This is a genomic window from Streptomyces sp. NPDC093261 (assembly GCF_044753645.1).
Classification (GTDB): Bacteria; Actinomycetota; Actinomycetes; order Streptomycetales; family Streptomycetaceae; genus Streptomyces.
On the sequence record NZ_JBIVNO010000010.1, the window covers coordinates 126,582 to 229,720 of the forward strand.

Annotated in this window: 163 protein-coding genes, 1 tRNA gene and 2 pseudogenes (1 of these 166 only partly in view); 117 read left to right on the forward strand and 49 right to left on the reverse strand. The window is 69.7% G+C overall.

Features of this window, described 5'->3' with window-relative positions; genetic code table 11:
• Positions 1-81: 81 nt before the first annotated feature.
• Positions 82-166, reverse strand: a tRNA-Leu gene (locus tag ACIP94_RS21780).
• A 191-nt stretch (positions 167-357) separates the two neighbouring features.
• Here ACIP94_RS21780 and ACIP94_RS21785 point away from each other — a divergent pair.
• From ACIP94_RS21785 to ACIP94_RS21795, 3 genes are all read left to right on the forward strand, one after another.
• Positions 358-1,683 carry a M20/M25/M40 family metallo-hydrolase gene (locus ACIP94_RS21785; protein ID WP_402427892.1) on the forward strand — a complete coding sequence of 442 codons (1,326 nt, stop codon included), beginning with the start codon at positions 358-360 and terminating at the stop codon, positions 1,681-1,683.
• A gap of 187 nt (positions 1,684-1,870) precedes the next feature.
• Complete coding sequence (chpH, locus tag ACIP94_RS21790; protein WP_234517558.1) at positions 1,871-2,104, forward strand: chaplin ChpH; 234 nt, start codon at positions 1,871-1,873, stop codon at positions 2,102-2,104.
• A gap of 168 nt (positions 2,105-2,272) precedes the next feature.
• Positions 2,273-3,064, forward strand: a complete 792-nt coding sequence (locus tag ACIP94_RS21795) for a chaplin (protein ID WP_402427896.1) — start codon at positions 2,273-2,275, stop codon at positions 3,062-3,064.
• A gap of 230 nt (positions 3,065-3,294) precedes the next feature.
• Here the strand turns inward: ACIP94_RS21795 and ACIP94_RS21800 are convergent, their stop codons facing one another.
• Positions 3,295-3,483, reverse strand: coding sequence for a DUF5703 family protein (locus ACIP94_RS21800; protein ID WP_030053310.1), 189 nt, complete (start codon positions 3,481-3,483; stop codon positions 3,295-3,297).
• A 47-nt stretch (positions 3,484-3,530) separates the two neighbouring features.
• Here ACIP94_RS21800 and ACIP94_RS21805 point away from each other — a divergent pair, with 47 nt between their 5' ends.
• Positions 3,531-4,229 carry a hypothetical protein gene (locus ACIP94_RS21805; RefSeq protein WP_402427899.1) on the forward strand — a complete coding sequence of 233 codons (699 nt, stop codon included), beginning with the start codon at positions 3,531-3,533 and terminating at the stop codon, positions 4,227-4,229.
• Between the two features lie 173 nt (positions 4,230-4,402).
• Here the strand turns inward: ACIP94_RS21805 and ACIP94_RS21810 are convergent, their stop codons facing one another.
• Positions 4,403-6,700, reverse strand: a complete 2,298-nt coding sequence (locus ACIP94_RS21810) for a helix-hairpin-helix domain-containing protein (protein WP_402427902.1) — start codon at positions 6,698-6,700, stop codon at positions 4,403-4,405.
• Positions 6,697-7,662, reverse strand: coding sequence for an aldo/keto reductase (locus tag ACIP94_RS21815; protein WP_402427905.1), 966 nt, complete (start codon positions 7,660-7,662; stop codon positions 6,697-6,699). The genes ACIP94_RS21810 and ACIP94_RS21815 overlap by 4 nt, the downstream gene beginning before the upstream one ends.
• Between ACIP94_RS21815 and ACIP94_RS21820 the strand changes: the two genes are divergently transcribed.
• Positions 7,661-9,142 carry a recombinase family protein gene (locus ACIP94_RS21820; protein WP_402427908.1) on the forward strand — a complete coding sequence of 494 codons (1,482 nt, stop codon included), beginning with the start codon at positions 7,661-7,663 and terminating at the stop codon, positions 9,140-9,142. The genes ACIP94_RS21815 and ACIP94_RS21820 overlap by 2 nt on opposite strands.
• Here the strand turns inward: ACIP94_RS21820 and ACIP94_RS21825 are convergent.
• Together ACIP94_RS21825 and ACIP94_RS21830 are read right to left on the reverse strand one after the other, a co-directional pair.
• Entirely contained in the window at positions 9,128-9,910 is a 783-nt protein-coding gene (locus tag ACIP94_RS21825) for a hypothetical protein (protein WP_402427911.1), read from the reverse strand. The two genes, ACIP94_RS21820 and ACIP94_RS21825, sit on opposite strands and share 15 nt — an antisense overlap.
• 129 nt (positions 9,911-10,039) lie before the next feature.
• Positions 10,040-10,480 carry a hypothetical protein gene (locus ACIP94_RS21830; protein WP_402427914.1) on the reverse strand — a complete coding sequence of 147 codons (441 nt, stop codon included), beginning with the start codon at positions 10,478-10,480 and terminating at the stop codon, positions 10,040-10,042.
• Positions 10,481-10,697: 217 nt separating this feature from the next.
• Between ACIP94_RS21830 and ACIP94_RS21835 the strand changes: the two genes are divergently transcribed.
• The gene (locus ACIP94_RS21835) at positions 10,698-10,895 is read left to right on the forward strand and encodes a hypothetical protein (RefSeq protein ID WP_402427917.1); all 198 of its coding nucleotides are present in this window, start codon (positions 10,698-10,700) and stop codon (positions 10,893-10,895) included.
• Positions 10,896-10,905: 10 nt separating this feature from the next.
• Here ACIP94_RS21835 and ACIP94_RS21840 read toward each other — a convergent pair whose 3' ends face one another.
• Entirely contained in the window at positions 10,906-11,310 is a 405-nt protein-coding gene (locus ACIP94_RS21840; RefSeq protein WP_402427920.1) for a helix-turn-helix domain-containing protein, read from the reverse strand.
• Positions 11,311-11,461: 151 nt separating this feature from the next.
• Here ACIP94_RS21840 and ACIP94_RS21845 point away from each other — a divergent pair, with 151 nt between their 5' ends.
• The 40 genes from ACIP94_RS21845 to ACIP94_RS22040 all read left to right on the forward strand — a co-directional run bounded on the left by ACIP94_RS21845 (position 11,462) and on the right by ACIP94_RS22040 (position 30,383).
• Positions 11,462-11,734 (forward strand): hypothetical protein, encoded by a 273-nt coding sequence (locus ACIP94_RS21845; protein WP_402427923.1) that lies wholly within the window; start codon positions 11,462-11,464, stop codon positions 11,732-11,734.
• 8 nt (positions 11,735-11,742) lie between these two features.
• Positions 11,743-11,916, forward strand: coding sequence for a hypothetical protein (locus tag ACIP94_RS21850; RefSeq protein ID WP_402427926.1), 174 nt, complete (start codon positions 11,743-11,745; stop codon positions 11,914-11,916).
• 74 nt (positions 11,917-11,990) lie between these two features.
• Positions 11,991-12,971, forward strand: a complete 981-nt coding sequence (locus ACIP94_RS21855) for a hypothetical protein (protein WP_402427929.1) — start codon at positions 11,991-11,993, stop codon at positions 12,969-12,971.
• Positions 12,968-13,249 (forward strand): hypothetical protein, encoded by a 282-nt coding sequence (locus ACIP94_RS21860; protein ID WP_402427932.1) that lies wholly within the window; start codon positions 12,968-12,970, stop codon positions 13,247-13,249. Before ACIP94_RS21855 ends, ACIP94_RS21860 begins: the two co-directional genes overlap by 4 nt.
• The gene (locus ACIP94_RS21865) at positions 13,242-13,799 is read left to right on the forward strand and encodes a hypothetical protein (RefSeq protein WP_402427935.1); all 558 of its coding nucleotides are present in this window, start codon (positions 13,242-13,244) and stop codon (positions 13,797-13,799) included. Before ACIP94_RS21860 ends, ACIP94_RS21865 begins: the two co-directional genes overlap by 8 nt.
• The gene (locus tag ACIP94_RS21870) at positions 13,777-14,067 is read left to right on the forward strand and encodes a hypothetical protein (RefSeq protein WP_402427938.1); all 291 of its coding nucleotides are present in this window, start codon (positions 13,777-13,779) and stop codon (positions 14,065-14,067) included. Before ACIP94_RS21865 ends, ACIP94_RS21870 begins: the two co-directional genes overlap by 23 nt.
• Positions 14,048-14,422, forward strand: coding sequence for a hypothetical protein (locus tag ACIP94_RS21875; RefSeq protein WP_402427941.1), 375 nt, complete (start codon positions 14,048-14,050; stop codon positions 14,420-14,422). Before ACIP94_RS21870 ends, ACIP94_RS21875 begins: the two co-directional genes overlap by 20 nt.
• 216 nt (positions 14,423-14,638) lie before the next feature.
• On the forward strand, positions 14,639-15,010 hold the full coding sequence (locus tag ACIP94_RS21880) for a hypothetical protein (RefSeq protein ID WP_402427944.1): 372 nt from the start codon (positions 14,639-14,641) through the stop codon (positions 15,008-15,010).
• Positions 15,011-15,336: 326 nt separating this feature from the next.
• Positions 15,337-16,335: a hypothetical protein gene (locus ACIP94_RS21885; protein WP_402427947.1), complete on the forward strand. Its 999-nt coding sequence runs from the start codon at positions 15,337-15,339 to the stop codon at positions 16,333-16,335.
• Positions 16,335-17,015, forward strand: a complete 681-nt coding sequence (locus ACIP94_RS21890) for a hypothetical protein (RefSeq protein ID WP_402427950.1) — start codon at positions 16,335-16,337, stop codon at positions 17,013-17,015. The genes ACIP94_RS21885 and ACIP94_RS21890 overlap by 1 nt, the downstream gene beginning before the upstream one ends.
• Positions 17,012-17,275, forward strand: a complete 264-nt coding sequence (locus ACIP94_RS21895) for a hypothetical protein (protein WP_402427953.1) — start codon at positions 17,012-17,014, stop codon at positions 17,273-17,275. The genes ACIP94_RS21890 and ACIP94_RS21895 overlap by 4 nt, the downstream gene beginning before the upstream one ends.
• Positions 17,272-17,532 (forward strand): hypothetical protein, encoded by a 261-nt coding sequence (locus ACIP94_RS21900; protein WP_402427956.1) that lies wholly within the window; start codon positions 17,272-17,274, stop codon positions 17,530-17,532. The genes ACIP94_RS21895 and ACIP94_RS21900 overlap by 4 nt, the downstream gene beginning before the upstream one ends.
• Positions 17,529-17,987: an RNA methyltransferase gene (locus ACIP94_RS21905; protein ID WP_402427958.1), complete on the forward strand. Its 459-nt coding sequence runs from the start codon at positions 17,529-17,531 to the stop codon at positions 17,985-17,987. Before ACIP94_RS21900 ends, ACIP94_RS21905 begins: the two co-directional genes overlap by 4 nt.
• Positions 17,984-18,208: a hypothetical protein gene (locus ACIP94_RS21910; protein ID WP_402427961.1), complete on the forward strand. Its 225-nt coding sequence runs from the start codon at positions 17,984-17,986 to the stop codon at positions 18,206-18,208. Before ACIP94_RS21905 ends, ACIP94_RS21910 begins: the two co-directional genes overlap by 4 nt.
• On the forward strand, positions 18,205-18,798 hold the full coding sequence (locus tag ACIP94_RS21915; protein ID WP_402427964.1) for a hypothetical protein: 594 nt from the start codon (positions 18,205-18,207) through the stop codon (positions 18,796-18,798). The genes ACIP94_RS21910 and ACIP94_RS21915 overlap by 4 nt, the downstream gene beginning before the upstream one ends.
• Positions 18,799-18,910: 112 nt before the next feature.
• Entirely contained in the window at positions 18,911-19,675 is a 765-nt protein-coding gene (locus tag ACIP94_RS21920; RefSeq protein WP_402427967.1) for a hypothetical protein, read from the forward strand.
• On the forward strand, positions 19,672-20,487 hold the full coding sequence (locus tag ACIP94_RS21925; protein WP_402427970.1) for a helix-turn-helix domain-containing protein: 816 nt from the start codon (positions 19,672-19,674) through the stop codon (positions 20,485-20,487). The genes ACIP94_RS21920 and ACIP94_RS21925 overlap by 4 nt, the downstream gene beginning before the upstream one ends.
• Positions 20,484-20,681: a hypothetical protein gene (locus tag ACIP94_RS21930; protein WP_402427973.1), complete on the forward strand. Its 198-nt coding sequence runs from the start codon at positions 20,484-20,486 to the stop codon at positions 20,679-20,681. Before ACIP94_RS21925 ends, ACIP94_RS21930 begins: the two co-directional genes overlap by 4 nt.
• The gene (locus ACIP94_RS21935; RefSeq protein ID WP_402427976.1) at positions 20,678-20,923 is read left to right on the forward strand and encodes a hypothetical protein; all 246 of its coding nucleotides are present in this window, start codon (positions 20,678-20,680) and stop codon (positions 20,921-20,923) included. The genes ACIP94_RS21930 and ACIP94_RS21935 overlap by 4 nt, the downstream gene beginning before the upstream one ends.
• Positions 20,920-21,306 carry a hypothetical protein gene (locus ACIP94_RS21940; RefSeq protein WP_402427979.1) on the forward strand — a complete coding sequence of 129 codons (387 nt, stop codon included), beginning with the start codon at positions 20,920-20,922 and terminating at the stop codon, positions 21,304-21,306. The genes ACIP94_RS21935 and ACIP94_RS21940 overlap by 4 nt, the downstream gene beginning before the upstream one ends.
• A gap of 28 nt (positions 21,307-21,334) precedes the next feature.
• Positions 21,335-22,015 carry a hypothetical protein gene (locus tag ACIP94_RS21945; protein WP_402427982.1) on the forward strand — a complete coding sequence of 227 codons (681 nt, stop codon included), beginning with the start codon at positions 21,335-21,337 and terminating at the stop codon, positions 22,013-22,015.
• On the forward strand, positions 22,015-22,719 hold the full coding sequence (locus tag ACIP94_RS21950; protein WP_402428474.1) for an exonuclease domain-containing protein: 705 nt from the start codon (positions 22,015-22,017) through the stop codon (positions 22,717-22,719). The genes ACIP94_RS21945 and ACIP94_RS21950 overlap by 1 nt, the downstream gene beginning before the upstream one ends.
• 70 nt (positions 22,720-22,789) lie before the next feature.
• The gene (locus tag ACIP94_RS21955; protein ID WP_402427985.1) at positions 22,790-23,389 is read left to right on the forward strand and encodes a hypothetical protein; all 600 of its coding nucleotides are present in this window, start codon (positions 22,790-22,792) and stop codon (positions 23,387-23,389) included.
• Between the two features lies 1 nt (position 23,390).
• Positions 23,391-24,158, forward strand: a complete 768-nt coding sequence (locus ACIP94_RS21960; RefSeq protein WP_402427988.1) for a hypothetical protein — start codon at positions 23,391-23,393, stop codon at positions 24,156-24,158.
• Positions 24,155-24,637, forward strand: a complete 483-nt coding sequence (locus ACIP94_RS21965; RefSeq protein ID WP_402427991.1) for a LuxR C-terminal-related transcriptional regulator — start codon at positions 24,155-24,157, stop codon at positions 24,635-24,637. Before ACIP94_RS21960 ends, ACIP94_RS21965 begins: the two co-directional genes overlap by 4 nt.
• Positions 24,631-25,011 carry a hypothetical protein gene (locus ACIP94_RS21970; protein ID WP_402427994.1) on the forward strand — a complete coding sequence of 127 codons (381 nt, stop codon included), beginning with the start codon at positions 24,631-24,633 and terminating at the stop codon, positions 25,009-25,011. The genes ACIP94_RS21965 and ACIP94_RS21970 overlap by 7 nt, the downstream gene beginning before the upstream one ends.
• Positions 25,012-25,014: 3 nt before the next feature.
• Positions 25,015-25,362, forward strand: coding sequence for an HU family DNA-binding protein (locus ACIP94_RS21975; protein ID WP_402427997.1), 348 nt, complete (start codon positions 25,015-25,017; stop codon positions 25,360-25,362).
• 5 nt (positions 25,363-25,367) lie between these two features.
• Complete coding sequence (locus tag ACIP94_RS21980; protein ID WP_402428000.1) at positions 25,368-25,559, forward strand: hypothetical protein; 192 nt, start codon at positions 25,368-25,370, stop codon at positions 25,557-25,559.
• Positions 25,556-25,744 carry a hypothetical protein gene (locus ACIP94_RS21985; protein ID WP_402428002.1) on the forward strand — a complete coding sequence of 63 codons (189 nt, stop codon included), beginning with the start codon at positions 25,556-25,558 and terminating at the stop codon, positions 25,742-25,744. The genes ACIP94_RS21980 and ACIP94_RS21985 overlap by 4 nt, the downstream gene beginning before the upstream one ends.
• Before the next feature lie 109 nt (positions 25,745-25,853).
• Positions 25,854-26,801 carry a hypothetical protein gene (locus ACIP94_RS21990; protein ID WP_402428005.1) on the forward strand — a complete coding sequence of 316 codons (948 nt, stop codon included), beginning with the start codon at positions 25,854-25,856 and terminating at the stop codon, positions 26,799-26,801.
• Between the two features lie 53 nt (positions 26,802-26,854).
• On the forward strand, positions 26,855-27,325 hold the full coding sequence (locus tag ACIP94_RS21995) for a MazG-like family protein (RefSeq protein ID WP_402428008.1): 471 nt from the start codon (positions 26,855-26,857) through the stop codon (positions 27,323-27,325).
• A gap of 44 nt (positions 27,326-27,369) precedes the next feature.
• On the forward strand, positions 27,370-27,675 hold the full coding sequence (locus ACIP94_RS22000; protein WP_402428011.1) for a hypothetical protein: 306 nt from the start codon (positions 27,370-27,372) through the stop codon (positions 27,673-27,675).
• Between the two features lie 36 nt (positions 27,676-27,711).
• Positions 27,712-28,020, forward strand: a complete 309-nt coding sequence (locus ACIP94_RS22005) for a hypothetical protein (RefSeq protein ID WP_402428014.1) — start codon at positions 27,712-27,714, stop codon at positions 28,018-28,020.
• Between the two features lie 104 nt (positions 28,021-28,124).
• The gene (locus tag ACIP94_RS22010) at positions 28,125-28,418 is read left to right on the forward strand and encodes a hypothetical protein (protein WP_402428017.1); all 294 of its coding nucleotides are present in this window, start codon (positions 28,125-28,127) and stop codon (positions 28,416-28,418) included.
• On the forward strand, positions 28,415-28,690 hold the full coding sequence (locus tag ACIP94_RS22015; RefSeq protein ID WP_402428020.1) for a hypothetical protein: 276 nt from the start codon (positions 28,415-28,417) through the stop codon (positions 28,688-28,690). Before ACIP94_RS22010 ends, ACIP94_RS22015 begins: the two co-directional genes overlap by 4 nt.
• Complete coding sequence (locus tag ACIP94_RS22020; protein WP_402428023.1) at positions 28,678-29,157, forward strand: hypothetical protein; 480 nt, start codon at positions 28,678-28,680, stop codon at positions 29,155-29,157. The genes ACIP94_RS22015 and ACIP94_RS22020 overlap by 13 nt, the downstream gene beginning before the upstream one ends.
• Positions 29,157-29,432, forward strand: a complete 276-nt coding sequence (locus ACIP94_RS22025) for a hypothetical protein (protein WP_402428026.1) — start codon at positions 29,157-29,159, stop codon at positions 29,430-29,432. The genes ACIP94_RS22020 and ACIP94_RS22025 overlap by 1 nt, the downstream gene beginning before the upstream one ends.
• The gene (locus ACIP94_RS22030) at positions 29,432-29,671 is read left to right on the forward strand and encodes a hypothetical protein (protein ID WP_402428029.1); all 240 of its coding nucleotides are present in this window, start codon (positions 29,432-29,434) and stop codon (positions 29,669-29,671) included. The genes ACIP94_RS22025 and ACIP94_RS22030 overlap by 1 nt, the downstream gene beginning before the upstream one ends.
• Entirely contained in the window at positions 29,668-29,973 is a 306-nt protein-coding gene (locus ACIP94_RS22035) for a hypothetical protein (RefSeq protein ID WP_402428032.1), read from the forward strand. Before ACIP94_RS22030 ends, ACIP94_RS22035 begins: the two co-directional genes overlap by 4 nt.
• The gene (locus ACIP94_RS22040; RefSeq protein ID WP_402428035.1) at positions 29,967-30,383 is read left to right on the forward strand and encodes a hypothetical protein; all 417 of its coding nucleotides are present in this window, start codon (positions 29,967-29,969) and stop codon (positions 30,381-30,383) included. The genes ACIP94_RS22035 and ACIP94_RS22040 overlap by 7 nt, the downstream gene beginning before the upstream one ends.
• Before the next feature lie 64 nt (positions 30,384-30,447).
• Here the strand turns inward: ACIP94_RS22040 and ACIP94_RS22045 are convergent, their stop codons facing one another.
• From ACIP94_RS22045 to ACIP94_RS22130, 18 genes are all read right to left on the reverse strand, one after another.
• Complete coding sequence (locus tag ACIP94_RS22045) at positions 30,448-30,876, reverse strand: helix-turn-helix domain-containing protein (protein WP_402428038.1); 429 nt, start codon at positions 30,874-30,876, stop codon at positions 30,448-30,450.
• A 94-nt stretch (positions 30,877-30,970) separates the two neighbouring features.
• Positions 30,971-31,144 carry a hypothetical protein gene (locus ACIP94_RS22050; protein WP_402428042.1) on the reverse strand — a complete coding sequence of 58 codons (174 nt, stop codon included), beginning with the start codon at positions 31,142-31,144 and terminating at the stop codon, positions 30,971-30,973.
• Positions 31,145-31,226: 82 nt separating this feature from the next.
• Positions 31,227-31,568, reverse strand: a complete 342-nt coding sequence (locus tag ACIP94_RS22055) for an HU family DNA-binding protein (protein WP_402428046.1) — start codon at positions 31,566-31,568, stop codon at positions 31,227-31,229.
• An 84-nt stretch (positions 31,569-31,652) separates the two neighbouring features.
• On the reverse strand, positions 31,653-32,078 hold the full coding sequence (locus tag ACIP94_RS22060) for a hypothetical protein (RefSeq protein WP_402428049.1): 426 nt from the start codon (positions 32,076-32,078) through the stop codon (positions 31,653-31,655).
• A 256-nt stretch (positions 32,079-32,334) separates the two neighbouring features.
• Positions 32,335-32,586: a hypothetical protein gene (locus ACIP94_RS22065; RefSeq protein ID WP_402428052.1), complete on the reverse strand. Its 252-nt coding sequence runs from the start codon at positions 32,584-32,586 to the stop codon at positions 32,335-32,337.
• 4 nt (positions 32,587-32,590) lie between these two features.
• Positions 32,591-32,860, reverse strand: coding sequence for a hypothetical protein (locus ACIP94_RS22070; RefSeq protein ID WP_402428055.1), 270 nt, complete (start codon positions 32,858-32,860; stop codon positions 32,591-32,593).
• Positions 32,861-32,872: 12 nt separating this feature from the next.
• Positions 32,873-33,163, reverse strand: a complete 291-nt coding sequence (locus tag ACIP94_RS22075) for a hypothetical protein (RefSeq protein ID WP_402428057.1) — start codon at positions 33,161-33,163, stop codon at positions 32,873-32,875.
• A gap of 179 nt (positions 33,164-33,342) precedes the next feature.
• Positions 33,343-33,747 (reverse strand): hypothetical protein, encoded by a 405-nt coding sequence (locus ACIP94_RS22080; RefSeq protein ID WP_402428060.1) that lies wholly within the window; start codon positions 33,745-33,747, stop codon positions 33,343-33,345.
• A gap of 160 nt (positions 33,748-33,907) precedes the next feature.
• Complete coding sequence (locus tag ACIP94_RS22085) at positions 33,908-35,140, reverse strand: DUF932 domain-containing protein (RefSeq protein WP_402428063.1); 1,233 nt, start codon at positions 35,138-35,140, stop codon at positions 33,908-33,910.
• A gap of 161 nt (positions 35,141-35,301) precedes the next feature.
• The gene (locus ACIP94_RS22090; protein WP_402428066.1) at positions 35,302-36,294 is read right to left on the reverse strand and encodes a DUF932 domain-containing protein; all 993 of its coding nucleotides are present in this window, start codon (positions 36,292-36,294) and stop codon (positions 35,302-35,304) included.
• 166 nt (positions 36,295-36,460) lie between these two features.
• Entirely contained in the window at positions 36,461-36,589 is a 129-nt protein-coding gene (locus ACIP94_RS22095; RefSeq protein ID WP_402428069.1) for a hypothetical protein, read from the reverse strand.
• A gap of 11 nt (positions 36,590-36,600) precedes the next feature.
• On the reverse strand, positions 36,601-36,903 hold the full coding sequence (locus tag ACIP94_RS22100; protein WP_402428072.1) for a hypothetical protein: 303 nt from the start codon (positions 36,901-36,903) through the stop codon (positions 36,601-36,603).
• Position 36,904: 1 nt separating this feature from the next.
• The gene (locus ACIP94_RS22105) at positions 36,905-37,186 is read right to left on the reverse strand and encodes a hypothetical protein (RefSeq protein ID WP_402428075.1); all 282 of its coding nucleotides are present in this window, start codon (positions 37,184-37,186) and stop codon (positions 36,905-36,907) included.
• Positions 37,183-37,815, reverse strand: a complete 633-nt coding sequence (locus ACIP94_RS22110; protein WP_402428078.1) for a hypothetical protein — start codon at positions 37,813-37,815, stop codon at positions 37,183-37,185. Before ACIP94_RS22110 ends, ACIP94_RS22105 begins: the two co-directional genes overlap by 4 nt.
• The gene (locus ACIP94_RS22115; RefSeq protein WP_402428081.1) at positions 37,812-38,120 is read right to left on the reverse strand and encodes a hypothetical protein; all 309 of its coding nucleotides are present in this window, start codon (positions 38,118-38,120) and stop codon (positions 37,812-37,814) included. The genes ACIP94_RS22110 and ACIP94_RS22115 overlap by 4 nt, the downstream gene beginning before the upstream one ends.
• An 89-nt stretch (positions 38,121-38,209) precedes the next feature.
• Positions 38,210-38,425 carry a hypothetical protein gene (locus ACIP94_RS22120; protein WP_402428084.1) on the reverse strand — a complete coding sequence of 72 codons (216 nt, stop codon included), beginning with the start codon at positions 38,423-38,425 and terminating at the stop codon, positions 38,210-38,212.
• Positions 38,426-38,607: 182 nt separating this feature from the next.
• On the reverse strand, positions 38,608-39,024 hold the full coding sequence (locus tag ACIP94_RS22125) for a hypothetical protein (protein ID WP_402428087.1): 417 nt from the start codon (positions 39,022-39,024) through the stop codon (positions 38,608-38,610).
• A 90-nt stretch (positions 39,025-39,114) separates the two neighbouring features.
• On the reverse strand, positions 39,115-39,243 hold the full coding sequence (locus ACIP94_RS22130) for a hypothetical protein (RefSeq protein WP_402428090.1): 129 nt from the start codon (positions 39,241-39,243) through the stop codon (positions 39,115-39,117).
• A 165-nt stretch (positions 39,244-39,408) separates the two neighbouring features.
• Here ACIP94_RS22130 and ACIP94_RS22135 point away from each other — a divergent pair, with 165 nt between their 5' ends.
• Genes ACIP94_RS22135 through ACIP94_RS22145 form a run of 3 tightly spaced genes read left to right on the forward strand, consistent with a single transcriptional unit; the run spans position 39,409 to position 41,760 of the window.
• A complete protein-coding gene (locus tag ACIP94_RS22135; RefSeq protein ID WP_402428093.1) occupies positions 39,409-39,966 on the forward strand; it encodes a ParB/RepB/Spo0J family partition protein in 558 nt (185 codons plus the stop codon).
• A 7-nt stretch (positions 39,967-39,973) separates the two neighbouring features.
• Positions 39,974-41,062, forward strand: coding sequence for a GNAT family N-acetyltransferase (locus ACIP94_RS22140; RefSeq protein ID WP_402428096.1), 1,089 nt, complete (start codon positions 39,974-39,976; stop codon positions 41,060-41,062).
• Complete coding sequence (locus tag ACIP94_RS22145; protein WP_402428099.1) at positions 41,062-41,760, forward strand: CoA transferase; 699 nt, start codon at positions 41,062-41,064, stop codon at positions 41,758-41,760. Before ACIP94_RS22140 ends, ACIP94_RS22145 begins: the two co-directional genes overlap by 1 nt.
• 10 nt (positions 41,761-41,770) lie before the next feature.
• Here ACIP94_RS22145 and ACIP94_RS22150 read toward each other — a convergent pair whose 3' ends face one another.
• Positions 41,771-42,721, reverse strand: coding sequence for a hypothetical protein (locus tag ACIP94_RS22150; RefSeq protein ID WP_402428102.1), 951 nt, complete (start codon positions 42,719-42,721; stop codon positions 41,771-41,773).
• Between the two features lie 559 nt (positions 42,722-43,280).
• Between ACIP94_RS22150 and ACIP94_RS22155 the strand changes: the two genes are divergently transcribed.
• Positions 43,281-43,838: a PH domain-containing protein gene (locus tag ACIP94_RS22155; protein WP_402428105.1), complete on the forward strand. Its 558-nt coding sequence runs from the start codon at positions 43,281-43,283 to the stop codon at positions 43,836-43,838.
• 70 nt (positions 43,839-43,908) lie between these two features.
• On the opposite strand, the gene ACIP94_RS22160 is transcribed toward ACIP94_RS22155, so the two are convergent.
• The 5 genes and pseudogenes from ACIP94_RS22160 to ACIP94_RS22180 all read right to left on the reverse strand — a co-directional run bounded on the left by ACIP94_RS22160 (position 43,909) and on the right by ACIP94_RS22180 (position 46,230).
• The gene (locus ACIP94_RS22160) at positions 43,909-44,616 is read right to left on the reverse strand and encodes a hypothetical protein (protein ID WP_402428108.1); all 708 of its coding nucleotides are present in this window, start codon (positions 44,614-44,616) and stop codon (positions 43,909-43,911) included.
• Positions 44,617-45,083: 467 nt separating this feature from the next.
• Positions 45,084-45,309: pseudogene (locus ACIP94_RS22165) on the reverse strand (BlaI/MecI/CopY family transcriptional regulator); the annotation flags it as partial.
• 56 nt (positions 45,310-45,365) lie between these two features.
• Positions 45,366-45,623 (reverse strand): hypothetical protein, encoded by a 258-nt coding sequence (locus ACIP94_RS22170; RefSeq protein WP_402428111.1) that lies wholly within the window; start codon positions 45,621-45,623, stop codon positions 45,366-45,368.
• Positions 45,623-46,021 (reverse strand): ASCH domain-containing protein, encoded by a 399-nt coding sequence (locus ACIP94_RS22175; RefSeq protein ID WP_402428114.1) that lies wholly within the window; start codon positions 46,019-46,021, stop codon positions 45,623-45,625. The genes ACIP94_RS22170 and ACIP94_RS22175 overlap by 1 nt, the downstream gene beginning before the upstream one ends.
• 2 nt (positions 46,022-46,023) lie before the next feature.
• Positions 46,024-46,230, reverse strand: a complete 207-nt coding sequence (locus ACIP94_RS22180) for a hypothetical protein (RefSeq protein WP_402428117.1) — start codon at positions 46,228-46,230, stop codon at positions 46,024-46,026.
• 334 nt (positions 46,231-46,564) lie between these two features.
• On the opposite strand from ACIP94_RS22180, the gene ACIP94_RS22185 reads away from it, so the two are divergent.
• From ACIP94_RS22185 to ACIP94_RS22255, 15 genes are all read left to right on the forward strand, one after another.
• A complete protein-coding gene (locus ACIP94_RS22185; RefSeq protein WP_402428119.1) occupies positions 46,565-46,735 on the forward strand; it encodes a hypothetical protein in 171 nt (56 codons plus the stop codon).
• Positions 46,736-46,777: 42 nt separating this feature from the next.
• Positions 46,778-47,329, forward strand: coding sequence for a hypothetical protein (locus tag ACIP94_RS22190; RefSeq protein WP_402428122.1), 552 nt, complete (start codon positions 46,778-46,780; stop codon positions 47,327-47,329).
• Positions 47,217-48,629, forward strand: a complete 1,413-nt coding sequence (locus ACIP94_RS22195; RefSeq protein WP_402428125.1) for a terminase large subunit domain-containing protein — start codon at positions 47,217-47,219, stop codon at positions 48,627-48,629. Before ACIP94_RS22190 ends, ACIP94_RS22195 begins: the two co-directional genes overlap by 113 nt.
• A gap of 10 nt (positions 48,630-48,639) precedes the next feature.
• The gene (locus ACIP94_RS22200; RefSeq protein WP_402428128.1) at positions 48,640-48,897 is read left to right on the forward strand and encodes a hypothetical protein; all 258 of its coding nucleotides are present in this window, start codon (positions 48,640-48,642) and stop codon (positions 48,895-48,897) included.
• Positions 48,894-49,106: a hypothetical protein gene (locus ACIP94_RS22205; protein ID WP_402428131.1), complete on the forward strand. Its 213-nt coding sequence runs from the start codon at positions 48,894-48,896 to the stop codon at positions 49,104-49,106. Before ACIP94_RS22200 ends, ACIP94_RS22205 begins: the two co-directional genes overlap by 4 nt.
• Complete coding sequence (locus ACIP94_RS22210) at positions 49,103-49,339, forward strand: hypothetical protein (protein WP_402428134.1); 237 nt, start codon at positions 49,103-49,105, stop codon at positions 49,337-49,339. The genes ACIP94_RS22205 and ACIP94_RS22210 overlap by 4 nt, the downstream gene beginning before the upstream one ends.
• Complete coding sequence (locus tag ACIP94_RS22215) at positions 49,336-49,680, forward strand: HNH endonuclease (RefSeq protein ID WP_402428137.1); 345 nt, start codon at positions 49,336-49,338, stop codon at positions 49,678-49,680. The genes ACIP94_RS22210 and ACIP94_RS22215 overlap by 4 nt, the downstream gene beginning before the upstream one ends.
• Positions 49,677-49,892 carry a hypothetical protein gene (locus ACIP94_RS22220; protein ID WP_402428140.1) on the forward strand — a complete coding sequence of 72 codons (216 nt, stop codon included), beginning with the start codon at positions 49,677-49,679 and terminating at the stop codon, positions 49,890-49,892. Before ACIP94_RS22215 ends, ACIP94_RS22220 begins: the two co-directional genes overlap by 4 nt.
• 28 nt (positions 49,893-49,920) lie before the next feature.
• A complete protein-coding gene (locus ACIP94_RS22225; protein ID WP_402428142.1) occupies positions 49,921-50,130 on the forward strand; it encodes a cold-shock protein in 210 nt (69 codons plus the stop codon).
• Positions 50,130-50,339 (forward strand): hypothetical protein, encoded by a 210-nt coding sequence (locus tag ACIP94_RS22230; protein ID WP_402428145.1) that lies wholly within the window; start codon positions 50,130-50,132, stop codon positions 50,337-50,339. Before ACIP94_RS22225 ends, ACIP94_RS22230 begins: the two co-directional genes overlap by 1 nt.
• 1 nt (position 50,340) lies before the next feature.
• A complete protein-coding gene (locus tag ACIP94_RS22235) occupies positions 50,341-50,877 on the forward strand; it encodes a hypothetical protein (RefSeq protein ID WP_402428148.1) in 537 nt (178 codons plus the stop codon).
• The gene (locus ACIP94_RS22240; RefSeq protein ID WP_402428151.1) at positions 50,874-51,113 is read left to right on the forward strand and encodes a hypothetical protein; all 240 of its coding nucleotides are present in this window, start codon (positions 50,874-50,876) and stop codon (positions 51,111-51,113) included. Before ACIP94_RS22235 ends, ACIP94_RS22240 begins: the two co-directional genes overlap by 4 nt.
• A gap of 73 nt (positions 51,114-51,186) precedes the next feature.
• Positions 51,187-51,369 (forward strand): hypothetical protein, encoded by a 183-nt coding sequence (locus tag ACIP94_RS22245; protein ID WP_402428153.1) that lies wholly within the window; start codon positions 51,187-51,189, stop codon positions 51,367-51,369.
• Between the two features lie 11 nt (positions 51,370-51,380).
• Positions 51,381-51,572, forward strand: a complete 192-nt coding sequence (locus ACIP94_RS22250) for a hypothetical protein (protein ID WP_402428155.1) — start codon at positions 51,381-51,383, stop codon at positions 51,570-51,572.
• A complete protein-coding gene (locus ACIP94_RS22255; protein WP_402428158.1) occupies positions 51,554-51,751 on the forward strand; it encodes a hypothetical protein in 198 nt (65 codons plus the stop codon). Before ACIP94_RS22250 ends, ACIP94_RS22255 begins: the two co-directional genes overlap by 19 nt.
• A gap of 1 nt (position 51,752) precedes the next feature.
• Here ACIP94_RS22255 and ACIP94_RS22260 read toward each other — a convergent pair whose 3' ends face one another.
• The gene (locus ACIP94_RS22260) at positions 51,753-52,052 is read right to left on the reverse strand and encodes a hypothetical protein (protein ID WP_402428161.1); all 300 of its coding nucleotides are present in this window, start codon (positions 52,050-52,052) and stop codon (positions 51,753-51,755) included.
• Between the two features lie 37 nt (positions 52,053-52,089).
• Here ACIP94_RS22260 and ACIP94_RS22265 point away from each other — a divergent pair, with 37 nt between their 5' ends.
• From ACIP94_RS22265 to ACIP94_RS22305, 9 genes are all read left to right on the forward strand, one after another.
• Entirely contained in the window at positions 52,090-52,407 is a 318-nt protein-coding gene (locus ACIP94_RS22265; protein ID WP_402428164.1) for a hypothetical protein, read from the forward strand.
• Between the two features lie 33 nt (positions 52,408-52,440).
• Positions 52,441-52,764: a DUF6378 domain-containing protein gene (locus tag ACIP94_RS22270; RefSeq protein WP_402428167.1), complete on the forward strand. Its 324-nt coding sequence runs from the start codon at positions 52,441-52,443 to the stop codon at positions 52,762-52,764.
• Between the two features lie 60 nt (positions 52,765-52,824).
• Positions 52,825-53,061: a hypothetical protein gene (locus ACIP94_RS22275; RefSeq protein ID WP_402428170.1), complete on the forward strand. Its 237-nt coding sequence runs from the start codon at positions 52,825-52,827 to the stop codon at positions 53,059-53,061.
• A gap of 136 nt (positions 53,062-53,197) precedes the next feature.
• Positions 53,198-53,974 (forward strand): hypothetical protein, encoded by a 777-nt coding sequence (locus ACIP94_RS22280; RefSeq protein ID WP_402428173.1) that lies wholly within the window; start codon positions 53,198-53,200, stop codon positions 53,972-53,974.
• A gap of 25 nt (positions 53,975-53,999) precedes the next feature.
• Entirely contained in the window at positions 54,000-54,257 is a 258-nt protein-coding gene (locus ACIP94_RS22285; protein ID WP_402428176.1) for a hypothetical protein, read from the forward strand.
• Entirely contained in the window at positions 54,254-54,619 is a 366-nt protein-coding gene (locus ACIP94_RS22290) for a hypothetical protein (RefSeq protein ID WP_402428178.1), read from the forward strand. Before ACIP94_RS22285 ends, ACIP94_RS22290 begins: the two co-directional genes overlap by 4 nt.
• Positions 54,616-54,888 (forward strand): hypothetical protein, encoded by a 273-nt coding sequence (locus ACIP94_RS22295; protein WP_402428181.1) that lies wholly within the window; start codon positions 54,616-54,618, stop codon positions 54,886-54,888. Before ACIP94_RS22290 ends, ACIP94_RS22295 begins: the two co-directional genes overlap by 4 nt.
• A 22-nt stretch (positions 54,889-54,910) precedes the next feature.
• Positions 54,911-55,246, forward strand: coding sequence for a hypothetical protein (locus tag ACIP94_RS22300; protein ID WP_402428183.1), 336 nt, complete (start codon positions 54,911-54,913; stop codon positions 55,244-55,246).
• Positions 55,247-55,343: 97 nt separating this feature from the next.
• The gene (locus tag ACIP94_RS22305) at positions 55,344-57,014 is read left to right on the forward strand and encodes an Eco57I restriction-modification methylase domain-containing protein (RefSeq protein ID WP_402428477.1); all 1,671 of its coding nucleotides are present in this window, start codon (positions 55,344-55,346) and stop codon (positions 57,012-57,014) included.
• A gap of 54 nt (positions 57,015-57,068) precedes the next feature.
• Here the strand turns inward: ACIP94_RS22305 and ACIP94_RS22310 are convergent, their stop codons facing one another.
• A complete protein-coding gene (locus tag ACIP94_RS22310; protein ID WP_402428186.1) occupies positions 57,069-57,779 on the reverse strand; it encodes a PaeR7I family type II restriction endonuclease in 711 nt (236 codons plus the stop codon).
• Between the two features lie 176 nt (positions 57,780-57,955).
• Between ACIP94_RS22310 and ACIP94_RS22315 the strand changes: the two genes are divergently transcribed.
• Genes ACIP94_RS22315 through ACIP94_RS22325 form a run of 3 tightly spaced genes read left to right on the forward strand, consistent with a single transcriptional unit; the run spans position 57,956 to position 58,700 of the window.
• Positions 57,956-58,282 carry a hypothetical protein gene (locus ACIP94_RS22315; protein WP_402428189.1) on the forward strand — a complete coding sequence of 109 codons (327 nt, stop codon included), beginning with the start codon at positions 57,956-57,958 and terminating at the stop codon, positions 58,280-58,282.
• A complete protein-coding gene (locus tag ACIP94_RS22320) occupies positions 58,279-58,428 on the forward strand; it encodes a hypothetical protein (protein ID WP_402428192.1) in 150 nt (49 codons plus the stop codon). The genes ACIP94_RS22315 and ACIP94_RS22320 overlap by 4 nt, the downstream gene beginning before the upstream one ends.
• Positions 58,425-58,700: a hypothetical protein gene (locus tag ACIP94_RS22325; RefSeq protein WP_402428195.1), complete on the forward strand. Its 276-nt coding sequence runs from the start codon at positions 58,425-58,427 to the stop codon at positions 58,698-58,700. Before ACIP94_RS22320 ends, ACIP94_RS22325 begins: the two co-directional genes overlap by 4 nt.
• A 45-nt stretch (positions 58,701-58,745) precedes the next feature.
• On the opposite strand, the gene ACIP94_RS22330 is transcribed toward ACIP94_RS22325, so the two are convergent.
• The gene (locus tag ACIP94_RS22330) at positions 58,746-58,979 is read right to left on the reverse strand and encodes a hypothetical protein (RefSeq protein WP_402428198.1); all 234 of its coding nucleotides are present in this window, start codon (positions 58,977-58,979) and stop codon (positions 58,746-58,748) included.
• A 95-nt stretch (positions 58,980-59,074) separates the two neighbouring features.
• On the opposite strand from ACIP94_RS22330, the gene ACIP94_RS22335 reads away from it, so the two are divergent.
• Genes ACIP94_RS22335 through ACIP94_RS22355 form a run of 5 tightly spaced genes read left to right on the forward strand, consistent with a single transcriptional unit; the run spans position 59,075 to position 62,239 of the window.
• Entirely contained in the window at positions 59,075-59,998 is a 924-nt protein-coding gene (locus ACIP94_RS22335; protein WP_402428201.1) for a GH25 family lysozyme, read from the forward strand.
• 10 nt (positions 59,999-60,008) lie between these two features.
• Entirely contained in the window at positions 60,009-60,248 is a 240-nt protein-coding gene (locus tag ACIP94_RS22340; protein ID WP_402428204.1) for a hypothetical protein, read from the forward strand.
• The gene (locus tag ACIP94_RS22345) at positions 60,235-61,413 is read left to right on the forward strand and encodes a hypothetical protein (protein WP_402428206.1); all 1,179 of its coding nucleotides are present in this window, start codon (positions 60,235-60,237) and stop codon (positions 61,411-61,413) included. The genes ACIP94_RS22340 and ACIP94_RS22345 overlap by 14 nt, the downstream gene beginning before the upstream one ends.
• A gap of 6 nt (positions 61,414-61,419) precedes the next feature.
• Positions 61,420-61,866 carry a C40 family peptidase gene (locus ACIP94_RS22350; RefSeq protein ID WP_402428209.1) on the forward strand — a complete coding sequence of 149 codons (447 nt, stop codon included), beginning with the start codon at positions 61,420-61,422 and terminating at the stop codon, positions 61,864-61,866.
• A gap of 10 nt (positions 61,867-61,876) precedes the next feature.
• Positions 61,877-62,239, forward strand: a complete 363-nt coding sequence (locus tag ACIP94_RS22355; protein WP_402428212.1) for a hypothetical protein — start codon at positions 61,877-61,879, stop codon at positions 62,237-62,239.
• Positions 62,240-62,257: 18 nt separating this feature from the next.
• On the opposite strand, the gene ACIP94_RS22360 is transcribed toward ACIP94_RS22355, so the two are convergent.
• Positions 62,258-63,019, reverse strand: a complete 762-nt coding sequence (locus ACIP94_RS22360) for a hypothetical protein (protein WP_402428215.1) — start codon at positions 63,017-63,019, stop codon at positions 62,258-62,260.
• Between the two features lie 140 nt (positions 63,020-63,159).
• On the opposite strand from ACIP94_RS22360, the gene ACIP94_RS22365 reads away from it, so the two are divergent.
• Together ACIP94_RS22365 and ACIP94_RS22370 are read left to right on the forward strand one after the other, a co-directional pair.
• Positions 63,160-65,991, forward strand: a complete 2,832-nt coding sequence (locus ACIP94_RS22365) for a phage portal protein (RefSeq protein WP_402428218.1) — start codon at positions 63,160-63,162, stop codon at positions 65,989-65,991.
• A gap of 41 nt (positions 65,992-66,032) precedes the next feature.
• Entirely contained in the window at positions 66,033-66,236 is a 204-nt protein-coding gene (locus ACIP94_RS22370; protein ID WP_402428220.1) for a hypothetical protein, read from the forward strand.
• 62 nt (positions 66,237-66,298) lie between these two features.
• Here ACIP94_RS22370 and ACIP94_RS22375 read toward each other — a convergent pair whose 3' ends face one another.
• Positions 66,299-66,535: a hypothetical protein gene (locus ACIP94_RS22375; RefSeq protein ID WP_402428223.1), complete on the reverse strand. Its 237-nt coding sequence runs from the start codon at positions 66,533-66,535 to the stop codon at positions 66,299-66,301.
• Positions 66,536-66,710: 175 nt separating this feature from the next.
• Positions 66,711-66,989 (reverse strand): hypothetical protein, encoded by a 279-nt coding sequence (locus tag ACIP94_RS22380; RefSeq protein WP_402428226.1) that lies wholly within the window; start codon positions 66,987-66,989, stop codon positions 66,711-66,713.
• A 94-nt stretch (positions 66,990-67,083) separates the two neighbouring features.
• Here ACIP94_RS22380 and ACIP94_RS22385 point away from each other — a divergent pair, with 94 nt between their 5' ends.
• The 20 genes from ACIP94_RS22385 (at position 67,084) to ACIP94_RS22480 (ending at position 87,365) form a co-directional block, all read left to right on the forward strand.
• A complete protein-coding gene (locus ACIP94_RS22385; RefSeq protein ID WP_402428229.1) occupies positions 67,084-67,830 on the forward strand; it encodes a hypothetical protein in 747 nt (248 codons plus the stop codon).
• A 54-nt stretch (positions 67,831-67,884) separates the two neighbouring features.
• Positions 67,885-70,605 (forward strand): zinc ribbon domain-containing protein, encoded by a 2,721-nt coding sequence (locus tag ACIP94_RS22390; RefSeq protein WP_402428232.1) that lies wholly within the window; start codon positions 67,885-67,887, stop codon positions 70,603-70,605.
• A gap of 29 nt (positions 70,606-70,634) precedes the next feature.
• Entirely contained in the window at positions 70,635-72,413 is a 1,779-nt protein-coding gene (locus tag ACIP94_RS22395) for a hypothetical protein (protein ID WP_402428235.1), read from the forward strand.
• Positions 72,414-72,485: 72 nt separating this feature from the next.
• A complete protein-coding gene (locus tag ACIP94_RS22400; RefSeq protein ID WP_402428238.1) occupies positions 72,486-72,767 on the forward strand; it encodes a hypothetical protein in 282 nt (93 codons plus the stop codon).
• A 56-nt stretch (positions 72,768-72,823) separates the two neighbouring features.
• On the forward strand, positions 72,824-73,069 hold the full coding sequence (locus ACIP94_RS22405) for a hypothetical protein (RefSeq protein WP_402428241.1): 246 nt from the start codon (positions 72,824-72,826) through the stop codon (positions 73,067-73,069).
• Positions 73,066-73,425 (forward strand): hypothetical protein, encoded by a 360-nt coding sequence (locus ACIP94_RS22410; RefSeq protein ID WP_402428244.1) that lies wholly within the window; start codon positions 73,066-73,068, stop codon positions 73,423-73,425. The genes ACIP94_RS22405 and ACIP94_RS22410 overlap by 4 nt, the downstream gene beginning before the upstream one ends.
• Positions 73,426-73,735: 310 nt before the next feature.
• Positions 73,736-74,527, forward strand: coding sequence for a hypothetical protein (locus tag ACIP94_RS22415; RefSeq protein WP_402428248.1), 792 nt, complete (start codon positions 73,736-73,738; stop codon positions 74,525-74,527).
• Between the two features lie 10 nt (positions 74,528-74,537).
• On the forward strand, positions 74,538-75,089 hold the full coding sequence (locus tag ACIP94_RS22420) for a hypothetical protein (protein ID WP_402428250.1): 552 nt from the start codon (positions 74,538-74,540) through the stop codon (positions 75,087-75,089).
• A gap of 4 nt (positions 75,090-75,093) precedes the next feature.
• Positions 75,094-75,591: a hypothetical protein gene (locus ACIP94_RS22425; protein ID WP_402428253.1), complete on the forward strand. Its 498-nt coding sequence runs from the start codon at positions 75,094-75,096 to the stop codon at positions 75,589-75,591.
• 10 nt (positions 75,592-75,601) lie between these two features.
• Positions 75,602-76,051: a hypothetical protein gene (locus tag ACIP94_RS22430; RefSeq protein ID WP_402428256.1), complete on the forward strand. Its 450-nt coding sequence runs from the start codon at positions 75,602-75,604 to the stop codon at positions 76,049-76,051.
• Positions 76,048-76,290, forward strand: a complete 243-nt coding sequence (locus tag ACIP94_RS22435) for a hypothetical protein (RefSeq protein WP_402428258.1) — start codon at positions 76,048-76,050, stop codon at positions 76,288-76,290. Before ACIP94_RS22430 ends, ACIP94_RS22435 begins: the two co-directional genes overlap by 4 nt.
• Positions 76,274-76,543: a hypothetical protein gene (locus ACIP94_RS22440; RefSeq protein ID WP_402428261.1), complete on the forward strand. Its 270-nt coding sequence runs from the start codon at positions 76,274-76,276 to the stop codon at positions 76,541-76,543. Before ACIP94_RS22435 ends, ACIP94_RS22440 begins: the two co-directional genes overlap by 17 nt.
• Before the next feature lie 26 nt (positions 76,544-76,569).
• Entirely contained in the window at positions 76,570-77,790 is a 1,221-nt protein-coding gene (locus tag ACIP94_RS22445) for a hypothetical protein (RefSeq protein WP_402428264.1), read from the forward strand.
• A 16-nt stretch (positions 77,791-77,806) separates the two neighbouring features.
• A complete protein-coding gene (locus tag ACIP94_RS22450) occupies positions 77,807-78,214 on the forward strand; it encodes a hypothetical protein (RefSeq protein WP_402428267.1) in 408 nt (135 codons plus the stop codon).
• 10 nt (positions 78,215-78,224) lie between these two features.
• Positions 78,225-78,464 (forward strand): hypothetical protein, encoded by a 240-nt coding sequence (locus tag ACIP94_RS22455; RefSeq protein WP_402428270.1) that lies wholly within the window; start codon positions 78,225-78,227, stop codon positions 78,462-78,464.
• A gap of 7 nt (positions 78,465-78,471) precedes the next feature.
• Complete coding sequence (locus tag ACIP94_RS22460) at positions 78,472-82,521, forward strand: phage tail tape measure protein (RefSeq protein ID WP_402428273.1); 4,050 nt, start codon at positions 78,472-78,474, stop codon at positions 82,519-82,521.
• A 67-nt stretch (positions 82,522-82,588) separates the two neighbouring features.
• The gene (locus ACIP94_RS22465; protein WP_402428276.1) at positions 82,589-83,959 is read left to right on the forward strand and encodes a hypothetical protein; all 1,371 of its coding nucleotides are present in this window, start codon (positions 82,589-82,591) and stop codon (positions 83,957-83,959) included.
• A gap of 15 nt (positions 83,960-83,974) precedes the next feature.
• Entirely contained in the window at positions 83,975-86,398 is a 2,424-nt protein-coding gene (locus tag ACIP94_RS22470) for a LamG-like jellyroll fold domain-containing protein (RefSeq protein ID WP_402428279.1), read from the forward strand.
• A gap of 10 nt (positions 86,399-86,408) precedes the next feature.
• Positions 86,409-87,146 (forward strand): hypothetical protein, encoded by a 738-nt coding sequence (locus ACIP94_RS22475; protein WP_402428282.1) that lies wholly within the window; start codon positions 86,409-86,411, stop codon positions 87,144-87,146.
• 3 nt (positions 87,147-87,149) lie between these two features.
• Positions 87,150-87,365, forward strand: coding sequence for a hypothetical protein (locus ACIP94_RS22480; RefSeq protein ID WP_402428285.1), 216 nt, complete (start codon positions 87,150-87,152; stop codon positions 87,363-87,365).
• A gap of 15 nt (positions 87,366-87,380) precedes the next feature.
• Here ACIP94_RS22480 and ACIP94_RS22485 read toward each other — a convergent pair whose 3' ends face one another.
• From ACIP94_RS22485 to ACIP94_RS22495, 3 genes are all read right to left on the reverse strand, one after another.
• On the reverse strand, positions 87,381-88,187 hold the full coding sequence (locus ACIP94_RS22485; RefSeq protein ID WP_402428288.1) for a hypothetical protein: 807 nt from the start codon (positions 88,185-88,187) through the stop codon (positions 87,381-87,383).
• Positions 88,188-88,333: 146 nt separating this feature from the next.
• Positions 88,334-88,495, reverse strand: coding sequence for a hypothetical protein (locus ACIP94_RS22490; protein WP_402428291.1), 162 nt, complete (start codon positions 88,493-88,495; stop codon positions 88,334-88,336).
• Positions 88,496-88,513: 18 nt separating this feature from the next.
• Positions 88,514-88,822 carry a WYL domain-containing protein gene (locus ACIP94_RS22495; RefSeq protein WP_402428294.1) on the reverse strand — a complete coding sequence of 103 codons (309 nt, stop codon included), beginning with the start codon at positions 88,820-88,822 and terminating at the stop codon, positions 88,514-88,516.
• Positions 88,823-88,926: 104 nt separating this feature from the next.
• Here ACIP94_RS22495 and ACIP94_RS22500 point away from each other — a divergent pair, with 104 nt between their 5' ends.
• From ACIP94_RS22500 to ACIP94_RS22540, 9 genes are read left to right on the forward strand one after another with little or no spacing between them, the layout of a single operon-like run.
• Entirely contained in the window at positions 88,927-89,736 is an 810-nt protein-coding gene (locus ACIP94_RS22500; RefSeq protein ID WP_402428297.1) for a hypothetical protein, read from the forward strand.
• Positions 89,736-89,960, forward strand: a complete 225-nt coding sequence (locus ACIP94_RS22505) for a hypothetical protein (RefSeq protein WP_402428300.1) — start codon at positions 89,736-89,738, stop codon at positions 89,958-89,960. Before ACIP94_RS22500 ends, ACIP94_RS22505 begins: the two co-directional genes overlap by 1 nt.
• A 12-nt stretch (positions 89,961-89,972) precedes the next feature.
• Positions 89,973-90,677 carry a hypothetical protein gene (locus ACIP94_RS22510; protein ID WP_402428303.1) on the forward strand — a complete coding sequence of 235 codons (705 nt, stop codon included), beginning with the start codon at positions 89,973-89,975 and terminating at the stop codon, positions 90,675-90,677.
• On the forward strand, positions 90,677-91,375 hold the full coding sequence (locus ACIP94_RS22515) for a hypothetical protein (RefSeq protein WP_402428306.1): 699 nt from the start codon (positions 90,677-90,679) through the stop codon (positions 91,373-91,375). The genes ACIP94_RS22510 and ACIP94_RS22515 overlap by 1 nt, the downstream gene beginning before the upstream one ends.
• On the forward strand, positions 91,372-91,827 hold the full coding sequence (locus ACIP94_RS22520; protein WP_402428309.1) for a VIT1/CCC1 transporter family protein: 456 nt from the start codon (positions 91,372-91,374) through the stop codon (positions 91,825-91,827). The genes ACIP94_RS22515 and ACIP94_RS22520 overlap by 4 nt, the downstream gene beginning before the upstream one ends.
• Positions 91,824-92,750, forward strand: coding sequence for a glycosyl hydrolase family 16 (locus tag ACIP94_RS22525; protein WP_402428312.1), 927 nt, complete (start codon positions 91,824-91,826; stop codon positions 92,748-92,750). The genes ACIP94_RS22520 and ACIP94_RS22525 overlap by 4 nt, the downstream gene beginning before the upstream one ends.
• Positions 92,747-93,199 carry a hypothetical protein gene (locus ACIP94_RS22530; RefSeq protein WP_402428315.1) on the forward strand — a complete coding sequence of 151 codons (453 nt, stop codon included), beginning with the start codon at positions 92,747-92,749 and terminating at the stop codon, positions 93,197-93,199. Before ACIP94_RS22525 ends, ACIP94_RS22530 begins: the two co-directional genes overlap by 4 nt.
• Positions 93,199-93,477 (forward strand): hypothetical protein, encoded by a 279-nt coding sequence (locus ACIP94_RS22535; protein ID WP_402428318.1) that lies wholly within the window; start codon positions 93,199-93,201, stop codon positions 93,475-93,477. The genes ACIP94_RS22530 and ACIP94_RS22535 overlap by 1 nt, the downstream gene beginning before the upstream one ends.
• Positions 93,478-93,490: 13 nt before the next feature.
• Complete coding sequence (locus ACIP94_RS22540) at positions 93,491-93,880, forward strand: hypothetical protein (protein WP_402428321.1); 390 nt, start codon at positions 93,491-93,493, stop codon at positions 93,878-93,880.
• Positions 93,881-93,897: 17 nt separating this feature from the next.
• Here the strand turns inward: ACIP94_RS22540 and ACIP94_RS22545 are convergent, their stop codons facing one another.
• The 6 genes from ACIP94_RS22545 to ACIP94_RS22570 all read right to left on the reverse strand — a co-directional run bounded on the left by ACIP94_RS22545 (position 93,898) and on the right by ACIP94_RS22570 (position 98,118).
• The gene (locus ACIP94_RS22545) at positions 93,898-94,254 is read right to left on the reverse strand and encodes a hypothetical protein (protein ID WP_402428324.1); all 357 of its coding nucleotides are present in this window, start codon (positions 94,252-94,254) and stop codon (positions 93,898-93,900) included.
• A gap of 54 nt (positions 94,255-94,308) precedes the next feature.
• Positions 94,309-95,286, reverse strand: coding sequence for an aldo/keto reductase (locus ACIP94_RS22550; RefSeq protein ID WP_402428327.1), 978 nt, complete (start codon positions 95,284-95,286; stop codon positions 94,309-94,311).
• Positions 95,287-95,429: 143 nt separating this feature from the next.
• Positions 95,430-96,254, reverse strand: a complete 825-nt coding sequence (locus ACIP94_RS22555) for an STM4013/SEN3800 family hydrolase (RefSeq protein WP_402428330.1) — start codon at positions 96,252-96,254, stop codon at positions 95,430-95,432.
• A gap of 36 nt (positions 96,255-96,290) precedes the next feature.
• Positions 96,291-97,043, reverse strand: a complete 753-nt coding sequence (locus ACIP94_RS22560) for an NDP-sugar synthase (protein WP_402428333.1) — start codon at positions 97,041-97,043, stop codon at positions 96,291-96,293.
• 662 nt (positions 97,044-97,705) lie between these two features.
• Entirely contained in the window at positions 97,706-97,879 is a 174-nt protein-coding gene (locus ACIP94_RS22565) for a hypothetical protein (protein WP_402428336.1), read from the reverse strand.
• Complete coding sequence (locus ACIP94_RS22570) at positions 97,870-98,118, reverse strand: hypothetical protein (protein ID WP_402428339.1); 249 nt, start codon at positions 98,116-98,118, stop codon at positions 97,870-97,872. The genes ACIP94_RS22565 and ACIP94_RS22570 overlap by 10 nt, the downstream gene beginning before the upstream one ends.
• Positions 98,119-98,555: 437 nt before the next feature.
• Between ACIP94_RS22570 and ACIP94_RS22575 the strand changes: the two genes are divergently transcribed.
• The gene (locus tag ACIP94_RS22575; protein WP_402428342.1) at positions 98,556-99,416 is read left to right on the forward strand and encodes a helix-turn-helix domain-containing protein; all 861 of its coding nucleotides are present in this window, start codon (positions 98,556-98,558) and stop codon (positions 99,414-99,416) included.
• 22 nt (positions 99,417-99,438) lie between these two features.
• The gene (locus tag ACIP94_RS22580) at positions 99,439-99,642 is read left to right on the forward strand and encodes a DUF397 domain-containing protein (protein ID WP_402428345.1); all 204 of its coding nucleotides are present in this window, start codon (positions 99,439-99,441) and stop codon (positions 99,640-99,642) included.
• Between the two features lie 71 nt (positions 99,643-99,713).
• On the opposite strand, the gene ACIP94_RS22585 is transcribed toward ACIP94_RS22580, so the two are convergent.
• Complete coding sequence (locus ACIP94_RS22585; RefSeq protein ID WP_402428348.1) at positions 99,714-100,163, reverse strand: hypothetical protein; 450 nt, start codon at positions 100,161-100,163, stop codon at positions 99,714-99,716.
• Positions 100,164-100,429: 266 nt separating this feature from the next.
• Complete coding sequence (locus ACIP94_RS22590) at positions 100,430-100,771, reverse strand: hypothetical protein (protein WP_402428351.1); 342 nt, start codon at positions 100,769-100,771, stop codon at positions 100,430-100,432.
• 348 nt (positions 100,772-101,119) lie between these two features.
• On the opposite strand from ACIP94_RS22590, the gene ACIP94_RS22595 reads away from it, so the two are divergent.
• The gene (locus tag ACIP94_RS22595; RefSeq protein ID WP_402428354.1) at positions 101,120-102,175 is read left to right on the forward strand and encodes an LLM class F420-dependent oxidoreductase; all 1,056 of its coding nucleotides are present in this window, start codon (positions 101,120-101,122) and stop codon (positions 102,173-102,175) included.
• 132 nt (positions 102,176-102,307) lie between these two features.
• A pseudogene (locus ACIP94_RS22600) lies at positions 102,308-102,414 on the forward strand (ferritin-like domain-containing protein); the annotation flags it as partial.
• 88 nt (positions 102,415-102,502) lie between these two features.
• Here the strand turns inward: ACIP94_RS22600 and corA are convergent.
• Positions 102,503-103,139: the 3' portion of a magnesium/cobalt transporter CorA gene (gene corA / locus ACIP94_RS22605; RefSeq protein WP_402428357.1), read on the reverse strand. It continues 362 nt past the right edge of the window; only the last 637 of its 999 coding nucleotides appear in the window; its start codon lies beyond the right edge, outside the window — the gene reads right to left on this strand; the stop codon is at positions 102,503-102,505.

Consider the following 103,139-nt stretch of genomic DNA (forward strand, 5'->3'; position numbering starts at 1 on the left):
CGGGGGCCCCGGGGGCCCCCCCGGCCCCCCCCCCCCCCCCCGGGGGGGGGGCCCCCCCCCCCCCCCCCCCGCTGCTCCATGTGTCCGAGGGGGGACTTGAACCCCCACGCCCGATAAAGGGCACTAGCACCTCAAGCTAGCGCGTCTGCCATTCCGCCACCCGGACAAGGTGTCTGTCGTGCGGGGTTTCCCTCGCGGCGACGGAGGAAACATTACCAGGCTTTCGGCGGCGTTCGATCACACCCCGTCCCGGCGTGAACGGTGCGTGACGGACCGGGCAGTGCCTTGGGGCGCGGCGGGGGTCGGAGAGAGGATGAGGGAACCAGCAGCAGTGCAGTGACAGCGGGAGGAAGCAGCGTGACCGATACGGGCACGGCCAGGAGCGTCACCGGCGAGGACGAGGTCGTGGACCTCTGTCGTGAGCTGATCCGGATCGACACCAGCAACTACGGCGACCACTCCGGCCCCGGCGAGCGCAAGGCCGCCGAGTACGTCGCCGAGAAGCTGGCCGAGGTGGGGCTGGAACCGCAGATCTTCGAGTCGCACAAGGGCCGCGCCTCCACGGTGGCCCGGATCGAGGGCGAGGATCCCTCGCGGCCCGCGCTGCTGATCCACGGCCACACCGACGTCGTACCGGCCAATGCGCAGGACTGGACGCACGATCCGTTCTCCGGCGAGATCGCCGACGGATGCGTGTGGGGACGCGGCGCCGTCGACATGAAGGACATGGACGCCATGACCCTGGCGGTCGTCCGGGACCGGCTGCGCAGCGGGCGTAGGCCGCCGCGCGACATCGTCCTCGCCTTCCTGGCGGACGAGGAGGCCGGCGGCACCTACGGCGCCCGGTACCTCGTCGACCACCACCCCGGCCTCTTCGAAGGGGTGACCGAGGCGATCAGCGAGGTGGGCGGGTTCTCGTTCACCGTGAACGAGCAGCGGCGGCTGTATCTGATCCAGACGGCCGAGAAGGGCATGCACTGGATGAAGCTGACCGTGGCCGGCACGGCCGGGCACGGGTCGATGATCCACCGGGACAACGCGATCACCGAGCTCTCCGAGGCGGTCGCGCGGCTCGGACGGCACACGTTCCCGGTGCGGGTCACCAAGACCACCCGGGCCTTCCTCGACGAACTCGGCGACGCCCTCGGCACCGAACTCGACCCGGAGGACATGGAGTCGACCCTCGCCAGGCTCGGGGGCATCGCCAAGCTCATCGGCGCCACCCTGAGCAACACGGCCAACCCCACGCAACTGCACGCCGGTTACAAGGTGAACGTCATCCCGGGCGAGGCCACGGCCCATGTCGACGGGCGCTTCCTGCCCGGCTTCGAGGAGGAGTTCCTCGCCGACCTCGACCGGATCCTCGGGCCGAAGGTGCGGCGCGAGGACGTGCACTCCGACAAGGCCGTCGAGACGACCTTCGACGGGGCGCTCGTGGACGCGATGCAGTCCGCTCTCCAGGCCGAGGACCCGGGGGCGAAGGCGATCCCGTACATGCTCTCCGGCGGGACGGACGCCAAGTCCTTCGACGAACTGGGCATCCGAGGCTTCGGCTTCGCGCCCCTGAAGCTGCCGCCGGAGCTGGACTTCGCGGGCATGTTCCACGGTGTCGACGAGCGGGTCCCGGTGGACGCCCTGAAGTTCGGTGTGCGGGTGCTGGACCGGTTCATCGACGCGTGCTGAAACCGCCCCAACTCCCTTGATTCCGTCCCGGTTTGCGTGCTGAAACGAGACTGCAGTAATCGCCAGCGTGTACGGGGGCCGACCGGGACGGGTGAATGCGACCATAAGCTCGTAGCTCCATTACTCCCTCCTCGTTACATGGGGTGCGGTCCGAGGCTTGGATCGCTTTTGCCAACAAGGAGGAAGAATGATCAAGAAGGTCGTCGCTGCTGCGGCCGCCACCGGTGGTCTGGTTCTCGCGAGCGCGGGTCTGGCTGCCGCCGACGCGGGTGCCCAGGGTGCCGCTGTGCACTCCCCGGGCGTTGTGTCCGGCAACGTCATCCAGGTTCCGGTGCACGTCCCGGTGAACGTCTGCGGCAACACGATCTCGGTGATCGGGCTGCTGAACCCCGCCTTCGGCAACACCTGCATCAACAAGTGACGTTGTGCCTCACCCCGTGAGGGGCCTCACCCCACGAGGGGCTGCGCCCGTCGGCCCCGGAGTGCGTGCCATGTGCTCCGGGGCCGGCCGGTTCCTCCGCGTTCCCGCTCGTCCGGGCGGGCGCGCTCCAGAAGGTTCACGACTAGCTCGAAGGCAGGGAATTCAGCAATGCGACAGGTCACCCGCAAGGGCCTGATGACCGTGGCGGCGGCCACCGGCGTCATCGCCGTCACCGGCGGCTACGCGCACGCCGACTCGGGTGCGTACGGATCGGCCGCGGGCTCGCCCGGCGTGCTGTCCGGCAACACCGTGCAGGTGCCCGTGCACGTCCCGGTGAACGTCTGCGGCAACACCGTGAACGTCATCGGGCTGCTCAACCCGGCGGCGGGCAACGCGTGCGCCAACACCGGCGGCGCGCACACCGGTGGCGGCTCACACGCCGGTGGTCACACCGGTGGTTCACCCGGCGTCGGCTCCGGCAACACCGTCCAGGTGCCGGTGGACGTGCCCGTCAACGTCTGCGGCAACAGCGTGAACGTCGTCGGAGTCGGCAACGGCGCGTTGGGCAACCACTGCGACAACACCGGCGGCGGCCACCCGACGACCCCGCCCGGCGGCGGCCACCAGCCTCCCGGTGGTGGCGGCAGCACGCCCGGCCACCCCGGCCACCCAGGACACCCCGGCCACCCTTGTCACCCGGGCCACCCCGGACAGCCGAGCCACCCGGGTTACCCGAGTCAGCCGAGCAACCCCAGCCATCCCGGCATGCCCCAGCAGCCGGGCGGCGGCTCACAGAACGTCTCCCACTCCGGCGGGTCGGTGTCCCTCACCCACGCCGCGGGGGGCGCTCAGCTCGCCCACACAGGCAGTGACCTGCCCCTCGGTGCGCTGGCTCCGGCGAGCGCGGGTGCCCTGCTCGGCGGCGCGCTGCTCTACCGCAGGGCGCGCGCGAGGGCGTAAGGCACCGTCCACGAGCCGGGCGCGGCGGCCCGGAGGCAGGCGAGGACACCGCCGGCCAACAGGGGGAGCGCGCACCGTCAGTGCGCGTGCACAAGGAGCGACCGGGCATGGCCCGCGGTCAGCGGGGCGGTACACAGTGCACCGAACCGCCGCCTTCTCCCCCGCGGGCGGCCCTGAAACGGATCGGGCCCCGCAGACGCGGGGCCCGATCCGTTTCAGCCGCCTTCACCTCACCACGTGGCGCGCACCTGGCGGATGATCCGCCGGCGCAACCGCACCTTGCGGCTGCCGTCCCGCAGCAGGCTCAGGCGGTCCAGCTCCCAGTGTCCGTACTCGGCATGGTCCGTCAGCAGGCGTGTGGCGTCCTTGCGGGACACCCCGCGAGGTACGTACACGTCGACAAATTCGTATTCCGGCATCGCATCTATTGTGCGGGCTGGGGCCTGGTACGGATAGCGTCTGCACTATGTCTGATGCTGCGCAGCCCACCGCTGCCGAGGTACGCGCCGCCGCCGAGGCGGTCAAGACCGCACTCGACCGCCACCTGGCCGCGGTCGAGCGCAGGACGGGTGAGGATGACCCGGCTGTCTACGAGGCGTTCAACGACCTGGCCGCCGCGGCCGAGGAGTACGACGAACTCCTCTACGACCGCTACGACGAGGTCACCCCTTTCGAGATCCCCGGTGCGGAAGACGCACTTCCGCCGTACGCGGGCCCCGAGGAACCGAACGCGCTGAGCGTGCTGATCCGCCGGGACTACGCGGTGGCGGAGCCGCAGCGGCTGCTGGCGCAGGCCCGGCGCGTGGAGGAGGCGGACGAGGACGGCCCGCTGGAGTCGTCGGCCGGCACCGTCCATGGCGCACTGGGTGTGCTCTTCGGGGAGTTCGAACCGGACGAGATCGCCTCCCGGCACAAGGAGTTCGGCCTGGAGGAGGGCGACTCCACCCTGTGGGTGACGGCCGCCGACGAACCGGCCGAGCCGGGGGAGTGGCTGGAGGCGCCGTTCGAGCAGATCGACCCGCAGCAGGTCGTCTGCCGGTTCGATGTCAGCGCGGTCTTCGACGACGAGTCGGAGGAGGACGAGGAGCACCTCGGACTTGATCCCGATCTGCCCGGCGCATTGGACGACGACGAGGACCTGGAGCCACTCGACGCCGAACGCTAGGCCGATGCGTGCGTGGGGCCGTCCCGGCGCACGCATCGGACAGGAGGACACGGGTGGGGGTGGCGGCGCCATGCGGCCCGAGGACCTTCGGCGCCGCCACCCGGCCTTCCCTCAGCCCTCGCCGGTCCCCCTCCGCCCTCACCCCTCCGCCTTCACCCTCCGCCCTCGGCCCTTCACCCCTCGCTCGTCGGCACCTGAGGCCGTAGCAGCGCGGGCAGGCGGGTGGTCCGCGGCTTGGCCGGGATCTCGGCCACGGCCCTCGGCAGGGCCTGCTCCACTCCGTGCACCACGGACAGATGGCGGACCGCCCGGCCGAAGGCCGTGTACACCCAGGGCCGGCTCAGGGTCCCTGCGGCATCGCCGGGCAGCACCACGACCACCGCGGGCCAGCGCTGCCCCACCGCCTGGTGCGCGGTCAGCGCCCAGCCGTGCCGCACGGACTGCTCGACCCGCTCCCTGGGCACCAGCACGGTGGCGCCCGCGCACTCCAGGTGCAGCCCCTCCGCATCCGCCGTCACCACGCGGCCCATGAGCGCACGGCCCTGGGCGGGGGAGAAGACGATTCTGTCCCCCGGGTCGAAGCCGCCGAAGCGGCCGGGGCCGGGGTTCAGCCGCTCCTTGAGCGCCGCGTTCAGCGCACGCGTACCCGCCGCGCCGCCGTGCCCCGGCGTGATCACCTGTGTCTCGTCGGAGGGGACGCCGATCGCGCGCGGCACCGAGTCCGCGACCAGCTGCACGGTCCGGTGCACAGCCTCTCCCGCGTCCCGCACCGGCACGATCACCACCTCCTTGCCGGGCGCGTCGACCTGCGGCAGCTCGCCGGCGCCGATCGAGGAGACCAACTCGCCGAGCGGCCCGGGATCGGGGGTGCGCGAGGCGATCTGCGGGCACACCCGGGCGGACAGCAGATCGGCGAACACACGTCCGGGACCGGCCGACCACAGCACCCCCGGGTCGCCGCTCAGCACCAGGCGGCCTCCGTCGGGCAGTGACTCGATGAGCAACGCCGCCGTCTCGACATCCAGCTGGGGCGCGTCCAGCACGATGAGCAGGTCGAGGTCCAGCGCGCCGTCCGCGTCCCGTCCGGGGCCCTCGGCGCCGGACAGCAGGCCCGCCACCGTGGCGAGCGCCGCGTCCGCCCGCTCCCCGGGTGCGCCGGCCGGGGCGAGCCCCACGACCAGCGCGGCGAGCGCCTCCCGTCCGGCCGGGCTGTGGGTGGCGGCCCAGGCGCGCACCCCGAGCCGGCGCGCCTCCCGCAGCAGCATGGCCGGCTCGGCCCGGGACGCCTCACCGCCGGTGTGGACCACCAGTCCATGGCCCGCCACCGCGCGGATCAGCTCCGCCGCCGAGCCGCGCGCCGAGTGGGCCGCCCGCTCCCAGTCCTCCGCCGCACCGCCGCCCTCCTTCGGCACGGAGTCGACCAGCCGGGCCAGTCCATCGGCGAGGCTCTCCTCCGCCAGCGCATACCGCTCCAGGCCGATCAGGGCACGAACCGGGCGGTCCTCGCCGTCCTCGTCGCTCTCGCCGCCGCTCGGGGACTGCGTCTCCAGGGCGTCCTGGAAGACGAGGGCCTCACCCTCGGCGATCGTGCTCCGCACGGCCGCCTCCGGGTCCGGCACCGAGCGCTGCGCGAGCGCGGCCTGAAGCGCGGGGACCTCCAGCGCCGTGTGCCCGGCCACGGCCGCCTGCTCCAGCAGCCAGACCGTCACCGCGCGCGCCCGCCGCTCGTCGTCCGGCCGGCACTCGGCGCCGAGCAGGGCCCGGGCGAATCCGTCCGCCTGGTCGGGCCGCACCCCGGGGACGCGCAGCAGCAGCCAGGGGTCCGCACGCAGACGCGCGTCCGCGCCGTCGCCGAGGGCCGCGGCGGCCTGGGGGGCCAGGGCTTCGGGGGCGCCCCCCTCGGCCAGCACGGCGCCCACGGCCGCGACGCTTTGCGCGGCGGGGACGGCAGTGGCCACCGGGGGCGGTGCGGACTGGGTGCGCCGCACGGGCTCGGGGGCGGGCCGGCGCGGGGCGGGCGCCGGCTCGCTGAAGGCGCTCGGCACCGGCTTCGCGCCGCTCTCCACGGCCCGCACGGCCGCGAGCAGATCGGCGGCCTTTCCGCTCAGCTTCCCGCCGGCCTCGATCGGCCCCTTCTTCTCCGCCCTCCGCCGCTCGATCCGCTCCCGCTCCACCCGCTGAGCGGCCAGCTCGGCCTCGGCCTCCGACATCCGAGCCGTCGCGTCCTCGCCGTCACCCGCGTCGGCCGCACCGCCGTCAGCCTCCTCTCCGGAGCCCTCTGCGGGCCCCGGTTCCGGCCCCTCGGCCGCCTCCGCTGGCCCCGGTTCGGGCCCCTCGGCCACCTCCGCGTCGCCCGGGGTCCGTGCCGTCCCGTCCCGGCCCGCCCCCTCCCGGCCTGTCGCGGTCCCGGCCTCGTCGGCCGGTTCCCCCGGATGGGAGGCCGTCTCCGTGGTTTCCGGGTCCGTGCTCACAGCGTGCTCCAGTCGTGATCGGGATAGCGGTGCACCGGGGCCGACACATCGTCCAGCGCCCGGCAGATCTCGTCAGGAAGACTAAGCGTCTCCACTGACAACGCCGCCGCGAGCTGCTGTGCGTTGCGGGCACCGACGATCGGCGCGGCCACTCCCGGCCGGTCGCGCACCCATGCCAGCGCCACCTGGAGCGGCGTAGTGGCGAGCCCGTCGGCGGCCGTCTGCACCGCGTCCACGATGCTGCTCGCCGTCTCGTCGAGATAGGGCGCGACGAACGGGGCCAGATGCTCCGACGCCCCGCGCGAGTCGGACGGCGTCGCGTTGCGGTACTTGCCGGTGAGAACGCCCCGGCCCAGGGGAGAGGACGGCAGCAGCCCGACCCCCAGGTCCAGCGCGGCGGGCAGCACCTCGCGCTCCACGCCCCGCTGGAGCAGCGAGTACTCCATCTGGGTGCTGGCGATCCGGGTCCGGACACCCGGCGCCGCGAGCTGCCAGGTCGCCGCCTTCGCGAGCTGCCAGCCACAGAAGTTGGACACGCCCGCGTACCGCGCCCGGCCGCTGCTGACCGCCAGGTCGAGCGCCTGAAGGGTCTCCTCCAGGGGGGTGTGGGGGTCGAAGGCGTGAAGGTGCCACAGGTCGACATGGTCCGTGCCGAGGCGGGCGAGGGAGTCGTCCAGCGCGGCGAGCAGATGGCCGCGTGAGCCGTCGAAGCGACGGTCGGGGTCGGGCACGCTCCCCGCCTTCGTCGATATGACCAGGTCCCGGCGCGGCACCAGACCGTCCATCAGCCGTCCGAGCAGATACTCGGCCTCCCCGTCCCCGTACACATCCGCCGTGTCGACGAGGGTCCCGCCCGCCTCCCAGAACACCTTCAACTGCTCCGCGGCGTTGTGCTCGTCCGTGTCACGCCCCCACGTCAGGGTACTGTCCCCCGGGCTGTCACGGATACACTTCCTTGCCATGGCCGATATCCTCTCGCCCCCTGTCGTGGCAGCACTGTACTGCCGTCTGTCGTACGCGCCGGACGGGTCCGAGGAGAAGGTGGACCGCCAGGAGGGCGACTGCCGGGCGCTGGCCGAGCGGCTGGGCTGGGGCGTGTCGGAGTCCCATGTCTTCAAGGACAACTCGAAGTCGGCCTGGAGGCGAGACCGCAAGCGCAAGGGCTGGGATGCGCTGCTGGAGGCGATCGAGGCCGGCGAGGTCAACGCGATCCTGACCTACCACGGCGACCGGTTGATGCGGCAGCCCTACGACCTGGAGAAGCTGATCGCCGCCGCGGAGCGCCGCGGGATCCGGATCGCGTCGGTGTCGGGGATCAGGGACCTGGACAACCCGGATGACCGGTTCATCCTGCGGATCGAGGTGGCCCAGGCGTGCCGGGAGTCGGACAACACCTCGCGCCGTGTGAAGCGCGGCCATGTGGCGCGGGTGGGCAAGGGGCTGTCGACGGTGGGCGGTTTCCGGCCGTTCGGCTTCGGGGTGCAGGTCGGCACGAAGCAGAGGTTCGACCCGCAGAGCGGTGAGGTGAGCGAGGTCCCGGTCTACGACACCACCCAGCTGGTCGAGGCGGAGGCGAAGCTGGCCCTGGAGGCGGCCGAGCGGCTGCTGGCCGGCCAGTCGCAGGCGGGGGTGATCCGCTGGCTGAACACGAAGTGCACGACGACGCAGGGCAATGTCTGGCTGGAGAAGTCGTTCAAGCCGATGATCACCTCGGCGCGGCTGGCCGGGCTGATCGAGCACGAGGGGCAGCTGCACGAGGCGGCGTGGGAGGGGATCATCACGCCGGAGATGCGGGAGGACATCCTGGCCATCTACCGGCGCAATGCCGAGCAGTACCCGCACCCGGGGCGCTCTCGTGTGCACCTGCTGTCCCGGGTGGCGGAGTGCGACATCTGCCGGCCGGGCCGGGTGGTGGCGAAGGTGGAGTCGCGCCGGCGGGGCAATCCCTTCTGGGTCTACTACTGCGGCGAGTGCAAGAAGGTCTCGCGCAAGGAGGAGTACGTGGACGCCTATGTGGTGGGCCGCGTGCTGGCGGTGCTGAACGACGACCGGCTGATGCGGGAGCTGGTGGCGGACGGGGATCAGCCGAGCGTGGGGGTGGAGATCACGCGGCTGGAGCGGCGCAAGCTGGAGCTGTCGGAGCAGCTGGAGCGGGTGGCGGATGATCCGGACATCGATCCGGTGCTGGCGATGCGGACGATGGCGGCCTATGACCGGAAGATCGCCGAGCTGCGCGACAAGCTGGCGACGACGTCCCAGCGTCGGCTGCTGCTGCGGATGGTGGGCATATCGCGCGAGCAGTGGGAGCGTGAGTCGATCGACGCGCGGGCGCTTGCGGTCAAGTCGCTGTTCCGTGTGGTGATCAGGCAGTCGGGCCGGCGGGGGCCGGGGTTCGATCCGGACAGCGTGGTGCTGATTCGCCGGCCGCTACCCGAGGGATAGGCAGGCGCCGGCCACGAGGGCGTTGACGCACAGGCCCTGGGAGGGGGTGGGCGGCGGGGGAGGAGGGGGGGAGGGGGTTCCCCCGCCGCCCGGTTTGTGGTGGCCTCCGCCGTGGCCTGTTCCTCCACCGGGCGGCCTGTGTGCGTGTCCGTGGCCGCCGCCGTGGTCTTGCGGCCCGGCCGGGCCGGGGGGCGTGCCGCCGTGACCGGGCGGGAGGTGGACGGTGTAGCTGGAGGGGGTAGCCGACGCCCCGGGCGGTGCGGTGTTGCTGGCGCTGGCGGCGGCGTGGGCCTGCGTGGCGTTGTGGGGCTGGGGGGTGATGAGGACGGGTGTCATCGGCGCGAGGGTGACCGGGGGTGTGGGCAGGAGGGTGGAGGAGGCGGTCGGCCGCGGCCGTGCTTCGGGTGTGCCGTCGTGTGGGCGGGTGGTGATGTACAGGCCGGCGCCGGTGGCTGCGGCGACGACGGCGGCGCTGACGGCGGTGGCCGCGGCGGCGGTGGCGTGGCTGCGGGCGAGGCGCGGGATGGCGGCCACTCCGACGAAGGCGCTGGCGAGTCCGCCGGGCAGGATGCGCAGGTGGGGGCGCTTGCGCTCTTCCTCGCTGAGAGCCTGCTGTTCCTGTTGGGCCTGGTCGACGGCTATCTTCACGGCGTGCAGCCAGCGGGCCCGTTGGTCGGGGCGGTCTTCGTTCTCGATGCCCTCAACCGCCAGGGCGATGGCGTCCAGTTGGTCGCCCAGGCGTTTGATGCGTCGCTCCAGTTCCCTCATGACGCCCTCCTGCGCGCGGCGTTCACGTCGCAACAAAGCGGCGGTGGCTGAATCTTCACCGTGGTCAGGACCTTACTCTGGGTACGCGTGTGGCGTACACCCTTCGGTTTGAAACGGGGTTAGGGGGCGTCAGTTCCCTTGCCTGTGTGGCAATTCTCGCTGCCGTTTGCTGGCGCGCAGGGCGTCGATCAGGTCGCGGCGGACGTCTTCGGGGAGCGCCATCTCCCACAGTACCCGTTCGTGGGGGTCTGTCAGATTCGCGTAGGGCGGTGGCGCCGGCTGCTGGCGCAGGATCTCGCGCAGGATGTCGGCGGCGTCGTCGCGGCCGGCCTCCTCCAGGCGGTCGGGGGTGAGGCCGACGATGTGGGCCATGTGGGCGAGGGTGTCGGCCGGGGCGCGGAGGGGTTCGCCCGGGTTTTTGTAGCCGCGCTCGATCTGTCCCCAGCGGGAGGCGCCCAGTCGGGTGGTTGCCTGGCTGGCGGCCTGCGCGGTGCTCAGTCCGCGGGCGAGACGGGCGCGCCGGACAAGGACGGCTTCCGGCGGTGGTGTTGGGGGGCCGTGCTCTGTCATCGGACGGTCTTTCTGTGCTGTTGAGGCGAGTCCCACCGAACTCCTGATGACTGTAGCCGAGTTAGCCTCCCAAGTGTAGAGAAGTGCAACTACTTGTCGGTACTTTCCGGGTTGCCTATTGCACAAGCCTGCACTTAGTCGTACCGTCGTCCCAACTCGCCCTCGGAACCCCTCTCGCCAGGGGAATCGGCTATTCCACGCGGGGATCAGGCTGAACATGATCATTGAGAAGCGCTTCCGCCTCGACGACGCCACGATCACCTATCTGATCAATGGTGCGTGGTGGATGCTCCACACGTACGAGAAGGACGACGTGGTGCGGTGCGACATCTACGGCCCGCTCGGCCGGTGCAGGCACACGGCGCGCACGCCGGCCGAGGCCATCGGCTTTCTGGAGGTGACCGCCGCGAGATGAGCGGCGGTCCTTACTCGCTCTGGTAAGTCTCCAGGGTGTCCACGAAGGACTTGATCGCTTCGCGGGCCTTGGCGGCCTTCTCGCCCTCCAGGCCGTCGACGAAGCCGGCGACGCGCTCGATGAGGGGGTCGGCGGGCGCCGGCTCCTCGGCCGGCAGGCCGACCTCGTCGGCCGACAGGTATCCGGTGCGGACCAGGACCTGCAAGACGGGCATGTTCAGCGCCCGGGCGATGCCGCGCATGACCTCGATCTCGCGTGGCAGGCTCTCTCCCTTCTCCCATCGGCTGACCACGGGGTCGGTGACCCCTATCGCCTGGGCGAGCTGGCGCTGGGTGAGATCGCGGCGGGTGCGCTGCTCCTTGATCCAGACACCGAAGGCGGCCTTGACCTGATCTTTGGCTGACGCTGCTTGCATGCAGGAAAGGCTACCCAGGCTTGCTGCGTGCACACAACACAACCCCCCGACTGTCATATGCATGCGCGCAGTTCAGGGCGCATCTGCATATATGCAGAAGGCCCGTCTGGCATTACTTGTGTGTAGTACGACGACTGTGCATAATTGCTGCATGAGCGACGATGACACCGCTTCAGATACGCGCTCACGGATCTACCGGCTCCGCTTTGACGCATGGGAGCGCCTGTGCGCGGAGATGGGCTGGAGGTCCCCCGGCGCCGCAAGCCGCGCCATCGGGGTCGAACGCAGCACCCTCCACCGGATTCTCGACGGCTCCTTCCTGCCCGGCTCGTCCTTCATGGCGCACCTGATGTACGCCGTGCGGGAGACCGGCTGGAGGCACGAGGACCTGTTCGAGATCGTCGTGCGCCGGAGTGCCGTCTGATGGCGCGCGTGTGCCAGACGCCGGAAGAGGCGTTTCGCGCCGGATACGAGGAGCCGTGCGAGCACGGCATCCACCCGGTGCCCGAATGCCCCGAGTGCCGCCTGACCCCCGGCGAGATCGCCCGCCTGGCCGTCCTGCTTCGCGGACTGCGCCCGGCAGAGGAGGAGATCTCTGCCGCATAAGCGCGGGCGCCCCCGACTCCACCGGGGACGCCCGCATGAGAGCTCAACCCCACTCAAAGAGACGAGATCTCGACGTGAACGATACCGGTACCGCGGAGGCGCAGACCACGGCCTCTGCCCCATCGCCCCCCGAGGAACAGCCCGCCGGCCTGGAGCTGCTGCGCGCGGCGTTCCCGCCCGAGCAGATCAGCAAGCTGCCGCGCGTGAGCTGCAAGGACTGCCGCAATCCCAAGGTCGAGTGCCAGCGCCAGGACCACCGGTACATCAAGTGCCACGAATGCAAGGCGTGGATCACCTCCGCGCACATCCACCTCGACTACATCGGCCACGCCGAGATCACGGCGCGGCTGCTGGACGCCGACCCGCTCTGGTATTGGGAACCGCTTGCCTTCGATCAGCGCGGCCTGCCCGCCTTCGACCAGTTCGGCGGCCTGTGGATCAGGCTGACCGTCTGCGAGGTGTCCCGGCTCGGCTATGGCGACGCCAAGGGCAAGGACCCCGGCGGCGACGCCGTCAAGGAAGCCATCGGCGACGCGCTCAGGAATGCGGCCATGCGTTTTGGCGCGGGGCTGGACCTGTGGGCGAAGTCGGACTTGCACGCCCGCGAGGCCGACTCGGCGGACGAACAGACGCAGACTCAGCCGCAGCCGCAGCAGCAGCGTCCCCAGCAGGGTCAGCGCCAGCAGCGGGGTCAGCGCCAGCAGCGCCCGCCACAGGCCCCGATGGACTCGCAGGCGGCGCGGGACGTCGTCAGCGGCTGGCAGCGGCCCGAGGCTGGCCTCCAGCGCACCCAGGGCCCGGCGCAGGGGGACGAGCAGTGGCAGTCGGTTCCCGCCGCGGAACCCCAGCTGCCCGATGCGGCCACCGACTTCCAGGCGTGGATCGAGGCGGTCTCCGTCCTTATCACCGACGCCCGCGACCTGCCGCAGCTGGCCGCCGTCAAGGCGCTGGTCAAGCGCCAGGTGGATGCCGGAGTCCTCGGCGGGTCCTCCCGTGAGGTCCTGGTGCGCGCCTACGTCACCCGTGAGCACGAACTGAAGGGAGCGGCGGCATGAGGGTCCGCTTCGAGTCTTTGGCACCCATGGCCCCGCGCGCCCGCGAGAAGCGGGCGGCCTTCGCCGACGCGCTGCGCAAGCGCCCCGGCGACTGGGCGCTGCTGGGGCAGCACGCCGACGGCACCCAGGCGCGCTATGACGCCTACCAGATCCGCAACGCCGAACTGGGCAGGAACGAGGCGTTCGCCCCGGCCGGCTCCTTCGAGGCCGAGGCCCGCACGCTCATGGGCGAGGCCCGCGTCTACGTCCGCTACGTCGGGGGTGGGGGCGGTGAGTGAGCCTGCCGACCACCGCCTTCCCGTCGCGGTCCTCAAGGCCCTGCACGAGGCCATCGGCCAGCAGCTGTCCGCCCGCCGCGCGGAGCTGACCGAGGACCTGGTCAAGCAGTACAAGGCCAACGGCACCGACCGGCTGACGCTGAATCTGGGCGGTAAGCAGGTGGCCACCTTCTCGCTGAAGAAGCCGGAGGCGACCTGCACGGTCAGCTCGGCGGGCGAGGCCGACTACCTGGAGTACGTCAACGACACCTATCCCTCGGAGATCGAGTACGTGCCGGCGACGGTGCGGGTGCGCGAGACGTTCCGCAAGACGCACCTGAAGGGCCTGGCGATCGACGGCGACAAGGCGATCGAGCCGAAGACCGGCGAGGTGGTGCCCGGGGTCGTGGTCATCCCGGCCGGCGATCCGTCTTCCTTCACCCTCACCTTCCCCGGCGACGGCAAGGAAGAGATCGCCCGCGCTTGGCGCGAGGGCGAGTTGGCAGACATCGCCAGCGGACTGCTCGCCATCGAAGGAGGTGATGACGATGACGGTCGAGCTGATGTATGAGGATCCGCCGCACGCACGGATGCCGGGCAGCCCCGACTACGAAGCCATGGCTGCCGAGCTGCGCCGCAACCCGGGCCGGTGGGCGGTGATCAAGCTCGCCGAGACGCAGCAGTCGGCCGCCACGATCGCGTACGCGATCAGGTGCGGCCGGTACCCGGCCTTCCGGCCGGCGGAGCAGTGGGACACGCGCTCGCGCACCGTGGACGGCGAGTTCCGCGTCTACGCCCGCTTCTCGGGGGGTGAGGGCGATGACGTTTCCCGGCGGTGACGAGATGCCCCACGAGCACGAGCACCGCTACGAACACTTCGGGCCGCGCAGCGGTAGCCGGTGTGTGGAGTGCAACCAGCCCGAGTCTGCCGGGAAGGACACCCGTGAGGGCGAGTCCACCCGGCCGGGGCCGGACTCCGACACCCCCGTGCGCGACCTGATGTACGCCGTGCTCACCGACGCCGTCGGCGAGAAGCGTGCCACTGCTTTCATCGACGGGTTCGAGTGCGAGCTCCTGGATGGCCTCGATGCACAGCGGGGTCTGACGCCGCGCTTCACCGAGGAGATTCGCGCAGCGCTCGCGGTGGCCGGCGCCGCCGTGGAGGCCGCTGACGGGGGCGGTGACGGCCCATGAGCGTCGCCCTGGCCCACCGGGTCATCGACGGCCTCAACGAGGCCCTGGACGCCACCGGTGGCGACCCGGCAGCACGCGACACCGTGCTGACGGCGACGCTCACCGTCCACGTCCACCTGCCCAACTGCTACGACCACTGCCGGGCCGGCTGCGGCACCTGGCCGTGCGAGGAAGTGCTGCGTCTCGCCCGCGACTTGGGCGTGGAGGAGGTAAGCCATGACGACGGGGCAGGAACTGCCCACGATCCTGGAGGCCGTTCGCTGGCTGATGAACCTCTCCGAACTGCTGGAGAGCGTGACGCGGCCGGGCGGCGAGCTGGAAAAGCTCGACGAGGAGCGCATCGCCGCGAAGGCGCGCTTCGAAAAGCAGTACGCGCGCTCGTATCTCGTGGCCACCGGCACCGTGGAGGACCGCAAGCAGAAGGCGATCCTTCAGACGATCGAGGACCGCTTCGCCCTGGAGACGGCCGAGGCGAAGGTCAAGGCGTGCCAGGAGCGGGTGCGCACGCTGCGCGCGCAGATCGATGTGGGCCGCTCCCTTCAGACGACGGTGCGCAGCGAGCTGGAAGCCCTCGGCCGCAACCCCTGATCCAGCGCTGTCCCGGCTGCCATGCGCGCCGGCTCGGCACCGTGCACGACGACGGGTGCGAGGTGTGGTGGCGCTGCCTCGCCTGCTCGTGCTGGGCCTATCTCGCCAGCGAGTGATGGCCACCGATCGGCTGCCGGGCGCGCAACGGACAGACGCAGCCCGGCAGAAGCGGGGCGAGGTGTGCTCCTTCGCCGTTGACCCCCGCTGGCCCCGCCCGGCAGCGCATCTGCCGGGCGGGGTCCACCCCCCACGCACCACCGGAGGAACAACGTGACCGCGAGGGACAGGCGCACCAACCACCCCTGGCCCGAAGGAGGCGAGGACGTATGCGCTGGCTGGCAGACGCTCTTCCGCTCCTGCTTGAGCAGGAGGGGGGCGCGCCGCTGATGGCATGGGTGCGCTACGACGACAACTTCCACTGCCACCCGAAGGTGACGGCGGCGGTGTATGAGGACCCGCGGGCCATCGCCCTGCATGTCCTGGCGCTGACCTGGTCGAACGCGCAGAAGAGGCCCGGGTTCGTGCCGTCGCACCAGCCCGGCATCCTGCTTGCTGACAAGCAAACGGGCAAGCAAATGGCAGCAATTTTGGTGAGCGTCGGGCTGTGGGAGGAGACCGAGGGCGGCTGGCTCTTCCACGATCACGACAAGTACCGGGCGCCCGCACGGGACCGCACCACCCCGGGGACGCCTGCCGAGCTGTCAGAAAAGCGCCGCGCCGCAGGTCAGAAGGGCGGAAGGGCCTCGGCGGCCAAGCGCGCCGGCAAGCGGGAGGTCAGCAACGTGCCGCCTGCTGACCAAGCTCAGGGGCAAGCAAGTGAAGCAAACGGCGTGAGCAAAAGCAGCAACTTGCTGTCTTGCTGGGTGAGCCCCGAACCCGTACCCGAAGTACAAGAGCAAGAGAAGACTTCGTCTTCTCTCTTGTCGGATTCGGCTTCGCCTGCATCCGACGTGATCCTGCTGCGGCCCGCCTCGGACGACACCTTCGACGTGTTCTGGTCGGCCTACCCGCGCAAGGTGGCCAAGGCCAACGCGCTCAAGGCGTGGCAGAAGCTGATCAAGAAGGGCGTGGACCCGCAGAAGATCATCGCCGGCGCGTGCCGCTACCGCGACGACCCCCGCCGCTTGCAGGCGGACGTCAAGTACACCGCCCATCCGGCGACCTGGCTGAACGGCGAGCGGTTCAACGACGAGCCCGAGGCACCGCCGCTGTTCGGCGCCCTACCCGAGGCCGTCGGCGGCCCGCCGCCCCGTACATCGACCACCGATCAGCGGGTTGCCGAGGGGCTGGCGCTTGCCGAGCGGCTGGCCGAGAGGGGGATGTGATGGAACCCTCGCAGGCCGCGCGGCTGCTGACGCTGTGCGCTTCCTTCGACCGGCGCACCATCGGCGAGGCCGACGCGCGCGCCTGGGCCCTGGCTCTGGCGGACGTGGCCTACGACGACGCGCGGGAGGCGGTGGTCCGGCACTACGCGACCAAGCGGGAGTGGATCATGCCCGCCGACGTGCGCAGCGGGGTCAAGGCGATCCGCGCCGAGCGCCTGGAGCACTTCGCCTACGACCCGGACCCCGACGAGAGCCCGCGCCAGTACCTGGCCCGCCGTCGCCGCCAACTCGCCGAGGTGGCCTCTGGCGAGGGTGAGCCCTCGCAGGCGCCCGCGCTCACCGGAGGGCCGCACCCGAGCGTGGCGGCGGCCCTCGCCGGCGCCTTCCGGCGGGTGCCGCGCAAGGACGCCCCGCCGCAAGGGGACGCCCCGTCCCCGCATGAGCCGGGCGATCTGTCCGTGGAGTGCCCGGACTGCCACGCGCCCATCGGCCGCCGCTGCCGCGCCTCGCTGCGCGGCCGGGAGCAGCCCCGGGCCCACCGGCGGCGCCGGATGCTGGCGCGCGGCGAGGAGCTGCCCGACCGGGAGGCGGAGGCGCGCGACGTCGAGCGGCGCAGGGAGACCTACCTGCGCCAGCTTCAGCGGATGATCCCGCCCGAGCCGGAGGGAGGCGCGCCGTGAGCCGCCACGGACACGAACTGGGCGCCGCCGCCTACCGGATGGCGTCCGTGCTGACCCAGCGCCTGTGCGCCCTGGGAGTCGGCCGGGAGGAGGCCGTGCGCATCGCGGACGGCTTCATGACCCACCTGATGCAGCAGGGCTGGCGCCCGGTGCCCGTCCAGCCGGCCGTCGACTGGCGCACCAAGTCGCAGGGCGTCGAACCGAACGAGGACTACAAGGCCGCGCGCGAGGCGCTGCGGCAGGAAAAGGACGAACGGTGAGCTACAAAACCGATCTCGGCGACATCCGCTCGCACGAGCCGGAGGACGAGGAGCGCCGCAAGGCCGGCAAGTGGGCCATAGGGCAGGTGCTCGACCTGTGCGCCGACCCCGACAACCCCACCGAGACCGAGCGGGAGTTGATGTCCGAGCTGCTGAAGGCGCTCGGCCTGAAGCCGGACGAGCAGCGCGTGGTGCGCGACCCGCTCACCAAGCCCGGGCGCGACGCCACCGGCCGCTTCCACAAGGAGGCGCCGTGAACAGGGGCTTCACCACCGTCGGCGTCTTCCACCCCAAGCGCGAGGTGAATATCGGCGGCCTGTGGCGGGCGGCCACCATCTACGGCGCGTCCCAGGTCTTCACCGTCGGCGCGCGCTACCACCGCCAGGCGGCCGACACCCCCAAGACGCCGCAGAACATCCCGCTGGTGCACTTCGCCGACATCGACGACCTGGTCGCGCACCTGCCCTGGTCCACCCCGCTGGTCGGTGTCGAACTGGTTGAGGCCGCCACGTCGCTGACGGCCTTTGAGCACCCGGTGCGGGCCTGCTACCTGCTGGGCGCGGAGGACCACGGCCTTCCGCCGGCCGTCCTCAAGCGGTGCCACCAGCTCATCCAGATCCCCGCGCCCCGGCTGATCAGCCACAACGTGGCCACGGCAGGCGCACTCGTTCTCCATGATCGATACGTCAAGAGCCCGGAGGCAGGCCGATGATGATCCCGAAGAACATGGACCGCGAGGAGCTGCTGAAGCTCCTGGACGTGATCCGCGAGGGGGTCGCCAGCGGCGACACCCTGGAGGGCTCGATCGAGTTCACCCTGAGCGAGGCCGGCGCCGCGCACCCCTACGCCGTCCACGGCGTCTACCGGGTGGGCAACCTCTACGGCCAGGGCGGCATGGAGGTCGTCGGCGAATTCGACGGGGGCGAGGGATGAGTGCCCCCCTCGTGATCGGCCTGGACCCCTCCCTGGTGGCGACCGGGATCGCGGGGCTCGGCTGGGCGGAGGTCCTGCGGCCCAAGCGGCGCACCGGCCACGAGCGGCTGGCCTGGCTGCGCTCGGAGGTCGCCGACCGTGTCAAGCGGGCCGACCTGGTGGTGATCGAGGGGCCCTCGCACGGCAGCGCCCTTCAGGGCGGCCATCACGAACTGGCCGGCCTCTGGTGGCTGCTGGCGCAGGATCTGTGGGCGGCGGGCATCCCGTATGCGGTGTGCCCGCCGCACAACCGCACCATCTACGCGACCGGCGAAGCCTTCCCGGCGCGCAGCTACCCCAAGACGATGCGCTCCCGGGTGGCCAAGGCCATGGTGCGCACGGCCGCGGCCGAGCGCTACGGCGTCGAGTTGGAGGGGGTCGGCAAGTTCGACAAGGCTGACGCGCTGGTGATGGCGATGGCCGGGCTGGACTACATCGGCTTTTCGGTGCCGGCGGTGCCGAAGACCCACCGCAGGGCGCTCGGGGGCATCTCCTGGCCGGAACCGGCTGTGTTGGACCTCTTGCATGCTGCATGTGCACAAGTAGACTGAACGAAACCCCACTCGGAGGCGTCAGCATGAGCCCCTTCCGTATCACGCCCCGTACCAGCGTCTTTCCGCATGCCCCGGCTGCTGTCTGCGTGCAAGTTGCGGAGGCTGTGCGATGACAGACACGTCCCTCAACCTGGTCCGCAAGATCGAGCGGCACCGCGCGCAGGAGGCCCGCCGCAACGGCATCCGCCTGCGCGTGCCGAGCGGGCCGGCCGTCGAGCGCCGCGACCTGCTGCGCTCGCGCGGCATGTCGGACACCGCGATCGCCGCAGCGTGCGAGCTGCACCAGACCACCGTCTCCGGCATCCACAAGCGGCCCTCGCTGGCCGCCTCGACCGAAGCGGCGATCTTCTCCGTGCCGGTGCCGCACGAGTTCAACCCCGGCGACGCGGTCCGCGTCGACAAGACCGGCACCACCCGCCGCCTGCGGGCGATGGTCGCGGCCGGCTACAGCCAAGCCTTCATCGCCGAGCGTGTGGAAACCGATCCCGACGTCATCGTGCGCCTGACGCGCGAGGGCCCGCACAAGGACAAGCCCAACCGCTACGTCACCGGCGCCATGTTCAAGGCCGTGCGCGCCGTCTACGACGAGCTGGCCTTCAAGGACCCGGCCGCCTTCGGCATCGCGCAGCACGAGATCACCCGCTCCATCAACCGTTCAACCCACCTGGATTGGGCGCCCCCGCACTGCTGGGACGACGACACGATCGACGACCCCGAGGCAATCGCGGAGTGGACCGGCGCCTGCGGCAGTGACACCGGCGCGCGCATCCACCGCCGCGACGGCATCCCGATGTGCCAGCCGTGCCACGAGGCCCTGCTGGCCTACCGCCGCGAGGAGAACGAGCGCCGCGCCGCCCGCAGGGGGGCGGCATGAGCCCCCGCACCCGTCCGCTGCCGCCGCACGGCAAGCGCGCCCGCTACCTGCGCGGCTGCCACTGCCCCAAGTGCACGGCGGCACACAGCCGGTACTGCAAGGAGTACCGGCTGCGCACCCAGCGGACGGGGCGCATGCGGGCCGAAGTGGCCCAGGCCGCCGAGCACCTGAACGGCTACATCGCCAAGGGCTGGACGCAGGCGGCCCTCGCCAAGGCCCTGGACGTCAACGCCTCCACGCTGCGCGACCTGCTCAGCGGGCACACCCGCACCACCGACGTGGACGTGGTCGCCAGGATGCTGGCGTTCGACCCGGGCGACACCCCGCCGCCGAGCGAGTGGACCGACCCCACGGGGACGATCCGCCGCATCTGCGCCCTGGCCGTCATCGGCTGGCCCATCTACCGCATCGCGCGCGAGATCGGCCTCTCGGTCGAGTCGGTCTGGAACATCATCCGCGGCGACCAGAAGGTCAGCCGCACCGTCGCCGCCCGCACCGCCGAGGTGTACGCGAAGCGCAGCCGCACGCCCGGGCCGTCGGCCATCACCCGCACCAAGGCCCGCAAGAAGGGCTGGAACGGGCCGATGGCCTGGGACGACATCGACGACCCGCACGCCCTGCCCGAGCCCGAGCCGGCCCGCTCCCAAAAGCGCTCGGAGGCGCGGGCCGAGGAGATCCGCTTCCTGGCCGGCTTCGGCATCGCGCCCGAGGAGATCGCCCGCCGCGTCGGCTGCTCGGTCGACTACGTCGCCTCCCAGCTCGGCGGCTGGCGCGCCCCCGGCATCCCCCGGACCAAGGAGAAAGCCGCATGAGCAACAAGGACGTCACCGCCCTGATCAGACGCCTGCGACGGCAGGGATTCACCTGCCGGCTGGCCAAGTCCGGCCACTGGCGGGTCACCTCGCCCGCCGGCGTCACCCTCACCGTCCCCGCCACCCCCGGCGGCGGCAACCGCGGCCTGCGCAACACCCGCGCCGACCTGCGGCGCATAGGAGCGCAGCTGTGAACGAGAACCAGCGGGTCTACACCCCGCGCGGCAAAAGCGCCCACCTGCTGACGCCGCTTGGCTCCCCGAACGCTCAAGACGCGGCCCTGTGCGGGCTGGTGCCGCCGTGGCCCGGCAACTGGCTTGGCACCGGCTCGCAGCGCGAGCACGACCGGGCCGCCCAACTCCCCGTGTGCCGGCGCTGCGCCCAAGTGGCCACGGCATCCCAACCCTCCACCTCCCCGAAGGGGAAGACGGCATGACCACCGCGAAGCTCTCCTCGTCCCTGCCCTCTGGTGACGCCAACGGCCTGGACCCGATCATCCGCAAGCTGATCGAGCGCCCGGACGTCAAGCAGATCGCCATCTGCGTCCTGGACAACCGGCAGACGGTCACCGACAACGACTCCGGCGCCACGGTTCCCACGCTGCGCATCCGCCGCATCGAGGCCGTGTTGCGCACCGACGACCTCGACGTCCTCCAGAAGATCATGCGGCGCGCGATCGAGACCCGCACCGGAGCCGAAGTCCTGCCGCTCGATCTCGAGGACGACATCTCCGAGATCTTCGCCCAGCTCGCCTTCGACGAGGACGGCCAGCTGGTCGACGCCGACTCCGAGGACGCCGACGACGACGGCGACGACTGAACCCCGCACCCCTGGCAGGAGGTACCCCGTGTCCCTTGCGTTCCCGTACTCCCCGTGCCTGCTGGATCGCCGGCACCTCACCGACGCCCGCATTTGCGGGGGATGTCGTCGCAACCTCCAGCTGCGCATCGGCGACCTTGCCGCCCTGTACCGCGAGCTGGACGAGGCGCTGGTCCCCTCGATGGGCGCCAAGGACGGGGACCGGGTCTCCGGCACCCGCCACCCGCAGCCGCCGTGCCGCACGGACGTGCTGTGCCTGCTGGGCCCCGCGGCCGAGGAGGCCGTGATGGTCAACGACGACGGCGACCAGACGGGGCTGACCATCGTCGGCGCCCTGCTGGACTGGGAGGCCGACTGGCGCGCGATGCGCGGCCTTCAGCCGGCCGTCCGCTCGGGCGTGGAGAGCGCCATCGCCCGCGCGGTGCGCTACCTGCTGGCGAACCTGAACTGGGCCTGCGAAGTGCACCCGGCCATCGAAGCCTTCGCCCAGGACATGCGCACCGTGGAGGCCGCCTGCCGCTCGGCGCTCGGCGACGTCGAGGACCAGCCCAAGAGGGGGCTTCGCTGCCCGCAGTGGGACGGCGAGCGTCCCTGCGCAGGGCTGCTGAGCACCGACCGGCACGGCGTCAGCTGCTCGCGCTGCGGGGCCACCTGGCTCTGGCTGGACACCTACGAGCAGGCGGGATCGTTCCTGGCGGGGGCGGCGTGATGTACGACTGCCTCAGCTTCGATACCGAGACGGACGGCCCCGAGCCGGAAGAGGCGCGGATCATCTCCGCGGCCCTGGTGCGCTTCACCGACGGCATCCCCGTCGAGCGCCACACCTTCCTGCTCCAGCCCGAGCGGCCCATCCCGCCCGAGGCGATAGCCGTGCACGGCATCACCACCGAGCACGCCGAGGCCGAGGGAGTCGACCGCGCGGAGGCGCTGGGGGAGATCGCCCGCCTGCTGGCCCTGCCGGCGGACTCCGGGGTGCCGATCGTCGTCTTCAACGCGCGCTACGACCTCACGCTCATGGACCGCGAACTGGCCCGCGTCGGCCTTCAGTCCGACCTCGCCGGCGCCGGGCCGGTCTACGACCCGCTGGTCTTGGACCGTGAGCTGGACCGTTACCGCAAGGGCAAGCGCACCCTCGGTGCCTGCTGCGCCCACTACGGCATCCGCCTGGACAACGCGCACAGCGCGGACGCGGACGCCGAGGCGGCCGGCTGGCTGACCTTCGCCCTGATCGAGGCGTTCCCCGACGTCCCCTGGCACCTGCCCTGGGAGGTGCACGCCCGCCAGCAGACCTGGGCGGCCGGCCAGGCGGCCCGGCTCCAGAAGTGGTTCGACTCGAAGCTTCGGCCGGGCGAGGAGCGCCGCGTCACCCGCGGGGAATGGCCCCTCATCCCAACTGGATCGTTTTCTCACTGACGTTGACGGTGCGTAAGGCCAGATGTATCGTTATCTACGTAAGAAGGATCGGCGAGAGAAAGAAGGAGCCATGTCCACCCGTGGGTTCGTCGGCTTCGTGGTCGACGGCCAAACCAAGATCACGTACAACCACCACGACTCGTACCCGGCCGGTCTCGGCCAGGACGTCCTGACGTGGCTGTGGGCCAACCGCCACAGCCTCATCTGCTCCCTCCACCGCAACGAGACGGGCGGCCCCGTCGACCTGGTGCGCAAGCTGCGCGTGGTCGACGACGACACCCCGCCGACCGACCAGGACATCAGGGCGCTTGAGCCCTACACCAACCTGAACGTGGACGGGCGCCACGAGCGGCCCTCCTGGTACCAGCTGCTGCACGGCACCCAGGGCGACATCGCCCGGATGCTGGCCGCCGGCGCCATCGAGGACTCCTCGGACTTCCCCGCCGACTCGCTGTTCGCCGAGTGGGGCTACGTCGTCGACCTCGACAACCAGGTCCTGGAGATCTACGAGGGCTTCCAGCACGCGCCGCACAACGACGGCCGCTTTGCCGACATGGCGCCCGCCCGCGAGGGCTACTGGCCCGTGCGCCTGGTGGCCTCCTGGCCCCTTGGCGGACTGCCGCTCGTCATGCCCGACGAGGACGGGATCTCGAAGGCGGAGGCGGCCTGACATGCTCGATCCGGCAGCTGAGCTGCGCGCCGCCTGGGCGGGCCGAACCACCCTCACGGGCCAGTTCGGCAGCGCCGTCTACCACCGCATAGCGGACTCGGGCGAGGACCAGACCTCGCCCGAGGGCGTCGACAACCCCCTGTGGGACGTCATCCGCTGGATGCCCGCCGAGCCCCACTGGACGGGCAAGGGCCTGGAGCCCACCTTCGTCCACAACGCCTTCGACCGCGCCACGGCCGGCTACCTGACCCTGATGGGCGCCGACCGCCGCTACCTGGCCACCACCTACACCTGGTCGATCATCTCGCCCGGCGACGTCGCGTGGATGGCGAAGACCCTTGAGGGCCGCAAGGTCGTCGAGATTGGCGCCGGCTCCGGCTACTGGGCCTGGCAGCTCGAACAGGCCGGCACCGACGTGGCCGCCTACGACCCCTTCCCACCCGGCGAGGACAACGGCTTCGCCAAGGCCGGCCCCTACACCACGGTCCTTTCCGACGACTCCTCGGCGGTCAAGCACCACCAGGACCGCGCCCTGCTCATGGTCTGGCCCCCCTACGGCGGCGAGCACGCCCGCCACGCCCTGTCCCTCTACGAGGGCGACCTGCTGCTGTACGCGGGCGAGCCCTGGGGCGGAGCCACCGCCGACGACGAGTTCTACGAGCTGCTGGCGGCCGAGTGGGAGCAGGTCTCCGCCTCGCCCAAGCACGTCAGCTGGTGGGGGATCAACTGCGAACTGGCCGCCTACCAGCGCAAGGGCGGTGCGTCGTGACCGTCCAGACGCTGATCCCCGCTCCCCGGAAGATCGAGCCCGCCCGGCCGACCGAGCGCCAGCTGACGATCCTCACCCAGCTCGCGCTCGGCCACGGCAACATCAAGGCGGGCCGCGCCGCCGGTGTCAGCGCCGACACCGTCAAGCGGGACATCCAGCGGATGTACGCCGCAACGGGCATCCGCACCCGCCCCGGACTCGTCGGCTGGGCCTACCGCGCGGGTCTCGTGCCCCGGCTCTACGCCGACCGCGCACCGGTCACACTCCCCAGGCGCCGCGCCCAGATCCTCGATCTGGTGGCGCGCGGCAAGCACAACCGGGCCATCGCCCGCGAGCTGTACCTCACCCCCGACACGGTGCGCACCCACATCAACCTGCTCTTCAAGGACCTGGACGCCCACAGCCAGGCCCAAGCCGTGGCCCTCGGCTACGAGTTCGGGCTCCTCGGCGACGTGAAGCCGGAGGCCCGCGCATGCTGACCCTCGACCTCGCCGCCGGCACCGCCGCGTACGCCGCCGGCTGGCTGCTGACCGCCCGCGCGACCTACCGGCGCCTGCTGCGCATCCACCGGGCCACATGGAAGCGCCACGCCGAAGAGGTCCGCGCCGGACAGCACCGCGAGTGGCGCTGCACCGAGAACCAGTGCCAGTGGCGCTACCACCTGGGCCCCATGCAGGACCCCAGCGCACTCGCACCCGCCGCGATGGGCGCCGCGCTCGCGTGGCCCCTGTGGACGCCGATCGTCGGCCTGACCAAGGCCGTCGTCTGGCAGCGCCCCACCCCCGAGACCCCCGATCAGGCCGCCAAGCGCCTTGAGCGGGAACTGGAAGCCGAATTCGGAACCAAGGAGTAACCCGTGAACCAGACCGAACTGATCGAGACCGTCCGCAAGCGGACCGGCGTCCGCCGCAAGGACGTGGACCAGGTCGTCACCGCCCTGTTCGACGTCGTCACCGAAGAGGTCGCGGCAGGCAACATCGTCGCCGTCACCAACTTCGTCTCGTGGACGCCCGTCGAGCGCCCCGGCCGCTGGGCCCGCAACCCGCAGACCGGCGAGCGTGTCCGCGTCGCCCCCCGCCGCGACGTCCGCGTCCGCGCCCTGCCGCGCTTCAAGGAGATCGTCGCCGGCGGCGACCCGTCGGCCAGCCGCCGCAAGCGCGTCCCCGCCCGCTCCACCCTCCGCACCGAGCCGCCCGAGAAGTGATCGCCATGACCAAGACCGTGACCTATCCCTGCGCCGACGACCGTGACTGGGACGAGTTCCCCGCGACCGGCGACGCCAACTGGAACCACCTCCTCACCGAGATAGCCCACCCGAGGATGGTCCAGGCCGAGTACGCCCTCGCACCCCACGCCGACAGCGCCGACAGCGCCGACAGCGCTGCGGAGCCGAGGGCGTGAGCGCCGTGGACCGCCCGCCGTACTACGCCGCCGGCGGCGACCGGATGCTGGTCGCCGCCGACGAGGCCGCGAAGGCGTTCTGCGCCGACCGCGGTCCGCAAGACGACTGCTACCAGGCCACCTGGGACGCCTTCGACTCCTCCATGGACGCCGCGCTCGCGCCGTTCACCGAGGCTCCCGCGTGATCCCCCTGGCCGAGGCCGTCGCGCTGTACCTGCACGCGCTGTGGGCGGTGCCCCTCATCGCCGCCCAGGCCGTGCTCGACCGCATCAACCCCACTCACAAGGAGACGACATGAGCCACTTCACCGTGACCGTGACCCTTCCGCCCACCGACCCGCGCGAGGTCGCCGAGGCCGTGACCCGGGCGCTGGCCCCCTTCGACGAGAACAAGGAGAGCGAGCCGCGCCGCGAGTACATCGAGCACGCCGACTACGAGCAGGCGCTGGCGTTCTTCATCGAGCACCCCGAGCACAAGCCTGCGGAGCTCGATGAGAAGAACGTCGCCGCGGTGCTCGCCGAGTACAAGGGAGTCCCGGTCTACGAGGACGCCGGCGATGGCACCGGCCCGGTCCTGTACTACCGCATGACCACCTACAACGAGCAGTCCAAGTGGGACTGGTGGCAGATCGGCGGCCGGTGGGCCGACCACTTCATCCACCGGCCCGATGCCGACCTGCGGCGCCTGGTGCGCGGCTCGCGCTCGTGGATGAACGAGAAGGACCCGCACAAGCTCGGCTACTGCGACGGCGGCCCCCGCGGCCTGCTCGACTTCGAGGCGATGCGCGAGGAGGCCGCCCGCAAGGCCGCCAAGGAGTTCGACCGCTGGACCGACCTGACCCGCGACCTGCCCGAGGCGCTGCCGTGGGAGCACTTCACCGCCCGGGTCGACGCCGAGGGCAAGGACGCCTACTCCATCGAGCAGGCGCGCAAGGACTATCGCGAGCAGGCGCGCGTGAAGGCCGCCGCCGGCGACACGGAGTTCCGCCATTGGTGGGAGGACGTGGTCGCGCACTTCGCGGCCGGCCGTGACGCCTTGCTGGAGAAGGCCCGCCTGGAGGCGGTGCCCGGCTACGCCCTGCTGCGCCAGGACGGCACCTGGGACGAGCCGGGCCGCATGGGCTGGTTCGGCATGAGCGAGGAGACCGACTCCAGCCGCGCCATGTTCAAGGGCCGCACCAACGCCTACCTGGAAGAGCTCGACCCTGACGCCGTGATCGTCAACGTCGACTGCCACATCTGAGGCCCGCCCGTGCCGGGCCGCACCCCGCGGCCGGGCCGCAGGAAGGAAGCACCATGACCGACTCCGCCACCGACGCCTTCGCGCAGGCGCGCCGCATCTCGCAGCGGCTCGACGCCGTCAACGGCACCGACGAGCACGAATACCTCATCCGCCTGCTCAAGGTCGTCGAGGAGGCGGGGGAGGCGGCGCAGGCGTACATCGGCGCGACGGGTCAGAACCCCCGCAAGGGCGTCACCCACCGCCACGACGTCGCCGCCGAGCTGTGCGACGTGATCGTGGCCGCCATGGTCGCCATGCACGGCTTCCACCCCGATCCGCAGGCCCTGTTCGGCGAGTTCATCAAGGAGAAGGCCGACCGGCTGGATGCCGGCACGCACCTCGTCTACCGCGACGCCCCCCACGGTGAGTACCGCTGCACCGGGTGCGCCTTCCGCATCCCCGAGGACCAGGCCGACGAGGTCTCCTACGACGCCGCGCAGCGCGCCCACGACGCCGCGCTGTCTGCCGTGCCCGTGCCGCACTGAGCCGGCACCACCCGCCCCGCACACCCATCCCGAGACGAGGAACGATGGACAAGCCGACCGACGACGAAATGATCTGGGCGCTCGCCAAGGCCAACGAGCTGGCCCACGAGGCGCTGGAGAGCGTCGAGTTCAGCAACGACCAGTGGAAGCTCAAGGTTCAGGACTACCCCGAGAACGAGCGCGGCTCTCGCACCTCCGCCCGCGTCGCGGCGCAGACGGCGCTCGCCTTCCTGCGGCAGAACGAGCACGACACGGCCGTGGGTCTGCTCATGCAGGCCGTGAGGGACCTGAGCCACATCGCCGTCCACCGGGCCGCCGAGTCCAGGGGGTACGGGCTCTATGACTTCTGAGCCGGCCCTCCAGCCACTTCGCGAGCAGGTGGCGACGTGACGGGGATCGGGCACGGCCTCGGCTGGGCTTCCTTCGGGCTGTTCCTGTGCATCGTCGCCGGGCTGGCAAGCGGCCGTCTGACACGCCGCCAATGCTCTGGCCTGCTGGCCATCGCCTACGCCGTGGGCGGCCTGGCCGCCACGCTCATGGGCCAGACCATCGGGGCCGTCTTCGATGCAGCCCTCGCCGCCTTCTTCGCCCACGACTGGTGGCAGAGGGGCGGCGGTGGCGGCACCCGCCGCCGGCTTCGCTCGCTGCGCAGCAAGTTCACGGGCGTACGGCGCACCGCACCGGCCAGCGCATAGCCCTGTCGACTCCACCGACCAGGGCCGCGCCCAGTGGATGACCACGGGCCACGGGCGCGGCCCTTTCAACCCCACAACCCCACTCACTCAAGCGAGAGATCACGATGAAGCCTTCCGACCTGCTCCACCAGGCCGGCACCGAGCTGGCCCAGCGCGGCTACCACAAAGGCGACCTCACCGGCCTCAACGGTGAGGTCTGCGCCCTCGGCGCCATGCACTACGCCGCCATGGCGCTGGTTCCCGGCCTCCAGACCTACACCCAGGCCCTGGGGTACCTGCGCCAGGCCGGCCAGATTGTCCACATCACCTCCTGGAACGACGACCCGCACACCACAGCCGAAGACGTCGCCCTGGCCTTCAAGCAGGCCGAGGCCGCAGCGCTGGAGGCCGGGGAATGAGCGAGATCAAGTTCACGGTCGACCTGGGCGGTCGCCAGGTCGAAGCCTCCATCCTCGACCCCACCTCCGCGCACGAGGTGCCCGATCAGCGCGGCTGCCCCGACTGCGGCGGCGACGCCTACTTCTCCGGCTGCACCGCGCCCGGCTGCAACAGCTGGGGCTGCCCCGACTGCGCCCTGGGCTGCGACCTGGACTTCGTGGACGCCGACGAGGGCGGCCGGTGCGCCTCCGCGCTCGAGGACGAGGAGGACGAGGACTCATGCCGCGCCTGATCAACAACACCGGCCACGTCGCCCAGCACCCCTGGCCCGAGGACGTCGAGATCCAGGGCGGCGCCCTCGGCGTCGTCTACGCCGGCGAGAAGTCCTACCGCACGGCGTTCGTCGAGGCGTTCCCCAACACCCCGCCGACCTTCCTGCGCGGGGAGGGCGCCACCGTCGCCGAGGCCGAGGACGCCTGCTGGGCGAAGTACGAGCGCTACCGCGACTGCGAGCACGGGCCCTACGAGCGGCGCCAGTACACCGACGGATCGGGCTTCTGCACCCAGTGCGGCACGTGGCTGATCGACGTCCTTGAGCCGCTGCCCGAGGAGACGCCCGACGACACCCGCCTGATCAACCGCCTGTTCAGCGGCGACCCCGAGGCCCTGAAGGAAGTCCTCGGCACGATGGCGCGCGCGGACGAGCTGCCCCTCGGCGCACCCGAGACGGGCGACGACACAGCAGAGGAGGGGCATTGATGGCCGCTCCCGTCTCGCTGCGCAAGCTCGTCCCGCACCGCTACGAGTGGCTGGTGCCCGCCGACGACGGATCGAAATGGCCGCGGGCAGCGCGCTACGAACGGGCGCTCGCCGCCGCCCAGTGCGCCTACCGCACAGCGTTCGGACTGGTCGACGACGGCGAGCCGCTGCTGGCGGACGCCCTCACCATCGAGAAGGACGGCGAGGACGTCCTGATCTCCTTCGTCGTCGATGAGCCGGAGCCAGCACCGCCGGCGCCCAGGAAGGGGCGGTGATGGCCACCTTCAGCACCCGCACGGTCTACACCCAGACCAAGGAGTACATCGTCCCGGCCGGCCAGCCGTGGGGCGCCGACCAGGGCGAGATCACCAAGGCCGCCCTGGCCGCGAAGGCCGACTACCGCCGCCTGCGCGGCCTGCCGCCGGACGCCGTGCTGGCCGACGACGTCCTGCGGTACTTCCCCGGCGACGACGAGATCATCATCCGGTTCGTCGTCGAGGAGACGGAGTCGTGAGGCAGCCGCCCGTGGCGGTGTGCCGCCCGTCGGCGTTCCTGCTGCGCCAGATCGCCTTCTGCCCCACGTGTGAGCGGCGCCGACGCTTCGCCGGCCGCGACTGCGCCTGGTACGGGCCGACCTGGACCTGCTGCGGCTGCGGGGACGCCTGGACCGACGGAGAGCGCCACCCGCGGCCCTTCCGCCGCGGCTGGCGCGCCGAGGCCATCGCCGCGGCCAAGCTCCAGTGGCGAGCCGCCGCCCTGTTCGCCCGCAGCTACCACGGCCGGTGGCTGCGCGAGCAGTTGGGCGAGCGATGGTGAGCGGCGAGCTGGAGCCCGTCACGTGCCACGCCAGTGAGTGCCCCTCGCTCCAGATCGTCGAGCACCACGAGGGCGAGGACCGCGACGCCAAGCGCGCCCGCATCCTCGCTCTCGCGGGCTGGCAGCTCAACGAGGGCGGCTGGATCTGCGCGCACCACGTCCTCGAGCCCGCTGCGGCGCCGGTGGTGCGCAAGCGACCTCGTCTTGTCGACACCGCCACCGCGGGCCTTCTCGCCGGCAAGGCGCCGAGCACCATTCGCCGCTGGGCCACCAAGGAGGGTCGTCTGTGCGCCTACGGCACGAAGCAGCGCCTCCTCGTCGACATGGACGAAGTGGTCGAGCTGTGCCGGCTCCTGGAGCGCAAGCCGCCCTTGAGTGAGCGCAGCGAGCGTGCCAAAATGCCAACATAGGTGGAATCTGGACATGAGTGAGCCCCCGATGCCAAAGCGTCGGGGGCTCAGTGCTGCGCCGGCGTCAGTCCGAGAGCAGGCCCTCTTCCTTCGCCTGTCGGATCCACCGGTAGGCGGTGGGCCGGCCGACACCGAAGTGCTCGGCGATGACGGTCGCCGGCGCCGGCACGGACTTCTGCGCCTTCTCAGCGGCCTGGAAGACCTTGGCCACCTCGCGCAGGTGCTCCGGTCCCCGCTCGCCCTGCGGCCGGCCGCCGCGCTCGGTGCCGGGCTTGGGCCGGTTCTCGTTCCAGGCATCGATGGTCGACGGGTACCACCATGGGCTGCGCCCAACCTGTCCGTCGGGCGCCGGCATGTCGCCGGGCTGCGGGTCGCCGTTGTCGCGGTTGCGCTCGGCGACCATGTGGTACTTGCGGACCGTGGTCAGGGCGATGCCGCACCGCGCGGCGACCGCCGTCTGGTCCAGCGGCTGTGGCATCTCGGTCTCCTTCATACAGATAACGATACCGAGAGTGTCACCTCTCGGTCCAGGTCACCGAGAAGACCCGGCACCAGGGCCGGGTCGTCGTCGGTGTCAGTGGTGCTCGCTAGAGTCCCCAGCGCGACAGCCAGCGACCGAGCAGACGGCGCTCACGGCGGCGAACGAGGCGCTTGGCGAGCGGCGCGGGGCCGCGACTGGCGGCCTGGGCGTCACCGAGCGTCCTTTGCGTGAGGTAGAGGCCCCGGCGGAACTGCTCAAGGGTGGAACGGCGACGGGCCATGACTGGCTCCTCTCGGGTTGACGGGTCGGGCTGATCGCCCGCGGCCACCCGGCGTTGGGGGACGCCGGGCACCGTGCTGCGGTCAGACCAGTGCCGAGGTCTTCGGCCGCTTGGCCGTGGTCACCGGGCGCCGGTAGTAGGTGGACTTCTCGCGGCGCACCAGTTCGGACATGCGCGCGGACGGCTTGAAGCGGACGACGCGGTGCGCCGGCACCGTGACCTTCCTGCCGGTCTGCGGGTTGCGGGCCAGACGCCGGGCGGCGTCGACTCCCTTGAACGTCCCGAAGTTGGTGATGGCGACGCTGCCGCCCTCGGCGGTCTCCCGCGTGATGACGTCGGCCGCGGAGCGCAGGATGGCCTTGACGTCGTTGGCGTGGATGCCGGTCTCCTCGGACACGGCCTCCGCAAGCTGGGTGTAGTTCACGACAGTTCCGTTTCTCTCGCTGGTGGGTCCGGGCTGATCACCCGCGGCCACCCGACGTGCGAGACGCCGGGCGCCGTGCGGCGATCAGTCCCGCCAGTAGGGGTCCAGCGCGTCGTCGTCCTGAATGCCGCCGGGCGGGAAGGTGCCCTGGTCGGCGACGTAGCGCAGGACGGCCAGTGCCCGGCTGGGGCCGGTGTAGAAGAGCTCCCGCAGGGCGCGGATCTCGCCCTCGTCGGCCGGCTCGAACTCGTCGACGGCGACGACCTCGATCTTCAGCTCGCGCCCGTCCTTGGTGGCGCGCCCGTCGTCGACCAGCGTCCAGCCGCTCAGGTGCGCCCTCCAGCCGGCGACGCACATCGTGGTGCCGCAGGGCGTCTCGTTCGGGGTGAACACCGCACCCGGGCCCTCCCACCAGGTGCTCATGTCGAGCGCGTCGCGGTTGGCCTCGATGACGCGCAGCACCTCGCGTGCCTTGCGCCCGAGAGGGGTCTCGGTCGTGGTTGTGGTCATGCTCGATCTCCGTTTCGTGTGAGTGGGGTTGAGCTGGGTCACCCGGCAGCGGGGTGTGGAGTCGCCCGCTGCCGGGGAGTCGGGTCGGTCGCGAGAGGTGGAGTCGCCCGCGGCCGGGGGCGGGTCAGCGCAGCAGGTTCTTGACCGACTCGGCGATGCCGCCGAGCGAGCGGCGCACCGCGCGGGCGCCGGCGGCGTAGCCCCACCAGAAGCACAGGGCGCCGACGATGATGTAGGCCATGGACGTCACCTCCTCTCAGGCGTAGGAGTCGGTGAGTTCGCGGATGGCGGCACCGGCAGCGGGGGAGAAGCCGTCGGCCACCTCGTACATGGACCGCACCCACTCGGCGTCGGCGCCGCTGCGGCCGGGGTCGACCACGTGGAAGGCGAAGTCCTCGGTCGTGTGCAGGGGCACCGGGACGCCGTCCACGAACAGGTGGATGCCGGTGTCGTTGTCCGGATCGCGGTCGATGACGACCTCGTAGCGGGCGGATGGGGAGTCGGGCATGGCTTCAGCTCTCCTCGTCGGGCAGAAGGATCACGGACGTGGCGAGCGGGTGCTTGAGCAGGTACTGACGCACGCGCTCACCGTCCGCGGTGAGTTGGGAGCCGGCCTCCCGGTCCTCGATCAGGTCCAGGTGCCACAGCCGCTTGAAGGTGCGGTACTGCATGCCCTTCTGGCGCTGCACCCGGTGGGCGCCGTCGGACTCCGTGGCGGTGCGGATCACCTTGGCCTGCGTGGGAGTGAGGATGATCTGGCGGGCGCGACGGGTGGTGGTCATCGTTTCCTCGATTCAGTGCTTGGGCCCGAAGGCGAGGCGCTGGACGACGGCCGGCGGGAACTGGGCCAGCAGGCGGTCGAACTGGACCTGGGCGCGGGCGTTAGCGTCCTTGAGGTCGCCGGCCTTCGCGCGCAGCTTGTCGCGGTCCATCTGGTCACCCTTGATCGCGCGGCGGAGGTCGATCGCCAGCTGGACGTCGGCTTGGATTCCGCTGCGGCTCAGGTCCCGGACGAGCTCTCGCAGGTCCTCGGGGTCGCCCGCCTCGGCGATCAGCTCGATCTGGTCGATCAGGGGGGTGGTCATGGCGTGGGCTCCTCGCGTCGTCGTTCTCTGTCTTGCATAGATAACGATACAGGGCGGTTCGTCCCAACTCAATGGGTATGAGCGGAAGTTCAGAGATGTCCGGTCGCCGTGGCGGCGTCGCGCGTGAGTGATCACGCGAGGGTGACCCCCTTGGAAGGGCACGGCGACCGGACCCCACATCACTGCTCGCGCAGGTCGTTCCAGTGGTAGCCAGAGCCGTCACCTGGCACGCCCAGTTCGACGGAGACGCGCTCGACGTCGAGGTCCTGCTCTTCCTCGACGTGGTGGCGCGCTACGTACTCCCACGCCGCGTCCCCGGAGGGGGCGTTGACCACGTAGGTGTAGGGCGCCTCGCCGTCGTGGCGCTCCGAGCCGGCGATGGTGACGGTGTAGGGCTGAAGGTCGCGCCGCTCCCACACCTCTTCGTAGGTGCCCTTGTCGGCAAGGGCGTCGGGGATGAACAGGTCGCGGTGCCGCTCGCACACGATCGCGCCCGTGCGGGTGCGCAGTACCGGGTCGGACCAGGCGAGGCGGGCTTGGCAGGCCGGGCACAGGCCCGGCTGGAGGATGGACGGAGTACTCATGGCGATCCCTCGTGGGGTTTGAGTGGGGTTGAGTGCACGACCGCCCGGCCGGGCGCACGGGGTGGAGTCCCGTGCGGGGCGCGAGGGGTGGAGTCCCAGGCGCCCCGGCCGGCCGGCAGTCGTGGGAGTGGCCCCGCCCGGTGGGGGCGGGGCCGGTGGTTCAGCGGCGGACGAGCAGGAGCCGCTCGTGGGCCTTGGACTTCATCTCGTCGTCGGAGCCCTCCAGCAGGGCGGTGGCGCGGGCCACTTCCTCGCTCATGGACTTGCCGGGCCGCTTCGGCGCGACGTGGTCGAGGTAGTCGGTGATGGTCCTCTCGGCCGCGTACGCGGTGCCTCCGAGACGCTTGGTCTCGGCGTGGAACATCGCGGTCAGCATCTCGGAGCGCTTCTCGTGGATCGTGCGCGCGGCCTTCTTGTCGGCCTCGGGCTCGGGCCACAGGTCGGCGAGCACCTTGCGGAAGTCGTCGATCGCCAGGTCGGTCTGGGCCAGCTGGTTCTCCTCGGCGGCCCACTCCTCGAAGTAGTTGATCGACAGGTTCAGCGTGCGGCGCGCCTCGCGGACCTTGTCGGCTGCGCCGCGGGTGTGGCGCACGGACCAGCGGGTGTGCGCGTCCCGGACGGCGAAGCGCTCGGTGTTCTTGCACACCGGCCGCCACGGGGTGACGACGGCCTGGAAGCTGCCGGTGCCGGCGTGGTCGTTGAGCACGGCCACGAAGGGCAGGATCTCGTCGTTGATGCCCTCGGCGTCCACGACGACGGACTTGGGCAGGCGGATGGAGACGAACACCTTGCGCCCTCCGCGCAGCGCGCCCGCGGACTCGAACTTCACGCCGAAGTCGCCGACGAGCTCTTGCAGGAAGCCGAACCCGTCGCTGTTCTGGACCGGGGTGTAGCGGCTGCCGACGACGCCGAGCGCGGCGCCGGTGTCGTTGCGGACGGTGGTGAAGCTGTCCTCCACGGTCAGCGTCTGCTCGCCCCAGGTGTACTGGGTGGGCACCAGCTCGACGGTGAAGTCCAGGCCCGAGAGCTTCAGGACCTCCTCCACGTCGGAGGTGCCGCCCGGGATCACCTGTCCCAGAGAGTGCCACGCGGGGACCGCGGAGTACAGGGCGGTGCGGCCATCGGCCATGGTGTCCAGCCCGTGGTTGGCGACGACCTCGGCCACCTGGCCGGCGGCGTTGCGGTTGACGGTGAAGGTCTCGCCGGCGTCCCAACCCTGGGTGACGCGGTAGGTGTTGGGGCCCGTCTGGACCATCTCGCCGGCGGCCACGCGGGCCTCGAAGCGGGCGATGCGGTCGGTCTCGGACTGGGCGGCGGCCTCGGAGGCCGCGCGGGCGGAGTCGAGTTGGGCGATCTTCTCGGCGGCGAACGCCTCGTTCACGTCGGTGGTCACGATCTCGGCCTTTCGGTCAGTGAGTGGGGTTGTTCTCTCTCTTACATTGATAACATTACGCTGTGGCCTGATAGTTGTCAACGCGAGCAAGAGAACTTTCCAAGCTGGGCAACAGATTGGGCCCCCGCCCGTGGAGTTGGCGGGGGCCCAAAGGGGGTTGATCAGACGGTGGCGAGCAGCGGGCGCAGGGCGTCGAAGTCCTCCTGCTCGACCCGGCCCTCGACGGTGCGGGTCATGATCCGCTCGGCCCGGACACCGCGGGGGTTCGTCTCGTGGTGGCTGAAGGTGTTGACGGCCTGCCAGGCGCCGAACAGGTTCCCGCGCCAGGGCGCGACCCGCTCGTCCTGCGTCCACAGGGTGCGGAAGGCGTCGCGCTTCTTCTCCGCCATCGTGACCGAGAACTTCTTGGCGTCCTCCTCGATCGGGGCCAGCTGGCTGTCGACGAAGTCGAAGAACGCGGCGTCGCTGACGGGCGTGGCGCAGAGCTTGGCCACCTCGGCGGCGAAGTCGTCGGAGATCGAGTGGACGATCCCGAGCGCGTCGCGCGCGTCGTTCAGGCGTGTCAGGCTCTTGGAGCTGTGTCGCACCCGGAAGGCGGCGCCACCCTCGGTGAGGGCCGCGGCCATCGTGTTGTCGCACACGACGTTGGTGATGATCCGCTTGTAGGTGGTCGCCAGCGACCCGTCGAAGGACGTGCAGGCGAGCAGGTTCGGGCGGAACTCGACACCCTCGGGGGTGGTGATGTTCTCCGGGACCTCGACGGACACCCAGGCGACAGCGCCGTTGCGCAGAAGGCCGGCGGAGCCGATGCCCAGGTCGTCGTCGAGGATGTTGGCGACGTTGGTCAGCAGCCACTCGCCGTACTGGTGGGGCTGGTACGACTTCTTGAAGACGCCCATGACGTCACCGGTGTCGCTGCGCAGGATGACCTTGCGGCTCTGGTCGGAGCCGAAGCGCTTGGTGACGGGGTTGCGGAACATCATCGGCGACTCGACGGCCGTCCAGTGGAACAGTCGGTTCTGGACGTCCTCGACGGGGATCGCACCCTCGTAGTGGTTAGCGTCGCCCTCCCGGTAGTGCCAGGCGTTCCCGCGCTTGTCGGTGAAGCCGATCAGCGTGTTCTCCGCGAGCCACTGGCGGGTCTCCTTGGACATGGTCCGGTCCCTTCTCTGGGATGGTGGTGTGTTGTCTCTCTGACATAGATAACGATACGGAAGGGCCGTATGGCCGTCAATGGAGGCCGCGGACGTTCCTGAGCTGGGCAAGAAAGAGGCCCCTGCCGGTGGAGTCGACAGGGGCCGGGACCTCTTCGCCGGCGGCTTAGGCCGGCTGAGATGCGCGGGTGAACTCCCACGCCAGGATGGCGAGCGGGAGGAACCGCAGCACCGTCCAGATCATCGGCAGGGCGGCCAGCAGCACGAGGGCGGCGGCCTCGAACAGGGTGACCATGGGCACTCCTCCTATGCGGCGCGGCGCTCTGCGTGCTCGGACCTGCTCAGGTCGACCGAGACGCTGGAGGCGTCCGGCCAGTGGGCCTCCTCGCTCGCCTCGCCGCCGTCGTCCTCGTCGGGGTCGGACTCGGTGTCGAAGTGGAACTGGGCCGAGCCCACCAGGCGGTCGACGTCGTGGCCCTCCGCGGCGAGCAGGTGGAACAGGTCCGCCATCAGGTCGACGGCCTGGGTCTCCAGCGGCTCGTTCGACTCGCCCTGCACCAGGGCGGCGTACATCTCGACGGCCGAGCGGGCCGCGTGCGGCTGCTTCATGTCACACCCCCTCGTACCGGGTGACCTCGACGTGGTGGTTCATCGCGGCCTCCTCGCTGTGGGCGAGCAGGGAGTGGATGTGGTGCAGGCAGGCGAGCTGCATGTGCCCAGCGCCCTGGCCCGGCAGGCCGCTCTTGTTGGTCGTCCAGGTCAGGACGTGGTCGGGCTTGCGACCGCAGCCGGCGCCCGTCTTCGGGTTGCCGGGGCAGGTGGGTCGCCTCTCCAGGTCCATCTCGACTCGTTCGGCGGACGTCGAGCGCCACGCCTTGATCGGGTACTTCATGCCGCATCTCCTTCGGTGCTGCGGTGGTGGGGCCGCGCCGGGCGGCGCGGGTCTTCGGTCCAGGCCAGCCAGGTGGCCGCCTGGAGGGTGGAGGGAAGGACGCCCAGCTGCCCCGCCGCCGCCCGGTAGGCGCCGGCGAACAGGTCGTAGCGCGGGCGGTAGCCCAGCCCGCGGTAGGCGGTGCCCAGCCGGCGGCCCACGGCCAGGTCATGGGCGTGGCGGTCGATGACCACGGCCGCCGCGTCGTCGGGGTCGGCGATGCACCGGTAGAAGTGCCAGGTCTTCAGGCCCCGGGGCAGGACGTCGTCGGGGTCCTCGCCGGCCAGAATGCGGTGTGCCTTGGCCAGCCGCTCGCGGGTGTTGAGCACGGGCCGGCCGGCGAGCAGGGCCGCGGCGTCGCGCGTGTTGCGCTCCCATGACGCCTGCGCCGACAGGGCGGCGATGACGCCCGCGCCGGTGCGCGCGTCGCCGCCGGCCATCTGCCGGGCCAGCTGGTTCGCCACGCGGTACCACTGGGCACCGCGGGCGCGCTGGTCCTCGCTCGTGCCGTCCCAGGCGTCGAGGACGTTGGCCACCAGGGCGTCGGGCTTGGCCGCCCGCAGGGGGACGGGGGCGGTCAGCGGCGTCACGCCTGGGCCTTCGGCGCGCGGTACAGGCGCACCGTGCGGTGGCCGCCGAGGACGTTCTCGACCGTCGGCTCGGTCGCGTGGGAGAGACCGTCGCGCAGGACGGTGCCCTGGACCGTGACACGGGACCAGCCGCGGCCGAACGTCTGGCCGTTCTCGACGGCGACGAGCGTGCCGATCACGGTGATGGGGACCGCGTTGCCGTCGTCGTCGGAGGTGACCGTCTGGTACTCGACGACGTGGCCGGCGTGCTCGGGGCGCAGCTCGACGGCGTTGATGGTCTCGATGGCGGGGGCAGGGGCGATCACGGATGGACCTCGTTTCGAGTGGGGTTGATCGGGCGGTACGAACCCGGCCCGCGGCTGGTGGAGTCAGCCGACGGGCCGGGGGAGAGGGCTCAGGACGCGACGTCGACCATGCGGTCCATGGCGACCTTGGCGACGCCGTAATTGCCCATCGTCACGTGCGCCCACTTGCGGCCGGTGCGCACGTTGCGGACCACGCGGATGTCGCCGGGGACGCGGGTGTACGCGTTGCGACGCGCCTCGCGGATCATCTCCTGGTCGGTGACGACGTCACCGGCGATCAGGCTGGCGGCGAGCTTCTGGGCCATGGCCCCCTCCTTTGCGTTCGTTTCGCTTATCTCGTTTACATAGAGAACATTACAGAGGCCCGAATGGGCCGTCAATGGGCCCGAACAGGAAAAGCCCGCTATACGGAATAACCCCCGCCGGGGCGGGGGATTTCCGGCGGCCCTCCGCGTGGAGTTCGGAGGGCCGGCCGCCGTCGTCTCGATTACGCGATGCCGAACTGGAGGTCGCCGTACAGCGCGGCCATTCCGTCGTCGCGGTACTTCAGCCACGCCTTCATGCCGTCGATGCGGTGCGGGTGGAAGGGTGCCCAGTTGGTCGGCGCCACCCGCAGGAACTCGCGGGCCTCGTGCAGCTCGATCTCGGCGATGGCGGACAGGATCCGCCGGTACAGCGTCCTGTCGTCACTACAGTCGCCGACCATCAGCGGGAACTCGGCGTAGGTGGTGATCTCCTCGGGGTAGCCCTTGTCTGCTTGGTCGCGGTTGGAGTTGCGGGCCGGGTACTCGACCCGGACCTTGATCGTGCCCTCGAATCGGTTGGTGTGGTCGGTGGCCGTGAACGTCCAGCCCGGCTTGTAGATCAGGCCCTCGACGAGACGAATGGCGCTTCCGATCTCCATGACTTTCCCTTTCCTTGGGTGTGGACCCCGCGTGCGGGGCTGACAGGGCGCCGGTTCGGGACCGGCGCCCGACCGCCCTTACAGGCGGAATCAGCGACGCTTGGAGAGAAAGTCGGTAACGATGCGCGCGGCGCCGTCCCTCTGGCCGGCAGTGCGGCCCTTCGAGTAGCCCACGGCGTAAATGACGAGGGCGACGGCGACCCAGGCGAGCACTGACATGGCTCGGCCCTTCCTTTCGGGTGGGGTTGAGATCTGACGTGTCGTTCTCTGTCGTGCATAGATAACGATACGGAGGCCCCAAAAGGGGGTCAACGGGAACCACAAGGAATTCCGCAACCAATTCCCGTGTCACATGCGGGAGTTGTACGAACTCATGCGAGGTATGTGGGCGCTGAATATCTGGAAACCCGCACCGTTCCGCTCGACGAGCTGACGCCCTATCCGGGAAATGCCAAGCGGGGCAAGGTCGAGGCGATCCGCGAGTCGATCCGCCGCAACGGCCAGTACCGCTCGTTGGTCGTCCGCGACACCGGCGGGGCGTTCGTCGTCCTGGCCGGCAACCACACGATGCTGGGCCTTCAAGCCGAGGGGCACACCGAGGCCCGCTGCGAGCTGATCCGCTGCGACGACGCCACCGCACGCAGGATCAACCTGGCCGACAACCGCACCTCGGAGCTCGGCAGCATGGACGGCGACGCGCTGCTCGAACTCCTTCAGGCCGCCGACGCCGAAGAGGGCCTGGACGGCACCGGCTACACCGACGAGGACCTGTCAGCCCTGCTCGGCAGGGTTGAGGAACTGCCCCCCGAGGGCGACGCCGCCACCGAGGACATGCCCGGCGTGTGGGGCGTGGTCGTCGAGTGCGACGACGAGCACCAGCAGACCGAACTCCTGGAGCGCCTGGCCGGCGAAGGCTGGCGCGTCCGTGCCCTGATCGGATAGGTGAGCCATGCGCGCAGACATTGAGGTCGCCAGCCACGTCCACACCTCCCCGCGGGTGCTCCAGGCGGCCTCCCTCTTCGACGTCGAGCTGAGCGAGAAGACCACCCGCAGCTGGCACCTGAACCTCTCCCTGGAGGAGCGGGACTGGCAGATCGGCCTCATCGTGGGCCCGTCCGGCTGCGGCAAGTCGACGCTCGCCCGCCACCTGTGGCCCGACCACATGGCGGCCGAGCCCACCTGGAGCAGCGACCGCGCCCTGCTCGACGACTTCCCGGCCGAGCTCGGCATCAAGGACATCATCGGCCTGCTCACCGCGGTGGGCCTGGGCTCCCCGCCGGCCTGGCTGCGCCCCTGGCGGACTCTGTCGACGGGGGAGGCGTTCCGGGCCACGCTCGCCCGGCTGCTCGCCGAGACCGAGGACCTGGCCGTCATCGACGAGTACACCTCCACCGTGGACCGGCAGGTCGCCAAGGTGGCAAGCCACGCCCTCCAGAAGGCGATCCGGCGCAGCACGCGCCGGCTGGTCGCCGTCACCTGCCACTTCGACGTGACCGAATGGCTCCAGCCGGACTGGGTGTGCAACGTCGCCGCGGAGACGTTCACCTGGGGGTCGGTTCCACCCCGGCCGACCATCGACCTCCGGGTCCACCGGGTTGATCGCTCCGTCTGGCCCCTGTTTCGGCCGCATCACTATCTGAGCGGCAACCTCCACACCGGCGCGCAGTGCTTCGGCGGCTGGATCGGCGACCAGCTGGTGGCCTTCTCCGCCTACACCCACTTCCCGCACCCCAAGACCCGCAACATCAAGATGGGCCACCGGCTCGTGGTGCTGCCGGACTACCAGGGCCTGGGCATCGGCGGCCGGATGGACGACTGGCTGGGGCAGTACCTGTGGGAGCGGGGCTACCGTTACCGCAACGTGATCGCCCACCCGGCGATGATCCGCTACTACTCGGCCTCCCCGCGCTGGCGGGACATGACGCCGGCGGGGCGGCTGGCGTCGACCACCAAGAACACCGGGCTGCGCAAGCACATGCTCAACCCCCGCCGGCTCGGCACCCGCTCGTACGAGTACGTCGCCCCGAGGGAGTCCTGATGCGCGTGCTGGAGATCGGCACCTACGTGGTCCCGGCCTTCGCTGGGATGGTGCTCGCCGAGCAGGGCCACGAGGTGACCAAGTGGACCTCGCCCGGCGGCCCCGACCCGATCGAGGGCCTGGAGCACGGGCCCGAGCTGTGGAAGTGGATCAACGAGGGCAAGGCGCTGGCCTGCCGCCACGCCACGGCCGTCGCCGAGATCCAGCGCGGCCGGTTCCACATCGTGCTCGACAACATCCGGGCGGCCACCTGGAAGCACTGGGGGATCGACCCGGCCGAGGAAGCCGAACGGCTCGGCGTCGTCTGGGTGTCCATGCGCGACGACTTCGACGGCCGCTCCTTCGACGCGGTCGCCCAGGCCCGCGCCTGGGGGGACCACATCGGCTACGTGCCGGCCTATCTCGGCGACACCGCCGGCGGGCTGTGGCTCGCCTTCAAGGCGCTCGCCTCCTCGCCTGGCCACCACGTCGTCCACCAGGCCGCGGCCCTTGCCAAGCTGGTCGAGGGGGAGTTGGTCGTCGAGGCCGAGCGGTACGGCAAGCGCACCCCCTGGGATGAGCCGGGCACCTACGGCGAGAACGAGGCCGGCACGGGCGTCGAGGTGCACTACCGGGGCGAGGTCGTCAGCGAGCGGTTCCGCGACGATGAATGGCGCAGGAGGAACCTGCGCCATGTGGAGGGGCGGTATGTGATCTAGCTCGTGGGCCCTAGATGAGGTCTGAGTGGGAATCGACGTACCACGCCCGGACGTCGAACGCGACCAACTGGGACCCCTTCGCCAGGTGGACCTCCGCAGTGTGGCTCTCCCACGTCCCCGGAAGCTGGCCTCCAGCAACGGCAAGTCCGTTGACCATGGCCGCGACGCGACCCTTCGAGTGACCCCAGATCTTTGCGACATCGTCCGACGGCCAAATGGCCTTCAGCTCCTCCAGGAGCTCGGCGGCGTTACGTGCCGCCGGGTCGAAGAGGGCCATGAACCTCAGCTCAGTCATACGGAGGTCGAAAGAGCGCTCGCGAAGGTATTCGCTGTCAGAGTCCAGCGTCGCCAGGAAGGTCCCGGCCGTCAGACTCGGACTCTCGTCCAGACTGTCCAGAACGATGGTCGAACCGGCACTGCCATTGCTTCGATGCTTGCCCTTGATCGGCCGGCCGATGTCGTCAAGGGCCTGGTCCACCAGACCGCGCAGTCTGCGCCGGACGTCGAGGTGCACAGCACTGGGATCCACCCACTCAACGCGCATGGCGAGAACCGGGCGTCGGGCCGCGTCTGGTTGCGCCGCAGGTACTGGCCTCCGCGGTGGCGGCACGGTGGATGGCTTGGTTGCCTTTGGAGGCATCGGCGGCGCGGGTTGTTCGAGGGCCGTGTGGCCTGACGCCGCCAGCCACAGTTGATGCATCCGCTCTACCTCGCGTGCCTGATCCGCACCCGGCGCCTTCTCCGCAAGAGCCTCCACCAGAAGCTCGACCAGCCCCCAAGCCGGCACTCGCTCGCTGGAGAAGACGTCGTGGACCCGACTCCTGCCGGCCACCGTGTCGCCCACCCGATCGACGAGCGCACGCACGGACAGCAGCCCCGCCCGAAAGTGCAGGTCGTGGAGCGCGTCGTTCAGCTCCTTTCCCGGCCCCTCGGGCAAGTTCGGTCGCTTCAACCTCGGCATGGCCCCCCACCCCGTCCGATTCCGTCCGATGCTGTCCGACGATACCGCCTGGCGTCCGCACGCGTCCGGGCCGTCCGGCGGCAACGCACGCTGGATACAGACGCGTTGTCGACCGGAAGGACGGTAGTCATGTGGGTGTCCACGTTTCCCTGGGACGCCATCGGCCAGAGTGCGCTCAGCGAGACGATCGGGTCTCTGATCGCCACGGGGCTCGTGGCCGGGGGCGGTTGGCTGACCCGGAGAGTGCGCCGGCGGCGCAGGGGTAAGGCGGTCCCGCACACGGTCGAACCCCTGTCGAGCCCTGCGGAGGACCGCAGCCGGATCGAAGCCTGAGTCCGCGCACGTCATCGGCTCCCGGATGCGCTTCCGGGGGCCGGGGCGGCGGATCGCGTACCGGACATGTAGATGGTTGGTACAAGATTTGATCAAACTATGAGCAACCCGCCTTTACATGGTGCTCACACAGTCGGCACGCTTCCGCCGTGAGAAGCGCACAGGGCGCTTCTCGTCAGGCCACGGGGGCCCTTCGCAGCTCCCCGTGCACATGCGGAGGAATGAGATGGCGGCGAAGATTCCCGAAGGGTTGCGCGGCGACCTGGCCGAGGCGGTTGCGCAGGAGAACACCCTCTGGGGGGCGAAGAAGAGCCTGACCGTCGCCTCCGGGGCCCTGCGGGGCGACGAGCGCGTGCTCGCCGCGACGACGACGTATCGCAGGCAGGGCAACGTGAACCAGTCCGGAGTGCTGATCGTCACCGACCAGCGGCTGCTGTTCGTCCACGCGCGGGCGTTCGCCTCGGCGACGGAGGAGATCCCCCTCGCCAACATCTCCGGAGTCATCGACCGCAAGAGCCTGCTTCAGGGCGCCATCGTCGTGACGGGCTCGGGCGGCATCACGACCAGATTCACGAACATCACCAAGGATCGCGTTGCACCGGTGATGGAGGCGATCCGCTCCCACCTTCGCGTGCCGGGCGGCATGCCCGTCGCGCAGGCCGCGCCCGCTCCGGCCGTCCCTGACACGGCGGACCAGATCAGGAAGCTGGCCGAGCTGCGCGACGCCGGCATCCTGACCGAGGAGGAGTTCACGGCCAAGAAGCGGCAGATCCTGGGGCTATAGCCGACCGCCCTGAGACGACGAATGGCGCAGGCAGAACCTGCGCCATGTCGAGGGGCGGTATGTGATCTAGCTAGCTCATGAGACCCGGCGCAGCCCTCACTACCTTGTAGTCGGCTGTCCACGTCCACCCCACCATTTCAACGAAGTCGTTACCCTGCGCAGAGGTCTCCGTATAGAGCAGTGCACGATTGACAGGCTCCATGCTGTTGAGCCTCGGGAAGACGGTCTCTTCCAGGTCGGCCAGCGTGGCGGGGGTGACCATGATCAGCAGGTCGGCCGGGTCAGAAGTCCAGATGCCTCGGGCGTACTCACCCAACTCCGGAATCGTGCAGTCGTGGAGCGTGACCGGGAAAGGCTTGCTCCCGTCATCAGGGATGAACCGAAACGCTACGTCCGTGCCCCCGTGATCGTTCTTGACGGCTGTGAAGTGGCGTACCGTGCCCCATCCAGGCTTCGGCTGCCATGGGGGTGGCGGCGCCGAGTAGCTGGTCTGGGGGACCGATCGTTGCTGCCCCCGAACCGGTTGCACTGAGGCTTTCCCCTTCGAGGACGTACCGCTCTTTGAGGAGTTGCCGCGAACCGCGTCCACAATCGCGTCCTCCACCTTGAGCTTGGCAAAGCCCACCGGGTGCGCGACTTGCCCAAGCTTCTTGACTGGCTTGGGCGTTACAGCTCGCCTGGCTGTGCGCACAGGGTGAACTGTCTTCCTCACGGTGCGGCGCGCCTTCTTGATCGGTTTCGGAGCAAACAAGCGCCACAGTATGCCCACTGCCGTCACCCCCCGGGTTGTGCGCTTAGATGCGTCGGTCGTGCCGATGAAAACTGGCTCATTCTGTCACGCATGCTGGCTCCAGGGACCCCCTCGGGTGACAGGCGAACAGGGCGATACTCGGGCCGCCGCTGACCCGGAACGGCCCGGGCATCCGCATGGTGACGCGAAGCATTGCTCCTCCTCGGTGGGACGTGAAGACCACGGGTCGTAGGCGTCGATCAGGGCCTGGTTCGCCGCGGTGCACTCCGGGCAGACCCACCAGCCCGAGGGCGTCGCGGCGTCCATGTGGGCCTCGCACGACTCGCAGCGCCCGCCGACCCACTGGCCCAGGCGGTCGAAGTGGTCGTGGAAGGCGGCGCGCTGCTTGAGGGGCATGGACTCGACGATGCGGCGCGCTTCCTCGTCGTCTCCCGCCATGGCGGCGAGCAGCACCGCGACAGAGGCCGTGGCGCTCTCCGTCTCGACCGGATCGCCGGCCGCCCATGCCTCGCCGGCGAGGGCGGCTGCGTACGTGGCGCGCGTGCAGGCGGCCTCGTAGCGGTAGGCGCGGCGTACGGCCTCCCGGCGCAGCCAGCCCTTGTCGTACAGGTTGACCATGACGGTCATCACCGTGGTGTAGGCGAGCGGCCGTTCCTCGCGCAGGTCTTCCAGGACCTCGCGCACGGTGGCCGGCCGCTGCCAGGCCCACATCCGGTTCATGACGGCGAGTTCGAGCTCGCCGAGCGGGCGGGCGGTGGTGCTGCTCTGGCGTGCGGTCACGACGGGCGTACCGGCACAAACCCGGCCGCCACGGACGCGGCGATCCGCTTCGCCTCGTCGGTGTCCATGACGCCGTCGTAGTCGTCGCCCAGCCTCTCTGACCAGACGTGCTCGCCGTCGATGTCGACGCTGGCGACGCCCCAGCGGTAGCGGAAGTAGACGTGACGGCCGTCGGGGGTTTCCCCCTCGAGCTGTGTGGGGCAGAAGCGGCAGGTCACGCGCAGGTAGTTTGTGTCTATGTCGTCGTCGAACATCAGGTGTTCCTCGGTTCGTTGAAGGCGCTCTCCCAGCCCGGGGGAGGGAAGTACAGACCCTGCTTGCCCCGCGTGGCAAGGGGGCGGGCAGCCGGCTCGGGGTCCTCAAGAACCCAGTGCCAGGCACCCTTCTCCCCCCAGGGCCGGCCGGAGTCGAAGATGCAGTCCACCAGCTGGACGCGGCCGATGATGTGGCCGGCGGGGTAGGTCTCGGGCACGGGATAGCCCCGCTTGCGCAGCACAAACTCGCCTACGTCGTCGACCTTCTGCCCGCAGTGGATGAGCAACGGCCCACGGTAGGAGGTCTCCCACGTACGGTTCTCGATCGACTTGGAGAAGTGGATGATCGCGTACGCCCAGGGAGCGTGGACCGTCAGGACACGGGGCGTCTCGGGCATGCCTACTGCCCGTACTTGCCGCGCGCGAGGTCGAGCAGCAGACCAAGCTCGACCAGTGCCCAGGCGCCGCAGAACACGCCTAGGTAGACCTGCCACCAGATGGCGGCCCCGCGGCTGAAGAAGCCGGCGGTGCACCCGGCGAAGACGAGCGCCAGGATCACGTGGCGCAGCACAGTGCGCCAAGTGGGCGCCTTGACGGCCTTCCTCATTGTCGATCACCTCGATTCACTTACCTATGTGACATAGAAAAGAATACAGGGTGTCGCCAAAGCGGCACAAGAGGTAGTCACGGAGAAAACGGGGCAGGTCACCTCTTGTGTGAGCGCAGTGAGCGTGCAAAAATGCTCACATGGGTGTTTTACACCCCACCGACCGTCCCACTCGGGGCGGTCTTTTTCATGCGTCCCGCAACGTCGCCCGGGCATGGCGCGTTGCTGGGATCCCGTCCGCGCTCGTGGGGTGTGCGGACGGCCCTGCCCCGCGGTGCGGTCGAGCCGAGCTCCCGCCCGCGGGGCGCATGGACCTCCAACCAGGCGGGAGATTGTGGCAGATGACGACGCAATCGAGATCACGCCCAGCTGGGCCATCGGCCACGCCGCCAGGCTGCTGCTGAACGCCGAGATGATCACAGACCTGGCCCTGATGAAACGGCTGATCGAGCTCGCCGACTCCTGGATCACCATCGCCCACCTGCTCGCCGAGCCCGACGAATGACGACCCGCCCCCAACGGCCAAGAGGGGCAGAACAGAAGGTGTGTGGCAAAGAGCCCTCGCAAGAGTTCCCGGACCATCGAGCAGATCGAGCGCGACCACCGCGCCGTTGAACTGCGCCGCTCCGGTCTGAGTTACCCCGCCATCGCCCAGGAGCTGGGCGTCGCCGTCTCCAGCGCCTTCGAGATGGTCAGGCGGGGCCTGCGCGACTTCGCCGGCGAGGCCGCCGAAGAGGTCCGCGAGATGGAACTCCAACGGCTCGACCGCATCCAGCGGGCCGCCGAGCGCGTCCTGGCCACCCGTCACCTGGTGGTCAACCAGGGCCGGGTCATGACCCACCCGGTGACCGGCGAACCGCTGGTCGACGACGACACCACCCTGCGGGCGATCGACCGCATCCTCGCCATCTCCAAGCACCGCGCGGACCTCCTCGGCATCAAGGCTCCCGTCCGCATCCAGACGGAGGTGATCCCGGGAGGGGTAGATGCCGAAATCGCCCGCCTTGCCTCCGAACTGGCAGGAATGGCCCGAGCCGGAGAAGGCACGCCTCCTGGCCACCCTGAAGGTGTTCGAGTGGAGGAAGACGGCACGGCCTGACCAGCTGCCGCCGGCTGGCACATGGCGCACCTGGTACCTGTCGGGAGGCCGCGGCTCAGGCAAGACCCACTCCGCCGCCCACGTGCTCGCCGAGTGGGTGCTCTCCGACCCGGAGCCGGGGGAGTGGGGCATCGTCGCCCCGACCATCGCCGACGCCCGCGGCACCTGCGTGGAGGGCCCCTCCGGCATCCTCGCCGCCCTCGGCACCAACAAGACCGAGGTCAAGGAGGGCACGTCAGCCCTGGTGCGCTCCTGGCGCGAGGACTTCGGTGAACTCAGGCTCCGCAACGGCCACCTGATCCGGGCGGCCTCCGCCGAGGACGGGGCGCTGCGCGTCCAGGGCAAGAACCTCAAAGGTCTGTGGGCCGACGAGATCGGCCTGTGGGACCGGTGGGAGACCGCCTGGGACGAGTCGATCGGCTTCGCCGTGCGTATCGGCCGCGCGCAGATCATCGCCACCGGCACCCCGAAGGCCACCCGCAAGGCCCGCGTCCTGATCAAGCGGCTCATCGACGACCCGAAGGTGCCGGTCTCCCGGCTGCGCACCGTCGACAACGCCGCCAACCTCTCCCAGGCGTTCTTCGACTCGGTGGTCTCCCGCGCCAAGGGCACCCGCCTGGAGCGCCAGGAGCTCGAAGGCGAGCTGCTGACCGACGTCGAGGGCGCCCTGTGGACCATCGCCCTGATCGACGCCGGCCGCATCACCCACGAGCAAGTCCCCGACCTCTCCCGCGTCGTGGTCGCCATCGACCCCGCGACCACCGCGGAAGAGGGCAGCGACGAGACCGGCATCATCGTCGTCGGCGAGGCCGGCCGTGAGGGCTACGTGCTCGCCGACTACTCCCGCCGGGCCAAGCCCGAGGAGTGCATGCGGCGCCTGGCGGAGGCGTACCACGAGCACCACGCCGACTGCGTGGTGGTCGAGACGAACAACGGCGGCGACTACATTCCCGCCCTGCTGCGGACGGTGGACCCCAACATCCCCATCCGCAAGGTGTCGGCCTCGCGCGGCAAGCACGTGCGCGCCCAGCCGGCCTCCAGCCTCTACGAGCAGCACCGCGTGCACCACGTCGGCTCCTTCCCCGAGCTGGAGGAGCAGCTGATCACCTGGGTGCCCGGCTCCGGCGAGTCACCCGACCGTCTGGACGCCCTCGTGTGGGGCCTGACCGACCTCAAGGGCCTGACCGGCGGCTCGTGGGCGGATGCCTACGGCCAGACCGCCTGCGGCATGTGCGGGCGCAGCTTCGTCGCCAGCCTGCACCCGCGCAACTGCCCCCACTGCGGGGCGCCCCGCCAGTGAACGGAGCGCGATGACCGAACCCGAGGACGCCCCGCCCGAGGAGGCCGGCGAACTCACCGCCGAGGAGATCCGCGAGTGGTGGGCGGCCTACCGCGAGCAGCGCTGCCCCTGGTGCGGCGGCCTGCACGTACGCGCCTGCCCGCGCGTGAAGTCGATGAGGTTCGACAACGCCGGCGAGAAGGTCCTCGAAGTCGCCTTCTGGCCCGACGGCAAGTGGCTCGACTCCTTCATCGACTGGCCCGAGGACATGCCAGAGGAGAGCACGTGAACTTCCGCACCCCCATCCCGGTCCCCGATGCCGAAGAGGCCACCACCTGGCGGGTGATCGGCCCCGACGGCGGCACCCTGGACTTCCACATCGACCGCCACGGCAACGTGACCTCCCCTGCCGACTGGTACCGCCCCCTCACCCAGGGCCGGTGGCTGCTCGGCGTGGACGAGGACCCCCACCCGCTGCGCTGGCGGGTGGGCGTATGAGGACGGCACTCGCCAAGGCGATCTACTTCACCGGTGCGCTGCTCACGCACGTCAGGACCTGGCACCACCGCGGCCGGGCGTGGCTGCCGTGCTCCTCGTCGATCCGCCTGATCCGGCTCGCCGAGCGCCTGGACGCCGAGCACTTCGACCACTGGGCGCTCATTCACGAGACCTGCCACGGCGTCCCCTGCCACGGCTGCGGCGGCTGGATCGACGAGCGGACCGGCGTGTGAGCGGCCCCACCGCCAAGGTCCGCGAGCTGGTCTGGCAGCGGGCCGAGGGCCGGTGCGAGCGGTGCTTTCTGCCGATCACCGGCGGTGACCACTCCATCCACCACCGCCGGCCGCGCGGGATGGGCGGCTCGAGTGACCCGGCGACCAACTCGCCGGCCAACCTGCTCCTGCTCTGTGGCTCCGGAGTAACGGGCTGCCACGGCTGGGTCGAGACGCACCGCGAACTCGCCTACCAGACCGGCCTGTTGGTGCACCGCTGGCAGGACCCCAGGGACGTCCCGCTGATCGGACGGTGCCTCACCGACGAGGGCACCTACGCCCCCCTCCCGGAGGCGGGATGACCGTCCACTCCGTCTGGCAGGCGCCGAAGAAGCCGACCTGCACCCACGGCCGCATCAACGACTACGGCGGCCCGAGCTTCCCGACCGACAGCGTCCTGTGGTGCGACGAGTGCCACCGGTACCTGACCTACCGGGCCTGGGATTACTGGGCCGCATGGGAACCGGTCGGCCCCCTGACTCGGCTCTGGCTCCGCCTGCGCCGACGCATCTGATCAACTCGCACAGAAGAGAGACAGCTCCATGGCACAGGGCACTGTGAAGTGGTTCAACGCGGAGAAGGGCTTCGGCTTCATCGAGATCGATGGCGGAGCCGACATCTTCGTCCACTACTCGGCCGTCCAGATGGACGGCTACCGCACCCTCGAAGAGGGCCAGCGGGTCCAGTTCGACATCGCCCCCGGACGCACCGGCAAGAACCAGGCCGAGAACGTCCAGGTGCTCGACTACTGATGGCCACCGCGGTCCGCCGGTACCCGGCCGATGCCGCCGAGCGCGCCGCGCTGCGCCGCTGCCTGCGGGTGGAGGCCATCGAACGCGCCATGGAGAGCGTGCCCCAGGGCTGGGCCAGCCTCAACTGCGCCGACGGCAAGCACGCCCCTGCCGGCTGTCAGAACAGCGGCTCCACCTGCCTGTGCGACTGCCACGACGACGGAGGCTGACATGGCCGCACCCCAGCCCGGCGACTTCGGCCTGGTGAACATCAACGGCGCCGCCGGCACCCTGATCCGCATCGGCCAGTGGCTCGACGGCAAGGGTTTCCGCCAGTACGAGCACGCCTTCATCGTCACCGAGGCGGAAACCCCCGAGCACCCGGGCATGGTGGGCGCCATCGCCGCCTTCCCCGGCGGGGCCAGGCACGTCCTGTATCCGGTCGACGGCCCGCACATGCTCTACTCCAGCGGGCACATCCCGCTCACGGACGAGCAGCGGGCCGCGATCGTCCACTGGGCGACCTACTACCTCGGCACCCCGTACTCCGCGGCGGACTACTTCGCCATCGCCGCTCACCACCTGCACCTGCCCGGCAGCGCCCTGCTCAAGGACTACGTGGCAGACACGGGTCACATGATCTGTTCACAGCTGGTCGACAGGTGCTACCAGGAGGCCGGCGTCCGCCTTTTCGCTGACGGACGTTGGCCGGGATTTGTCGTCCCCGCCGATCTCGCCAACCTCATCCTCACCGGAGGACCCCGATGAACGCCGTCCGCACCTTCTTTTCCAACCTCTTCGCCCGCGCCAGGAAGGTCGAAGCGACTGTCCTCGCCTCCGTCGAACCGCGCCTCGCCAAGCTGCGCGCCGACTTCGCGGCCGAGCTGGCCGCCGTCGAGGAGCGCGCCAAGGCCGACGTCGCCGCAGCAGAGGCCCGCGGCAAGGCCGCCCTGGAGTCCGCCATCGCCGCCGTCAAGGCCGAACTCGGCGGCAAGACCAAGTGATCCACCCGGGCGGGGACCCCTCCGCCCGGCGCCCTCCCCGCACTCACGCAAGGAACGGAACTCCACCATGTGCATGAGCCCTCACGAGATGACCTCCTCCCAGCTGGAGGACCTGATCGCCTGGTACCGCGAGGTCTACGGCGAGACTGACTTCGCCAACGACCGCATCGAGCAGCTGGAGGAGATCCTGAAGGAGCGTGCCGAAGCCGGCACCTACGACATGGTCCCCTCGGTCACCCCGCGCCACGTGCACTGAGGGACAACGCCATGACCTTCCTCCAGTGCCCGCCCGAGGGCTCGCTCGACCACCTGATGCTCTGCCCCGACTGCGAGAGCAAGTCGGTCACGCTCACCGTCTCCCACCGGAAGCCGGCCGCCCTGGAGTGCCAGGTGTGCTCCGGCCGCTACCAGCTCACCGAGAACCGGAAGGGTGAACCGGAGTGGCTGAAGAACCGCTGAAGCCCTACACCCTCCACACGGACGGCACCGCGGTGAACACCCTCCTCGTCCTGCACCGCAACGGTGAGGACATCGTCGTGCCGATCGACAGTGCCCACTGGCACGTGCGGGTCAGCGGCGAGACGGAGCTGACCGTCACCATCCCCGGCGCTCTGGTGCGCATCGCCAGCCAAGCCTGACTCACATGAAGCCGGCCTCGATCAGGCCGAAGTCCGGCACGACCCGGAAGAACAGCGTGCCGTTCGCGTCCTCGTAGACGCCCTCCGGCCAGCCCGTCGCCTCCAGGCGCCCGGCCAGCTCCTCACCACCCTGCGCCATCACCCGCGCCCGGTCGCCTGCCCAGATCACCACCAGGTAGACGGTCTCGCACTCGCACTGCTGATAGAAGGCCAGCTCGCTGTTCAGGCGGATGGCTTCCTCGTGCAGCTGCTCCGGGTGGCAGATGACGTGGCCTTGATCGCACACCTTCAGCTCAATCACGCACGGATTGTCCCACCTTCACGACCCCCGGAGAGCCATGAGCAAGAAGCACGGCAAGCCCAGCCAGTGGGGCGAGCAGTACGACCGCGCCGTAGCGAGCGAACTGCGCAGCGGACACATGGAGTTCCGCGTCGTCGAGATCACCGACGGCACGGAGACCATCGTCGAGCTGCGCGGCACCGGCGACCTGGCCGGCAAGTCGCTCGGCATCGGATACGCCCGCCGCCACAAGGGGGACCGGCGCGACCAGGAACTCGGCCTGGCCCTCGCCTCCTACCGGGCACTGAGGGACGCGGCCGACAAGGCCCGCGAGGACGGCCGCCGGCTGTGGCCCGACCTGTTCCCCGAGGCGTGATTCGCCGAAACCAACGACCCACGAAAGAGGACCATGGCGGACCACGAGCACTGCCCCGACTGCGCCTGCTGCGGCCAGAAGCCCAAGCCGCTCACCGTCGAGCAGGAAGCCGCCCTTCTGACCCGTGACGGCGACCGGCAGAGGACGTACGGCCATCCCCGTGAGGACTACACCCGCGTCGCGTGGATGTGGTCGGCGATCCTCGGCGCCGAGGTGACCGCGGAGCAGGCCGCGCTCTGCATGGTCGCCGTGAAAATCTCGCGGCTGTGCCACACCCCGGAGCACCGGGACAGCGTGGTCGATCTGATCGGCTACGGCATCGTGTACGACCGGATCGTCCGCGAGGACCCCGAGTAAGCCATGTGCAGCCACGGCTACGTGAACTGGTGGGCATGCCCCCACCGGTGCGGTCCCCCGATGAGGCGCCCCCAGGCTCTCAATCAGACCGAGGTGACCAAGCGCCTCCTCGCTGATCTCGCCGCCGCTCTCGACGCTTGCCAGGACGCCGGGTTGAGGCCCCGCCTCAAGCACGGCGCTGTCTACACCCACTTCGGATACGTCCTGCCGCCACTCAAGGGCGGCCGGTGGGTGGTGCGCACCCTCGCCGACGACGGGAGCGCGCCGGCGGACAGTGACGACGGCGACGACGAGTAACCGCCGGGTGCCGCGTCGTCGCAGGTGGCATCCATACCGGCCGGTAACTAGCACTCACAGTAAGGAACCTCACGTGATCGCCCGCATGTCCCGTAACCCGCGTGACGGATGACCTCCGCCGGAGGATCATCAGTCCATGCACGCGAAGTCGGATCACGAGGACGCCGCCCTCCAAGCCCTGTGCGCCGAACTCCGGGCGCGGGGCCACGATGCGACGATTATCACCCGCCCCGATGGCGATCCTCGGCACCCCCTCACCGTGGACGCGCTGTTTGCCATCGACGGTGCGGAGTGGGCCGTCGACCACTGCCTTCTGTCGCGCCCGCCCAAGCTGATTCCCGCCCTGAATGCGGCGGAGGCAGCTCTGGAGGACAAGCTCGGTGCCCTCGCCCGCGAGCACGGCCGCCTGATCTCGGTCAGCTACCTGCCGCAGACGGGCGAGCGCGGCACGAAGTGGGGCGAGGACTACTACAACGAGCTCATAGAGATGGCGAAAAGGGCCATCGAGACAGGGGAGTTCGTGACAAGCGGGGACGGCTTCGCGACCGCCGCCGCGCTCCCGACCGAGACTCCCGATGTCTCTCTCGTCGCATTCACGAGCATGACGATGAACCCCTCCATCGGAAGCCAGATCGAGCTGGGCCTGCGCGATCCGTTGCTCAAGAAGCTCGACGGGCAGCTCCGGCGTGCCAAGGACGCGGGCTACCGGACCGCCCTCCTTCTTGATCAGCAACCGCGTCCGGGCAGCCACACCGTGTGGCTTGCCGGACCGACCACGGTGGCCTCCGTGGCCAACGGCATCATGCGGGAGCACCGGGAAACGAACCCGAAGGTGCTCGACCAAGTGTGGCTTCGCCCGGCGCTCTCGGCTTCCGCCCTTGAAGCCCCGTTTGTGCATCTCCTCATTGCCTAGCGCCTGATCCTGGGGAGGTGGTCTCGTGGCCACCATCGCCCCGGACAATAAGCCGCTGACCTGGACAGCCAAGTTCTGGCGGTACCACAGCCTCTACGAAAAAGAGAAGTGCGACTCGCTGGAGGAGGCCGCGCGCTTCCTGCTGAACGGCGAGGACGTCGGCACCCTGTCGTCCGACTCGATCATCGGGCCGGACGGCAGCGTGGTCCGCGACTTCCAGACCGACGACTGGGACAACCACATCTGGGCCTTCGCCGACTCGTTGTTCGAGGGGGGCCGATGACCGCGCGCCTGCTGTGCCTGCACTGCCGGAACGTGACCGAGGTCGACCCCGACGGCGAGCCGCTGCGCTGCTGCCCCGGATGCCAGTCGACCGGAGTGCCGGCCGATGCCGACGACACGGTGACCCTCACGCTCACCACCCATGAGCTCAGGGTGCTGACCATCTGGGCCAGCAACTGGGCCGAGGCCATCAAGCACGACTCGCCCGACGCTCCCACGGTGATCTACGGGATCCTCGACGAGGCCGGCCGGACTACCAGCGCCGCGCTGTCCATGCGGCAGGAGATCGCCGACCTGCGCGCAATGCCGGGCGTCGGCGAGGTCACCGTCTACCGCTCCGACGGCACGGTCACCGACCTGTGAGCAGCTACGAGGAGCTGCACCGCGCGCAGCTGCCGGTGGAGCTGTGCGGCGGGCCGCTGGACGGCGAACGGCGCGTCCTGCCCCCGGGCTACGGCTTCACCTACCGCGTGGCCGAATACCCGATGTCCGGCGCGCTCGCCCCGCAGACCGACGGCCCGCCCGCCCCCGCCTACCGCGTCCTCCAGTACCGGCTGGCCCTCGATGAGCACGGCCAGCCCTCGATGACCGCCGACGGGGCGCTCCGCTTCCAGTACCAGGGCTACGAGTGAGCCCCACCCGAAAGGCCACCCCATGAACCGCCCCAACCGCAGCCAGCGGCGTGCGCTCTCGCGTGACGAGGCCCGCCGCACCGCACGCCCCAACCCGACGGCCGGCCCCAACCGCGAGCAGCGCCGGCACCACCGCTACCGGCCGAGCGCCGAGATCACCTACCACCGCAGCCAGGAGCGCGCCGCCCGCCGGCGCGCCCTGGACAAGGCGCTGCGCCAGGAGTGGGCCAAGGCCGGCCGCGCCGGGCAGTACCCCTCCGGCCAGAAACGGATCAACCACAAGCGCAGCGAGCGCGAGCGGGAGTTCCTGGACTGGGCCACGCACAGGACTTTCCGGACTCGAAGTCGCGGAATGTAAGAATGCGACGCAGGAGTATTGCGACACCACGCTGTGCCTTCGGCAGCGTCGAGTCGGGCTATGACCTGCCCCCGTCGCCCGCTAGGCTCAACGCGTGATGCACGGCAGTGACACCCTATTTGTTCCGAACCAGGCGGCTCCGCCGTCACTCGCGGCGATCCCCGAAGCCTCGGTCGAGAACGGCGAGGTCTACACCCGCCCCTGGATCGTCGACATGATCCTTGACCTGGTCGGCTACACGTCGGACCGGGATCTCGGCAACGTGGTGATCACCGACCCCGCCTGCGGCTCCGGCGCCTTCCTGTTGGGTATCGCTCAGCGCCTCGGTGAAGCTTGCCTCAGCCGCAGCTCGGCCCTTCCCACACGGGGCATCCGTGCTCTTGATCTCCTGGAGCGCAACGTCCGAGCGAGTCGGGAAGCGGTCACCGACCTGCTCGTCAAGCAAGGCTGGGACAGAGACGCGGTCGAGCGTCTTTGCGAGGGGTGGATCCAGCAAGGTGACTACCTTGTCGACGAGCGTTCCCCGACGGACATCGTCGTGGGTAATCCACCGTACATTCGCATCGAAGATGTACCAGACGCCCGTATGAGAATTTACAGGCGGGACCACCCGACCATGGTGGGGCGTGCCGACATTTACGTTGGATTCTACGAAAGGGCGCTGAATTCGCTCACAGACGGGGGAGCGCTCGGCTTCATCTGTGCGGATAGATGGATGCGTAACCAGTACGGCCGAGAATTGCGCAAGCTGATTGCCGACCGATACAGCATGGAGTTTGTGGCAATCATGCACGACGTCGACGCCTTCGAGGAAGAGGTGTCGGCCTACCCTGCGATCACAGTGCTGCGGAACCAGCGGCAAGGCTCGGCAATCGCAGTTGAGACCACAAAGCTTTTCGACGCCTCCCAAGCGCGAGACCTCGTCCACTGGGCGGTGAGCGACGACAGCACCGCCAAGACCACCTCAAGCTTTAAAGCCGCTCGTCTGCCTCATTGGTTTCCGGGCGACGACTCCTGGCCAATGGGAAGCCCTGAACGTTTGGCTGTACTCGAATACCTCAACGACAGATTCCCGGTCCTGGAGAACACGGCGACACGCGTTGGCATTGGCGTGGCCACCGGTGCCGATGCGGTGTTCCTGACGCAAGACCCTGAACAGGTCGAAGAGAGCAGGGCCCTGCCGATGTCCATGGTGAGGGACGCGCGCACCGGGAAGCTCACCTGGGACGGCACCTACCTTGTGAACCCGTGGGAGCCGGACGGCACGCTGGTCGACCTTGATAGGTATCCGAAGCTCAAGGCGTACTTCCTGCGGCATCGCGACGCACTGGCCGGCCGATACATCGCCAAGAAGCAGCCGGACCGCTGGTACAAGACCATCGACAAGGTCGATCATGCTCTGACGGACAAGCCGAAGCTTCTCCTTCCGGACATGAAGCTGACGATCCATCCGGTCCTGGATGAAGGCGGCTACTACCCGCACCACAACCTCTACTACATCGTTTCTGACGCCTGGGACATGAAGGTACTGGGCGGACTTCTGCTCTCCCGCGTCGCCCAGGCATTTGTCGAAGCTTATGCGGTGAGGATGCGGGGCGGCACTCTCCGCTTCCAGGCTCAGTATCTGCGGCGGATCCGGGTGCCTTACCCGCAGGCGATCGCTGGTCCGGACGCAGCGGCGTTGGCGGAAGCGTTCGACAAGCGCGATGTCGAAGCTGCAACCTCAGTGGCTCTTCGGGTTTACGGGATAAAGGAGCTTCCCGACTGATCTCCGGTGGGAAGGCCCTGATTCATCGGGGCCTTCCCCGTGTGAGTGTCAGGGCTATAGACCCGGCTCATTCTTCACGTGTTGCGTCAGTGACTCGATGAACCGGGAGTACGTCAGCTCGTCGTCAAGCTGACGAATCGGCTGGTGCGGGCTCTTGGGCGCCAGGACGAAGCAGGCAGCATCGTAGAGACCGTCCTCCAAGAGCCGCTTACAGAGAAGTCGGTAGCGCTCTGCATAGGAGGGCCGCCCCGCGAAGGCGCTATCAGCAGGAAAGCGGGGCTTGAAGTCCTTCTTCGCCGGTTGTGTAGATCCGTCGATGTCCTCCAGCAGGAAGAGGTAGCCCAGCCAGGGACGCGCCGGCCCCAGGAGACCTCGATCGATGGCCCGCCGGAGGTCGACGGCGCTGCCGATTGCCTCCTCTGTCCTGTTGTTGAAGTTGTTCCCGAACGACCCCACCTGAGACTTGAGCTCAATCGCAGCGACAAGCTGGTTGCCATCCGTCACGACAAGGTCCCACTGCTTCGTGGGCCGGTAATATCCTGGCAGCTCGGCGCTCCTGCCCAGCCGGATGGCGCTTCTGGGGTAGTTCAGGACCTCAACGAAGTGATCAACGATCAGCTCGGTCAACGCATCAAGGTGGGCGCCACCGGTAACCGACCCGCGTGTTCCCGCATCTGCCTTTCCTTCAGCGATCTGCTTTGCCTTCTGCTGCTCGCGCACCTCCCAGAAGCTGCGCACTGCACGCTCGAAGATCCCCTCAGCCATGGCCCCCCTCGGCTCTCTGCAAGTGGCCGTTGATACCGGCCCGTTGATCGATTGGCTACACCATAGGCCACCCCTCTGACAATCGTCCCGGTCTGGTTCTGCGGAGCTCGCAGCGATGCCCCTACCCAGCCGCCGGTGGTCGGTTGGTGATCGCCCCCAGGACGGATGGAGGGTCGATGTCGCACTGCCCGCACGAGGGCGTCGAGATCCTGGACGAGGACTGGTGGTACTGCCGCGACTGCGGGGACGCCGGTCCGTACCTGTTCCCCATGCGCCGGCCCGAGCGCCTGCCGGGGCTGGCGGAGGACTACAGCGAGGGCTACGGCGAGGTGCTGAGCAGCCGGGACAAGCGGCGGTACTACTGCCACTGCTGCGGCAACGTCATCACCATCTGGGGCCGGCGCGTGCCCGAGCTGGTGCCCACGCACTACCGCTGGGGCGAGACCGCCGCCGTGGAGTGCCAGGGCTCCCGCAGCACCGAGGTGATGGAGGCGGCGCCGTGAAGCTCGTCTGCCGCGCGCACCCGAACACCGAAGTCACCCTCACCGCCACCGCCGAGGGTCGCTGGGACATCACCGGCCTGGCCTGCCCGTGCATCGCCGAGCGGGCCGCCGAGCACATCCGCCAGGCCACCAAGGACCTGCCATGAGCCAACGCCACACCCGCACGGTCGGGCACTTCGACGACGAGCACTTCTGCCGCTGCGGCGGCTCCTGCTGCGTGGACGAGTTCACCGGCCTGTGCCTGTGCCGGCGCTGCGCCTGCCACCGCAACCGGAAGATCACCTCCGCCGTGCCCAACAGTACGACCTACAAGGGGCCTTACAGCCGCTCCTACGAGGTGGGCGTCGACCTGCTGCGCATGAGCCCGCCGCCGAGGCCGGCCGAGGACATGCCGGCGCGCGGCGAGTTCGTCGACTGAGCGGGTGGCGGGCCGGGGCAGGAACGGCCCTCCTGCTACGAGCCGTCAGGCTTTGCGCAGCACGGGGAGGGCCTGCCAGTCCCCGGCCTCCGACTTCCGCTCGATCCGGGTCACGGTGATGCCGTGCTCGGTCTTGAACAGGTCCGCCGCACGCCAGGCCAGCTCGTCGCTGTCCAGGCGGCCGTTGACCCCCTCCGGGTAGCGGTCGGCGGTGATCAGACCGCCCCCGTCGTAGAACCGGTACTCCCAGGTACGGCCGAAGCTCGCTTCCTGTGTCATGAGTTCACCTTTCGGTAGATACGCCGGTCCGTCCGGCGTTCGTCCGATCATCCGCGTTCTGCGGCGAGAAGTGGTAATCCCACCCCCGGAGGTATGTGCTTCGCGGCATCGACGTCAGCTCCTACCAGCCCCCCACTCCGGACCTGTCGGGCCTGGACTTCCTCTTCGTCAAGGTGACCCAGGGGCTGTCCTACGAGAACCCCGAGTGGGTCAGCCAGCGCCAGGACGCCCGGGACCACGGCTTGGTGGTGGGCTTCTACCACTACCCCGAGATCGCCAACAGCGCCGCCGCCGAGGCCGACTTCTTCCTGTCGAAGATCAACCTGGTCGCCGGCGACATCTTGTGTTTGGACTGGGAGTGGTACGGCCAGTCGGTCACTGATGCCGAGGCGCGCGCCTACAAGGACGCCTGGATCGCCCGCGTCCGCCAGAAGGCGCCCGGGCACCGCATCGTGGTCTACGCCGACCGCAACAACTGGGTCAACGTCGACACCGACTCCAACGCGGGCGACGGCCTGTGGATCGCCGACTACGTCACCGCCGGCCAGCCCCGGGTCCAGGCCCCGTGGGTCTTCCACCAGTTCACCTCCAGCCCGCAGGACGAGGACGTGGCCAATCCGCGCTTCGCCACCCGCGAGGACCTGAAGGTGTGGGCCGGATCAGCCACGCCGGCACCGCCGCCCCCTCCGCCCGCCCCGACCCCCTCCGAGGAGGATGTGCCCAGCTTCGTCGTCACTCCGACCGGCCTGTCCGGCGTCACCTTCGCGCGCGGCTCTGCGCGCACCGTCTCCTTCTTCACCGACAACACCCTCCTGGGCGGCCCCACCGACAAGGGCGCCATCCTGCGCGTCGTCGTCTGGGCCACCGGCAAGGCGCCCGAGATCCACGAGGCCGTGGCGGTGTCCAACAAGGGCAGCGCCCAGGTCACCATCGACTTCTCCGACCCGTCCCTGACCCACTCGGTCACGGTCACCCGCGTGGACAAGGCGCCCTACCCCGTGTTCGGTGAGGTGAGCTGAGGAGGGACCCATGTCCCTGGCCGACCGCTTGAACGCACTCGAGCCGGGGCCCAGGCGCCCCGTCTGCTCGATCCGCACCGCGGGCGAGGCCATGAGCAAGGCCGACCGGCAGGCCCTGACCGACTTCCTGGCCGACCGGCGCTACTCGGGCCGACAGATCTCCGACGCGCTGCGCGCCGAGGGGTTCGCCGTCTCCGCCATCACCGTCAACCGTCACCGGCGCGGGGAGTGCTCATGTGGGGCTCGCTGACCGGATAGGCCCGCCGGAGCATCCCGATGCCCGGCGGGAGCGGCACCCGCACGGCTTCGACCCCGGCGCCCGCTTCGTCGGTGGTGAGCCGGCCGAGGTGACCCTGCGCCTGGACACCGTCCCCGAGGACGAGGCCCGCTGGCGCGATGAGATCCAGCGGGTCACCGGCCTGAGGCTGCCCGAGCACCGCAAGGTGGAGCTCACCCAGGTCCGCTACTGGGGCGAGCCGGCCCAGCCGATGGTCTACTGCCGCTTCGCCATCACCGACCGGGCCAGCACACCCGAGGCCGTCGACACGGCCGCCCTCCTGGCCCAGCTGCGGGGCGGCGAGCGCCGGCCGCGGACCGCCTTCACCGGCGAGACCACGCTGTGCCTGTCCTGGAACGACTGGCAGGTGGCCAAGTCCGCCGGCGGCGGCACGGCAGGACTGGCCGAGCGCCTGGACGCCGCCTTCGACCAGGCCGCCGAGCGTGCCCGCGAACTGCGGCGCATCGGCCGGGACTTGGGGCGTCTGGTCGTCCTCGGCGGCGGCGACATCGTCGAGGGCTGCACGATCTACCCCAACCAGGCGTACGAGATCGACGGCGATCGGCGCGCCCAGGTGCGCAACGCCGTCACCTTCGCCCTGGACGGCCTCGACCGCCTCGCCCCGCTCTTCAAGGACGTCACCGTCCTGGTGGTCGGCGGCAACCACGGCGAGAACCGCATCGCCGGCAACCGCACCACCCGCTCCGACAACGACGACTGCGCCGTCTTCGAGCACGCCGCCAGAGCGGCCGAGCGCGACAGGCGCCTGTCCCACGTCCGCTTCTCCATTGCCGATGGGGAGCTGGCCAAGACGCTCGACGTCCACGGCTGGATTCTCGGCACCACGCACGGCCACGTCTTCGCACGCGGCTCCGGCTCGGCTGAGGCCAAGGCGTACCGCTGGTACTCCGGCCAAGCGGCCGGCCACCGACCGGCAGGCGACTGCGACCTGCTGGTCACGCATCACTACCACCACTTCGCCGCCCGCGACTGGGGCGGCTGCATGTGGATCCAGACCCCCGCACTCGACGGAGGGTCGGACCACTTCACCGACGCGACCGGCCAAGGCGCCGACCCCGGGATGCTCTCGTGGGTCATGAGCCCTGACAAGCGCTTTGCCGACGCGCTGATCCTGTGAGGACTCGTGAGGAAAAAGCTCGCCACTGCCCTGCTCACCGCCACCGTTGGCCTGTCGTCCCTGATCGCGGCCCCCGCCGCCCAGGCGCAGGTCACCTCCACCCAAGGCGCCCGCATCGTCCGCACCGCTGAGGCGTACCGCGGCGTGCCCTACGTGTGGGGCGGATCCTCCCCGCGAGGCTTCGACTGCTCTGGTCTGACCTGGTACACCTTCCGCCGCCTGGGCCGCTGGATCCCCCGCACCGCCGAGGGCCAGTGGACCGCCAGCCGGCACACCCGCACGCCGGTCGAAGGCGACCTGGTGTTCGTGCACTCCGGCTCGTACGTGTTCCACGTGGCGATCTACGTCAACTCCCGCACCTGGCTGGAGGCCGAGCGCCCCGGCCGCGGGGTGAACCTCTACCGGCCCTGGAGCCGGTCGGTCTGGTACGGCTACTTCACGCTGCCCCGGTAGGAGAGTCCCCATGCCCAAGCCTGCTGTGGGCCGCATCGTCCACTACGTCAGCCACGGCACCCCGGGCGGCGAGTACGGCAAGGAGTGCCGCGCGGCCATCATCACCGCCGTGCCCAAGCACCTTCCCGGCTCGATGGAACCGCTCGACGGCTGCCCCAACGGCACCCAGGACCACTGGGTCGTCGGGCTCGCCGTGCTCAACCCGACCGGAGCGTTCTTCAACACCGAGGTCCGCTACCACGACGGCGCCGAGCAGCCCGGAGACCCCGGCTGCGACGCCGCGCACGGCAGCCCGTTCCGCTACTGCGGCTGCGGGTGGGCCGAGGCGGAACACGCCGGCGGCACCTGGCACTGGCCCGAGCGCGTCGACTGATCGGCACCGGACGACCTCTCAGCCCAGCTTCTCCCGGCGGCTGCGCGACAGCCAGTAGGTACGGTGCCGCACGGGCGTCGTCCAGGTGACAGCGCCCTCCTTGGGCGTGCCGTCCATCTTCGCGGCGATCTGCCACTTCCCGGCATCGTCCGGGAGACGTTCCAAGGGGGCGCCGGTGAGGTCGATTGCCCAGACGTCGTCCACGCCGTTCTCACTGATGTCGTCCACCGTGACCCAGCCCTCGACGCCCCACGGCAGCGGCTCGTCCTTCTGCGCAGCCTCCCAGTTCTCGGCCCACTGCTTGAGCGTGAACGCGGCCTCGAAGGTGAGCGGGAAGTCGGCTTTTGGAAGGACGTTCTGGGTGTAGCCCTCCTCGGAGATGGGGATGGCCTTGGGAAGCAGAAACGGTCCCTGCCAGGTGACGCGGATCAGGTTGCTGCTGTTGTTCTTGAGCCAGACCTGGAGGGTCAGGGCTATGCGCTGGTCGTCCTCGCGGGGTGACGTCCAGTGGTGTGCGGCAGGCCAGTCGTTACCGAAGTGACCGCTGATATTGGGGGCCTTGGGCGGCCAGGAGAAGTTGTCGATGTAGACGGACACCGCCGGCGCGCTCGCATCGAGTCGGGCTCTCGCGCTGTCCAGGGCGATGTCCTTCCATACTCTGCGCGCCTCGGCGGCCTCCACGACGGCCTTCTTCGTGTACCAGCCCAGGCCGAACGTGGCGGCAGCGAGCAGGAGCGTGCCTCCACCCGTCGCTATGTCCGTGATCTCCTTGGCGTCCACGCCCTCCCCTTCCTCCGCATCGCTGTGTGGTGGCCAGATTCTTCACGATCACGGCCTTAGCTCCAACTCCGCTGGATAGCTGCGGGAACAGCCCTAACCGACTGACGCGCCTGCGGGCGCACGCTCACGCCCGGAGGTGTGTGGCAGGACGCAACTCCCGCGCGGTGATGCGCGCCCTGAAGTCGTACGGCGCCGGCGGGTTCGGCGGCACGCCGCTGTCCACCGGCGGCATGGTCCCGCAGGCCGGCGTGTCGGCGCTGATGCAGCAGCAGAACCAGTGGGCCTTCCAGCGCACCTACGGCCAGCTGCCGCGCGACCCAGCCACGTTTCTCACCGGCGGGTTCGGCCCGCTGGAGCCCATCAGCCCGGTGGGCATCGATGAACCCGAGGATGACGGCGGCCTTCCGTCGCCCCGCCGGTGGCAGTACCCGGTCGGCTGGAACATGCCGATCGGCGTCCCCGGCAGCGAGGGCCTGAAGCTGACCAGCTTCGCCAACCTGCGGCTGATCGCCGACTCGTACTCGATCCTGCGGGCCGGCATCCAGGTCCGCAAGGAAGAGGTCCTGGGCATGGAGTGGGACATCATGCCCACCCCGGATGCCGCCAAGGCCATGCGCGCCGACGCGCACGCCATGGAGGACTTCTCCAAGCGACGGGCCGAAGCGGTCGCCTTCTTCTCCAACCCCGACCCGAACTTCGGCTCCTTCCGCGCCTGGCTGAACGCCCTGCTGGAGGAGCTGTTCGTCACCGACGCCATCGCCCTGCACCTCCAGCCCGTACGCGGCAAGGGCAAGGGGCTGCTCGGATCCGACCTCGGCGCCCTGGTGCAGATCGACGGCTCGACGATCCGCCCGCTGCTCACCCTGTCCGGCGGGGTGCCCCAGCCGCCCGAGCCGGCCTACCAGCAGTACCTGTGGGGTGTGCCGCGCGTGGATCTGACTACCGTGGTCCAGGGCGAGGACCTGTCCGACATCAAGGGCGACCTGGTCAAGGAGTACACCGCCAACCAGCTGCTGTACGCGCCGCAGAACACCCGCATCTGGACGCCCTACGGCTTCCCGCCCGTCGAGCGCTGCCTGATCCCGGCCATGGCCGGCCTCCAGCGCCAGAAGTGGCAGATGGACTACTTCGACGAGGGGTCCATCCCCGGCCTGTTCATCTCGCCGGGCGATCCGAACATGACGCCCTCGCAGATCCGCGAGCTCCAGGACAGCCTCAACGCGCTCGCCGGCGACCCGTCCTGGAAGCACAAGATCGTGGTGCTGCCCGGCGGCGCCGAGGTCTCACCCATGCGGCCCATCGACCTGGCCGACCAGTACGACGAGATCGTGGCCGTCCAGGTGCTCATGGCGCTCGACGTCATGCCGATGGAGCTCGGTATCGCGCCGAAGGTGTCCACCACCCAGTCGCCGGGCGCGGCCAACCAGATGGCCAAGGCGTCGGAGGACATCAACGAGCGCAAGGCCCTCAAGCCGTGCCTGATCCGGCTCAAGGAGACGATCTTCGACTACGTCCTCCAGCAGGTGTGCGGCCAGGGGGACATGCAGTGGGTGTGGGAGGGGCTGGAGACCGGCGAGGACGCCGAGGGCCAAGTCCAGCACATCATCGCCCAGATCAACGAGGGCCTGATGAGCATCGACGAGGGCCGCGCCGAACTCCAGCGCGCGCCCTGGGGCTTGCCGATCACCTCCGAGCCGGTCATCGTCTCGCCCACCCAGGGCACCATCGTGCCGCTCGGCTCGATCGACACCACCACCGGCCGCCCGAAGGGACTGCCGCTGCCCGGCGCCAATCCGGCCGGCGGCAAGCCCCCGGAGGAGGGGAGCGGCCCGAATCCGGCCAAGCCCGAGCCGAAGAAGCCGTCCGGCGGCTCGTCGGGCACGCCGGCGCACGAGGCCGCGGAGGCCGGCGACGACCAGGCGCAGGCCGAGACCGGCAGGCCCGAGCCGAAGCCGTCGGGGAAGCAGTCCGCATCGAGCAAGGCGCAGCTGGCGGAGCTGGAACTGGTCCGTCGCCGGCTGCGCAAGGGCCGCTCGCTGGAGGACTGGACCCCCCGAGACCTCGCCCCGGCCGTCTGGTCCCTGCTGACCGCAGACCTGACAGCCGGGGCCGACCCGGAGGGCGCCGTCGCCAAGGCCCGCCGCAAGGTGGCCGCGCACGAGCGGCAGAAGAAGCGGGACGCCAAGCTCGCCCCGATCGAGCACCGGATCACCACCGGGCTCGGCGCACTCGCCAACAAGGTGCGCAACCGGGCGATCACCGGCTCGGAGTTCATGGACCGGGGCACCGAAGTGCTGCGCACCGGCATCCACGAAGGGATGAAGGCCGGAGCGGAGCAGGCCGCAGACGATGACGGGCTGGACGTACCGCTGGACAAGGACACGCCCTTCGGCCGCTACCTGTGGGGGTCGGCCAACACCCTGGCGGCCGGTAACCAGCGCTACCTGTTCGGCGTTCTTGAGGACATCACCGCCCAGGAGCCCGACATGGGCGGCTTCGACGAGAACTCCCTGCCGACCGGCGACGACGGCATGCCGGCCGACGGCAACAACCTGCCGATCGAGGACGACGAGAACTCCCCGGACTCTCCGGACTCCCTGGACTCCCGGTTCGAGCTGTACGGGGCCCAGGCGGTCGCCGCCTTCGAGACCGGCTACCTGGCGACCTCCGTGGCCGCTGCCGCAGCCGGGGACGACGACAGCCAGAGGTACGTCATCTGGCATACGGACATGTCCGGTGACCCCTGCTCGCTGTGCCTGGACCGGGACGGCAAGGCGTACACCACCGACACCCTGCCCGGCATCCCCGGCGCCGGCGGCTTCGGCGAGACCTGCATGGGCGGCCCGCGCTGCCGCTGCCACGTGGAGGTGGTCGACGACGCCGGCGACGCCGAGATGGGCGCTCCGGGGGCGGGCGTCGACTTCCCCGGCGCGGCCGAGGCCATGGCCGCCTCCCTGGATTCCGGCGAATAGGCCGGCATGCGGCCGACCCACCCCTGGCGCACGCTGGGGGTATGGAGCACTCGCCGGTCGTGGTTCACCCGCCTTCGCAGGGCGGCCGGCGGGTCACGGTGCGCGGCCAGGACGTCGGCCGTGCGCTGCGGCCGGCCGATGTGGTCGAGTTCCTGCGCCGGGCCGGGATGAACCCCGACGACGTCGACCTGGACGACGCGGGGCTGATCGAGTGGCGCGGCGGTGGGCCCGAGGTGTGGGCGTAGGCGCACATGGCGAAGCCCCCGCCGGGGGGTGGTCGGCAGGGGCTGTCAGGGGGCGGTGCGGGCTATGCCTGGCACCAGCTGAGGACCTCGTCGGGGTCCTCGTCGTAGTTCTCCTCGATGGTCTGCTCGATCGTGGCCTCGGGGTTGTCCAGGCGGGCGCCGAACAGGTTGATCACGAGGTTCACGATGTCCCGGGCGCCTTCGTCGTCGGCGTCGGCCCAGTCCAGTACGTCGTCGGCCGCCTCGTTGAGGACCCGCTCGACGTGCTCGCGGTCCAGGACGGCGGGGGCTGTGGTCATCGGATCCCCTTTCGGGTGTGGGGTGCCCCCGCCGGGATGGGGGGGAGAGACCCGGCGGGGCTGTCAATGGGCTGTTCTCTTTATTGCATAGATAACATTACAGATGGGGCATCGGGGAGTCAAGACATGGCGAGGCCCCCGCTGGTGGAGTCAGCGGGGGCCGTGGGGGCCTCGGTCAGTCCTCGATCGTGTAGCTGGGGAAGTAGTAGATCGAGTCGTAGCCCATGTTGTCGGACGAGACGGCGTCGGCGAGCAGCTGCGCCATCTCGGCGCCCTCGTAGTCCTGGGCGGCGATGCCGACGATGAAGCGCGCGAAGGTCGTCATGTTGCCGACGATCCCGAAGCACTTCTCGCCGAACATGCCGCGCCCGCTGTAGCCCTCGTAGAGCGCGTCTTCGTCGAGTTCGGCCTGGTCGAGGGCGTTGGCGATCATCTGGCGGGGCACGGAGTACATCCGGTCTCCTTGTGGCGTCTTGTTCTCTATCTAACATAGAAAACAATACATGTGCGGCCGCGCAGCGTCAATGGGGGAGGTGGTCGCTGTCTGCTTGGACTGTGGATGTCACCAGCCAACGAACGGCCATGGGGACGAGCGGCACATCACCCTGGACGAGCTGATCGCCGCCGCCCAGGCGTCCGGTCTCCCGATCGAGCAGGCCGCGCAGAACATCCCGGCCACGCTGCGCAATGCCACCGGAGCGCCCAGCGCCTTCGACGACGTCCTGCGGCGGCCGGCACTCGTGTGCGACATCGACGGCATCCTGGCCTTCGCCGCCGAGGCGATCGCCACCGCGCTCAACGCCCGCTACGGCGCGCACTACCGGGCCGAGACGATGCCCTACCAGATCCAGGACGTCATCCCCGACGTTCAAGGGGTGTGGCTGCGCGCCGAGTACGGCCGCGGCGACCTGTACGCCAACATGGCGCCGAACCTGGACGCCATCCGCACCGTGGGCGCCGCCCACGACGCCGGCTGGACCGTCATCATCACCACCGCCCGCGACCCGGCACTCGTCGACGTCACCACCGCCTGGCTGGACCGCTGGCACGTCAAGCGCGATGCGCTCAACCTCGTCGGCCGCGGCAACAAGCCCGCCTGGATGGCCTCGCACTTCGGGCCCTCGCGGCCGGCGCTGCTGCTCGACGACCAGCCCGCCTATCAGCTCTCCATCGCCCGGCCCGGTATCGAGGTGTGGACGCCGCGGCTGCCCTACACACCGCCGCACCCGCGCCCGCATGTGCGCGTCTTCGACGACTGGCCGCAGATCGCCGCGGCCCTCGGCGTCACCTTCTGACCCTTCGTGCCCGCCTGAGCGGGCCGCTTCCCTGCCCGCTCACCCCGGAGGTATGTGCCCGCAGCTGAGGACAAGGTCTACGTCAGCTTCCCGATCCTGAAGGTCGACCAGAACGAGGACGGCGACCTGGTCGTCTGGGGCAAGGCCACCGACGGCACGATCGACAGCGACGACCAGATCGTGGACCAGGACTGGTCCGGCAAGGCGCTCCAGGACTGGTTGTCGACCGGCGGCAACGTCCGGGTCATGCACTCGGCTGCGCTGTACCCCGCCGGCCGCGGCATCGAGGTGGAGACCACGCCGGACGGCCACTTCGTCAAGGCCCTGGTGGTCGAGCCGACCGCCAAGACGCTCGTCCAGAAGGGCGTCCTCCAGGCGTACTCCGTCGGCATCGCCCGCCCCCGCATCGTGCGCGACTCCGCCGCCAAGGGCGGCCGGATCGTCGGCGGCTACCTTGCCGAGCTGTCGCTCGTCGACCGCCCGGCGAACAAGAACTGCGGCGTCCAGCTGCTCAAGTCCGACTCCGGCAAGGCCGTCAACACCTACCGCGTCTTCGGCGACCTGGCGACCGCACTCGAGGAAGCCCCGGGCCGCCCTGCCGGCGAGCCGGCCGCGGAGGCCGACGTCACCAAGACCGAGGCGACGACCGTGACCAAGCAGGCGCTCGACGGCCACGACGAGCGCTTTACCCCCGAAGCCATGGAGGCGTTCACCACCGAGCGCCGCGCCTGGCTCACCTCGCAGCCGGCCGACGAGGCCGAGCGCGAGGGATGGGCGGCCATCGGCAAGGCCGCCGGCTTCGACGCCGGCTCGGAGGGCTTCCTGACCTGGCTGGCCAAGCGGGACATGGACCCGCACGTCGGCGGCGGAGTAGACCGCGACAAGATCCCGGCCGAGGACTTCGCCGGCAAGGACCGCTCCTTCCCGATCGTCAAGCCCGGCGATGTCTCCGACGCCGCCGCCTCGATCGGGCAGGCTGGCGAGGACAACTACCCGCCCAAGAAGCTCAAGCGGAACATCATCCGCATCGCCGAGCGCAAGGGGCCGGAGTTCGCCAAGGAGCTGCCGGAGTCCTGGAAGAAGATCGACGCGCCGAAGGAGGATGTGGCCGAGGTCGAGAAGGGCGCGAAGGACTGCCCCAGCTGCGGCAACAACTACGACGCCGACTCCAAGATGCGCAACTGCGAGAACTGCGGCACCGACCTGCCGCACGCGGACAAGGCCGACGACGTCGAGGTGGCCAAGGCCGACTCCAAGCAGTGCCCCGACTGCAACACCTACAACGACCACGACGCCAAGTCCTGCTCCAACTGCGGCCACGACATGGGCGAGGACGCCGAGAACTTCCACGGCAAGGGCGACGAGCAGCCCAAGGCCAAGAAGGGCGGCAAGGCCAAGGCCGAGAAGAAGGCCAAGGTCATGTGCAAGGGATGCGGCGCCAACATCGACGCCAAGCACTCCTTCTGCCCCGAGTGCGGCAAGAAGACCACCGACGCCAAGCCGGTCGGCAAGAACCACAAGTTCACCTGCCTGGGCTGCGGCAACACCCCGCTGGGCAAGGGTGAGAAGTTCTGCCCCAGCTGCGGCAAGGAGAACCCGGGCTTCAACCCGGCCAAGAAGGCCGATGCGCCGTACACGCTCAAGCGGATGCACGACTGGCTGTGCGCCGCCTACGCGGAGGCCGACGTCCTCGCCGAGTACCCGTCCCTGAAGCGCGGCACCGACGCCCTGACCGACGCCTGGCTGCGCACCCAGGCCGAGGCGAGCGAGGGCGACGACGCGGTCCTGCTGCGCGGCCTGGTCGACGCGGTCGAGTTGCTGACCAAGGCCGAGGCCGAGGCGGTCGCGGACGCGCGCGCGGGGCTGCACAAGTCCTTCGCTGACGCCTACCCGGACGTCCACGTGACGCCGGCCGACGTCACCCCGGGACGCTTCAAGCGGCCGTACCTGTCCAGCGGGCATGCCCCGCTGTCGTCGACCGGCGCCAAGCCGAAGACGCCGACCAAGCCGCACACCCCGGACGCCGGCGAGTTCGACCGCGGCCCGCTGACCGCCGGGCAGGCCGACCCCTCGCCGGCCTCCACCGGCGACAACAACCCGGTCAAGCCGGCCACCGGCTCGGCCCGCACCTACTACACCAACTCCGCCAAGGACTCCGCCCGGGCCGCGATGCAGGCGATGCACGACCACATCGCCCGCACGTTCCCGGACATGTGCCCGATGGCGGCCACGAAGGACGGTGTGAGCGACAACCACGCTGAGGTCCGGCCGGAGCCCGTGCAGGGCGCCGAGGAGCTGACCGCCAAGGCCCCGGGCGAGAAGGCCGACCAGCCCGAGGCGAAGAAGGCCGAGAAGGCCAAAAAGGCCGAGAAGGCCAAGGCCCGCGGCCACGACGAGGGCGGCACTCTCCCGGCCGGCACCACCCAGACTTCCGCCGCATCCGACTACGGCGTCTTCAAGGCGCTGCTGGACGAGCACACGGCGGACCTGCGCGCGCAGTACGACGACCAGATGGCGCGGCTGCGCGCCGAGATCGACGACCTCCAGTCTCGGCCCGACCCGGCCCAGGCCCCCGTACGGGGTGTGGTCAAGCGGGAGACGACGGAGGAGAAGCCGAAGGCCAAGACCCGGGCGGAACTCCTCGCCGAGGAGTACAGCGACCCGGACATGGCCGACTACCTCCTGCGGGTGATCAAGAGCACGGCCTACCCGGTCCACCGGATGTCGGCTCAGGAGCAGCTGAACAAGCTGCGGATCACCAAGACCACCGACTGACACCGCACGTCACACACCCCGAGGAGTATGTGGCAGCAATTCTCGAAGAGGCCGCCGAGCAGGCGGAGCACTACGCCAACGGCGGCGCGATGCTCGCCGACCGCATGCCGGGCCTGGTCAAGGGCTTCGGCTACGCCAAGCCCAAGGGCGTCGCGCCGCTCGACGACGGCGACGACCGCGTCTTCCGCATGGCGATGGACGCCGAGGTCGCCCTGCGCAAGGCCGTGCAGTCCGGCTACGCCAACCCCGAGGGCGTCAAGAAGTCGATGAACCCGGCCTTCGCGGCCCAGTTCGGCGCCTTCATGATGTCCAACCCGCAGGTGCGCGGCCTGGAGCAGGCACTCTCCGGCATCCAGCAGGCCCTGTCCGAGCTGGGCAAGAACATCACCCTGACCAGCCCGCTGAACAGCGGCTTCGTGCCCTTCGACCTGGTCAGCCCCTCCCGGCTGATCTACCCGGTCTACTCGCCGCTGCGCAACAAGCTGCCGCGCGTGGCCGGCCAGGGCACCTCGCGCCGGGCGAAGGTCGTCACCGCCGTCTCCGGCTCCGGCCAGAGCGCGGCCCCGGTGATCGACACCACCATCTCGGAGTTCGTCGGCAGCAGCAACCCGAGCCAGCTGTCCAACTGGCCGATCAACCTGCCGGGTTCGGGTTCCCAGGTCGGCGTGGACATCAACGTCCCCTACCGCTTCTGGGGCCTGACCGAGTCGCTGTCGTGGCTGTCGCAGTTCGCCGGCCAGGGCTTCGAGGACATCTCGGCCCTCGCGAACCTGGTCCTGCTCCAGGAGATGATGCTCTCCGAGGAGTACGCGGACATCGCCGCCACCTCGATCCCGCTGAACGCCCCCAACGCGCCGACCGCGGTGGCCCGCGCCGCTGGGACCGGCGAGACCGCGATCTCCGGCGCCACCAGCAACATCTACGTCAAGGTCACCTACACCAACTACTACGGCGAGACGGTGGCCTCCAGCGCCCTCACGGTCTCCTGGGCCTCGCCGCCGTCCAACCCGGTGCTGGACATCGCCCTTCCGGGTCTGGCGGGCGGTATGCAGGCGAACATCTACGTCACCACCGGCGCCTCCCCGGGGACCTACTACCGGGCGGCGACCGGCGTCGGCGGCTCGATGTACACGCTCATGGGCGCGCTGCCGACCTCCGGCAGCCAGCCGCCGGCCACCGACACCACCACCTCGGCGGCCACCCGCCAGGAGGGAATCCTCTCGACGCTGTCGGGCCACGCCTCCAACGGCTCGATCTACCCGGCCGGTGCGGGCTGGCAGGCCGGCTACCTCAACCAGACGGTCAACGACACGCTGAACCGCAACGTCCTGAACACGGCGCTGGCGGCTCTGTGGAGCAGCTACAAGGCGTCGCCGTCGGAGATCGTCGCCGAGGGCTCGGACGTCATGCGGCTGAGCAACGACATCCTCAACTCCAACAGCAACTCGAACTACCGGCTGTACGTGGAGCAGGGGGATTCCTCGGGGATCCGCGACGGTGCGGCGGTGAGCGAGTTCCAGAACCCGATCACCCGCGACATCCTCAAGATCCTGGTCCACCCCTGGCTGACCCAGGGCACGGCCATGCTCATGTCCTACGCCCTGCCGTTCGCCTGGTCGAACGTCAGCAACGTGTGGGAGAAGACGATGGTCCAGGACTACCTGTCCATCTCGTGGCCGGTGATCGACGCCAGCTTCCGGTACTCGCTCTTCCAGTACGGCTCGCTGGTGTGTTACGCGCCGCAGTATAACGGACTCCTCCAGGGCCTCCAGGTCAACAACCACGCCGCTGGTGGCGGTTGGGCCTGATCGATGCGGTGGGCCGCGTACCCGACGGGTGCGCGGCCCGTCCGCTCAATCGGCCACCGACCAAGGGGGTATGTGGCACTGCTCATGGAGCCGCTAACGGTCGGCACCTCGGCCGTCTCGCCGGCAAACATGTTCGTGACCAGCACCATGACCTACCTGCTGGTGGCCAACAACGCGGCGGCCGGCGGGGCGACGGTCTACCTCGGCACCGACTCCGGCGTGTCGCCCACCACCGGCTACCCGGTGCTGGCAGGGCAGACGGTGACCATCCCGATGCCAACCGGCATGTCCGGCCAGCTCTACCTGGTGGCTACCGCCGCGGACACACCGGTCGCCGTGGCCCTGACGTTCTGAGAGGGTGATGGCCTATCCCGCGCATCCAGCTGCCGGACGGCTGCTATGGGGTCGACATGGCCGACGGCACGAAGTACACCGCCAAGCCCGGCGACCACGTCAACGTCTCCGAGGCGCACGCCCAGACGATCCAGAAGTCCTGGTACGGCAAGTCCGGCGTGATGTCCGGTGGCCAGCGCCTCAGCTTCGGCACGAGGAAGGGCCGGTACTGCGAGCCCTGCCGGCGCCTGTGGAACGCCTGGAACGACACCTGCCCCCGATGCGGGGGCGAGACCATCGACGAGAACGAGGTAAGCGGATGACCATTTACTCCCCGCGCGGCCACGGCGCCGTCACCGTCCCGGTCGAACGCGGAGGGTGCGGCGTCACCCACACTGACACCGAGGGCGACCGGCTGAAGGTCGACTGCCCGAAGTGCGAGGCGGCCATCATGCGGCTGCCGTTCGGCTTCGGCCCCTCTCCCGAGTCGGCGGCCCTGACGCCCGACGAGCGCGAGGCGATCGAGAAGGGCACCCGCAACAAGGCCGAGCTGGTCTCGGCGATGGCCGCCGCGCTCGCCGAGAAGGGCAGCGACATCATCGCCAGCGCTCTCGACGACAGCCCCAAGCCCCGGCCCCGCAAGCGCACCCCGAGGCCCGCGTCCACCGACGCGCAGTAAGGGGGTCTGTGGGGAGGCCCCGTACCGGATGTGCCCGCTGCGGCGGGCCGCAGAGGAAGCCGCGCCCGATCGTCAACTACTGCTCCGAGTGCCGGGGCGCGGTATGTGAGCGTCACCTGACCTGGGATTCGGCCGAGAGCCGTTGGCTGTGCACCGGATGCGCCCGTAGGGCGGCGTAGGGGGTGAGCATGTCGCAGTCGTTCCGGCGACTCCGTACGTCAGCCCGACCATCCTGACCAACGCGCCCACGGGGATCTCCTGGTCCTCGATCCCGGGCCCGAACCCGAACGTCTCCAGCCAGCAGGCGGAGGTGTTGAACATCTGCCGGCGAGCCTCGGCGATGGTGGACGGCTACTGCAACCAACCGCTGCGCGCCACGGTGGACACCGAATCGCTGGCCGGGCCGGGGGACATCCGCTTTCAGCTCCAGCCGGCCGGCGTGGCGCGGCTGGTGGTGTCCCGCTCCCCGGTGACGCAGATCGTCTCCGCCCGGTACGCCAATGCGGCGAGCTTCCCCCGCAACTGGCAGACCATCCCGGCCAATCAGCTCGCGCCGGAGAAGCCGCTGCTCGGCGTCTACGGCTCGAGTGCGCCCGGGTCGGCCGCGGACTCCGGCGGTCAGGCGATCCTCCTGGCGCCCGGCTATGCGGACTGGTCCTTCGGGCGGGGCTCGACCCTCGTGGAGGTCACCTACATCAACGGCTGGCCGCACGGCTCGGTCACGGCGAACGCGTCGGTCGGCGCCACCTCCCTCCAGGTCGACGACTGCACCGGGTGGAGCGGGGCGGTGGCGACCGTCTTCGACGCGGGCAACGAGGAGCCGATCTCGGTGACGTCGACCTCCGCGACGAGCGGGCCGGGCACGCTCACCCTGGCCGCGCCCCTGACCTACGCGCACACCGCCGGCACTCTGGTGACCACGCTGCCCGAGCAGGTCATGTGGGCCACCATCCTGTTCGCCACCGCCCAGGCCCTGACCCGCGGCGCCACCGCGACCGCGGTCCAAGGATCGCGCGGCTCGGCGGGCGGGGGCGGCCGGGACGCCGAGGCCCTGGTCGAAGAGGCCGAGCTGCTGATCCACCCCTTCCGCCGCGTCGTGTGAGGGAGGGGCCGTGAACTTCCCTCCACCGCCCCTGCCGCCGGGCGCATCGTCGACCCCGCCGCGGCCTCGCTTCATCCCGCGCCCCGGCAGGAAGACGACCCGCCGCCGCGGCGCGCACCATCACGCAACCCACCACACGGTGCGCCATCACCGCCGCCGCGCCGTGCACCACACCCGGCGCCGGGCGGCACACCACCACGGGCGCCGGGCGCTGCACCATCGCCGCAGGCACCAGCACCTCCAGCACCGGCGGCGCCACGTCACTCACCACGCGCGCCACCACGCCCATCGCCACCACCGCCGGCACCTGCGCCACCACGGGCACCACCACATCCGCCACCACGGCCACCGGCACGTCCACCACCACCGGCATCACCGCGCACGGCACCACGGGCACCGGCGCCATTCGCACCACGTGCGCAGGCTTCACCACCTGCACAGGCGCCACCACCACATCCAGGCCCGGCGCCGCCACATCCACCGCCGGCACCAGGCGATCCACCGCCGGCACACGCACCACGCCCAGCGCAGGCACCACCACCGCCGGCATCGCAGGAGGTGAGCGCGTGCCGCTGAACTCCGTGCAGCAGTACGTCAAGGGGATCATGAACAACCTGGCTCTGCCCAACAGCCAGGCCCTCACCGCCGTGATCACCCCGCCCAACCCCGGCGACGGGCTGATCCCCACCGTCTACATCTGGGGATCCACCATCAACGAGGAGCGGCAGTCGATGCCGCGCGCCAAGCCCGGCCAGCCCTCGACCGGCGGCATGAAGATGCTCCACTACCAGCTGGACATGTGGCTGATGTGGTTCGGCCCGGCCGACGACGCGAATGCCGACTCGGCGTTCCCGGCCGTCATCGACGCCTGCACCGCCCAGCTGCGCACCACCCAGATCCAGGTGGAGATCACCGACCCGATCAGCGGCCAGGTCTCGACGGTCCAGGAGATCGGCGAGGTCATCAAGGTCGACTACATGCCGGTCATCGCTCTGGAGGACGAGCGCTGGCTGCGCTACGACGCTCGGCTCATCGTCCAGATCACCGAACGGCTCCAGGCGTAAAGGGGGAGCGGTGGACACTCCGATCGTCTTCAAGGGGCGCGTCGGTACCGGCCTGTTCCGGGACTTCAGCTTCCCGGTGCGGGCCAGGGCATGGGCGGATGTGGTCGGCCCCGCCGTCACGGAGGCCATCCGGCGCGAGGCTCCCATCTCCTCGGGGCGCGACGCCGGCGGGCTTCGCCGGTCGGTGGACTTCAGCGCCCACGTCACCCGCAACCGGGTGTTCCTGGACTTCCATGTGAACTCGCCCGTCGCGGAGTTCATCATCAAGGGCACCCAGCCGCACGAGATCAGGCCCCGCAACAAGAACGCCCTGCACTGGTCCGACGGCCACAGCGAGTTCTTCGCCAAGGTCGTCCACCACCCGGGAACCAAGCCGAACGACTTCCTGACCCGGGCGGTGGAGTACATGACGCCGTGGATGAGGGAGACCTTCCGGATGGCCGTGACGGAGGGCCTGTGAGCGCGCGGACCTGGCACGTGATCTGGGGATCCCTGCTGGCCGGGGGCGTGGCTGCCGAGGCGGTCGCCCTGGCCCGCGCCAACCCCGAGGGGACATTGTCGGCCCACATGCGGTCCGTGTTCGGCATCCAGCACACAGGACCTGCCGCCCGCGTGCGGCAGGTCGTCTTCTGGGCCGGCCTCGGCTGGCTGGTCAACCACCTGTACCGGGAGGGAGCGGGCGATGCCCGACACACCTGAGCCCCAGCGGTTCGTCCGCTATGTCGGGCAGCACGCGAAGCTGATCGTGCACGGCATCGGCGAGTGGCTGGCCGGCGAGGTCAAGCAGATCGAGGCCGAACTGGCCAAGCGGCTGCTGGGCCACCCCGACTTCACCGAGCACACCCCCGAGCCGGAGGCACGTCCGGCCGAGGACGACAGTGCCCAGGCCGACGAGGCCCCGGCCGAGAAGAAGGCCCCCGCACGCAAGTCCGCCGCCGCGCGCGGCAACTGACCCCCTGATGCCGCCCCCGGAGGTATGTGCCCACCACGATCGTTGAGCGCTTCGGATCGCTGTCGGCGACCGGCTTCGGCAAGGAGCCGGCCCTCGGTACCGCAACCCTGCCGACCAGCTACGCGCTGATGACCGGCAACGGCCTGGAGCTGGACCCGGGCCTGTTCAGCCCGCAGGTGCAGATCGGCCAGAGGGACCTGAACATCTTCGCCCTGTACGGCGAGTACAAGGTCGCCGGCTCCGTCACCGCCTCCCTGGCCCCGACCAACGGGGCGCTCGCCATCCCGGCCGCGATCGGCCCGGACGCCTCGGCGGGCAACGGCGTGACCGGCTCGACCCCGACCAGCAGCACGACGCTGTCCGCTGCTTCTACGGCCGGCGCCACCACCGTGACGGTCACCTCCGCCACCGGCTACACGGTCGGCAACTACATCCAGGTCGACACCAACAACACCGTGGGCCCGACGACCTCGGAAGTCCGCAAGATCACCACGGTCGCCGCCAACACGCTGACGGTGGACACCCCGCTGACCTACGCGCACGCCAACGGGGCGACGGTCGCCGTCGTCACCGCGCCCTTCACCCACACGATCGTCCAGGCCAACCAGCTGGGCAGCCTGACGGTGGAGAAGGACATCGGCGGCTACGACTCGCTCCAGTTCACCGGCGGCCGGGTCAACAAGCTGGGTGTCTCGGTCTCGGCCGGCAACTCCGAGGCCACCATGTCGGTGGACTTCATGGCGCAGGCCGCCAACATCCTGGACACGCCGTCCACGGTCACGATCATCAACGAGAACCCGTTCAGCTACGCCGAGACGACCCTGTCGCTCTTCGGCCAGACGGGCGCGCAGCCGACGACCGCGGAGCTGAGCATCGAAAACGGTGTCAAGGACACCTACACGATGAACCAGCAGCACACTGCGGCGTTCCTCACTCCGGTCACCCGGCAGGTCACGCTCAAGACGGACGTGATGTTCGCCTCGCTGGACGACCCGACCTGGGGCTACTACCAGCAGATGGTCAACGGGCAGGAAGGCCCGCTGTCGCTGACCTTCACCCACCCCGGCACCGGCGGCAACTCGGTGGCCTTCACCATGCCGCGTGCCCGGATCAAGACCTACACCAACGCGGTCAAGATGCAGGACGTGGTGCTGACCACGCTCGAGTTCACCGCGTTCCTGGACCTGACGGCCCTCAAGACGATCAGCTCGACGATCGTCTCCTCCAGCCAGTACCTGCCCTTCTGACATCCAAGGACCGCGCATGGGATTCCTCAGCAAGTACGCCGCGACGGAGCGCATCGACCTCGAAGACGGCTTCTATGTGGAGATCAAGAAGTTCCTGACCTCCGCGGAGCACGGCGAGGCCGAGCGCGCGCTGCTGATGCCCAAGATGGACACCAGCGGCGGCGAGCCGACCATGACCAGCTCGTTCGACCACGTGGCGTTCGCCCAGGAGCTGGCCGTCCAGGCGATCTGCGCCTGGAACCTGACCGACGAGGTGGACCAGCTGCTCCCCCTCGCCCCGATCGAGGCACGCCGCGAGGCGGTCAAGCGCCTGCCGAACTTCGTGGTGGACAAGGTCGCCAAGGCCGTGCAGGCGAACGAGAAGCGGGGCGAGGAGGAGCACAAAAGCGTGGCTGGCCAGCATCCTGACGGCGCTGCGCAATAACTCCGAGGAAGTGCCCTGGGAACTGGGGGAGTTCTACTTCGACGAGGCGCTGTGGTCCCGCTTCGGCACCCGGGCCAACCCTGAGCGCATCGAGGACTGGCCCCGGCGCAAGGTGCACGACTACCAGCAGATCATGGAGGCTCAGGGCAAGGTCTCCCGCGAGCAGTCCCCCTCTGCCTCCTCGCCGGCGAACGCCGAGGCCACCGAGGAAGCCTTCCGCCTGATGCAGGCCAACCGCAAGTCCCGCTAGGGGGTGTGTGGCCCAGGTCGTCAGCTTCGTCGTGGAGGCCCGTGACCGCGCCTCGGAGGTCATGGAGCGGGTCTCGGGCCAGATCGAGAGGTTCGCCGCCCGCAGCGAGGAGGCCAACGCCTCCATCGCGGAGTCCGCCAGGGCCGCCGCCGAGGCGATGATGACGTCCTCCGAGAAGGTGGAGGCGTCCCAGGCCCGTGCGACGGCCGCGGCCCGCGTCTACCAGAAGGCGATGGCCGAGCAGGTCGCCGCCATGAAGGAGGTCAAGGCCGCCTCCGCACAGGTCGCCGAAGCCCAGCGGATGACCGCCGAGGCCACGAAGAAAGCGGCTGCGGCAGCCAAGCTCTCCGGCGAGGAGAGGGCCGCAGCGGAGCTCAAGGCCAAGGACGCGGCCAAGGCCGCCGCCGATGCGACCGTGGCCGCCTCCGATCGTGAGGCCGCAGCGCTGAAGCGGGTGCAGGATGCCGAGCGCGAGGTCGCCCTGCACTCGGCCGACATGGAGACGGCCTCGCGTAGGGCCACCGCCGCCCAGAGGGACCAGGCGGAGGCCGCCGCGACTTCCTCCGGCAGGCTGCACGGGGTCGGCATCGCCGCCGGCGCGGTCGCCGTCGGCGTCGGTCTGATCGCCAAGGACTCCATCAAGGCCGCAGCCAGCTTCCAGGAGTCGATGACCTCCCTGGTCACCGGCGCCGGCGAGTCCAAGGACCAGATCGACAAGGTCCGCGGTGGCATCCTCCAGCTGTCCAACGCGACCGGCACCTCCTCCGAAGAGCTCGCCAGGGGCATGTACCTGATCGAGTCGGCCGGCCACCACGGCGCGGAGGGCCTGAAGGTCCTCCAGGCCGCGGCCGAGGGCGCGAAGGTCGGCGACGCCCAGCTGTCCACCGTCGCCGACGCCTTGACGTCGGCGATGAACGCCTACGGCCTGAAGTCGAAGGACGCCACGGCCGTCACCAACGAGCTGGTCAAGACCGTCGCCTCCGGCAAGATGCACATGCAGGACCTGGCGAGCGCGCTCGGCACCGTGCTGCCGGTCGCCGCCGCGGCCCACGTCTCCCTCTCGCAGGTCGGCGGCGCCATCGCGACGATGACGGCGCAGGGCATGAACGCCCACCGCGCCGCCCAGAACCTCGCCAACTCCATCCGCTCCCTTCAGAACCCCAACGCCCAAGCGGTCAAGGAGATGGAGCAGCTGGGGCTGTCCTCGACGGACGTCTCCAAGAACCTCGGCACGCGCGGGCTGACCGGCACGCTGGAGATGCTGACCAAGGCGGTCACCAGCCACATGGGCCCGGCCGGCACCGTGCTGATGAACGCCTTCAACCAGTCCAAGTCGGCCGCCGCCGACGCCCAGGCGATGTTCGCCAAGCTCGACCCGACCACCCAGAAGCTCGCCCAGGAGCTGGAGAAGGGCTCGATCACCACCAAGACCTTCTCGACCGACATCGGCAAGCTCTCGCCCCAGCAGTCGACTCTGGCGAAGGAGTTCGCGACCACCTACCTGAAGTCGAAGTCCTTCAACGACCTGCTCAAGTCCGGCTCTCCGGCCGCCCAGACCTACTCCGCGGCGCTCGCGAAGATGATGGGCGGCGCCACCGGGCTGAACACGGCGCTGCTGCTGACCGGCGGCAACATGGACACCTTCAAGGAGAACGTCAAGTCGGTCGGCGAGGGCGCGGACAAGGCCGGCAAGCACGTCGAGGGCTGGGACGAGGTCCAGGGCGACTTCAACACCAAGATGGAGCGGGCGAAGCAGTCCCTGGAGAACACCAAGATCGCCATCGGCTCCGGGCTGCTGCCGATCGTCACCAAGATGCTCGGCGTCATCACGGACGTCATCACGCCGCTCGCCGACTGGATCGCCAAGCACCAGACCCTCACCGCGATCACGCTGGCCCTGGTCGGGGCGCTCGGTGGCGCGATCGGCACCTTCATCCTGGTCGCCACGGTCATCTCGAAGGTCAAGACCTCCTTCACGGTCTTCAAGACCGCCATCGAGGGTGTCGGAAAGGCCATGAAGGGCCTGTCGGTCTCGAGCCCGTGGATGATCGCGCTCACCGCGCTCGTCATGATCGCGATTTTGATCGCCACCCACTGGAAGCAGACCAAGCAGATCGTCGCCGCGGTCTGGGCGTGGATCAAGTCCGCATCCCAGGACGTGGCCGGCTTCTTCGTCAAGGTGTGGCACGACGCCACCGACTTCTTCACCGAGGCGTGGAACAAGATCCTCGCCTTCGTCCGGAACTGGTGGCCGCTGCTGATCGGCATCGTCACCGGCGGACTCGGCGTGATCATCGGCCTGGTGGTCAAGTATCACAACCAGATCTGGTCGTTCATCGTCGGCATCTGGGACAAGATCAAGCAGTTCTTCGTCCAGCTGTGGAACGACCTGGTCGGCATCACCAAGAAGCTGTGGCAGGACGAGGTCTCCGGCTGGACCAAGATCTGGCAGGACGTCTCCGGCTTCGCCCAGCGCATCTGGCGCGACGTCGTCCAGTTCTTCACCAACCTGTGGCACGACGTCGTGCACATCGTCACCCGGTTCTGGCAGGACGAGGTCACGGGCTGGACGAAGATCTGGCAGGACATCACCGGCTTCGCCACCCGGATCTGGCACGACGTCTCGCAGTTCTTCACGAACCTGTGGCACGACGTGGTGCACATCGTCACGCGCCTGTGGCAGGACGAGGTCTCCGGCTGGACGCGCATCTGGCAGGACATCGTCCAGCTCGCGCGCAACCTGTGGCACGACGTCACGGGCATCTGGAACTCGATCAAGTCCGGTGTCATGAGCGTGGCCGGGGACCTGTGGAGCGGCCTGAAGTCCGGGTTCCAGACCGTCGTCGGCGCCGTCCGGGACACCTGGAACGGCCTGAAGAAGGTCATCGCCGACCCGGTCAACTTCGTGATCAAGTACGTCTACGACGACGCGATCGTGCCGCTGTGGAACGACGTGGCGGGCACGTTCGACTCCAAGCTCAAGCTCCAATCGCTCAGCCCCATCTCCCTGGCCGGCGGCGGCCCGGTCAGCGGTCCGGGCACCAGCACCTCCGACAGCATCCCCGCGATGCTGTCCACCGGGGAGTTCGTCGTCAACGCCCTGGCCACCGCACAGAACCTGGACCTGCTGTACGCCATCAACAACGGGTACGCGGCAGGCGGGCTGGTCAAGGGCTACAAGCACGGCGGCCTGCTCGGTGCGATCGAGAACATCGGCGGCGCCATCACCGGCGGGCTCTCCTCCGCATGGAACGCGGTCAAGAAGGTCGTGCTCGGAGGGCTCGCCGCGGCGGCCACCCCGATCATCCACGGCTTCGAGTCGCTGGCGGATCACACGCTGGGCACCGCGGGCTTCGGCGGCGTGCTCGACTCCGGCGTCCACAAGGTCGGCGACAGCCTGCTGGACTTCCTCAAGGGCAAAGACAAGACCGCTTTCAGCTCCTCGCCGGTGCACGTCTCCGGCAACGTGATCTCCTGGATCCAGCAGGCCATGTCCGCCACCGGCGTCTCGGGGGCGGACTGGCAGAACGGCCTGGAGATCATCGTCAAGTACGAGTCCGGCGGCAACCCGAACGCGATCAACAACTGGGACTCCAACGCCGCGGCCGGCGACCCCAGCCGCGGCCTGGCCCAGACGATCGGCTCCACGTTCCGGGCCTACCACCAGCCGGGCACGTCGGGGAACATCTACGACCCGGTGGCGAACCTGGCCGCGGCGATCAACTACATCCGCTCCCGCTACGGCTCGATCGACAGCGTGCCGGGCGTGAAGTCGGTGCGCGCCGGCGGCGGGTACGTCGGCTACGACTCCGGAGGCGTCCTTCCTCCGGGGCTGACCATGGCCTACAACGGCACCGGCCGCAACGAGTACGTGCTCACCGCCCCGCAGGCGCACGACATCGGCGGCGGGGGCCAGGGGATGACGGTGATCATCAACGTCAGCGACAACCAGCTGCTGTCGTCCAACGCGATGATCGAGTTCATCCAGCAGTTCGAGCGGTTCTTCGTCCAGACCGCCCTGCCGCAGGCGGGCGTCCACATCCGGTACCAGGCGTAACAGGCGCCGGCGGCCAGGCCCTCGGGCTTCGGTCGCCGGCGCCCGCCGTCGGCTGTCTGGGGGTGATGTGAGCCAGAACATGCAGCTGCTCATCGGCGGCGTCGACTACTCGCAATACCTGGAGCAGAGCACCTACTACGTCACACAGAATTGGTCGCGGCAGGGAGATACCGCGACGTTCTACCTCACCGACGAGCACGCCGACGGCGCGCTGAACGTCGTCGTCCCGGCGCTGTCCACCATCGAGCTGATCGACAACGGCCTGAACCAGGTGATCTTCTCGGGGCTGACGACGATGCCCCAGCTGAAGTACCTGGGGCCGAACCTGGCCAGCTGGCAGGTCGACTGCGTCGACTGGACCTACCTGACCGACCGGGCCCCGGTCCAGGGCGACTTCCGGTACCTGTCGGCCGACCAGATCATCAAGTCCCTGGTGACCGAGGCCAACTGCGGTATCACGACCAACCATGTGATGCCGGGCCCGCAGTTGCCCCGCATAAAGATCATCTACTACGACCTGACCACGGCCCTGAAGAAGATCTCGAATGCGGCCAGCACGAGCGATAAGTACGGCTGGTACATCGACGAGAACCACGACCTGCACTGGTTCAATCAGCTCCAGGCGCCCGCCTCGGGGGTCACCTTCACCGACAACCCGGCCACACTCGCCGCCCTGGGGCCCGACGGGTCCGGGAACCCCGCGGTCAGCGGCTACGACTGGCAGTCCTACTGGTACTTCTGGGACGGCACCGCCGTGCACAACCAGGCCACCGTCCGCGGCGGCACCTACTCCAACAGCCAGACGGACTACTTCGTCGGCAACGGCAGCACGACCGCCTTCCCCCTGACCTACACCCCCGACTCGACGGTGAGCACCGCGGGCCTGACGCTGAGCGTCGGCGGGACGTCCAAGACCATCAGCGTGGCCACCGGCGGGTCGGCCTCCACCCAGTGGGCGATCACCCAAAACGCGGTCGGCCAGTGGTACCTGATCACCGTCACGGACCCGGCGCCGGCCAGTGGTCAGATCATCCAGCTGTCCTACACCTACAAGGCCCCGGTCATCGCCCGCGTCCAGGACAACGCCTCCATCTCCCGGTTCTCCTCGCTGCCCAACCGCGGCGTCTTCGGCGTCTACATCGCCGACACCGCGCTCAACGACATCCGCGCCGCCCAGGTCCGCGGGCTCCAGGAGATCAACACCTTCTCCGAGCCGGAGGAGAGGGTGCAGTTCACCACCACGGCGAACTGGACCGGGCACGTGCGGGCGGGGCAGACCTGCACCTTCCAGAACGCGGTGACCCCGGACTCGCTGCGCGGCAACGCGCCGGGCATCAACGACACGTTCCTGATCACCCAGGTCCGTATCAACGGCCAGGCGGGCCTGTATCGCACCTACTACGTCACCGCCGTTCGCATCTCCACCGGCTCGATCTGAGAGAAGGGGAGGGCCATGGCGCGCGGCCTCACGCTCACCGACGTCATCGCGCAGCTCAACAGCGACTCGCAGGACTCGATCGACCTGTCGGACACCGAGGTCGTGGACGTCTTCGTGGGGGATGCGGAAACCCTTTCGATCCACCCGGCCGAGACGATCGCCGCTCCGTCGGTGCCCTACCCGGTCAACCTGCTCGACGACGCCGGCCCCCAGGGCTACTGGCGCATGGACGACCTCAACGGCACGAGCGGCATCTACGACTCCTCGCCGTTCGGCGTCAAGCAGAACGGCACGGCCAACGGAACCCTCACCTACGGGGTGGCCGGCGCCATGAACGGCTCGAAGGGGATCACCTTCGACGGGAGCACCGGCTACATCTCCGTCCCCTCCTCGCCGCAACTGGCCGTGCCCGGCACGTGCGCGTTCGAGTGCTGGCTGAAGGTGACCTCGCTGGCGGCCGTCCAGACGGTGATCTCCAAGGGTGCGGGCTCGGAGTACGAGGTCGACATCAACACCGACGGCAGCGTGTCGCTGTCCTTCGGCGGCTCGTCGGCCGACAACTTCCTGGATGCGCCCACGGCCGGCCTGGAGAGCATCAGCAACATCCTGGACGCCAATACCTCGACGCTGACCACCGACATCTCCGGCTGGACCGCGGCGAGCGGGTCGCAGACCCAGACCCTCACCAAGACCTACAGCTGCACGGACACGGCCACCTACGACACCAACGGCAACAACCGGGCCGGCTACGACAACGGCTACTGCTACCAGGGCTACTTCTCCTCGACCAACGGCAACCAGTTCTCGCTGATCCAGTTCAATGCCAGCCAGATCCAGTCCGACCTGGCCGGGGCGTCGATCACCAAGGTCGAGGTCTACCTGTCCGACGTGGGCTGGTACTACAACTCCGGCGGCACCGCGATCATCGGCTACTACCGCAACATCACCAACCTGTCGGGCAACCAGAGCTACAGCAACGTCTCCGCCGACTGGAACCAGGCCGGCTTCTCCTCCGGCCAGGCCCAGTGGGTGACGATCAGCAACTCGATCGGCACCGCCCTCCAAAACGGCACCGCCCTGGGCATCGCGCTGGGCAAGGCGCCTAACAACTCCCTGACCTACTACGGCTACTTCCACGGCTTCGGTCAGTCCGGCGCCCCGCAGCTGCGCATCACCTACCAGGTCAACGTCACCTCGACGAACACCACCATCGCCCGCTCCAGCACTCAGGACAAGGACGGCGACGGCTTCTCGGCGGCCATCACCGCAACGGCGGCCGGCAACGCGTCGATGTTCACCTCCAACTCCTGGCCGGTGAGCCCCAACACCCCGTACACCTTCAGCGCGTGGATCTGGTCGCCGGTGGCCACGACGGCGAACCTGGAGCTGGACTGGCGAGATAGCAACTTCAACTTCCTGACCTACGACAGCAACGCCCTCCAGGGCAACCAGCCCACCCTCCTGGCCAGCGGCTGGACCCAGGTCCTGCTCACCTCCACCGCCCCCAGCAACGCCTACAATGTCACCCCCGTGGTCGGCGTCACCGCGACGGCGGCCAGTCAGACCTTCTACGCCGACGTGATGGTGATGTCGGCCTTCCCCTGGTGGGTGGCCAACGACCCGGACTGGGTGGCCCAGGCCGGCGCCCACGCACACTCCGGTTCCTACTCGCTCGCGCTCATCGCGCAGGGCGCCAACGAGTGCGCGGCCGAGACCGCCAACCTGTACTCCCTCACCCCCGGCACCACGTACACGGCCTCCTTCTGGTGCTACACGACCAAGGCCGGGGAGAGCGCCAACATCGCCGTCAACACCTACGACGCCAACGGCACCTACCAGACCCAGTACGCCCGCACCGGGGTGGCGCTGACCCAGAACGCCTGGACGCAGGTCGCCTTCACCTTCACCCCCACCGGCAGCCAGGTGCAGGGCCGCCTCATCGTCGCCCCTGTCGCCACGGCCGCGCTGGAAGTGATCTGGGTCGACGACATGTTCCTGGGCACCCCGGCCTCCTCCGGTGTGGTGACGGTGACCGTCTGCCCGGCCGGCACCGTCACTGCGGGCGCCTGGCATCACCTCGCGGTGGTCCGCAACGCGACCGCCTCGACCGTGACCGGCTACTTCGACGGCGTCCAGAAGGCGTCCCTCGGCTACACCGGATCGGCGGTGGCCACCTCCGCCGCGGTGTTCCTCGGCGCGAAGAACAACGCCGGCGCCGCAGCCCAGTTCTTCAACGGCGCGCTGGACGAGGTCGCCTTCTACTCCCGGCTGCTGACGGCGACCGAGGTCGCCAACCGCTACGCCTGGGCGACCTCGGCCGCCTGCGTTTCGCCGTCCTGGGGCCACCAGAACTGGGGCCAGTTCCAGTACGCCAACCCCGGCTCGCCGTCCTCGGCGCAGTACGGCAACGCCAACTGGGGATCATCGACTTATGGATAAGGAGACTGTCGTGCGCGCATCGCTGGCCGTGCACGGCCGCCTGGCCCTGGTGGTGCACGACGCCGCAACGGGGGAGGAGGTCGACCGGCGCGAGTCGGACAACCTCATCACCACCGCCGGCCTCAACGCTCTGGCAGCGGCCCTGAACTGGGCCTTCATCGAGAACTACAACGCGACCTGGGGCAACCCGTTCACCGCCACCTCGGGCAACCTGGGCGACGTCTACGGCGCGGTGGGCACCTCCGCCACCGCGCCGGCGGCAGGGGATGCGGCGCTCGGCTTCGAGATCGGTCGCCAGCTGGTGACGAACTCCGCCTACGGCGCCAACCAGCTCACACTGTCGTTCTTCCTGCCCACCACCCTGGGCAACGGCAACCTGGTGGAGGCCGGGGTGTTCGTCGGAGCCGGCCTGGTGCTGCCGACGCTGACCTCCGGGCTGATCTCCGGCACCGGGTACACCTCGCTGCCGGTCGCCGGCGTCACCAAGGACATCCCCTCCGGCTCCACGGTGACCCTCGGCTACGCCACCAGCCAGGTCCAGCAGGTCACCACGGCCGCTGACACCCCGGTGGGCGCCACGACGATGACGGTGAACTCCTTCACCGCGAACGCCAACTACGCGGCCGGGCAGTACGTCGCCTACACCCCCGGCACGCTGCTGGACCACGCGACGTTCTCTCCCGCCATCCCGAAGAACGACGCCCAGACCAGCACGCTCCAGCTGACTCTCTCTCTTGCTTCCGGGTGACCCATGAGCCTTCCTCCCGCCATCCCGCCCTTCAAGGCCGACCCCCAGGTGCTCGCGCGCCTCTTGGGGGAGGCCCACGCCTACATCGCCCAGCTGCACGCCGAGATGGAGCGCCGCGCGATCGAGGCCAACGACCTGCACGACCAGAACGCCGCCCTGCGCGCCCGGCTGGTGGCCGCACAGCAGGCGGAGCAGCAGGAGCCGGAGGAGGCTGGCTGAGGCCGGCCGGCTGCGTCAGGCGCCGACGTTCGCCACCAGACACACGAACTCCGGCGCCGTCCCTGACGCGAGGGCGCTGAAGTCCAGCACTGCGGGATAGGTCATCCGGGTGTCGGGCATGTCGGGCGTGCACGAGGGGGCGCTGTTGGAGAACACGCTGTCCCCCTGGGCGTCGCTGACCTGACCGCTGGGCAGGACGATGTCGGCGCCGCACTGGTAGTGGGCTGCGTTCATCAGCAGCACGCCGTCTCGGCCGGTGTCCGTGCTACTGCCGGTGAAGGCGATGCAGTACGTCGATCCCGGGTCGCCCCCCGTTGGGGGCTGGGATATCAGGTGCACGGTCTGGAGTGTCGGCGGTCCGCCGCACAGCTCGTCGATCTGCGCGTGGTAGTAGGGAGCCCCGTCCTCGCAGACGGCGCTGACCGGCTGACAGCTGACGTCACCCTGCGCTCCCTTGAAGTGCACTTTGATGCACGCGGGGGAGGCTGAAGCGGCGGCGGCGGCGGCCGGTCGCGTCGGCGACGGGGTGGGCGAAGGTATGGGGCTGGGCCGCCGGCTGGGCGGCGGGGAGCTGGCGGCCGACGACTTCACCGCGCCGAGCGCGGTGGCCGCAACCGCGGGCCGTTTGGAGCCGGCGTGCATCACGAGCGCGGCCACGCAGGCACCGAGAGCCAGGACGGCGACCGCGCCCAGGGCTATGCCCTTCCACGGGCGGCGTGATGCCAGCCGCACGATCGGGATGTTGTCCAGGGTGTCCCCGTTGTGGAACCGGATCAGGTCCTCGTCCGGTCTGGGCGGTCGCTCCGGCGGCGTCGCGTCCACGCATCCCCCTTGATCTCCTCAACAACAGCACAGAGTAAGCCCGCGGCGACGCCCCGGCACCCCGGTGAAGATTCTTTTTCGGTAAGGGCGGGAGGCGTTGTGCTTCTGCACTGTGCTGGCGACGGCAGAGCATCCGCCCTTCGGGGCTACCACCCGGGCGGTACGGGCTCGTCCCAGATCGAAGGGAGTTCGGGTTCGCGGGTGTAGCGGTGGTCCTCGGCGGTGTAGCCGCTGGGGCAGCCCGGGCGGCAGAACTCGCCGGCCTTGGCGCCACAGTCCTCGCAGGGGTCTTGCAGTTCCCACAGCACGGTGGTCGGTGTCCTTTCTCAGGCGGCGAGCCGGTAGGCGGCGATGCGGTCGATGCGGAAGGTCCGGTCCTCTGCGCGCAGGCGGTCGAAGGCCCGCACGACGATCTCGCCGGCCTCGGTGGGGCGCAGCTCGTGCACCTCGATCAGGCGTACGGAGGACTCGCCGTCGGCCTTGGTGTAGGCGATCTCGACGACGCGGCCCAGGTCGCTGGCGCGGAGCAGGTCGACGAGCATCACGAAGCGCTTGCCGCGGACGGCTGAGACGAGCACGGGGGCGAGGGAGAGGGCGATGCGGGTGAAGGTCCGGCGGGTCAGTCGGGCGTCCATGGGGTCCTCGCTTCCGTATCGCTTATCGCGTTTACAGAGATAACAATACGAGCGGACAGTGATCGCCGTCAATGGAAGATGGATAACTTAACGCTGGAGGGACCATGCCCCTGTATGCGGTGGGGAACGGCGGGGCGTCCAGCCCGACAGACATCAATCAGTACATGAACCTGCTCACGGGCGTCTCGACCGACCAGCCCGTCACCGTCTCGCAGCGCATCCGCGCCCAGCTGTCCGGCGCCAGCGCTGGCACCGGCGGCTACGTCGGCCAGACCTCCGGCCCACCCACCTCGGGCACCTTCAACACCGGCGACTTCACCGCCGACAGCGCGGGCGGGCTGTGGGTGTGCACCGCGGCCGGCTCGCCCGGCACCTGGGGCGCGGTCGGCCTGGTGCCGATCAACGTGCAGACGCTTGGGGCCAACGCGGCGAGCGTCACCTACAACGGCCTGCCCGGCGGCTTCCGCCATCTGTTCATCATCTGCAACGCCCAGTCCACCGACACGGCCTCCAGCTTGCAGAACGTCAACATGGGCTTGTCGACGATGACGGGCAACTGGATGGGATCGGCCACCTGGTTCCAGAGCAACGGCGGGGGAGTTCAGACGGCCGACGGCTCCGGCGTCACCACCCCGCCGGTCTTCAAGATTCCCGCCGCCGGCGGCTCGAGCGCGTCCAACATGGGCGGCGGCGTGATGTGGATGCCGAACTACACCAGCTCCACGGGCACCAAGATGTTCCACTGCGACTCGATGGCCTACTCCGGCAACGGCTCGACCATCACCTGGCAGACCACCCGCCGTTCCGGCTGGATCTGGCGTCAGGCGTCGCTCGCCGGCCTCAACCTCACCCTCACCCCCAGTGCCGGCTCGTTCGCGGCCGGATCCTTCCTCGGCCTGTACGGGAGCAACTGATGCCTGATCTGGCCCTGCACATCGACTGCGCCACCGGCGAAGCCCGCTACGAGGAGCCCACCGCCGACGAGCTGCGATTCCAGGCCGACGCCCAGGCCCAGCACGCCGCTCATCTGGACGCCGAGGCCAAGCGCGCCCAGGACCTCGCCACCGTGCGCGGCGTGAGCGGCACGCCGACGGCGGCCCACTGGGCCACTCTGCTGCGCCTGCTCAACCTCGACTGATCCGGGAGGCGTGTGGGCCTGTACGCCGTCGCCACCAACATCACCGACGAGCCGGAGGACCTCAACCAGCTGGTCAATCTGCTGACCGGGGTGACGACCAACACCCCGATGGTGGTCTCCAACCGCATCACCGCCACCCTGCCGGGAGCGAGCGCCGCCAGCGCGTACGCCGGGGGCGTCACCACGACGACCGGGGCGCCCTCCAGTGCCGGCTTCCAGGTGGGAGACCATATCGTCGACACCCGGGGCATCCTGTGGGTCTACTCCTCAGCCGGCGCCTGGCGTGCCACCGGATGCGGCGGCTACACCTCCCGGGCCTGGCAGAAGTACACCGCCCAGCGCCTGAACAGGGGCTTCACCAACGTCTACCTGGACACGTGGACCTCGCCCGGCTATGACCCGCGCACCATGCGCAACTACGGCAAGCACGGGTTCACCATCCTGCGCGAGGGCCGCTACACCATCCACGGCCGCGTCGGGATGACCGGCAACGACGACGGCCGTGGCCGGGCGACGGCCATCATCATGATCAACGGGAGCGAGAGGGTCCGCGGGGACGACGGCCAGCTGGGCACCGGGCCCGGCGCCATGACCGTCATGGCCAACCTGCACCTCCAGGCGAACGATCTCGTCCAGCTGGGGTGCTGGCTCAACTACGCGGAGTCGCAGACCACCGAGGCGCACATGTCCGTCACCTGGCGCGGGGAGGTGGCCTGATGGGCCTGTACACCGTGCAAAACGGCGCCGCGATCCAGGCCAACGACATCAACCAGGTCGTGAACCTGCTCAACGGGACGACGACGAACACGCCCGTCACCGTCTCCAACCGCATCACGGCCCAGCTGGCCGGCGCGACCGCGGCCTCCGGCTACGTCGGCGGCACCGCCGCCGGCGCCCCCACCAGCGGCACGTTCAACGTCGGCGACTACGTCATCGACCAAAACGGCTGCTTTTGGATCTGCACCACCGCCGGCACCCCCGGCACCTGGAACCGCGCCGGGCTCGGCGGCTACACGGCCCGCGTCGAGCAGACCGTCACGAGCCAGAACTTCTCCAGCGGCACCCACGTCATCGTCCCGGACACGGTCGACTGGGACCCGCGCAACATGTGGTCGGCCGCCACCAGCCAGTTCACCATCCCGATCTCCGGCAAGTGGCGCATCACCGGCCGCGTCTCGGTGAGCTATGCGACCGGGGGCGGCATCCGCACCGCCGTGCTCGCCACCCGCAACGGCACCGAGTTCACCCGCGGCTTCGACGCCCTGGTGGGCTACTTCGGCGGCGGCACCGTGGCGGACGAGTTCCTGTTCAACGCCAACGACACGATCCAGCTGGCCGTCTACACCGAAGCCTCATGCAGCACCGAGATCATCGCCGGCCGCACCTTCCTCGAACTGGAACTGGTGGACGTGTGAGCGATGCTCTGGGCCGCCTGGCCAACCCGGTCGTCTTCGGCATCCTCGACGGGCTGACGACCCTGCTCGGCGTCCTGCTGAGCGAGGCCCGCTACCCGGGCCTGATCCTGCACACCGCCATCGCCGTCTCGGTGGCCGGCGCCGTCGGCATGGGCTTCGGCCAGTGGCTGTCCTCCGCCGAAGGCCACCTGCTGCGCGTCGCCAAGGCGCTCGCCATCGGCGCCTCGACCGCCTGCGGCTCCATCCTGCCGGCCCTCCCGTACGCCGCGCTGCCGCTGGGATGGGCCCGCCCGGCCTCCGCGGCCATCTTCCTCGCCCTCGGCTGCCTGATCAGCCTCGTGCGGGCGGGGGAGTGCGGCTTCAAGCGCTCGGCCGCCGAGACCTTCGGCGCCATGGCCGCCGTGTTCATCGCCGTGTACGCAAGCCAGCTGCTCACCCCCGGAGGCATGTGACAAGCCGTCGCCCGCTTGGTCGCAGGCGCCGCCTGCGGGAGTTCGCCGCTCTGACCGTGGCCGCCCTCGTGGCGGCCGTTTTCATGCCGGCCCCCGCGGACGCCGTCACGCGGTCCCAGGACGCCTGCCACACCACCGGCACCGGCATGCCGCACGGGGACTGCGGCCCCTTCCACCAGGTGTTCGCCGACGACTTCAACGACCAGCACGTTCCGCTGGGGGCGTTCTCCTCGTGCGCCGGGGACGGCGACTTCCACTGCGCGGGCCTGAAGAAGTACGGGGCGGTCTACCGCCAGATGGGCGCCTACCCGCGCGGCTGGTACGACACCGCCAACCCGAAGAACCACTCCAACGGCAACGACCGCAGCTTCGGCGGCGAGTACCGCGCCGACGACACCACCTGGATCGCCCCCTCCGCCTGGGGCGACGGCCAGCTGCACGTGCGGATGTACCGGCCTAGCAGCGGCGACAACCACGTCTCCGCGCCGGTGCCGCTGGGCTGCATGAACATCCGCTACGGCAAGTTCTCCGAGCGCTGGCGCGTGCACGGCACCCTCGACGGCTTCAAGATGGCCCACCTGCACTACGGGGACGCCTCCGAAGTCGACTTCCCCGAGGCCGGCGGCAACTTCGCCGACGACCCGATCTCGGCGTTCGTCCACGACTTCACCAAGTACGGCACGGACGCCGGCGGCGCCAAGTGGACCACCTGGCACACCTCCACCTACGAGATCACCCCGTCCGGCGTGACCTTCTACCTGGACGGCAAGGAGATCGGGCACGTGGCGGGCAACGACCCGGACACCACGCCCTGGGTGCTCCAGAACGAGTCCTCGCTGTCGGGTGACTACGCGGCCCGCGGCAGCTCGGTGACCATCGACACCACCTGGGTCACCTGCTACACGTACCGGGGCACCACGTGAGCGGGCCGGGGCGGGACGTGCCCGCGCACGACCAGAGCGTCACCCACCGGTACGTCGTCCACTACCCGGAGCACTCTCCGCGCCAGGACGACCCGCATTACCGGGACTTCGAGGAGTACCGCCGGCGCACCAAGGCCGGCGCGACGTGCGCGATCGGCGCCCACCGCGGCGACTTCTCCGAGTGCGACCTCACCCACCCCCTCGAACTGCACCACAGCCACGTGGAATTCAGCCTCCAAAACGGCGTCGACCTGGCCTGGCTGGAGCGCGACTACCCCGGTATCTCCGACCCTGACCAGGTGGGGGCCTGGGTCGAGAGCGGGGACAACCTCCAGTGGCTGTGCCGGGCCCACCATCGCGGACCGGGCGGGATCCATACGGCCGCAGCCGCCGACTTCGAAGCCGAGCGCTATGTCAGGGGCCTCATCGGCCCGAGCGGGGGTGCGTGATGGCGGACGACTCGACGGTCAGCTACTCGGTCAAGGAGCTGATCGAGCGCCTGGAACGCAAGCTCGACACCTACCTGACCCTGCTGGCCGGCAAGGCCGACCGCACCGACGTCCAGGCCCTGGAACAGCGCGTGGGCAAGGTCGAGGACCACCTCTCGGTCCTCGTCGAGCGCGAGCACGTCCAGGAGAAGCACACCGAGGGCAAGCGGTGGCTGATCACCGCGCTCGCCTCGATCGTCGTCGCCGCCGCCGCGGTCGCGGCCCTGCTGCTGAAGTGATGAGGAGGGGGCTGTGCAGCCTTCCGCGCGTGAACGGCTCGCCACGGCGATCGAGGCCGTCTGCAACTTCTACGTCACCCGCTTCGGCACCCCGACCGTCTTCGCCCTCAGCCTGGTCGGCCTGGTCCTGTGGCTGGGCCTGATCCCGGTGATGGGGTTTTGGCACTGGAACAACACCGCCGGCCTGCTGGCCAACTCCCTGGAGTCGACGGGGGAGTGGTTCTTCGCGGTGGGCACCCTGGTGATCGCCCGCAGCATCGACGAACGCCAGCGCCAGCAGCAGGAGGCGATGCGCCACCAGATCGAGGCCATTGCCACCCGGGACCGCTACATCGAGCTGCTGGAGCGGTCGATCGCCGAGCACCTGGGTATCTCGGCCGGTCCTCCGGAAGAGACCGACTGAGACCCCTGCGGCGTGCGTCAGGCAGCGCGGTACTGGCCGCGCGCAACCCTGACGACGCGCCCGGCCTTAAGAAGCCCGTCGATGTAGACCGATGCACCGTTTTTGGTTGTGACCTTGCCTGCGGTGGTCATGGCCTCGGCGATGTCACCGAGGGTCATGAGCCGGTCCGCCTCTTTGAGGATCTTGACGATGGCTTCCGCCTTGGTGAGGTCATCGAGCTTCTGCCGGAGGTCTGTTGGCCCATCCTCCAGTTTCAGGAAGGCGTCACGTTCGGCTTGGAGTGCCGCGATGCGAGCAGTGAGCCGGTTGCGCTCGCGCTCCGCTTCGCGGAGCTCCTGGTCGATGCGCGCAAGGTCTTCGCTGTAGTCACCCATAAGGGAACTCTAGAAGGTTATTAGAGATTCTGTCTAGGGGAATCTCTAAGGAATTTAGAGTGTGCTCCAGTCGTGGTCGGGGTAGCGGTGCAGGGGCGCGGAGACGTCGTCCAGGGCCCGGTTGATCTCGTCGGGCAGCGTCAGCGCCTCCACCGCCAGCGCCTCGCCGAGCTGCTGCGCGGTGCGCGCCCCCAGCACCGGGGCGGCCACGCCGGGCCGGTCGCGCACCCAGGCGAGGGCCACCTCAAGCGGTGTGGCCGCCAGCCCGTCGGCGGCCGTCTGCACGGCGTCCACGATGCCGGAGGCCATGTCGTCGAGGTAGGGCTCCACGAACGCCGACAGGTACTCCGACGCGCCGCGCGAGTCGACGGGTATCCCGTGGCGGTACTTGGCCGTCAGCACCCCGCGCCCCAGCGGCGAGGACGGCAGCAGGCCCACGCCGAGATCGAGGGCGGCCGGCAGCACCTCGCGCTCCACGCCGCGCTGGAGAAGCGAGTACTCCATCTGGGTACTGGCCAGCGGGGTGCGGCCGGGCGCCGCCAGCTGCCAGGTCGCAGCCTTGGCCAGCTGCCAGCCCGAGAAGTTGGAGACGCCCACATACCGCGCGCGCCCGGAGGAGACGGCGATGTCCAGCGCCTGAAGGGTCTCCTCCAAAGGGGTGGCCGTATCGAAGGCGTGGACCTGCCACAGGTCGACGTGGTCGGTGCCCAGCCGCTGGAGCGAGGCGTCCAGGGCGGAGAGCAGGTGGCCGCGCGAACAGTCAAAGCGCCGCTCGGCATCGGGCACGCTGCCCGCCTTGGTGGCGATGACCAGCTCCTCGCGCGGCACCAGGTTCTCCAGCAGCTGGCCGAGCAGATACTCGCAGCCGCCATCGCCGTAGACATCAGCGGTGTCCACCAGGGTGCCGCCGGCTTCCCAGAACAGCTTGAGCTGGTCCGCCGCCTCGCGCTCCCCGGCCTGGTACCAGGTCAGCGTGCCCAGGGCCAGACGCGAGACGCGCAGTCCCGTACGGCCCAGGAATCTGTGCTCCATAGCGGCTGACCCTACTGGCGGCATACGCCCAGCAGGTAGAGCCGCCGTGGCACATCACGGACACGGACGACGCCCCGCCCCCGCCCAAGAGGCGGAGGCGGGGCGCGTTTTGCGTTCCACCGCCGGCGCTGCCGACGTTCAGCCTAGGCCGACAAGGCCACCGCGGCAGGGATCACGGTCTCGGCATACGGCACCGTCCACACCGCAGGATGCGCGACGCCGTGGCCCTCGTACCCGTCCTCACCGAAGGCTTCCCCGTGATCGGCGCACATCACCACCAGCCACGGACCCACGTCCGGCAGGGACGCGAACAGGCGCCCCATCTCCTTGTCCGCATACGACAGCGCCTCCCACTGGCTCTCCCAGGAGTCGGCGGTGCCGTCCCCCAGGTGCATGTGGTGAGGGACATGAGTGGCGGTGACGTTCATGAACAAAAACAGCCTCTGCCCCGGCTGCTGCTCCCTGACCACCCCCAGGGCCGTATCCACCTGGTGCTGGGTCGAAGCCGGGCTGGACGCCCCCATCCGCGGCGCCCAGTAGCTCTCCTGGAACAGGTCCGGCAGCACCGAGCCCAGCTTCGTGGCCTTGGAGAAGAACCCCACCCCGCCCACGCACACCGTGCGGTAGCCCAGCTCCGCAAAGCCGGTGACGATGTCCGGCGCATCGAAGACGAACGTCCGCTCGGTGATGGTCGTCCCCCGGATCGCCCGGCACGCCAGCAGCCGACCGGGACGGCCCGGGCCGGAGGGAACGGGCAGGAAGCCCGCGAAGAACGCCTGGTGCGCCGGGTAGGTGAACGACCCCTGCGTACGCCGCTCCTCCCACCGCCCGCCCGGCACGATCGTCGCCAGGTTCGGCGTGCACCCCGCGTACATCGCTGCCCGCGCCACGTCGTAGCGCAGCGAGTCGAAGGTGACGAACAGGACGTTATGCGTCCGTATCACGGCATTCGCATTGATCGGCTGCATGCCGCTTTCCTCTTTCTCGTGAGCCGCCCGGAGGGGTCAGGCGGACTGGTCCGTGGTGTGGAACTCGCCGGGAAGGACGTGGCCGAGCTTGGTCAGCTCCCTGGACGCCTCGATCACGTCCTTGACGGTGTCGATGCCGCGCCAGTAGTCCGACAGGCGGTGGCCGAACAGGCGGCCCTCCTTGGCCAGCTGGGGGAAGGTGGAGTCCTCGTGATCCCCCCTGTCCGGCAGCAGCGCCACCACGTCGGGCTGAAGCACGTAGACCCCGGCGTTGATCCAGTACGGCAGCTCCGGCGACTGGACGAACCCGCGGATACGGCCGTCCTTCTCGTCCAGGTCGGCCACCCCCCAGTTCGACCGGTAGGGGGACAGCGCCACCGTGACCGCGGCCCCCAGCCGGCCGTGCTCCTCGGCCAGGGCGGCCAGGGAGAAGGTGGTGATGACATCACCGTTGAGCACGAAGAACGGCGCCTTGGCATCGGCCAGATGCCCGGCCGCGTACTTCAGGCCGCCGCCGCGCCCCAGCGGTTCGTCCTCGATGGCGTACTCCACCGAGGCGATACCGAAGCGGGAACCGCTGCCGACGTACTCAGTGATCATCCCGGCCTTGTAGCCGCCGGAGATGGTCACCGACTCCACGCCGTGCTCGGCCAGCCACCGCAGCTGGTAGCCGATGATGGGCGCCCCGGCGACCGGGACCATGGCCTTGGGCGCGTCGTCGGTGTACGGCCGCATCCTCGTCGCCTGACCGCCGGCCAGGATCAGAGCCTGCCTCACTTGAGCTGTCACCGCGTCGATTCCTTTCACCTGTCAGGGGCGCCCCAGTTGGCGTCACGGCGCGCATCCTTCCAGCACGAAAGGGGGCGACCGGGACTTCTTCACCCATACGGGCAGACCACACGGGGGCGCGGGGGAGAGAAAGGGGGCGCACACGGCCCCCGAAGGGCCCGCCCCGGCCGGCCCCGCAGGGGAGCAGGAAAGCGGCCGACCGGAACGGGATACTGGTCCGCCCGCCGCCGGTTGACCGCTCACGCCGGCGACCTGGGGTAAGGACAGCGCGAGCGTCGGGAATGGACTCCGGCGGCGGACGGGGATCAAGGGGAGCCGGGCGCGGCGACGCCACGCGCGCGGCGGAGATCAGGCAGGGCTGACGCCCTTACCTATGGAAAGACCAGGGTCAGGGCGATCAAGAGCAGACAGAAGGTCCCGAACCCGAGACAGGACCACGGCATCAGCTTGTACCACGGGGGGCATGTCGACCCGGCCGACGAACCGTCGGTTTCGAGCCGGGTAGTCGGCGACTGCGTCATCGAGTGCCTTGCCTGGTGTGCGTGTGGGAAGGTCGGTCACGGCGCGCCGCCTTCAGGGAGTTGGCGCGGTGACGAGCAGGACGAGGCAGACAATCAGCCCGCAGACCATTAACCCGCCGATCGACACAACGACCCAGTACTTCACTGCGCTTGCTCCTTCTGCTTGCCTCGACACCTGAAGCACCGGCACGGCGGATACCCCCGGTCGAACGTCAGGGGCGCGCGGGCACTCACCGGCACGACCTCGTGTAGCGGCACCAGGACCCGCTCGCTGCCATCGGCGCGCCGCTCGTAGACCATCAGCGTCATCGACACGAGCCCGCCTCCCGACGGCCGGCGCCCGAGGTGACACCCCAGCCCGCGTTGGCCTGGGCCACCTTGGAGCTCAGCTCCTCGGAAGCGCTGGCCGGCTCGCAGTCCGCGAGCCGCGCCATCCACGGCAGGCCGCCCGGCCTACGCAGACGCACGACCGGCCCCTCGGCCGAGACGACCTCGCCCACCCGCTTGCTCGCTCCGTCCAGCAACACCGCACCCGGCTCGGGAATCTCCTGCATGCTCGCCGCCCTTCGAGTCGGCCTTGCGACGCAACGCCAGGTAGGTCTGCCCCTGCTTCCACAGCATCGGGGTGCACCCCCTGGCCACCACCACCCGCCGACCCGGCTGCCAGCCCCGCAAGGCGAGGACCGGGTGGAGCCGGCCGCCGAGTATCAGCAGGTCGCCGATCCGGACGGTGGCGTAGTCGATCTCCAGGGCGCTGAGCATGCGCGTCTCCCGTCGATGCGGGCACATCAACGATCTTGTAGCGGCCCGCAGTTGTGGAGTTACTGACGGTGCTTCACTACAAAGCAGCATGGACCTCACCGTGCTTCAGTGCAACCTGCCTGAGCTACACATGTGGAGAGTTACGCGAATTGGCATATGCCGTAGCCTCCCCCCGCACACCGCCAGTGCGGCACACTGGGCACAACACCCCAGCAGGAAGGCGGAGAAGGTGGCAGGTCACCTCGTCCCCACGGTGCGCAGAAGGCGCCTCGGCGCAGACCTGCGCCGCCTACGGGAGGCGGCCGGCGTCAAGATGGAGGACGCAGCCGGACGCATCGACACCGACCGCACAAAGATCAGCCGCGTCGAAACCGGCCGCCAGTCCATCAAGCCGGTCGAAGTCGAAGCACTCCTCAAGCTCTACGGCGTCGAAGACGAACAGATGATCCAAGCCCTGCGCACCCTCGCCCGCGAAGGCCGGCGCAAGAACTGGTGGCAGCAATACAGCGACGGCCTCTCGGCCACCTTCCGCGAACGCCTGGCCATCGAATCCGACGCCGCCGTCATCCGCCAGTACAGCCAGGCATACATTCCCGGCCTCCTCCAGACGGCCGACTACGCCGAAACCGTCATCCGCGCAGCCGACAGGTCACTGCCCGACAGCGAGATCGACACCCTCGTCCGCGTCCGCCTGGAACGCCAGGAGGCCCTGAAGCGCGACAAGGCGCCCCAGTACATCTGCCTCCTGGACGAAGCAGTCCTACGCCGCCCGATCGGCAGCCCCACCGTCATGGCCGCCCAACTGCGCGCCCTGCTCGAAGTCAGCGAACTGCCCGACCTACTGATCCAGATCGTCCCCTTCGAACAGGGATGGCACGCCGGTCTCGACGGCCCCTTCGAGATCTTCTCCTACCCCGACCCAATCGAACTCGACGTCGTGGCTTTGGAGTATCTGGACGGGGCAATGTACCTGGAAGAGGATGAAGCCGTTGCCAAGTACTGCAAATCCTTTGACCAGTTGCGAGCGGCAGCCCTATCGTCGCGCCAATCCCAGGACTTGATCTCGCGAACCGCGCGGGATCTTGACTAGAGAGCAACAAGGAAACCCCACCATGATGAGGCACGATCTTCCCGAGGCCGGCTGGTTCAAGTCGTCCTACAGCGGCAACGGCGGTGGCCAGTGTGTCGAGGCCCAGCGTGTCGGCACCGCCCACGTCGCCGTCCGCGACTCCAAAACCAAGGGGACCGGCGCGTTCGTCTTCACGACCGACGCCTTCACCTCCTTCGTCGACTTCGCCAAGACCTTCGAGGTCTGACCCCCAACCCACCCACCCACGCAACTCCGACCCGAGGCCCCCACCAACCGGTGGGGGCCTCTGCCGTCACCTCACCGCACCGGCACCGCAAACAACGCCGTACCCGAACGATCAGCCAGCGTCAGCGTCCCCGTCCCCGCCGGCACCTCCAGCTGCGTCACCCCCGTGGCCGACTGCCCCGGCGAAAGCTGCGGCAAAGAGCTCATCCCCTGCCCACTCAGCCCCACATCCGAGCCATCCACACCCGTCGGAATCGACGGCGCCGACACCTGCCCCGACACACTCGCCCACTTCGAGCTCACCGCACCCGAGAACGCCCCAGGATCCGCCGGCGAGGACCCCGTGTCCTTCACTGTGAACTCCAGGAACACGAACCGATCACCCGTCTGCGCCGGCTTCGCCAACGAGCCGTCCGACCGCTTCACCGACGACACCGCCTTCAGTGCCACCAGCGTCACCGCCTGGGTCGCCGACGACGACTGCGACGCATCTTGCGTCGTCACCGTGATCGTCTGGCCCACCGCGAGCGACTGCACGCCCGCAGCCCTCGGCACGGCACCCGACGGCGCCGCGGCCGGCGCACTGGAGCGCACCGCCGCAGTCGGCACCGACGCGCTGGGATGAGAACTCGAGCCGCACCCGGCAGCGAGCGCGGCGAGGAGGGCGACAGACACAAGCCGCCCGCGAGATACAGCCATAGCAACCTCACGTGGTCGAGTCGTGGCGGAAATATGACAGGCCCAGACCGGCCATTCACACGGCATTACCGGAATATGACGCTCCGACCTCACGGCGACAGATCCGTCCCCGCACGCCCGAACCGCGCCCGCAGCTCCTCAGTGTCCACCTCGTCCGGATCACGATGGGGATAGGCCGCCATCCACTGAAGGAAGCGCCGCGAAGGACGCCCCACGTAGTTGAAGACCGGGTCCTCGCTCTTGATCGCCTCCGCCTCGGCCTCCTCGGCCTCCCGGCGTGTCGCGCACCGCTGAAATGTGATCTTCGCAACGTAGGCCGCCCACTGCGACGAGCTGGTGTGCTGGCCCAGGCGCAGCAGCTCGTTGTACGAGATCCCCACGTACAGCAGGCGCTCCTGCTCGTCATAGGCTCGGTAGACAGTGGCGGTCACGGCGCTCCCTGGTGGCAAAGTATCCGTGTTTCATCCGCAGTCATCGTGCCCAGTCCGATGCGGGACACACGAAGGCCGGTACGGCCGAGATGCCTCTGCTCCATGAACGCCGACATTACTGTCCGGAACCGGCCGCGTGGGTTGCCTGTGGACAACCGATTTCCCCGGTGCCCAGGGCGATTTCCCGTCTCCGCCGCCCGTGGGCTGCCGGCGTGCGCCGGGCGGAGCCTGTCGCTCCCCTCGCCGTCCCCTCACCCGCGCCACGTCCGGGCAACCCTCCCCTCCCGGCCCGCCCCGCGCTAAGGTCTGCGCACAAGGGACGTTACTGATCGGTAAGGGGAATCGGCCATGCAGCTCGGGATCAACCTCGGCTACTGGGGCGCCGGAATGGACGCGGACAACCTCGCCGTGGCCCAGGAGGCCGACCGGCTCGGCTATGCGGTGTGCTGGGCCGCCGAGGCCTACGGCTCCGACGCGGCCACCGTGCTCAGCTGGGTCGCCGCCCAGACCGAGCGCATCGACGTCGGCTCCGCGATCTTCCAGATCCCGGCCCGCCAGCCCGCGATGACCGCGATGACGGCCGCCACCCTCGACTCGCTCTCCGGCGGCCGCTTCCGTCTCGGTCTCGGGGTGTCCGGTCCCCAGGTCTCCGAGGGCTGGTACGGCGTCAAGTTCGACAAGCCGCTGTCCCGCACCCGGGAGTACGTGGAGATCGTACGCAAGGCGATGACGCGGGAGCGGCTGTCGTACGAGGGGGCGCACTGGACCCTTCCGCTGCCCGGCGGCCCCGGCAAGCCGATCAAGCTGACGGTGCACCCGCAGCGCGAGCACATTCCGCTCTACATCGCCGCGATCGGCCCCAAGAACCTGGAGCAGACCGGCGAGATCGCCGACGGGGCCCTGCTGATCTTCCCCTCGGCCGACCACCTCGAGGAGACCGCGATCCGGCATCTGCGCGCGGGGCGCGAAAAGGCCGGCAAGACCCTCGACGGCTTCGACGTGTGCCCCACGCTGCCGATCGCGGTCGGCGACGACAAGGACGTGACCGCGCTCGCCGACACCTTCCGCCCGTACACCGCCCTGTACGTCGGTGGCATGGGCAGCCGCAAGCAGAACTTCTACAACCAGCTCGCCCGGCGCATGGGCTACGAGGAGGCGGCCGTCGAGATCCAGGACAAGTACCTGTCCGGCGACAAGCAGGGCGCCGCGGCCGCCGTCCCGCACGAGCTGATCGACCGCACCACCCTGCTGGGTTCGGTGGACCGCATCGCCGACCGGATGAAGGCCTACGCCGCGGCCGGTGTCACCACGCTCACCCTGGCCCCGGCGGGCTTCACGCTGGAGGAGCGGCTCGCCTCGCTCCGGGCGGGATCCGACGCCCTGGAGCGAGCCGGGCTCGCGTAGCCGGCGGAAGGCGGCGACGCGGGCGCGGCGCGACGGAGAGAGCTCCACGGCCGTGGTGGGGGCTCGGGGGTCTTCCCCGCCACGGCCGTCACGGGGAACAACGCTTCGGCGGGCGCCCGGTTACGCACGGCCTACTGCTCCGAGCGCGCCGGCGGCTGGCGCCGCATGGTGTCACTGAGGATGCCGGAGCGCCGCGACGCCCTGGCGGACCCGCGACCACGGCCCCCGAGTACGCGTGAGCCGTGAGCCGTGAGCCGTGAGCCGTGAGCCGTGAGCCGTGAGCGGCGTGACCTGTGCCCTGCCCCTTGTGCCGGGTGAGCCGCAGTGCTACAGCCAGCCGCGCCGCTTGAACAACCGGTACAGCAGCACCTCCAGCACCGCCATCACCAGGATCACCGCCGGGTAGGACGCCACCCAGTGCAGCTCCGGCATGTGCTGGAAGTTCATGCCGTAGATGCCCGCGATCATCGTCGGGACCGCGGCCATCGCCGCCCACGCGGAGATCTTCCGCATGTCGTCGTTCTGCCGGACGCTCATCTGCGCCAGATGTGCGGACAGCACATCGGACACCAGCCGGTCCAGCCCCTCCACGGACTCGTTCACCCGGGCCAGGTGGTCGCTGACGTCCCGGAAGAAGGGGCGCGACCCCTCCCGCACAAAGGGCACCGCAGCTCCGGACATCCCCTGCCCCGCCAGCCGGGCCAGCGGCGGCGCCAGCGGGACCGTCGCCCGCCTGAACTCCAGGACCTGCCGCTTGAAGGTGTAGATCCGCGACGCCGTGTGCCGGGAACCGCCGCTCGACGGCGAGAAGACCTCCGTCTCCAGCTCCTCCAGGTCGGTCCCCAGTTCGGTCGCCACCTCCAGGTAGTGGTCGACAATGGAGTCCGCGATGGAGTGCAGCACCCCCGTCGGCCCGTGCCGCAGCATCTCCGGCTGCTCCTCCAGCCGCTGCCGGACGGATGCC

Bases quoted from the DNA above. Each gene is read 5' to 3' on its own strand.
- ACIP94_RS22010 (WP_402428017.1), top strand. From the start codon at position 28,125: ATGAAGCCTTCCGACCTGCTCCACCAGGCCGGCACCGAGCTGGCCCAG.
- ACIP94_RS22305 (WP_402428477.1), top strand. From the start codon at position 55,344: ATGCACGGCAGTGACACCCTATTTGTTCCGAACCAGGCGGCTCCGCCG.
- ACIP94_RS22265 (WP_402428164.1), top strand. From the start codon at position 52,090: ATGAGCAAGAAGCACGGCAAGCCCAGCCAGTGGGGCGAGCAGTACGAC.
- ACIP94_RS21915 (WP_402427964.1), top strand. From the start codon at position 18,205: ATGAGTGCCCCCCTCGTGATCGGCCTGGACCCCTCCCTGGTGGCGACC.
- ACIP94_RS21970 (WP_402427994.1), top strand. From the start codon at position 24,631: ATGCTGACCCTCGACCTCGCCGCCGGCACCGCCGCGTACGCCGCCGGC.
- ACIP94_RS22410 (WP_402428244.1), top strand. From the start codon at position 73,066: ATGACCATTTACTCCCCGCGCGGCCACGGCGCCGTCACCGTCCCGGTC.
- ACIP94_RS22030 (WP_402428029.1), top strand. From the start codon at position 29,432: ATGGCCACCTTCAGCACCCGCACGGTCTACACCCAGACCAAGGAGTAC.
- ACIP94_RS22245 (WP_402428153.1), top strand. From the start codon at position 51,187: ATGAGCCCTCACGAGATGACCTCCTCCCAGCTGGAGGACCTGATCGCC.
- ACIP94_RS22225 (WP_402428142.1), top strand. From the start codon at position 49,921: ATGGCACAGGGCACTGTGAAGTGGTTCAACGCGGAGAAGGGCTTCGGC.
- ACIP94_RS21825 (WP_402427911.1), bottom strand. From the start codon at position 9,910: ATGAGGGAACTGGAGCGACGCATCAAACGCCTGGGCGACCAACTGGAC.
- ACIP94_RS21875 (WP_402427941.1), top strand. From the start codon at position 14,048: ATGACGTTTCCCGGCGGTGACGAGATGCCCCACGAGCACGAGCACCGC.
- ACIP94_RS22075 (WP_402428057.1), bottom strand. From the start codon at position 33,163: ATGACCACCCCCCTGATCGACCAGATCGAGCTGATCGCCGAGGCGGGC.
- ACIP94_RS21925 (WP_402427970.1), top strand. From the start codon at position 19,672: ATGAGCCCCCGCACCCGTCCGCTGCCGCCGCACGGCAAGCGCGCCCGC.
- ACIP94_RS22130 (WP_402428090.1), bottom strand. From the start codon at position 39,243: ATGTCAGTGCTCGCCTGGGTCGCCGTCGCCCTCGTCATTTACGCCGTG.
- ACIP94_RS22235 (WP_402428148.1), top strand. From the start codon at position 50,341: ATGGCCGCACCCCAGCCCGGCGACTTCGGCCTGGTGAACATCAACGGC.
- ACIP94_RS22200 (WP_402428128.1), top strand. From the start codon at position 48,640: ATGACCGAACCCGAGGACGCCCCGCCCGAGGAGGCCGGCGAACTCACC.
- ACIP94_RS21800 (WP_030053310.1), bottom strand. From the start codon at position 3,483: ATGCCGGAATACGAATTTGTCGACGTGTACGTACCTCGCGGGGTGTCC.
- ACIP94_RS21860 (WP_402427932.1), top strand. From the start codon at position 12,968: ATGAGGGTCCGCTTCGAGTCTTTGGCACCCATGGCCCCGCGCGCCCGC.
- ACIP94_RS22470 (WP_402428279.1), top strand. From the start codon at position 83,975: ATGGCGCGCGGCCTCACGCTCACCGACGTCATCGCGCAGCTCAACAGC.
- ACIP94_RS22310 (WP_402428186.1), bottom strand. From the start codon at position 57,779: ATGGCTGAGGGGATCTTCGAGCGTGCAGTGCGCAGCTTCTGGGAGGTG.
- ACIP94_RS22065 (WP_402428052.1), bottom strand. From the start codon at position 32,586: ATGCCCGACTCCCCATCCGCCCGCTACGAGGTCGTCATCGACCGCGAT.
- ACIP94_RS21995 (WP_402428008.1), top strand. From the start codon at position 26,855: ATGACCGACTCCGCCACCGACGCCTTCGCGCAGGCGCGCCGCATCTCG.
- ACIP94_RS22080 (WP_402428060.1), bottom strand. From the start codon at position 33,747: ATGAGTACTCCGTCCATCCTCCAGCCGGGCCTGTGCCCGGCCTGCCAA.
- ACIP94_RS21955 (WP_402427985.1), top strand. From the start codon at position 22,790: ATGTCCACCCGTGGGTTCGTCGGCTTCGTGGTCGACGGCCAAACCAAG.
- ACIP94_RS21845 (WP_402427923.1), top strand. From the start codon at position 11,462: ATGAGCGACGATGACACCGCTTCAGATACGCGCTCACGGATCTACCGG.
- ACIP94_RS21830 (WP_402427914.1), bottom strand. From the start codon at position 10,480: ATGACAGAGCACGGCCCCCCAACACCACCGCCGGAAGCCGTCCTTGTC.
- ACIP94_RS21815 (WP_402427905.1), bottom strand. From the start codon at position 7,662: ATGGCAAGGAAGTGTATCCGTGACAGCCCGGGGGACAGTACCCTGACG.
- ACIP94_RS22495 (WP_402428294.1), bottom strand. From the start codon at position 88,822: ATGGACGCCCGACTGACCCGCCGGACCTTCACCCGCATCGCCCTCTCC.
- ACIP94_RS22125 (WP_402428087.1), bottom strand. From the start codon at position 39,024: ATGGAGATCGGAAGCGCCATTCGTCTCGTCGAGGGCCTGATCTACAAG.
- ACIP94_RS21950 (WP_402428474.1), top strand. From the start codon at position 22,015: ATGTACGACTGCCTCAGCTTCGATACCGAGACGGACGGCCCCGAGCCG.
- ACIP94_RS22450 (WP_402428267.1), top strand. From the start codon at position 77,807: ATGGGATTCCTCAGCAAGTACGCCGCGACGGAGCGCATCGACCTCGAA.
- ACIP94_RS22070 (WP_402428055.1), bottom strand. From the start codon at position 32,860: ATGACCACCACCCGTCGCGCCCGCCAGATCATCCTCACTCCCACGCAG.
- ACIP94_RS22230 (WP_402428145.1), top strand. From the start codon at position 50,130: ATGGCCACCGCGGTCCGCCGGTACCCGGCCGATGCCGCCGAGCGCGCC.
- ACIP94_RS21840 (WP_402427920.1), bottom strand. From the start codon at position 11,310: ATGCAAGCAGCGTCAGCCAAAGATCAGGTCAAGGCCGCCTTCGGTGTC.
- ACIP94_RS22180 (WP_402428117.1), bottom strand. From the start codon at position 46,230: ATGAGGAAGGCCGTCAAGGCGCCCACTTGGCGCACTGTGCTGCGCCAC.
- ACIP94_RS22405 (WP_402428241.1), top strand. From the start codon at position 72,824: ATGGCCGACGGCACGAAGTACACCGCCAAGCCCGGCGACCACGTCAAC.
- ACIP94_RS22090 (WP_402428066.1), bottom strand. From the start codon at position 36,294: ATGTCCAAGGAGACCCGCCAGTGGCTCGCGGAGAACACGCTGATCGGC.
- ACIP94_RS22340 (WP_402428204.1), top strand. From the start codon at position 60,009: ATGTCCCTGGCCGACCGCTTGAACGCACTCGAGCCGGGGCCCAGGCGC.
- ACIP94_RS21980 (WP_402428000.1), top strand. From the start codon at position 25,368: ATGACCAAGACCGTGACCTATCCCTGCGCCGACGACCGTGACTGGGAC.
- ACIP94_RS22440 (WP_402428261.1), top strand. From the start codon at position 76,274: ATGCCCGACACACCTGAGCCCCAGCGGTTCGTCCGCTATGTCGGGCAG.
- ACIP94_RS21885 (WP_402427947.1), top strand. From the start codon at position 15,337: ATGCGCTGGCTGGCAGACGCTCTTCCGCTCCTGCTTGAGCAGGAGGGG.
- ACIP94_RS22270 (WP_402428167.1), top strand. From the start codon at position 52,441: ATGGCGGACCACGAGCACTGCCCCGACTGCGCCTGCTGCGGCCAGAAG.
- ACIP94_RS21910 (WP_402427961.1), top strand. From the start codon at position 17,984: ATGATGATCCCGAAGAACATGGACCGCGAGGAGCTGCTGAAGCTCCTG.
- ACIP94_RS22150 (WP_402428102.1), bottom strand. From the start codon at position 42,721: ATGCCGAGGTTGAAGCGACCGAACTTGCCCGAGGGGCCGGGAAAGGAG.
- ACIP94_RS22555 (WP_402428330.1), bottom strand. From the start codon at position 96,254: ATGCAGCCGATCAATGCGAATGCCGTGATACGGACGCATAACGTCCTG.
- ACIP94_RS22500 (WP_402428297.1), top strand. From the start codon at position 88,927: ATGCCCCTGTATGCGGTGGGGAACGGCGGGGCGTCCAGCCCGACAGAC.
- ACIP94_RS22275 (WP_402428170.1), top strand. From the start codon at position 52,825: ATGAGGCGCCCCCAGGCTCTCAATCAGACCGAGGTGACCAAGCGCCTC.
- ACIP94_RS22240 (WP_402428151.1), top strand. From the start codon at position 50,874: ATGAACGCCGTCCGCACCTTCTTTTCCAACCTCTTCGCCCGCGCCAGG.
- ACIP94_RS22050 (WP_402428042.1), bottom strand. From the start codon at position 31,144: ATGGCCCGTCGCCGTTCCACCCTTGAGCAGTTCCGCCGGGGCCTCTAC.
- ACIP94_RS21880 (WP_402427944.1), top strand. From the start codon at position 14,639: ATGACGACGGGGCAGGAACTGCCCACGATCCTGGAGGCCGTTCGCTGG.
- ACIP94_RS22315 (WP_402428189.1), top strand. From the start codon at position 57,956: ATGTCGCACTGCCCGCACGAGGGCGTCGAGATCCTGGACGAGGACTGG.
- ACIP94_RS22595 (WP_402428354.1), top strand. From the start codon at position 101,120: ATGCAGCTCGGGATCAACCTCGGCTACTGGGGCGCCGGAATGGACGCG.
- ACIP94_RS21920 (WP_402427967.1), top strand. From the start codon at position 18,911: ATGACAGACACGTCCCTCAACCTGGTCCGCAAGATCGAGCGGCACCGC.
- ACIP94_RS22355 (WP_402428212.1), top strand. From the start codon at position 61,877: ATGCCCAAGCCTGCTGTGGGCCGCATCGTCCACTACGTCAGCCACGGC.
- ACIP94_RS22025 (WP_402428026.1), top strand. From the start codon at position 29,157: ATGGCCGCTCCCGTCTCGCTGCGCAAGCTCGTCCCGCACCGCTACGAG.
- ACIP94_RS22095 (WP_402428069.1), bottom strand. From the start codon at position 36,589: ATGGTCACCCTGTTCGAGGCCGCCGCCCTCGTGCTGCTGGCCGCCCTG.
- ACIP94_RS22250 (WP_402428155.1), top strand. From the start codon at position 51,381: ATGACCTTCCTCCAGTGCCCGCCCGAGGGCTCGCTCGACCACCTGATG.
- ACIP94_RS22120 (WP_402428084.1), bottom strand. From the start codon at position 38,425: ATGGCCCAGAAGCTCGCCGCCAGCCTGATCGCCGGTGACGTCGTCACC.
- ACIP94_RS22105 (WP_402428075.1), bottom strand. From the start codon at position 37,186: ATGAAGTACCCGATCAAGGCGTGGCGCTCGACGTCCGCCGAACGAGTC.
- ACIP94_RS21960 (WP_402427988.1), top strand. From the start codon at position 23,391: ATGCTCGATCCGGCAGCTGAGCTGCGCGCCGCCTGGGCGGGCCGAACC.
- ACIP94_RS22000 (WP_402428011.1), top strand. From the start codon at position 27,370: ATGGACAAGCCGACCGACGACGAAATGATCTGGGCGCTCGCCAAGGCC.
- ACIP94_RS22550 (WP_402428327.1), bottom strand. From the start codon at position 95,286: ATGGAGCACAGATTCCTGGGCCGTACGGGACTGCGCGTCTCGCGTCTG.
- ACIP94_RS22300 (WP_402428183.1), top strand. From the start codon at position 54,911: ATGAACCGCCCCAACCGCAGCCAGCGGCGTGCGCTCTCGCGTGACGAG.
- ACIP94_RS22045 (WP_402428038.1), bottom strand. From the start codon at position 30,876: ATGAAGGAGACCGAGATGCCACAGCCGCTGGACCAGACGGCGGTCGCC.
- ACIP94_RS22580 (WP_402428345.1), top strand. From the start codon at position 99,439: ATGATGAGGCACGATCTTCCCGAGGCCGGCTGGTTCAAGTCGTCCTAC.
- ACIP94_RS22145 (WP_402428099.1), top strand. From the start codon at position 41,062: ATGCGCGTGCTGGAGATCGGCACCTACGTGGTCCCGGCCTTCGCTGGG.
- ACIP94_RS22100 (WP_402428072.1), bottom strand. From the start codon at position 36,903: ATGAAGCAGCCGCACGCGGCCCGCTCGGCCGTCGAGATGTACGCCGCC.
- ACIP94_RS22375 (WP_402428223.1), bottom strand. From the start codon at position 66,535: ATGACCACAGCCCCCGCCGTCCTGGACCGCGAGCACGTCGAGCGGGTC.
- ACIP94_RS22280 (WP_402428173.1), top strand. From the start codon at position 53,198: ATGCACGCGAAGTCGGATCACGAGGACGCCGCCCTCCAAGCCCTGTGC.
- ACIP94_RS22325 (WP_402428195.1), top strand. From the start codon at position 58,425: ATGAGCCAACGCCACACCCGCACGGTCGGGCACTTCGACGACGAGCAC.
- ACIP94_RS22330 (WP_402428198.1), bottom strand. From the start codon at position 58,979: ATGACACAGGAAGCGAGCTTCGGCCGTACCTGGGAGTACCGGTTCTAC.
- ACIP94_RS22170 (WP_402428111.1), bottom strand. From the start codon at position 45,623: ATGTTCGACGACGACATAGACACAAACTACCTGCGCGTGACCTGCCGC.
- ACIP94_RS21890 (WP_402427950.1), top strand. From the start codon at position 16,335: ATGGAACCCTCGCAGGCCGCGCGGCTGCTGACGCTGTGCGCTTCCTTC.
- ACIP94_RS22380 (WP_402428226.1), bottom strand. From the start codon at position 66,989: ATGTACTCCGTGCCCCGCCAGATGATCGCCAACGCCCTCGACCAGGCC.
- ACIP94_RS22140 (WP_402428096.1), top strand. From the start codon at position 39,974: ATGCGCGCAGACATTGAGGTCGCCAGCCACGTCCACACCTCCCCGCGG.
- ACIP94_RS22505 (WP_402428300.1), top strand. From the start codon at position 89,736: ATGCCTGATCTGGCCCTGCACATCGACTGCGCCACCGGCGAAGCCCGC.
- ACIP94_RS21795 (WP_402427896.1), top strand. From the start codon at position 2,273: ATGCGACAGGTCACCCGCAAGGGCCTGATGACCGTGGCGGCGGCCACC.
- ACIP94_RS22480 (WP_402428285.1), top strand. From the start codon at position 87,150: ATGAGCCTTCCTCCCGCCATCCCGCCCTTCAAGGCCGACCCCCAGGTG.
- ACIP94_RS22020 (WP_402428023.1), top strand. From the start codon at position 28,678: ATGCCGCGCCTGATCAACAACACCGGCCACGTCGCCCAGCACCCCTGG.
- ACIP94_RS21870 (WP_402427938.1), top strand. From the start codon at position 13,777: ATGACGGTCGAGCTGATGTATGAGGATCCGCCGCACGCACGGATGCCG.
- ACIP94_RS21990 (WP_402428005.1), top strand. From the start codon at position 25,854: ATGAGCCACTTCACCGTGACCGTGACCCTTCCGCCCACCGACCCGCGC.
- ACIP94_RS22195 (WP_402428125.1), top strand. From the start codon at position 47,217: ATGCCGAAATCGCCCGCCTTGCCTCCGAACTGGCAGGAATGGCCCGAG.
- ACIP94_RS22545 (WP_402428324.1), bottom strand. From the start codon at position 94,254: ATGGGTGACTACAGCGAAGACCTTGCGCGCATCGACCAGGAGCTCCGC.
- ACIP94_RS21940 (WP_402427979.1), top strand. From the start codon at position 20,920: ATGACCACCGCGAAGCTCTCCTCGTCCCTGCCCTCTGGTGACGCCAAC.
- ACIP94_RS22040 (WP_402428035.1), top strand. From the start codon at position 29,967: ATGGTGAGCGGCGAGCTGGAGCCCGTCACGTGCCACGCCAGTGAGTGC.
- ACIP94_RS22175 (WP_402428114.1), bottom strand. From the start codon at position 46,021: ATGCCCGAGACGCCCCGTGTCCTGACGGTCCACGCTCCCTGGGCGTAC.
- ACIP94_RS22370 (WP_402428220.1), top strand. From the start codon at position 66,033: ATGGAGCACTCGCCGGTCGTGGTTCACCCGCCTTCGCAGGGCGGCCGG.
- ACIP94_RS21835 (WP_402427917.1), top strand. From the start codon at position 10,698: ATGATCATTGAGAAGCGCTTCCGCCTCGACGACGCCACGATCACCTAT.
- ACIP94_RS21805 (WP_402427899.1), top strand. From the start codon at position 3,531: ATGTCTGATGCTGCGCAGCCCACCGCTGCCGAGGTACGCGCCGCCGCC.
- ACIP94_RS22210 (WP_402428134.1), top strand. From the start codon at position 49,103: ATGAGGACGGCACTCGCCAAGGCGATCTACTTCACCGGTGCGCTGCTC.
- ACIP94_RS22515 (WP_402428306.1), top strand. From the start codon at position 90,677: ATGGGCCTGTACACCGTGCAAAACGGCGCCGCGATCCAGGCCAACGAC.
- ACIP94_RS22290 (WP_402428178.1), top strand. From the start codon at position 54,254: ATGACCGCGCGCCTGCTGTGCCTGCACTGCCGGAACGTGACCGAGGTC.
- ACIP94_RS21930 (WP_402427973.1), top strand. From the start codon at position 20,484: ATGAGCAACAAGGACGTCACCGCCCTGATCAGACGCCTGCGACGGCAG.
- ACIP94_RS22060 (WP_402428049.1), bottom strand. From the start codon at position 32,078: ATGACCACAACCACGACCGAGACCCCTCTCGGGCGCAAGGCACGCGAG.
- ACIP94_RS22220 (WP_402428140.1), top strand. From the start codon at position 49,677: ATGACCGTCCACTCCGTCTGGCAGGCGCCGAAGAAGCCGACCTGCACC.
- chpH (WP_234517558.1), top strand. From the start codon at position 1,871: ATGATCAAGAAGGTCGTCGCTGCTGCGGCCGCCACCGGTGGTCTGGTT.
- ACIP94_RS22155 (WP_402428105.1), top strand. From the start codon at position 43,281: ATGGCGGCGAAGATTCCCGAAGGGTTGCGCGGCGACCTGGCCGAGGCG.
- ACIP94_RS22015 (WP_402428020.1), top strand. From the start codon at position 28,415: ATGAGCGAGATCAAGTTCACGGTCGACCTGGGCGGTCGCCAGGTCGAA.
- ACIP94_RS22535 (WP_402428318.1), top strand. From the start codon at position 93,199: ATGGCGGACGACTCGACGGTCAGCTACTCGGTCAAGGAGCTGATCGAG.
- ACIP94_RS22570 (WP_402428339.1), bottom strand. From the start codon at position 98,118: ATGCAGGAGATTCCCGAGCCGGGTGCGGTGTTGCTGGACGGAGCGAGC.
- ACIP94_RS21820 (WP_402427908.1), top strand. From the start codon at position 7,661: ATGGCCGATATCCTCTCGCCCCCTGTCGTGGCAGCACTGTACTGCCGT.